Raw genomic sequence first — 115,343 nt, 5'->3', positions numbered from 1 at the left:
CGGTGGGTCAGCTGATGCGGCGCTTGAGGCGGCGGCGCTCGCGCTCGCTCAGACCGCCCCAGATGCCGAAGCGCTCGTCGTTGCCGAGCGCGTACTCCAGGCACTCCTGGCGGACCTCGCAGGACTGGCAGACCCGCTTGGCCTCCCGCGTCGAGCCACCCTTCTCCGGGAAGAACGCCTCGGGGTCGGTCTGCGCGCACAGGGCCAGCTCCTGCCAGCCCGGGTCCTCCGGCGTCAGGCCCGACAGGCCCGTGAGCCCGCCGGTCATCTCCACGAGCGTCAGCTCGGGGCGCCCGTCGGCGCTCAACCCCAGCGCGGAACGCTCGGCCAGGGCCGCGTCGACAGCCTCGTCGGAGATCGTGTCCTCGGTCTCGAGTTCGAGGTATTCGACGTCGTCACTCACTGGTGGCCCCCACAGCCTCGGTCCTGTCACTCCCCGTGATGTGCCAGTCACCCTGCGACCACCACTGGGGGAATTACACGCGTGTCGTCCCGGAGAGTCAAGCCCGCCGTGGTATCCCGTGCTGCACTTGCGAAGACCCTGACCACATCCGTCACTCCAGGCACACGAGCGCACACGTCCGAGGGTGCGTCCGACCGGGTGACGCGGAGGGTCCGGGAGGGCGACAGGGGATGATGACGACCGTGAGCGACGTGAACGGACCCGGCCGACCCCTGCGGATCACGGCCCTCGCCGGCGGTGTCGGCGGGGCGCGGTTCCTGCGCGGGCTGCTGGCGCACCTGGCGGCCTCCCCCGACCCCGCGCGGCGCGAGGCGCAGGTCACGGTCGTCAGCAACACGGCCGACGACGTCACCTTCCACGGTCTGCGGATCTCCCCCGACCTCGACTCCGTCATGTACACCCTCGGCGGCGGCATCGACGAGGTCCGCGGCTGGGGCCGCGCGCAGGAGTCGTCCGGGGTCGCCGACGAGCTGGCCGCCTACGGCGCCGAGCCCTCGTGGTTCACGCTCGGGGACAAGGACATCGCCACGCACCTCGTGCGGACGCGGATGCTCGCCGAGGGCGCGACCCTGTCGGAGGTCACGGCGCACCTGTGCGCGCGGTGGGCCCCCGGTGTCCGCCTGCTGCCGATGACCGACGACGTCGTCGAGACGCACGTCGACCTCGCCGACGGTCCCGACGGGGCCGAGCGCCGCGTCCACTTCCAGGAGTGGTGGGTCCGCCTGCACGCCGCCGTCCCCGCCGTCCGCATCGAGGCCGTGGGCGCCGAGCAGGCCTCCCCCGCCCCCGGCGTCCTCGACGCGCTGCGCGAGGCCGACGTCGTCGTCCTGCCGCCGAGCAACCCCGTCGTGTCCATCGGCACCGTCCTGCAGGTCCCGGGGATCCGGCGGGCGATCGTCGAGACGGCCGCGCCCGTCGTGGGGGTCTCCCCCGTCATCGCCGGCGCCCCCGTGCGCGGGATGGCCGACGCGTGCCTGGCCGCGATCGGCGTGCCGACGACGGCCGCCGCGGTCGCCGGCCTCTACGCCGACTTCCTCGACGGCTGGCTCATCGCCGCGGGCGACGAGGCCCCCACCCGCCCCGGTCTCGTCGTGCGCCGCCGTCCGCTGCTCATGAGCTCGCCCACCGCGACGGCCGAGCTCGCCGGTGCCGCCCTCGACCTGGCGCTGGAGCTCGCCGGACGGGAACGCGCCGCGTGAGCGCCCACCACGGTCCCGGGCACCTGCAGGTCGTCGGGCTCACGGGCATCGGCGAGGTCCACGACGGCGACGACGTCGCCGCGCTCGTCGTCGACGCCCTGCACGCCCAGCGCGCCTCCCTGTCCGACGGCGACGTCATCGCGGTCTCGAGCAAGGTCGTCAGCAAGGCCGCCGGCCTCGCCGCGGCGGCCGTCGACCGCGACGAGGTCGTCCTGCGCGAGTCCCGCCGGCTCGTGGCCGCGCGCCGCACCCCCACGGGTGTCGCGCGGATCGTGGAGTCGGCCGCCGGACCCGTCATGGCGGCCGCCGGCGTCGACGCCTCCAACGTCGAGGGCGACGTCGTCCTCACGCTGCCGCACGACCCCGACGCCGCGGCCCGCGAGCTGCGCGCCCGGCTGCACGAGCTGACCGGCGCCGTCGTCGGCGTCGTGGTCACCGACACCGCGGGGCGGCCGTGGCGGGCCGGGCAGACCGACTTCGCCCTCGGCGCCGCCGGGATCGACGCGGTGGAGGACCTGCGCGGCAGCCTCGACACCTCCGGACGGGAGCTGTCGGTGACGGCGCGCGCCGTCGTCGACGAGCTGGCCGCGGCCGCGGACCTCGTCAAGGGCAAGGCCGAGGGGGTTCCGGCCGCGCTGTTCCGCGGGCTCGCCGACCTCGTCCTCCCGCTGGACGACCCCGGTCCCGGCGCCCGCTCGCTCGTGCGGTCGGGGGCGAGCGACTGGTTCCGCCTCGGCCACGTCGAGGCCGTGCGGGCCGCGCTGGGGGCCGGTGGTGTCGAACCCCCGCCCGTCGTGCCCGGAACCCTCACCGAACGGCTCGACCGGGCCGCCGCGGTCGCCCTCGCCGCCGGTCCCGTGACGGGCGGGGTCGTGCGCCGCGAAGGCCCGGCCCTGCGCGTCGAGGCCGCCGACGAGTTCTCCCTCGGGGCGCTGACCCAGCGCGTGCTGGCGGCGCTGTGGACGGAGTTCCTCGTGGGGCTCGTGGACAGGGACGCGGACCGGGAACCCCTCGCCGTCCTCGTCCGCACCGTCGAACTCCCGCGCTGAGCCGTGGCGTCGGGGGCGGGCTGGGTCGACCTGTCCCGGCCCGTGCGGCCGGGGATGCCCGTGTACCCGGGAGACCCGGAGTTCGCCGCGCACCCGCTGCCGACGGTCGACGGTGAGTTCTGCCGCGTGAGTTCCCTGTCCTTGGGGACCCACACGGGAACCCACGTCGACGCCCCCGCCCACGTCGTCCCCGACGGCCCGACGGTCGAGGAACTCCCCCTCGACCTGTTCGCCGGGCCGGCCGTCGTGCTCGACGTCCGCGGGGCCGCAGCGGTGGGTCCGGAACTCCTCGGACCCTGGACGTCCGACGCGCGGATCGCGTTGCTGCGCACCGGGTGGGACGAGCACTCCGGAACCCCTGAGGAGTTCGACCACCCCCACCTGACGGTCGCGGCGGCGCGGTTCCTGCGGTCCGTCGGCGTGCGGACGGTCGGCATCGACGCGGCGAGCGTCGACGGCCCCGGAACCCTCGCCGCGCACCGGGTGCTGCTCGGGGACCGGGCCGACCCGGGCGTCGTCGTGGAGAACCTGCGGGGGCTGGGGGACCTGCCGCGGCGGGTGGAGTTCGCCGCGTTCGGGTGGGCCCTGACCGCTGGGGACGGGTCGCCCGTGCGGGCCGTCGCGCGCGCCCTGGCGTAGTTCAGCGCGCGGCGCGGACCGCGCGGTTCGGGGTGTGCGTCGGGAGGGTCATCTTCGGCCCCCGGCGCGGCCGGTACGCGCCCGCGAACTCCAGGAGCCGTTGCACCCGGAACCGGTGGCCGCGGTAGCACTCGATGACCTCGGCGCAGCCGGCGTCGTCGAGGACCTCCCCGGTCAGCGCCCACGAGACGTTCTTGGCGACGTGGTAGTCGCCGAAGCTGAACGCGTCGGCGTGGCCGTGGGCGCGCTGGCGGACCTCGGCCGACGTCCACACCCCGACCCCCGGCAGCGAGCGCAGGGCCCGGTCGGCCTCGTCGGGGCCCAGGGACAGCGTGCGTTCCAGACCGGCCGCGCGCGGGGCCGCGAGGATCGTCACCTTGCGACGGCGCAGCTCGACCCCGGCCTGCAACCACTCCCAGGAGGGGATGCGCAGCCACTGCTGCGGGGTCGGCGGCAGGAGCAGCCCCGCCGGACCCGGCGCGGGTTCGCCGAAGCGGTGGACGAGGCGGCGCTAGGCTGCGAACGCCTCGACGCCCGTCACGACCTGCTCCAGGGCCGAGGCCGACAGGGCCTCGAAGACGGCGCGGTTGCGGCCCACCCGCCAGTGCGGGTGCGCGCGCCAGGACTCGACGAGGACGGTGTGCTCGGGGCGCGGCACGAACTCGTCCCACGTGTCGTCGGCGGCGCCGAGCAGCTCGGGCACCCCGTCCAGCGCCCAGTCCGCCCCCGGTCCCCACGCCTGGGCGTGCACCGAGGCGTCCGCCGGCCGGGCCCGCACACGCAGGACGACGGGTCCGTCCGGGGTGCGGGTGGCCCGCCAGACGGAGCCGTCGGCGTCCTGCCGGTAGGTCGGGTCGCCCCCGCCGCGGCGCAGCGGCCGCAGCATCGCGGTGACGGGGACGGGCCGGCCGGGGGCCCAGTGCAGCTCCCCGTCCGGACTCATGCCTCCACGGTAAGCGCCGGGGCGGCCTGGTCGGGACGGCTCGCGGGACGGCGGGTGGCCAGGTACGAACCGGCCAGGACGAGGGCGAAACCGGCGATCGTCGTGGCGGTGATGCGCTCCCCCAGCACGACCGCCCCGGCCACCACCGCGACGACCGGGTTGACGTAGACGATCGCCGTGGCCCGGACGGGGCCGATCTCGCCGACGAGGGCGAAGAGCAGCAGGAACGCCCCTGCGGTGCAGACGAGGGCGAGCACCGCGACGGAGGCGATGACCCCGCCGGAGGGGACCGTCGCCGGCAGGCCCGGACCGAGGGCGACGACCGGCACGTAGACGAGGGCGGACAGCACGAGGCTGGCCAGCACGACGGCCGTCCCCGGCAGGTCGCCGAGGTGCCGGGCCAGCACGGCCGGCCCGATCGCGTAGCCCACGACGACGACGGCGAGCTCGGCGACGGCCCCGAACTGCCCGGGCTGCAGGTCGAAGCCCACGAGCGTCGCCACCCCGAGGGTGCCGAGGGCGAGCCCGGTCCACCCCACCGCGCCGAGGTGCTCGGCACGGCGCGAGGCGAGGGCCACCAGGACGCCGACGACCGGGACGGCGGAGATGACGACGGCCGTCGTCGAGCTGGGCAGGTCGTGCTCGGCGCGGGCCAGGAAGAGCCACGGGCCGACGATCTCGAACCCGGTGTAGGCGGCGACGGCCTTCCACCGGCGCGCCAGCGCGGGCAGCGCCTCGCGGACCTCGCGACGGGCCAGCGCGAACGGGGCGAGGACGACGGCCGCCAGGGCGGTGCGGGCGAGGACGAGGGTGGACGGGGCCAGCTCCTCGCCGGCGATCTTGATGAGCAGGTACGGGATGCCCCAGGCGAGGCCGAGGGCGGCGAAGAGCAGAGCGGCACGGCGGGTCACCCCCCGATCGTCGCGCCCCCGACACCGTTCAGTCCAGCTAGAGTTTCCGCATGAGTCTCGACAGCGAGGACTTCACGATCGACTTGCGGCGGCTGCGTCTCCTGCGCGAGGTGGAACGCCGCGGCACCGTCGCAGCCACGGCCGCCGCCCTGCACCTGACCCCGTCGGCCGTGTCGCAGCAGCTGGCCGGCCTGGCCCGCGACCTCGACGTCCCCCTCCTGGAGCGGCAGGGCCGGGGCGTCCGCCTCACCGGCCAGGCGCGGGTGCTCCTCGCCCACGCGGACACCGTTGCGGCACAGCTGGAACGTGCACGCGCCGACCTGCTCGCCTTCGACGCCGGACTGGTCGGGGAGGTCCGCGTGGGGACGATGGCGAGCGCCGTCTACGCCGTCGTCGGCCCCGCGTTGCGGACCCTGCGCGCCGACCGTCCGGGCGTGCGGCTGCTCGTGCGCGAACGGGAACCGGTCGACGCCGTCGCCGGGCTGGACGCCGGGGACCTCGACATCGTCGTCACGGTCGACCACCCGGCGGGCCCGCGGCGCGACGACGCCCGCTACGACCGGGTCGACCTGCTCACCGACGTCCTCGACGTCCTGCTGCCCGCCGGCCACCCCTTGGCCGACCGGGACGAGCTGGACCTCGCCGCGCTCGCGCACGAGGAGTGGGTGGCGGCCGCGACCGACGACGCGTGCGCGCAGATCACCGCGGGCGCGTGCGCCGCCGCCGGGTTCTCCCCCGACGTGCGGCACCACACCTCCGAGTACGACGCCCTGGCCGCCCTCGTCGCCGCGGGAGCCGGCGTCGCCCTCGTCCCGCGGCTGGCGCACCCGCTGCGCCCGGACGGGTTGCGGGTGGTCCCGTTGACGGGCCAGCCACCGGCCCGGTCGATCTACGCGGCCACGCGCGCCGGACGCGGGACGGACGCGCCGACGGCCGCGGTGCTCGAGGCGTTCCGGCAGGTCGCGGCAGCGCGGCCGGACGGGGTCGGGTGAGGGACTCGGACGGGGGCGACCACGGCGACGACCACCCCGTAGGGCTGGTCGTTCGCGGGGCCCGGAACGGGTCAGCGGTCCCCGCGGACCGTCGCGTACAGCAGCAGGTCCCGACGCCGGCCGCCGATCTCCTGGTGACCGCGGAGCAGTCCCTCACGGCGGTAGCCCGCCCGCTCCGCCGAGCGGACCGACGCCTCGTTCCACGGTTCGACGCGCAGTTCGACGCGGTGGGCACCGGGCACGGTCCAGGCGAAGGAGGTGAGCGCCGTGAGGGCGGCGGCTGCGACACCGCGCCCGCGCGCCGAGGGCGCCACGGCGTACCCGACGGACAACCGGCCCTCGTCGAGGTCACGGACCCACAACCCGATCTGCCCGAGGGCCTCGTCGGTGGCGTGGTCGGCGATCGCGAGGGCGTACCCCACCCCCTCCGCGAAGCGTCCCCGCTGCCGCCGCACCCAGGCGAGCGCCTCGTCCGCGTCCGCGTGGGCCGGCAGCGACCCGGTGAGGGGGACGTAGGGGTCCGTCGCCAGCTCGACGGCCATCGCGACGTCGCCGTCACGGAAGGGGCGCAGGGCGACCGGTCCGGCCGGGAGCCGGTCCGGCACGGGCGGCAGGTCGGGGTGGACCGCGGACACCGGTCCATCGTGGGGCACGCCGTCAGCGAACGCCCCCTCCCACGCCTTGACGCTGCAACCGCGTAATCCTGTAATTGCTGCATGAGCGACACGGCAGACATCGCAGCCTGGTTCACCGGCCGGCTGCCGCAGGACTGGTTCGAGACCGCCCCGTCGGTCTCCGTCGACCGCGAGGAGATCGTGGTCACCGGGCGGCTCCCCCTTCCCACCGAGGTGCCCGCCGAGGGCGGGGCCGCCGCCGCCCGCCGCGGCGAGGCGGGCCGGATCGCGCGGTTCCGCGAGGAGACCCGCGGGGCCCGCATGCGCATCGCCGACGAGGCCGAGTCCCTCTTCGGCCGCAAGGTCGCCTGGGGCGCGGCCTGCGGGGAGAGCGAGGAACTCTTCACCAACCTCGCGACCCCCGTCATGACCCGGCTGCGCCAGCCGCAGCGCCAGGTGCTCGACACGCTCGTCGACGCCGGCGTCGCCCGGACCCGGTCCGAGGCGCTCGCCTGGTGCGTGCGGCTCGTCGGGCAGCACCAGCAGGAGTGGATCGAGCAGCTGCGCAGCGCCCTCGCCGGGGTGCGGGAGGCCCGGGCCGCCGGACCCGTCTGAGGACCGCCCTTCGCCTCGGTCCGGTGACGGCCTCGTTGCCTCCCCGAGGTCGGTCACCGTCCGCGGTGGGCCACCGCGGCCACCTGCCGGCCGCGCGCCCGGCCGGTTGAGCTCGTTGCCTCACCGAGGCCGGTGATCGACCTCGGGGAGGCAACGCGCCCCAACCGGGGGCGGCGCGCAGGGGGGACGGTCAGTCGGCGGCGGGCACCAGACCGTGCAGGTGGCAGGCCGCCACGTGCGCGCCGGCGGCACCCACGGGTTGCAGCGCCGGGTCCACCGTCGCGCAGGGGTCGAACGCCTGCGGACACCGCGTCCGGAACCGGCACCCCGACGGCACCCGCGCGGCCGACGGCACGTCGCCGGTCAGCACGATCCGCTCCCGCCGACGTTCCCGCGCCGGGGAGGGCACGGGGACGGCGGACAACAGCGCTTGCGTGTACGGGTGCTGCGGGTCCGCGGCGAGGTCGGCGGCCGAGGCCACCTCGACGACCCGGCCGAGGTACATCACGGCGATGCGGTCGGACAGGTGCCGGACGGCGGCGAGGTCGTGCGAGACGAACAGCAGCGTCAGGCCCAACGTGCGCTGCAACGACCGCAGCAGGTTCAGGACCTGCGCCTGCACGCTGACGTCGAGGGAGGCGATCGCCTCGTCGCACACGACGAAGTCGGGTTCCCCCGCCAGCGCCCGGGCGATGCCGACGCGCTGGCGCTGACCGCCGGAGAACTCGTGCGGGTACCTCGACGCGACGGCCGGGTCGAGGCCGACGAGGTCGAGCAGTTCCGCGACGCGGGCCGCGCGGGCGGCGGCACCCCGGTGCAACCCGTGCACCTGCAGCGGTTCGGCGACCGTCTGGCCCACCGTCATCCGCGGGTCCAGGCTCGCGTACGGGTCCTGGAACACCATGACGGCGCGACGCCGCAGCGCGCGCAGGTCGCGCTGCGACAACCCCGTCACGTCGGTGCCGTCGAACTCGACGGTTCCGCCCGTGGGTTCCACGAGGCGCAGCAGCGCGTTCCCCAGCGTGGACTTCCCGCAGCCGGACTCCCCCACCAACCCCAGGGTCTCGCCCCGGTACACGTCGAGGTCGACGCCGTCGACGGCGCGCACGGCCCCGGTCGTCTTGCGCCGCAGCCCCTTCGAGCGCACGGGGAAGTGCACCTGCAGGTCCCTGGCTCGCACCAGCACGTCGGTCGTCACGCGTCCTCCAACCCGTAGAACGTCGCCGCACGGTGCGTGCCGGAACCCCGGACGGGCACGAGCGGCGGTTGCTCGGTGGCGCAGCGGGCATCGCCGCGCACGGGACAGCGCGGGTGGAAGACGCACCCCGGCGGCAGGTCCGTCGGCGGGGGCGGCGTTCCCGGGATCGCCACGAGGTCCTCGGTGGGGTGCTCCAGCGACGGCAGGGACCCCAGCAACCCGCGCGTGTAGGGGTGCGCGGGGGCCTCGAACACCTCCTCCACCCGGCCGTCCTCCACGCAGCGCCCGCCGTACATCACGAGCACCCGGTCGGCGGTCCCGGCGACGACGCCGAGGTCGTGGGAGATCCACACGACCGCCGTGCCGTGCTCGTCCTGCAACCGCGCCACGAGGTCGAGGATCTGCGCCTGCACCGTCACGTCCAGCGCCGTCGTCGCCTCGTCGGCGATGAGCAACCGCGGGTTCCCCGCCAGGGCGATCGCGATGACGACGCGCTGGCGCATCCCGCCGGACAACTGGTGCGGGTACCGGTCCAGAACGCCGCGCGGGTCCGGCAGCCCGACGTCGGCCAGGAGTTCGGCGGCCCGTTCCCGCGCCGCCTTCTTCGACGGGACGAGGCGGTGCGCGAGCAACCCCTCCCCCACCTGCCGACCGATCGTCAGGACGGGGTTCAGCGACGTCATGGGGTCCTGGAACACCATGCCGATCCCGTTGCCGCGCACGGTGCGCAGCTCCGCCTCGGACGACCCGACGAGTTCGCGGCCGTCGAACCGGGCGGACCCGGTGACCCGGGCGTGGCCGGGCAGCAGACCCAGCAACGCCATGACGGACACGCTCTTGCCGCTGCCGGACTCCCCGACGATCGCGACGGTCTCGCCCGCGTCGACGGTGTAGTCCAGGCCGTTGACGACGTGTGCCGTCCCGCGCGGGGTGTCGAGCTCGACCCGCAGGTCGCGGACCTCCAGGACGCTCACACCGACCTCCTGCGCCGACCGCCGAACGTTCGTCGCCCGGCCTGCAACGCGCTGCGCTGCTGCGGGTCGAGGACGTCGCGCAACCCGTCGCCGAGCAGGTTGAACGCCAGCACGAGCAGCACGATCGCGAGACCGGGGAACACCGCGATCCACCAGGCGAGGTCGATGTACCCGCGGCCCTCGGACAGCATCCGTCCCCAGCTCGGATCCGGCGGCTGGGTCCCCAACCCGATGAACGACAGGGCGGCCTCGGCGAGGACGGCGAACGCCAGGCTCACCGACGTCTGCACGATGACGGGCGGCGCCGCGTTCGGCAGGACGTGCCGGAACAGCAGCCGCATGTCCGAGGCCCCGACGGACCGGGAGGCCCGGACGTACACCGTCTCCCGGACGCCCAGCACGGCCGAACGCGTCACCCGCGCGAACACCGGCGTGTAGGTGATGCCGATGGCGATCATCGCGTTCGTCGTCCCCGGCCCGAGCACCGCGATGACGGCGATCGCCAGCAGGATCGCGGGGAACGCGAAGAGGACGTCCATGAGCCGCATGAGAACGGTGTCCACCCAGCGGCCGTAGAACCCCGCGAACAACCCGACGAGGACCCCCGCGACGAGCGAGAACCCCACCGCGACGGCGCCGACCTGCAGCGACACCTTGGCCCCCAGCACGACGCGGGACAGCACGTCCCGCCCGAGGTCGTCGGTGCCGAACCAGTGGGCCCCGCTCGGCGCCTGCAGCCGCTGGGTCACGTCGACCTCGTTCGCCCCCTGCGGGGCGATCTGGTCGTCGAACACCGCGACCACGACGACGGCGAGCAGCACGAACGCGGCGAACACCGACGGCGGGGACGACAGCAGCAACCGCAACCCCTCCGCGGACCGGCGTTCCCGGGGGCGCACGCTCACGGCGTCCACGGCCGGGGCGCTCACGCGCTGATCCTCGGGTCGAGCGCGGAGTACAACAGGTCCACCACCAGGTTCAGGACGAGGAACACGAGGGCGAAGAGCAGCACGGCCCCCTGCAGGACGGGGTAGTCGCGGGCCTGGACCGACTGCAGGGCCAGCTGCCCCAGCCCGGGCCAGGCGAACACGATCTCGACGACGACGACACCGGACAGCAGGTACGCCAGCTGCACCCCCGTCACGGTCACCAGCGGCAGCAGCGCGTTCCGCAGGACGTGCCAGTTCAGGACGGCGCGAGCACCGAGACCCTTGGCCCGGGCGGTGCGGACGTGCTCGGCCGACAGCGCCTCCAGGACGCTGGACCGGGTGAACCGCGTCAGGACGCTGCCCGAGACCAGCCCCGTCGTCACGGCCGGCAGGACGAGGGACCGCACCCAGCCGACGGGGTCCTCGCTCAGCGGCACGTACCCGCCCGCGGGGAACCAGCCGAGGGTTCCGGCGAACACGAGGATGAGCATGATGCCCATCCAGAACTCCGGCACGGAGATGCCGATCTGGGACAGCACCGTGCCGGCCCCGTCGAGGACCGAGCGGGGTCGCAGCGCCGAGGCGGTGCCGAGCGGGACCGCGATGAGCAGCGCGACGAGGATCGAGGCCCCGGCCAGGGACGCCGTGGCGGGCAGCCGTTCCAGGATGAGCAGCGTCACCGGGTCACCGGACCGGAAGCTCACCCCGAGGTCGCCGGTCAGGGCGTGACCGAACCAGGAGAAGTACTGCGCCACGAGCGGCTGGTCGAGGCCGGCCCGGGCGCGCAGCGCGTCGTAGGTCCCCTGGTCGAACCGGGTCCCCAGGGCCAGCCGCACGGGGTCGCCGGGTACGAGGTGGACGAGCGCGAACGTCGCGATGCTGACCCCGACGAGCACGACGAGGGCCTGCAGCGTGCGCCGGACGGCCAGTCCCGTCACGAGTCGCCCCGCGTCGGCAGCGCCAGGGTGTCGAAGTCCACCGCCTTGTCGACGCGCACCTCGTAGCCCGTGATGCCCTTCTTCCAGACCTGCACGGCGTCGGGGTTGTAGAGGAAGAGGTAGGAGACGTCGTCGACGATCTGCTGCGCCGCCTGCTCGTACAGCGTCTTGCGGGCGGTCTTGTCGGGTTCGACGGCGGCGCGGTCGAGGAGGTCGTCCGTCGTCGGGTTGGAGTACTTCTGGTAGTTGTTCGCCCCGCCCGTGCGGTGCTGCTCCTCGTAGAAGTCGGCCGGGTCGACGTTCCCCAGCCACCCGAGCATGAACGCGTCGAAGTCCCCGCGCCCCTGCCGGTCCAGCCACGTGGCGAAGTCCTCGGTCTCGATCTTCACCGTGATTCCGAGGGGTTCGAGCTGGCTGGCGAGGACCTGCGCCGCGGTGACCGTCTCGGGGTAGTCCGACGTGACCATGACGCCCATCGTCAACGGGGTGGACACGCCCGCCTGCTGCAGCAACCGCTTCGCCTCGTCGAGGTCGGTGCGGAAGGGCGCGTAGTCGTAGTACCACTCGCTGCCCTGCGGGATCGCCGTCTGGTTCGGACGGGCCGTGCCGAACTTCGCGGCCTCGGTCAGGGCGTCGCGGTCGACGGCGAACGCGACGGCACGGCGGACCTCGACGCGGTCGAACGGCGCCTTCGCGCAGTTCATCGCCAGGTACCAGTAGTCGACGCTGGCGACCCGACCCAGGTCGACCGACTCGTCGTCCTCGAACGAGGCCACCCGCTGCGGCGGCACGTTGTCGGTCCACTGCACCTGGTCGGTGGTGAGCGCCGTGAGGGCCGCGGCCGGTTCGGGCAGGAACTGGAACGTGACCCCGCCGAGCTTGGGCGCCCGCGACCAGTAGTCGTCGAACCGCTCGAGCGAGATCTCGCTCGCCGAGGAACCCTGCAACGCGAACGGCCCGGTGCCGTTGGCCTTCGTCGCCAGCGTGGACTCGTCGACGTCCTTGGACAGGATCGCCATGCCCTTGAACGCGCCGATGCGCGAGAGCAGGTTCGGCGTCGGGCGCTTCAAGGTGATGACGACGGTCCGGTCGTCGGGGGCCGTGACGTCGGCCACGGTCGCGAACCGCGCCGAGTTCGCCAGTTCCTGGTCGATGATGCGCCGGTAGGAGAAGACGACGTCGGCCGCGGTGAACGGGGTGCCGTCGTGGAACGTGACGCCCTCGACGAGGCGGAACGTCCACGTCAGCCCGTCCGGGCTGGTGTCCCACTGCGTCGCCAGCGAGGGTTCCATCTCGAGGGTCTTCCCGTTGGGGACGACGAGGGTGTCGTAGACGTTCTCGAGCACCTGGAAGCTGGCGTAGGCCGTCGTCTTGTGCGGGTCGAGCTGGTCCGGCTGGGCGCTGATGGCGGCGACGAACGCGCCACCACCGGCGGGACCGGCGGCGTTCCCGTTCCCGGTGTCGACGCTCTCCCCGACGCTGCAGCCGGCGCTCGCGGCGACGAGAGGGGACGCGGTCAGGGCGGCCAGGAGGGCTCTGCGGCGCATGTTCGATCACCTACGAGGGGTCGGGGTCAGGACGCGTGCCGGCGCCTCACCCTGCCGAGAAGTGGCCTCGAACACCAATCCTGACGACGGTCCGGTCCCTTTCGTGACCAGATCGACACCTGCGCCGATCACTTCCCCGAGCGGGCCGCCCTGGCCTTCGCCACGAGCTCGGCCCGGTGCCCCGCCAGCGCGGCGAACGCGAGCACGAGGTCCGACACCGTCAGCAGGACGCGGGACCCCAGGACGACGACGGCGGCGCCGCCGGACCCGGTCGCGAGGGCGACGACCGCGCCCAGCACGAGCTCGCGCGCCCCGGCCCCGGCCGGGGCGAGCACCACGAGGAACCCGACCATCCACGCCACCGCGTACCCGCCGACGGCGAGCGCCAGGGTCGACCCGGTGGACCAGTCGACGCCGACCGCACGGGCCAGCACGAACACCTGCAACCCCACCGCGACCCACGAGGCGAGCGCCCAGCCGGCGGAGGCGAGCAGGCCGCGCAGGGTGATGCGGTGCTCCAGCGGTTCCTGCCGGGCCAGCCTCAGCAGCACGCGCAGCAGCGGGTTGATGACCTGCGGCACGAGCAGGACGAGCAGCAGCGGGGTCGCCCACCGCAACCAGCCGGTCCACTCCCAGCCGGCGATGTCGCGGCCGCGCAGCGCGAGCGGCAGCACGCCCGTGACCAGCAGCGACGCCGTCGTCATGGACACCAGCAGCGCGACGGCGAGCGCCGAGCCGGTGCGGCGACGGGGAACCCCGTGGTCGCGGGCGAGCTCGGCCTGGGCGACGAACTGGAAGACCGTGCCGGGGATGTACCGGCCCAGCTGGCCGACGAAGAACACCCTGGCGGCCGCGCCCACGGGCAACCGGGACCCGAGGTCGGCCAGGACCGCGCGCCACGACGCCCCCGACAGGGCGACGTTGGCCAGCGACAGCACGAACGCGAGCGCGACCGACCACGCGTCGAGCCGCGACCAGGCGTCGGCGATCGCGGCGCGGTCCCGCACGACGTACACGACGGCGAGGCCGAGCGCGACGAGGAGGAACCCCACCCGGACGACGGGTGAGCGCAGGACCCGCAGGAGTCGGGACAGCACCCCTCAGCGCCGCACGAAGGTGAGCAGCACGAACGTGTAGTCCAGGCCGGTCCGCTTCCAGTGCACGGGGCGTTCGGGGTGGGCCAGGACGTCGTCCGTCAGCTCGCCGACGAGGTCGAGCCCGACGCGGTCGGCGAGCGCGACGAGGTCGCGCAGGTCGGCCGGGGAGAAGATCTTCACCGGCGCCCCGTACGCCGTGACGCCCGTCGTGTCCGGCGGATCCTGGTCGTAGTCCGTGGACAGCGCGAGCACACCGCCGGGGCGCAGGATGCGGGCCGTCTCGGTGAGGAACCCGGCGATCGGGACGCCGTGCTCGATGACGGACATGCAGGTCACGGCGTCGAGGGAGCCGTCGGGCAGGCCGGTGTCGGTGACGTCGCCGCGGCGGAACTCCACCCCGTCGCGGTGCACGGTCGCGCCGAACTCCAGGTTGATCCCGGCGAGGTCGCCACGGGTGCGGCCCAGGCCGTACAGGCGCAGCCACGGCAGGACCGGCGAGTACCGCGCGGACCCGGCGTCCAGGACGCGAGCCGTGCGGGAGCCGTCGTCGGCGAGGGTGAGGACGGCCGCCACGGCGCCGAGGGCGTCCCAGTTCTTCGGGGAGTCCGGGTGCGCGGGCAGGTGCAGCCGCTTGGTCTGCGCGACCGCGTCGGCGACCTCGGCGGCGTCGTGCAGGACGCCCGTGCGCGGGACGCCCGAGGGCACGGGCCGCGCGGCGGGGGCGGCGGTGAGCTTGCGGGCGGCGAGCTGCTCCCCCACCCGGCGCTGGACGCCGACGCGGGCCCACAGCGCGTGCTCGGCGCCGCGCTTGGCGACGGCCAGGGCCTTCCCGCCGGGCGGGGCGGCGGCCGTCCCGCCCTTGGCGGCCTCGTCGACGGCGCCGAGGTAGGCGTCCCAGGGGGCCTCGAGGTCAGGTGCTTCGACGTTGTCCCGCAACGTCTTCAGCCCGCCGTCGGCGAGGCGCAGCAGACCGTCGGCCAGGGCCGCGGCGCTGCCCGGTTCGACGAGGACGCCGTCGACGCCGTCGCGCACCTGGGCCGGGAACGAGCCGACGCGGGTGGCCAGGACGGGCAGGCCGTGGGCGAAGGCGAGCAGCGCGTTCTGCGAGGCGGTGCCGGAGCGGTAGGGCAGCACGACGGCGTCGTGGGCGGCCATGAGCTCGGGGATGCGGGCCGCGGGGACGTACCCCTCGCGCAGGTCGACGTGCCCGCGCATGCCGGGGCCCGTCGCGAGCTCACGGACGCGCCGACCCGCCGCGCCCCACAGCTCGCCGGCGATCGTGAGCCGGGCGTCGAAACCGCGCTGGTGCACCTCGCGCAGCGCCTCGAGCAGCAGGTCCAGGCCCTTGTACTCGCGGACGACGCCCAGGCTGAGCAGTCGGACGCCGCCGTCGCGCGGCACCCGCGAACCGGCCTCACCGGCGAGCCTCGGGCCGCCGGGCAGGTGCGGGGGCAGGTCGGCCGTCACGACGCGGCGGGCGCCGTGGGCGTGGGCCAGCGCGGCCTGCGCGTCGGAGTGGACGACGACGCCGTCGACGGCGGCGAACAGCCGGGACACGAGCAGCTCGTCGCCCGGGTTCGGCTCGTGCGGCAGCACGTTGTGCGCGACGACGACGGTGCGGGCGGTCGAGTGCGCCGCGCGCATCGCGGCGAGGACCGTCAGCAGCGCGGGCACCTGCAGCGGGACGACGTGCGCGATGACGACGAGGTCGGCCTGCGCGACGCGGCGGCCGGTGCGCCACCAGGACGCCGGCGAGGACCAGGACAGCGGCCGCAGCGTCGGGGTGAACTCCGGCACCTCCGGCGTCGCGTCGGGCAGCGCGACCTCCCCGGGGTACAGCAGCTCGGGGTACAGCTTGGCCCAGGAGACGAGCTTGACGTCGGCGTCCGGCGCCTGCGCCAGGTGCCGGGCCAGTTCGGTCGTGTGGACCGCGATGCCGCCCTTGCTCGGGTGCGCCGGTCCGAGGACGACGACCCGTCGCCGCCCGGGGGCGCTCACGCGCTGTCCCGCGAGCGCACGACGAGGTCGGCGAGCAGCGCGACGGCGCCGATGAGCAGCCCGGAGACGAGCAGCAGGACGGTGTTGGCCGGGAAGTAGAAGGCGTGCCGGAACATGTCCGTGATGCCCTTGACGAACCCGAGGCCGAAGAGGAACAGCGCGACCGGCATGAGCACGCGCAGCGGCTCGAAGTACATGATCATCCGCAGCACCTGGAGGATGTACCGGTAGGCGTCCTTGGTGAAGTGGAACTTCGACTTCCCCGCGCGCTTGGCGTAGCTCGTCGGCACGTACTTGATGTCGTGCTGGTTGCACAGGAACGACAGCGTGATCGTCGTGACGCACGAGAACCCGGCGGGCAGCAGCCGCAGGTACGGCAATGACACGGACTTGCGGAAGGCGCGCAGACCGGAGTTCAGGTCGGGGATGCGCTGGCGCGCAAGCACTTCGGCGACCTTGCGGATGACGAACTTCGCGGGCACCCGCAGGGCCTTGTGCGAGCCCTCCTCCGTCGTGCGCGCGCCGACGACCTGGTCGTAGGAGTCGTCCTCGAGCAGGACCCGGATGAGCTCGGGGATGCGCTCGTTCTCGTAGGACATGTCGGCGTCGGTCCACACGACGATCTCGCCGCGGGCCATCTGGGTGCCGATGCGGCGGACCGTGCCCGAACCGCCGTTGCGGCGGAACGCGACGACGCGCAGGTTCGGGTACTCGTGCTCGACCGAGCGCAGCACCTTCAGCGTGTCGTCGGTGGAGCAGTCGTCGACGGCCAGCAGCTCGTACGGCATGCCGTCGTCGTCCATCACCTTGGTGATGCGCTGGACCTCCAGCAGGACGTGCGCCTCCTCGTTGTAGCAGGGCAGCACGATCGTGGCGACGGGCGCCGGTCCGCTCAGGGGCTGGACCTCATCTTCGACAGGCATGGCGGGGTGAGCTTACCTACGAACGGGGCGGTTCCCGGGACGCCGGCGCGGGGCGGCACGATGACCCCGTGAGCCACCACGGGTCCTCCGCAGAACCCGCGCGGGACCGCGCCGCCGAGCGAGCGCGGTCCTTCGGCGCCGTCGCCGACGTCTACGACCGCGCGCGCCCGAGCTACCCCGACGAGGCGCTCGACTGGCTGCTGCCGGTGGCGCCGGCCGACCGCCCCCTGCGCGTGGTGGACCTGGGCGCCGGCACGGGGAAGCTGACCCGCTCGCTCGTGGCGCGCGGCCTCGACGTCGTGGCGGTCGAACCCACGCCGGGCATGCGCGAGACGTTCTCCCGCGTGCTGCCGGACGTCGAGGTGCTCGACGGCACGGGCGAGTCCATCCCGCTGGCGGACGGCTCCGTCGACGCCGTGCTCATGGCCCAGGCGTGGCACTGGGTCGACCCGGACACCGCGGCTCCCGAGGTCGCCCGCGTCCTGCGCCCCGGCGGCCGGCTCGGCCTGCTGTGGAACGTCCGCGACGCGGGCGTGGAGTGGATCGCCCGGCTGGACCGGCTGCTGCCCGGCCCCGGCGAGGAGCAGCTCGGCAGCCTCGCCCCCCGCGTCGGCCCGCCCTTCGGTCCCGTGGAGCGCTACGACGTCCGCTGGTCCGACCCCGTGAGCGTGGAGTCCCTGCTGGACCTGACGCGGTCGCGCAGCTGGGTCATCGCCCTGGACGACGCGCGGCGCGAGGAGGTGCTCGCCGACGTGCGGGCGCAGGCCGAGGAGCGGTTGCGCCGCACCGGGACGCTGGCGCTGGAGTACGTCACGCGGTGCTCGCGGGCGACGCTGCCCGCCTGACCGCCGGCCCCGCGCGACGTGATCGGGACACCCATCGGTGTCACCACGGGTCGCACCGACGTGGAGTGACGTGTGGGTGTCCCGCGGTGGCGTCCGGGCGACCGGCTCGGGACACCCATCGGTGATCCCACACCCGGTCCTACGTCCGGTCCCTCGTCGATGCAGGCGTGGGACCGGCCTGCCGGTCGTGCTGACGACGCCGGTGCCGGTCCCACACCCGGTCCGACAAGGGGGTGCCCACGGGAAACCTGTGGGCACCGCCGGCGAGGTCACCGACGATGGGGCCGTGCCCCGCATCGTCCCGGCGACCCCCGCCGACGCCCCGGCCGTCGCCGACGTCTTCCTCGCCGCCCGCGCGACCATGACGTACCTGCCCGACCTGCACACCGACGACGAGACCCGCGGGTTCGTCGCCGACGTGGTCCTCCCCCGGCAGGACGTGCACCTCGCGCTCGACGACGACGGCGCGGTGCTGGGGTTCGCCGCCGTGGACGGGGCCTGGCTGGAGCACCTCTACGTCACACCGAGCGCGTGGGGCCGCGGGGTCGGCACCGCCCTGCTCGAGCACGTGCTGGCCGGGCACGACGGCGCGCTGTCGTTGCACGTGTTCCAGCGCAACACCGGCGCCCGGCGGTTCTACGAGCGGCACGGGTTCGTGCTCATCGCGACCGGCGACGGGAGCGGGAACGAGGAGCGCGAGCCCGACGCGACCTACCGCCGCCCACCATCCCCGCCCTCACCCTGAGTCACCGCGGCGCCTGCGGGGTCGAGCTCGTTGACGCTACGGGCCGAACCTAGCGGCCTGTTGCGTCAACGAGCTCGACCCGACCCAGCCCCGCGGTGACGGAGGGTGAGGGGGTCAGGCGTCGCCGAGGCCCTCCACGACGGCGCGGGCAGCCTGGCGGGCGGCGCGACGCTCCCGCCGGTTGGCGCGCCGGGACTCCGGGCGCAGGCTGCAGCCGGGGTGACCGCAGGCGCGGTGCAGCAGCCACACGTGGTCGGCCGACCCCTGCACGCGGTGCGGTTCAGCCGGGTCGGCCACCTGCACCCGCTGGGGGCGGTGGCGGTCGGTCCTGGACATCTCTTCCTCCCGTGGTCCGTCCCCGCCACGGTGGGCGGGGTGAGGAGGGCAGAGCTCCGGCACTCGGGCGGGTCACGGGGTCCTCCGGTCGTCGACGGGCAGCCGACCAGGATCGCACCGGCACCCGGGCAGGTCCAGGGGCAGGACCAGGAGTCAGGGGGCGGTGCCCGTCACGAGCCGGACGTCGATGCGCTGCACACCGTCGGGGCGGCGGGTCAGGACGCGCTCGTCCTCCGTCGTCCGCCGGCTCACCACGACGCGCGGGGCGTCGACGCCGAGGCGCACCAGCACCTCGACGGGGTCGGTGTCGCCGCCGGCGGCGACGAGGACGGGGTTCCCCCCGGCCTGCCGGATGCGCGCGGCCTCGCGGTCCACCGCCGCGCGCAGCGTCGTCCAGTACTCCTCCGTGCCCGGGCGGCCCTGCGCGGTCGGGACGACGATCGAGGCCGCCGGGACGTCGCACGTCCCGCGCAGCAGCTGGGGCCACTCGTTGCGCGAGCGGGGGTCGACCGCGAGGGCGACGTCGCCGGGGGCGAAGCTCGCGCAGGCCCGGGCCACGGCCGCGGGTTCGCCGACCTCGGTCCGCTGGGTGGCGACGGGCAGCGTGCCCCAGACGGCGGGCCCCACGAGCAGGACGACGGCGATCGCGACCCGCAGCCACGTCAGGCGCTGCCCCGAGTACCGGACGACGACCCAGCGGCACGCCGCCACGGACAGCACGACCACGGCCGGCAGCACCACGACGACGAACCGGCGGTCGGCCCACGGGTGGTCGGGCGTGATGCCCGGGCGGTACAGCGTCAGGAGCGTGGACCCGAGCGCCACGACGTACGGCGCGGTCCAGGACGGCAGGTCGCCGCGCCCCTGGACGGCCCGCACCACCCGCGGCAGCGCCACGACCGCCGCGGCCCCCGCGAGGGCGACCGCGGGCCACCCCAGGTACCAGGCGATCCAGTCGATCGAGTGCTCGGCGTACGTGCGGCCGCCGTCGACCGGGAGTCCCTGCGCCAGTTGCAGACCCGCGACGAGCTTGCTGCCGGAGTCCTCCGGGTCCTGGCGCACGACGAGCCACAGCGGCCGGCTCGCGAGCACGGCCAGCACCACCGCGAGCGCCACCGCCAGGACGGTCGGCAGGCGCTCGCTGGTCAGCCACGCCCGACGGGCCAGGACCCCGCGGCGCGCCAGCTGGACGACGACGGCGCTCGCGACCGTCAGGAACACCAGCCCCGCGACGAGCGGCAGCAGCGACCCCGAGATGGTCCCCAGGTAGGGGCGCGAGGTGAGCAGGGCCGAGGCGACGGCGAGCGCCGAGGCGATGCCCGTTCCGGCCAGCAGCGCGCGGGCGCCGGGGTGCCGGACGACGACCAGGACGGCCAGGACGGGGACGAGGACGGCGACCTCGCGCAGGAAGTCGATGCGCACGAACCCGCACGCGCCGACGAGCAACCCGGCCCCGCCGCCGAGCCGCGCAGCCGTCCGGCCGGTCGCGGGCAGCAGCGCGACGAGGAGGGTCGCGGCCCCGAACAGGACGAGCAGCGCGGGCGGTTCGGAGTAGGTGGAGCGGTTCGCGTGCAGGACGGGCTGGGCGATCGCGAGCGTGGCCGCGGCCAGCGGGGCCCAGCGGGGGCCGACGACGCGGGCCGTGAACCCGGCCACGGCCAGGACCCCGAACGCGCCGAGGATCCCGGGGACGACGAACATCCCGGTCCAGCCGCCGGCCCAGTCCCCCAGCGAGTACAGCGCCGGAGCGCCGAGGAGGAACTGCGGGACCACGTGGTCCCCGACCTGGTAGAACGCGGGCGAGGCGAGGCTGACGTTGGGGTCCGCGAGCGCCGCCGCACCGCCGAGGGCGGCCACGGACGCGTCGACGGGCAACCCGTGGTGGGTCGCGAGGTGGTGGGCGTAGAGGGCCATCGACCCGGCGTCGCGGCGCAGGACGATGTGCTCGGCGTGGGTGAGGGCGGCCCAGACACCGGCGGCGACGGCGATCGCGGCGCTGCCGCCCGCCGACCACCACCCCGCGGCGACGCCGGGGACGCCCCACGCCAGGCGACCGGCGAGGACGGCGACGACGAGCCCGACGGGCACGGCGACGGCCGGCGTCCACAGGTCGAGGAGCACGAGGGGTGCGGCCACGGCGGTGAGCGCGGCGACGGCGGCCGCCAGGACGACGGGGACCCGCGTCAGAAGGGTTCCTGCGGCGGTCGTCCCGGTGCTGCTCACGCCGCGAGAACCTACCGGCAGACTGGGGACGTGATCGTCGTCGTGACGGACGTGGCGGCCCCCGCGCACGTGCTGCACGACCTGGTCCTCGACGTGGACGTGCACGCGGAGTCGTTGCGCGGCAGCGGGGAGAGCGCCACGACGAGCACGGGACGGCGGACGCTGGCCGAGGGTGACGAGGTGACGTTCCGCGCCCGGCACCTCGGGGTGCGGTGGACGATGACGAGCCGCGTCACCACGGTCGCTCGCCCGCACCGGATCGTCGACGAGCAGGTCCGCGGCCCGTTCCGGCGGATGCGCCACGAGCACGTGTTCGCACCCGGCCCGCGCGGGACGCGGATGAGCGACCGGATGGAGGTCGCGCTGCCCGGTGGTGCGCTCGGCGCGCTCGCCGTCCGGCTCGTGGCCGAGCCGTACCTGCGCCGGCTGCTGCGGGAGCGCGCCGAGCACCTGCGGGCGGTCGCCGAGGGGGGATCGTCGACGCGACGGGCTCGACCTACGAGCACGACGTGACGACGATCCCTCCCCCGGAGGGCGCGAGGAGGGGTCGCTGGCCCGGCGTACCGTGACGGCGTGCTCCCCCTGCTGCGCCGCCTGCTGGACGACGACCCGACCGCGCCGCGGCTGACCTGGTACGCCGCGGACCACGCCACCTCCGGGGAACGCATCGAGCTGTCGGCGCGGGTGCTGGCGACGTGGGTCGCCAAGACCGCGAACCTGCTGGAGGAGGAGTTCGAGGTGGGTCCGGGCTCCGTCGTGGCGCTCGACCTGCCCACCCACTGGCGGACGCCGGTGTTCCAGCTCGCGGCGTGGTCGGCCGGGGCCGCGGTGCGCCACGGCGCGGACGGTCCCGCGGACGTGCTCGTCTCGTCCTCGCCGGAGACGTTGCGGCGCAGCACGGTCCAGGACCGGATCGCCGTCTCCCTGGCCCCGCTCGCGACGAGCTTCGGCACCGACCTGCCGCCGGGCGTCCTGGACTACGCGCGCGTGGTCACCGGGTACGGCGACACGCACGTCGCGCTGGCGGAGGCGGCTCCGGACGACCCCGCCCTGGAGACGCCGCCGCTGACGCACGGGCGCCTCCTGCCCGAGGCGCAGACCCTCGGGGCGGACTGGCCCGCCGGGGTCCGGCTGCTGACGGACGCGGGCCCGGGCGACGTCGTCCGCGGGCCGCTCGCGGCGTGGGCGCGGACGGGATCCGTCGTCCTGACGCCGGACCTCGACGCGCTGGCCGAGCGCGTCGTGGGCTCCGAGCGCACGACGGCGCTCCTGCGCACCCGTCTCGCGTCCTAGGGTGCGGGCCGCCCACGTCCTCGCACTGGTCGCCGCCACCGTCGTCGCGACCCTGCTGCTCGGCCGTCTCGGTCTGCCCTCCCCCGCCCTGTTCGCCGGGCTGGCCGTCGGCCTCGTCGACGCGCTGCTCGCCCGGCGGGCGGTGCGGCTGCCGCCCCGCGCAGGGCTGGCCGGTCAGGCCGTCGTGGGCGTCACCATCGGCACCCTCGTGCAGGTCTCGACCCTCGCCGCCCTCGGGGAGCACTGGTTGCCGGTCCTCGCCGTGACTGTCGGCACGCTCGCGCTGAGCCTCGGCACGGGCTGGCTCCTGGGACGGCACCGCGACGTCGACGCCGTCACCGGGGCGTTCGCGCTCGTCGCCGGCGGGGCCAGCGGCCTCGTCGTCATCGCCCGCCAGCTCGGCGCCGACGAACGCGTCGTGGCCGTCGTGCAGTACGTCCGGGTGCTGCTCGTCGTGCTGTCGCTGCCCGTCGTGCTGAACGTCGTGTTCGACGTCCGCGCGGTCGGGCCCGCCGGGGGCGGCGCCGCGGGGAACCCCTGGACCGGGGTGGCGCTGGTGGTCGTCTGCGGTCTCGCGGGGCCCTGGCTCGGGCGGCGCGCCCACCTCCCGGCGGCGACCCTCCTCGGGCCCCTGCTGCTGACCGCCGCGTTCTCCCTCAGCGGCGTGACCGGCGGTGCGCAGGTGCCCGAGCTCCTGCAGCAGGTGGCCTACGCCCTCATCGGTCTGCAGATCGGGTTGCGCTTCACGCGGTCCAGCCTCGCCGCCGTCGCTCGCGTGCTGCCCGCCGCGTTCGTCCTCATCGTCGTCGGGGTCGCGGGCAGCGCTGCGCTCGGCGTCGCGCTCTCGCGGGCGACGGGACTGCCCGCGCTCGACACGTACCTGGCCACGACGCCGGGCGGGTTGTACGCGGTGCTGGCCGCGGCCGTGGGTTCGGGAGCGGACGCGACCTTCGTGCTCTCGGTGCAGGTGCTGCGGTTGCTCGTCATGCTGCTCGCCGCGCCGGTGCTGGCCAAGGCCCTGTCCCGCAACCGCTGATCCGGCACCAGACCCTGTTAGGGTCCGGGGCAGGGGTGGTCGACCATGACCGTGAACGGCGTCGGAGTGACGGTGTTCGTCGTGCTCGCGGTCGTGGGTTTCGTCGTCTGCCTCGTGTCCTTCGTCTTCGACGGCGTGTTCGAGGCGTTCGAGGTCGACATCGCGGGCGGGTTCCTGTCCCTGACGTCGCTGTCCGGCGGCCTGGCCCTGTTCGGCCTCGCGGCGACCCTCGCCCAGACCTCCTTCGGGTGGACCACGCTGCAGGCCACCGGTTTCGGCGCGGCCGTCGGGCTGGCGACGATGGCCGGGGTCGGCGGTCTCGTGCGCACCCTGCGGCGCGAGGAACCCGAGGTCCACGCCTCGATCCTCGGTGCCCGGGGGGTCGTCACCACCCCCGCCGCGAACCCCGGGTCCTACGGCGAGGTGAACCTGCGGCTGCACGGCACCACCGTGAAGCGCAGCGCCGTCAGCGACGCCCCCCTCACCCGCGGCGCCGCGGTCGAGGTCGTCGCCGAGGTGTCCGCCACCGCGGTCCGCGTCACGCCCCTCGCCTGACGCCCCCCGCCGGACGTCCCCCGCCGGACGTCCCGCAGAACCCGAAAGTCCCTGCACCACCTAGGAGAGGACCGCTCGTGGAGTTCCTGACCCCTGCCGTCATCCTCATCGCGGCGGCCGTCGTCGTCGTGCTGCTGCTGGCCGTCGCGATCGTCCGCCGGTACCGCATCGCCGGGCCCAGCGAGGCGTTCGTCGTGACGGGCCAGAAGGGCAGACCCGTCACCAACCCCGAGACCGGCAAGGTCTCGACCGACCTGTCCGGCCAGAAGGTCGTCATGGGCGGCGGCATCTTCGTCCTGCCGTTCGTGCAGCAGGCGTACTCGCTGTCACTGGCCTCGCGCCGCATCTCCGTGCAGATCCGCGGGGCCGTCTCGGCCAAGGGCATCCGGCTGAACCTCGACGGCGTCGCCATCATCAAGGTCGGCGGCACCGAGGACTCCGTCCGCGCTGCGGCGCAGCGCTTCCTGCACCAGCAGGACGAGATCGAGTCGTTCACCCAGGAGGTCCTCGCCGGGTCGCTGCGCTCCATCGTGGGCACGCTGACCGTCGACGAGATCATCCGCGACCGCGCCGCGTTCGCCTCCCGCGTGGCGGAGGAGGCCGAGACGTCCCTGACGAACCAGGGCCTCGTCCTCGACACGTTCCAGATCCAGGACGTCTCCGACGACGTGAACTACCTGCGCGACCTCGGCCGGCCCGAGGCCGCCATCGCGGCGCAGAACGCGGCCATCGCCGAGGCGAACTCGCTGCAGGAGTCCCAGCAGGCCGAGGCCCGTGCGCAGGAGAAGGTCTCCGCCGCCCAGCGCGACCTGTCGCTGCGGCAGGCGGAGTTCAAGGCCGAGACGGACACCGCCCAGGCCCGCGCCGCCGCGGCCGGGGTGCTGGCCAAGGCCGCCCGCGACCAGGAGGTCCTGCTCGAGCAGGAACGCGTCGCCGAACGCCAGGCGGCCCTGACCGAACGCCAGCTCGACACCGAGGTCCGCAAGCCCGCCGACGCGCGCCGCTACGACGCCGAGCAGCAGGCCCAGGCCCGGCGGAACTCCGAGATCTACGAGGCCGAGGCGAAGAAGGCGTCCGACATCGCCAACGCCGAGGCCGACGCCCGGCGCGTGGAACTGTCGGCGACGGCGGAGTCGAACCGCATCAAGCTCGCCGCCGAGGCCGACGCCCAGCGCGTGCGCCTGGCCGGTCAGGCCGAACTCGACCGGCGCACGGCGCTCGCGAACGCGACCCGCCTGGAGGGTGAGGCGGAGGGTGCGGCCATCCGCGCCCGCGGTGAGGCCGAGGCGGAGACCATGCGGCTGCGCGCCGAGGCGTTCGAGCAGTACGGGGAGGCCGCCGTCGCGCAGATGGTCGTCGACGTCCTGCCCCGCGTCGCCCACGAACTCGCCGCGCCGATGTCCGCGATCTCCGACCTCACCGTCATCTCCACCGACGGCGCCTCCCAGCTGTCCCGGCAGGTCGGGTCGAACCTCAGCGAGACGCTCGAGGTGGTCAAGCGGACGACCGGTGTCGACGTCACCGAACTCCTGCGCAACCTCACCGGCCAGCCGGGGCAGCCGAAGGCCACCCCGCAGCCCGCGCAGGGCACCGTGCAGCCCGGGACGGTTGTGACGCCCGACGCGGGGTAGTTCGCCTGGGTGAGCACTGCGACGTCGGCGCCGGCCGACACGCCCCTGAAGAGGGCGATCACCGGCAAGCTGCTGTTCCTGTTCATCCTCGGCGACGTCCTCGGCGCGGGCATCTACGCCCTCGTCGGGGAACTCGCCGGGGAAGTGGGCGGGGCGATCTGGGTGCCGCTGGCCGTCGCCCTCGTCATGGCGATGCTGACGGCGTCCTCCTACGCCGAACTCGTCACGAAGTACCCGAAGGCCGGCGGCGCCGCGGTGTTCGCGCAGCGCGCGTTCCGCCGCCCGCTCGTCTCGTTCCTCGTCGGGTTCTCCATGCTGGCGGCCGGCGTGACGAGCGTCGCGGGCCTGGCGCTGGCGTTCTCCGGCGACTACCTCGGCGCCCTGCTGGACGTGCCGGCCCTGCCCGCCGCGCTGGTGTTCCTCGTCCTCGTCGCCCTGCTCAACGCCCGGGGCATCAAGGACTCCCTGCGGGCCAACGTCGTCATGACCGTCGTCGAGGTCGGCGGGCTGCTGCTCGTCGTCGCCCTCGCCGCCGTCGTCCTGGGCCGCGGCGACGGCTCCCCCGGCCGCGTCCTGGAGTTCTCCCCCGACCACTCCCCCGTCGCGGGCATCCTCGCCGCGGCCGTCCTGGCCTTCTACTCCTTCGTCGGGTTCGAGACGTCGGCCAACGTGGCCGAGGAGGCCGTGGAGCCGAGCCGCACGTACCCGCGGGCGCTGTTCGGCGGGCTCGCCGTGGCCGGGGTCGTCTACGTCCTCGTCGGCCTCGCCGTGTCCACCGCCGTCGCCCCGGCGCAGATCGCCGGTTCCGACGGGCCGCTGCTGGAGGTCGTGCGCGTGGCCGACGTGGGGCTGCCGAGCTGGCTGTACTCCCTCGTCGCCCTCATCGCCGTCGCCAACGGCGCGCTGCTGACGGCGATCATGTGCAGCCGCCTCACCTACGGCATGGCGGCGGAGGGACTGCTGCCGCCCGTGCTGGCGCGCGTGCTGCCCGGCCGGCGCACCCCGTGGGTGGCGATCGTCGTCACGACGCTCGTCTCGATGGCGCTCGTGCTCAGCGGCGACCTCGCCACCCTCGCCGCCACCGTCGTGCTGCTGCTGCTCATCGTCTTCATCAGCACCAACGTCGCCGTGCTGGTGCTGCGCAAGGACCGGGTGGAGCACCGGCACTTCCGCGCCCCGACGGTCCTGCCCGTGCTCGGCGTGCTCGCCTCCGTGGCGCTGCTGACCCAGCAGGAGGCCGGCGTGTGGTTGCGCGCGGCCGTCCTGCTCGCGATCGGGGTCGTGCTCCACGCGCTCACGCGCAGGATCAGCGGTGGGGCGTCGCGGGGTCCCCGGGGGACGCAGCAGCGAGTCGACCTGACCCGCTCAGCGTCAGAGGGTGCTCGGCGGCCGTGACGAACGCCGTCTCCCCCTGACCCAGCTCCAGGGAGCCGGCCGCCGAGGACAGCGTGACCATCCCCTCCAGCACGAGCACGGCCCGCGGGACCGGGCGCTCCCAGCGGCGCTCGGTCCCGAGCCGCACGACCGTGAGGGCGAAGTCGGGCAGCGGCGAGAACACCTGCTCGTCAGGGTCGGAGGACGGCAGGGGCGGCAGCAGCGGCGGCGGCAGCTCGCGGAAGTCCAGCACGTCCAGCAGTTCGGGGACGTCGACGTGCTTGGGCGTCAGCCCCCCGCGCAGGACGTTGTCGGAGCTGGCCATGAGCTCCACGCCCGTGCCGGACAGGTAGGCGTGCACGTTGCCCGCGGGCAGGTACAGCACCTCCCCCGCCGCCAGCCGGACCTGGTTCAGCAGCACCGAGACCAGCACCCCGGCGTCGCCCGGGTAGTGGCCGGCGAGCTCCACGACGCACTCGGCGGACGGGTCGTCGAGCCCGGCGCACGCGGTGGCGACGGCCTCGACGAGCGGGGCGACGGCCTCGGCGGGCGCCGTCAGCAGCAGCCGCGTCGCCTCCTTGAGCGCGGCCGAGGCGTCCGGCCCCACGAGCACCCCGAGCAGACCGTCGAACACCTCCCGCGCGTCCGGCGGCAACGCGGGCAGCTCGAGCCCGGCCAGCAGCGCGTGCGCGTCGGCGGGCGAGCGGAACCCGGCCATGGCGGCGAAGGGCTCGAGCGCGTAGAGCAGCTCGGGCTTGTGCGAGGTGTCCTTGTAGAGGCGGTGCGGCGCGTCCGCCGGCACGCCGGCCGCCTCCTCCTGCGCGTAGCGGCGGGCCGCCGTCGCGCTGTCGGGGTGCGCCTGCAGCGACAACGGCGCGCCCGCGGCGAGGACCTTGAGCAGGAACCCGAGGCGGTCCCCACCGTCCGCGCCGAGGAACTCCGCCGGAGCCTGCGCGATGCGCTCGTCGAGCCGCTCACCGTCGGCCAGCGACGGCGCCCCCGGGTGGGCGCCGATCCACATCTCGGCCTGCGGGCGGCCGTCGGGCTCGCGGCCCAGCAGCCGCGGGATGGCCGTCGTGGAGCCCCAGGCGTAGGGCTGGACGGTGTTGGTCAGTCTCAGCACACCGGGCAGGCTGCCACACCGGCGGTGGCGCGGGGTCCAGTACGGTCGCTGGCATGAGCGTTCTCGTGACGGGCGGTGCCGGCTACATCGGGTCCCACGTGGTGCGGCTGCTGCAGCAGCGCGGCACCGACGTCGTGGTGGTCGACGACCTGTCCAACGGCCGCACCGAGCGCGTCGGGGACGCACCCGTCGTGGAGGTCGACCTCGGCACCGACGCCGCGACCCCCGCCCTGGCGCGCGCGTTCGCCGAGCACGACGTCGACGCCGTCATCCACTTCGCCGCGCGCAAGCAGGTCGGCGAGTCCGTCGCCCAGCCCGCGCGGTACTGGTCGCAGAACGTCGGCGGCATGGCGAACCTGCTGCAGGCCATGGAGACCGCGGGCGTCGGCAAGCTCGTCTTCTCCTCCTCCGCCGCCACCTACGGCGCCCCCTCCACGCCGGTCGTGCGCGAGGACGGGCCGGCCGAGCCCATCAACCCCTACGGCCAGACCAAGCTCGTCGGCGAGTGGATGACCCGGGCCGCCGGGGTGGCCTGGGGCCTGCGCGCGGCGAACCTGCGCTACTTCAACGTCGCGGGCGCCGGCTGGGACGACCTGGGCGACTCGGCCGTCATGAACCTCATCCCCATCGTCTTCTCCGCCCTGGACGCCGGGCAGGCGCCCGCCGTCTTCGGCGACGACTACCCCACGCCCGACGGCACCTGCATCCGCGACTACGTCCACGTCCTGGACCTGGCGCAGGCGCACCTGGCGGCCCTGGACCACCTCGCCACCGACGACCGGCCGTACGACACCTTCAACGTCGGCACCGGCACGGGCGCCTCGGTGCTCGAGGTGCTGGCCGAGGTCCGCGCCGTCACCGGGGTGGACGTCGACCCCGTCGTCAACGCGCGCCGGGCGGGCGACCCGCCGCAGCTCGTCGCCGACGTCAGCCGCATCACCGGAACGCTCGGCTGGAGCGCGACGAAGAGCCTGCGCGACATCGTGACGAGCGCCTGGGAGGCGTGGCGCCGCTGAGCCCCCCCCCCCCCCAGTCCCCGCGCCGCGGGGTCAGTGCGGCAGCAGCACGCTGACGAGCAGCAGCACGGGTGCGACCAGGACCGTCGTCACCAGCACGGTGTCGCGGGCCAGGTCGCGCCCGACGTCGTAGCGGACGGCGTAGGTCAGGACGTTCTGCGCCGTCGGCAGCGACGCCACCACGGTCGCGGCGAAGACGGCCTGGTCGTCCAGCCGGAGCACGAACCGCGCCACCACGTACGTGACGGCGGGCTGCACGACGGCCTTCAGGGCGCTGGCGAGCAGGACCTCCGGGGCGCGCCAGCCGTGCGCGTCGCGTCCGTGCAGGGAGATCCCGAACGCCAGCAGGGCGCCGGGCACCGCGAGCCCGGCCAGCAGCCCCAGCGGCTGGGACAGCGCCGTCGGCAGCCGCCACCCCGTCACCGACAGCGCGATGCCGACGGCGCTGGCGAGCAGGACGGGGTTGGCCAGGGGTGCGAGCAGGCGCCGGACGCTCGGGGCCCCCGCGTGCCGGCCGACGTCCAGGACGCCGAGGGCGATCGGGGTGAGCACCGCCATCTGCAGCAGCATCGCCGGGAGCACGGCCGTCAGGTCCCGCAGGACGTACGCCGCCACCGGCAGGCCGATGTTCGCCGCGTTGACGAAGGAGCTGGCCAGCCCCCCGACGACGAGCTCGTCGCGGCCCAGGTGCAGCCGCCACCGGGCCAGCAGCAGCCACAGGCCGAGCACGACCGCGACCCCGGCCGCCGTCACGAGCAGCTGGGCGGACAGCAGGACGTGCACGTCGGCGCCCGCGAGCGTCTGCACGAGCAGCGCAGGGGTGCCGACGAAGAAGACGAGCCGGGAGACGACGACCTGCCCGGAGGGTCCGAGCGCCCCGGTCCGACCCAGGACGTACCCGACGGCGACGAGCGTCGCGACGACGGCGAAGCCGGTGAGGACGCCGCTCACGGCCTGCCCGGGGACGGCGGACAGGGGGTTCGGAGCACCGGAGGAGGCTACCGGCACCGGGTCCCGGGACGTTCCGGACAGCGGGCCGGGTCACGGTCGGCTCACGATCGGCGCCGCCGGGGGCCTGTTCGCAGGGGACCCCCAGACCGCGTTGCTAGGGTCGAGCCCCGTGATCGACGCCCTCGGGAACCCCTCCTCCGTCCTCCTCCTCGGGGGCACGTCCGACATCGGCCTGGCCATCGTCGAGCGGCTCAGCCCGGAGCGTCCGCTGCAGGTGACCCTCGCCGCCCGGCCCGGCGCCCGCCGCGAGGAGGCCGTCGCGCGGCTGCACCGCCGAGGCCACCGGGTCCGCACCGTCGACTTCGAGGCGACCGACCTCGCCGCCCACGAGGGCGTGCTCGAGGAGGCCTTCGCCGCCGGTGACGTCGACGTCACGGTCCTCGCCTTCGGCGTCCTCGGCGACAACGAGGTGTCCTGGCAGGACGCCCGCGCCGCCGTCGACGTCGCGACCGTCAACTACACCGCGCCCGTGAACCTCGGCGTCCACCTCGCCACCCGGCTGCGGGCCCAGGGCCACGGCGTCCTCGTCGCGCTGTCGAGCGTCGCCGGCGAGCGCGCCCGCCGCAGCAACTTCGTCTACGGGTCCTCCAAGGCCGGTTTCGACGCCTTCTTCACCGGGCTGCGCGAGGCCCTGCGGCCGAGCGGGGTGCGCGTCGTCGTCGTGCGGCCGGGCTTCGTCACCACCAAGATGACCCGAGGGCTGGACAAGGCCCCTCTGTCCGTCTCCGCCGAACAGGTCGCGGAGGTCGCGGTCGACGCCGTGCGTTCCGGGAAGGAGACCGTCTGGGCCCCCGAGCCGATGCGCTGGGTGATGTCGGCGCTGCGGCACGTGCCCGCTCCCGTGTTCCGCAAGCTGCCGATCTGACACCCGCCCGACCCGCACACTCCCGGATCTGAGAGGTCACCCTGTCGAGCACGCACGCCCGCCCCGAGGCTCCGGCCGACATCCCGGCCGCCCGGCGCCGCCCGGGCCAGGACCCGGGGTCCGCCCCGGTGGTCCGGCGCGGTGAGCGACGGCGGACGGACCTGGTCGCCGGTCTCGTGGCGACGGTCGTGGCGGGCGTCGTCTTCTCGTGGCGGATCGGCACGCCGAGCCCCTGGCGCGACGAGGCGGTCACCATCGCCGTCGCCTCGCGGACGACGGAGCAGATCTGGGCGCTCGTGCAGAAGGTGGACCTGGTCCACGCCCCGTTCTACTTCCTGGCCCACGCCCTGTTCGGCCCGGGCGTCGACATCGTGCAGGCCCGCTGGATCTCCGTGGTGGCGGCCGCGCTGACGGCACCGCTGCTGTACGGCCTCGGCCGCCGGCTGGCCCAACCTGCCGTCGGCCCGGTGACCGCCCGGCTCACCGGGGCCACGGCGGCCGCGCTGTTCGTCTCGATGCCGTTCGTCAGCCGCTACGCGCAGGAGGCGCGCCCCTACGCGATGGCGACGCTCGTCGCGACGCTGGGGACGTACCTGCTGGTGCGGGCGGGCAGCGCGCGCGCGGGCCGGGGATGGTGGATCGCCTACGCCGCGTCCGTGCCGGTGCTCATCGCGCTGAACACCGTCGCCGCGCTCGTCCTCGTCGCCCAGGCCGGCTGGGCGCTGGCCGCGGGCCGGGGCACCTTCGTGCGCGGGGCCGTGGCCGCCGTGGTGGGCCTGGTCGTCTCGGTCCCGCTGCTGCTGGCGCAGGACGCCCAGAGCGGTCAGGTCGCCTTCCTGCAGCGCCCGACCGTCGCCGAGCTGGGCGGGCACGTCTGGTTCGCCCTCGGCTCCTCCTGGATCGCCGTCGCCGCCGCGGCGCTCGCCGTGACCGCGGCCGTGTGGCGCGGCCGGGCCCGTCGCCTCGTCCTCGTCGGCCTGCTGTGGGGCGTCCTGCCCTGGCCGCTGCTGTGGACGATCTCGCAGGTCTCGCCGTTCTGGACGACCCGCTACCTCGTCTTCGTCGCCCCCGGCACGTGCCTGGCGCTCGCGGCCGTCGTCACCGTGGGGCTGCGACGCCGGCTGGTGGCCGGCGTCGCGGGCCTGCTCGTGGCGGTGATGGCGGTGACCGGGCTGCACATGCAGTTCGTCTTCCGCTCCCCCACCATCGGCCACGCCGAGGACCTGCGGGGCACGGCCGCCTACGTCGCCGCCCACGCCCGTCCCGGCGACGGTCTGCTCTTCCTGCCCGACGGGGAGTACCGCTACCGCGTCCTGACGCAGCTGTACCCCGAGGCCTTCGCCGGGCTCGACGACATCGCGCTGGAGCAGACGGCGACGGAGTCCTCGACCCTCGTCGGCACGACCGTCGAGACCCCGCAGCTGTGGAAGCACGTCGCGGGCGTCGGGCGGATCTGGGTCATCGGTGGCGTCGGGCCCGTCGTGACGAAGACGCCGGAGGACCGCGAGGTCAAGCGCCTGCTCGACCAGGACTACCAGCTCGTCTCGACCGAGGAGAAGCGCGCGTTCAGCGTCAAGCTGTTCGTCCTCGACCAGGGGCAGGCCGCCGTCCGCTGAGGTCGGCGACGGTCCGGCGCCGACCAGAGCACGCCAAGCTGTCTCAGCCTGTGTAACAGCTCCTGTTATACAGCCTGAGAAAGGTGGCCGCGCGGACCAGACCCGCAACCCGTACACCCCGGGAGCAGGCAAGCCCCCACCTGCTCTGGTCGGCCGCGAGTCCGAGCTCGCCGCAGGCCGTACGGTCGTCGACCGAACGGCGCAGGGTCGTTCCGCGACAGCGCCGATCTTCTACGGCCTGCGCGGGGTCGGCAAGACCGTCCTCCTCAAGGCCCTCCACACGCAGGCGGATGCCGCCGGCTGGCTGACGGTCGAGATCGAGGGCAAGCAGGAGGCGTCCGAGCAGCAGCACACCCGCCGCCGCCTGGCGCGAGGCCTCGTCTCTGCCGCACGCAGGACCGTGGGGCGCAGCACGGCGCTGACCGACACGTGGCGTCGAGCGCTCGGAACCATCAGCTCCTTCTCCGCCGCAGCCGGCGCGACCGGAGTCGAGGTGAGCCTCGGCGTGGACCCCAGCCGCGGCCGGGGGGACACGGGCGATGCCGAGATGGACCTGGAGGAGCTGGTCCACGACATGGTGCCGGCCTTGCAGGAGAGCCGGACCGGGCTGGGCATCTTCGTCGACGAGATCCAAGACCTCGCCCCCTCTGCTCTCAGCGCCCTGATCTCGGTCCAGCACCGAGCCGGGCAGAACGGCTGGCCGTTCCACCTCTACGGCGCCGGCCTCCCGAACGTGCCAGCTCGACTGGCCGACGTCCGGTCCTCCGCCGAGCGGTTCCACTTCGTGCAGATCGGCGCCCTGTCCGCAGCGGACGCGCGGGCGGCCTTCGCCGATCCGGCGGCAGAGGAAGGCGTCACGTACGAGCCTGCGGCTCTCGACCGGCTCGTGGCGGCCTCCGGGGGCTATCCCTACTTCGTCCAGGTCTTCGGCGACCAGGCGTGGCGGCTCGCCCCTGGTCCCGACGAGATCGTCCTCAGTGACGCGGCAGTAGCCATCGCCGAGGCGACGTCGGTCCTGGACGACAGCCTCTTCCACTCGCGGTGGAACAGGGCGACGCCGGCGCAGAAGACGCTCATGCGAGCCATGGCCGAGGACTCCGGCAGGAGCCAGATCGCGGACCTCGTCACCCGACTGGGCAAGAGGAAGCCCAGCGACCTCAGCGTGAGCCGTGACGGACTCATCAAGAAGGGGCTCATCTACGCCCCCGACCGGGGCCTCCTCCAGTTCACCGTGCCCCACATGGACGACTACATCCGCCGACAGCACGAATCCTGACGACGGTCGGTCCCGCTGTTGCCCAGGAGGCTGGACACCGCGCGACCGCCACCCCAGCCTCTCGGCGCCCGCAGCACCCCGCCGCGTCACACAGATGTCACACACGCACCACCCACCACTCCATTTACAACAGACACACAGATCGCCTACGTTCCGTCACATCCCCTGACGGACGGAGCGCACCACCCCATGCCCTCGCCCACGACCTCCCGTGTGCCTGCCCGCTTCGCGTTGTCCCGCCGTGCGGCCCTGACGGGCGCCGGCGGAGCCCTGGCCGCGGTGGCCGCGCTCGGCGCCGACCCCGCGGTCGCGGCCGTACCGGCCCAGGCGCGCCGGCTGCCGGGTGGGTCGCCCGGCGGGGTGCGGGCGATCCCGCTGCCGCCGGTCCGCTCGCTCCTGTCCTCCGCCGGGTCCTCGGACCTGGCGGTCGTGACGCTGCCCGTCGACGGCGGCAGCATGCTCGGGGTGACCTTCGCCGGCCCCGCGCCGGCGTCGATCGCGCTGCGCGTGACGCGCCCGGGCGCCGACCCCGGCCCGTGGAGGCCGCTGTCCATCGAGGACGGCACGACCGACCCGGTCTGGACCGGCGCGCTGCCGGTGGGCACCGTGGTCGACGTCCGGCTGCCGCGCGAGGCCGTGGCGGGGGCTCGGCTCGCGGTCGTCGATCCCGGCCCGGACCCGGCGCGCACCGCGCGCACGCTGAGCGGTGGGACCGGGGCCGCCGCCGGTGACGCCCCGGTCGTCCGGCCGCGCGCGGACTGGGGCGCGGACGAGTTGCTGCGCCGCGCCGACCCCGACGTGGCGGACACCCTGCGCGCCGCGGTCGTCCACCACACCGCCGACGGCGGCGGCTACTCCCGCGCCGAGGTGCCCGCCGTGATCCGGGGCATGTACCGCTACCACACGCAGACGCTGGGCTGGAGCGACCTGGGGTACAACGTCGTCGTCGACCGCTTCGGCGGGATCTGGGAGGGGCGCGCCGGCGGCGTGGCCCGGCCGGTCGTCGGCGCCCACGCCGGCGGGTTCAACACGGGGACCTTCGGGGTCTCGATGATGGGCGACTTCTCCGCGGTCGCGCCGACCGAGGAGTGCCTGGCCGCCGTCGCGGCCGTCATCGCCTGGAAGTTCTCCCTGCACGGCCTCGACGCGCGCGGCCGCACGACGCTGACGTCGTCCGGCGGCGGGACCTCCCGGTGGGCGGCGGGCCGCACCGTCGAGGTCGCCACCATCAGCGCGCACCGCGACCTCGGCTACACCGCCTGCCCCGGCGACGTGGGCTACACGCGCATGGACGACCTGCGCGACCGCGTCGCCGCCCGTCTGGGGACGACCCGCCGCTCGGGCGCAGGGTCGGCCATCGCCCGCCGCTACGCCGAGGTCGACGGGCCGGCGCTGCTCGGCGAACCGACGAGCGGGGAGGGGGACGCGTTGCGCGGCGGGCGGTTCCGGCACTACGAACGTGGTTCGATCTACCACCACCCCGACACCGGGACGCACGTCGTGCGCGCGACCCACCGGTCCAAGTACGCCGCGCTCGGGTGGGAGTGGTCGGCCCTGGGGTTTCCCACGGCCGACACCACGGACCTGCCCGGGGCGGTCGGCAGCTACACCCACTTCGAGCACGGGTCGATCTACCGCCGCAGCGGCTCCGAGCCGCACGTCGTCCTCGGCGCGTTGCGCGCGGTGTGGGCCGGGCAGGGCTGGGAACGGTCCCGGTTCGGGTTCCCGGTCTCGGACGAGTACGACGTGCCGGGGGGACGGGCCTCGGACTTCGAGGGCGGGGGGCTGCGCTGGAGCGCGGCCACCGGCCGGGTGCGGGAGGCGTGATGCGCCGCTCCCTGCCCGCCGCCGTCCTGGCGGGTGCGGCCTGCGTGGCGCTCGGCGTGCCCTCCGCGTCCGCCACCCCTCCCCCGGCGCCGGCCCACCTGCCCGCCGCCGTCGACGACCTCGCCGACTACGAGGGCGCCACGACCTGCGCGGACGTCCAGCCCGGGACGACCGCGCTGCGCGACCTGCTCCTGGCGACGTACGGGGCGCAGACCATCGGGACCCACCGCGCCTGCCCCGCCGGGGCGGTGAGCTCGGAGCACCACGACGGCCGGGCCCTGGACTGGATGCTCGACGCGGGCGACCCCGCCGACGCGGCGACGGCCCGGGAGTTCCTCGACTGGCTGCTCGCCGACGACGCGCGCAACGCCCGCCGCCTCGGGGTCATGTACGTCATCTGGGACGGGCAGGTCTGGAAGTCCTACCGCGCAGCGCAGGGCTGGCAGCCGTACACCGGGGCCAGCCCGCACACCGACCACGTCCACCTCTCGTTGTCCCACCGCGGCGGCGCGCGCGAGACGTCGTGGTGGACGGGGCGGACGGACCCCGTGGAGGGGCACTGGGTGGCCCTCGGCGCGGGTGACTCCTCGCTCGGCGACCCCGTCGGCGGCCCCTCCCGGTACGCCGGGGCCCGGACCCGCTCGTACGAGAACGGGTCGATCCTGTGGTCGGACCGCACGCAGGCCCGGGGCGTGTCGGGGGCCATCGCGGCCGCGTACTTCGACGACGAGCTCGTCGACGTCCTCGGCCTGCCGGTGACGGACGAGCTCGCGGTCCGCGGCGGTCGCGCGAACCACTTCGAGACCGGCTCGGTCTACTGGAGCCCGTCCACCGGCGCGTACGAGGTGCACGGGGCCATCCGCGCGGCCTGGGCCGGGCTCGGCTGGGAGACGTCCGCCCTGGGGTTCCCCACGAGCGACGAGCACTCCCGCGACGGCGTCCGGCGTTCGGAGTTCCAGGGCGGCGTCGTCACGTGGACGGCGGCGGGCGGCGCGCAGGTCCGGCTGCACTGACTCCTCACCCGTCCGGCTCAAGGTGGGCGGCGCGGCGGTCGATGGCACTGGGGTGATGACCCGACTGCGCGACCTCCGCGTCTCCCGCAAGCTCGCCGCCGGCTTCGGCGTGGTGTGCCTGCTGCTGGCCGCAGCCGTCGGGCTGGGCGTCAAGCAGCTCCACACGGCGCAGGACACGGTGGCGTCGATGTCGGACGTCGTCGTGCCCGGGGTGCAGAGCATCGGGGCGGTGAAGTACGCCTTCGCGCAGTCGCGCGTCGACCTCGTCTCCGCCGCCCTCGCGTCCGGGCCGCAGGCGACGACCGCGTCCCTGGACGCCATGCGCACCGACGACACCGCGCTCGACGCGGCGTGGGAGGTGTACCTCGACACGTTCCCCGTCTCCACCCAGGCCGACCGGGACTCCTTCGCCGCCGACCTCGCCGCCTACCGCAGCGCGCGGCAGGAACTCGTCACCCTCGCGACCGCGGACGACGTCGCCGGCTTCATCTCGGTCCGCGACGCGAAGACCACGCCCGTCGCCGTGCGGATCAACACGACGCTGGACCGGATCCAGAAGGCCGAGGTGGACAACGCGACCGCGACGGGCGACCTGGGCGCCACCCGCTACCGCGAGGCGCTGGTCCTGCTCATCGGTCTCGGCGTGGTCGCCCTCGCCGCGGCCGCCGCCGTGGCCTTCCTGGTCGCCCGGTCCATCACGAACCCGTTGGCCCGCACAGCGACCGTCGTGCGCGGCATGGCCGACGGGCGCCTGGACCAGCGCGTGCGCTACACCGCGGGCGACGAGATCGGCCAGCTGGCCCTCGCCCTGGACCAGACGATGGACTCGCTGTCCACGACGATGACCCAGATCTCCGCCACGGCCGACGTGCTGGCCGGTTCCAGCGAGGAACTGTCCGCCGTCGCGACCCAGCTCTCGGCCGGCGCCGAGGAGTCCGCCGCCCAGACGCAGGTGGTCTCGGCCGCCGCGGAGGAGATCAGTGCGAACATCGGGACCGTCGCGGCCGCCGGCGAGCAGATGACCGCCGCCATCGGCGAGATCGCCACCTCCACCGCGGACGCCTCCGCGACCGCCGCCTCCGCGGTCAGCGCCGCCGACGGCGCGGGCCAGACCCTGCAGCGCCTGTCGGCCTCGAGCCGGGAGATCGGCGAGGTCGTCAAGCTCATCACCTCGATCGCCGAGCAGACGAACCTGCTGGCGCTCAACGCGACCATCGAGGCGGCCCGGGCCGGGGAGATGGGCAAGGGCTTCGCCGTCGTGGCCGGGGAGGTCAAGGAGCTCGCGCAGCAGACCGCGCGCGCCACCGAGTCGATCACGGCCCGCGTCGCCGCGACCCAGCACGACGTCGACGAGGCCGCCGGCGCCATCGGCGAGATCACCGACGTCATCACGCGCATCGACGCCCTGCAGGCCACCATCGCCGCGGCCGTGGAGGAGCAGTCGGCGACGACGGGCGAGATGGTGCGCAACGTCAGCGAGGTCTCCACCGGCTCCCAGGAGATCGCCCTCAACGTCTCCGGCGTCGCGGCCGCAGCCGACCAGACGACGGCCGGCGCGCAGCAGACGGCCACCACGGCCGCCGAGGTCTCCCAGGCCGCCGCCCGGCTCAAGCAACTCACCGGCGCCTTCACCCTCTGACGACCCCCCGTCACCGCCCGTCCCCACCCCGCTTGGAAAACACTCTTTCCGCCCTCGGAACACGCGTTCCGAGGGCGGAAAGAGTGTTTTCCACGCGGGACAAGGGACCGGGCGGGGGCCCGTCACCCGTCCGGCTCAAGCTCCCAAGATCCCCTGCCGAGAAGTGGCCGTGCCCTCCTCGCCCCTCACCCGCGGCCGCCGCCGGGCCGCGACCGCCCCCTTCGCGCACGAGACCGCCGCCGCCCAGCTGCACCTGCTGCGCCGCGCGACGTGGGGGCCCACCCCCGACGCCCTCGCCGAGGTCGCCCGCCTCGGCACGGCCGCGTGGCTGGACCGGCAGCTGGACCCCGGGGCGATCGACGACGGGGCCGTGGACGCCTTCGCGGGCCGCATGCGGTTCTACGGCCGCTCGGCGCAGGACCTCTGGACCGGCGGGTACGCCGCGACGGAGTGGAACGCCATGCTCGAGACGGGCCGGCTCACGCTGGCCCGGCAGATCTGGAGCACGCGTCAGCTGTTCGAGGTCGTCGTGGACGTCTGGAACAACGTCCTGCACGTCACGAACCCGAGCTCGGAGGTCTGGGCGAGCCGCCAGGACTACGACCGGAACGTCGTCCGCCGCCACGCGTTCGGCAGCTTCGGCGACATGCTCGTGGCCTCGGCCCGCCACCCCGCGATGCTGACGTACCTCGACAACACGAGCTCGACCGCCGCGCAGCCCAACGAGAACTACGGTCGCGAACTCCTCGAGCTGCACACCCTCGGCGTCGAGGCGGGCTACTCCGAGGCGGACGTGAAGAACTCCGCCCGCCTGCTGACGGGGCTGACCATCGGCCGCGACGGTGGCGGGACCTACGACGCCGGCCGCCACGACGGCGCCGGCCGCTCGATCTACGGCTTCGGAGTGCCCCCGCACTCGGCCGCCGACGGCAACGGCTGGATCGACGCCTACCTGCGCTGGCTGGCGGTCCACCCGGTCACCGCCCGCCGGCTGTCCGCCAAGCTCGCCACCCGCTTCGTCTCCGACACCCCGCCCGCCGCGCTGCTCGACGCGATGGCCCGCACCTGGGTCCAGACCGGCGGTCAGGTCGTGCCGGTGCTGCGGACGATGTTCGACTCCACCCACTTCTGGGCCTCGGCGGGGCAGAAGGTGCGCACGCCGCAGGAGGACTACGTCGCGACGCTGCGCACGCTGGGCACGGGCATGGAGTCCAGCGGTGTCGGCGGCATCACCAAGATCTTCTGGCACGTGCTGGACCAGGGGCACGCGCCGATGGCGTGGCCCGCGCCGAACGGCTACCCCGATGTCGCCGCCGCCTGGACCTCGCCCAGCCTGACGTTGTCGCGCTGGAACCGGCACATGGACTTCGCCGCGGGCTGGTACCCGCCGGAGCTGCGGTTCACCCCCGCCCTGCAGCTGCTGCCGAGCATCCCCTCGACCTACGGCGCGCTCGTCGACGCCCTCGGCGTGCGGCTGACCGGCAGCCGGCTGAACGCCGACGAGAAGGCCGCGCTGCTGCAGTACGCGGGGCGCTCGGAGGGCTCGCCCTGCTCGTCCGGGGACCGGTGGGTGCAGAACAACCTGCGCTACCTGGTCGCCCTCACCCTCGACACCCCGTCCTTCACGATCCGCTGAGGAGCCCCGTGAGCACCGCAAGCACGTCCGGTACCGCGAACGACCCGCGCTGCGGCTGCGCCGAGGGGTCCCGCCTCACCTCGCGCCGCACCGTCCTGCGCGCGGCCCTCGCGGCCGCCGCGACCGGCGTCACCACCTACGCCGTCGGCGACGTCTCGACGCAGGTGTCCTTCGCCGCACCCGGCTGGAACGGCGAGACGCTCGTCGTCCTCAGCCTGCACGGCGGGTTCGACGGCCTGTCCGCCGTCGTCCCCGGCGGTGACGGCGCCTACTACGCGGCACGGCCGACGATCGCCGTCCCGCGCTCGACGCTGCTCGGCCTGGACCAGATGTTCGGCCTGCACCCCGCGATGGCCCCGCTCGTGCCGTTCTGGAAGAACGGGACCTTCGGCGTCGTGCACGCGGTCGGCCAGTCCGACCCGACGCGCTCGCACTTCGCGGCCATGGAGCAGATGGAGACGGCCGCACCGGGCAGCTCGGTGCGCACCGGCTGGATCGACCGGACGATCGGCTCGCTCGGCACCGGGTCGGTGCTGGGCGCCGTCGGCATCTCCAACCAGCAGCCGCGCTCCTTCGCCGGGCCGGCGCCGAAGACGACCACGACGTCCCTGGACGGGTTCAGCCTCATCGGCCCCGGCGACGACCGGCCGACCTGGCACGCGGCGCTGCGCCGCATGCACACGGGCGCCCGGCCCGAGGTCGCCGCGCCCGCGACGACGCTCCTGAGCGCCATGGAGGACGTGGCCAAGCTGCCGGGCCGGACGGCCGGGCCCGCCAACGGCGCGGCCTACCCCGACTCCGACCTCGGGCGGGCGCTGGCCCAGGCCGCCGTCCTGAAGAAGTCCGGCGCCCCGGTGCAGGTCATCGCCCTGGACTACGGCGACTGGGACATGCACGCCGGACTCGGCCGCGTCGACGGCGGCTGGATGCGCGACAAGCTCACCGAGCTGTCCTCGGCCCTGGCGGCCTTCGCGACCGACCTGGGGTCGGCCTTCGGCTCCACGACCCTGGTGACCCTGTCGGAGTTCGGCCGTCGCGTGGGCGAGAACGCCTCCGGCGGCCTGGACCACGGCCACGGGAACGCCGTCCTGCTGCTGGGCGGCGGCGTGGTCGGTGGCCGCGTGCACGGCGTGTGGCCGGGCCTGGGCGCGGACCGCCTCGTCGACGGCGACCTGGCCGGCACGACGGACTACCGCAGCGTCATCGGCGAGGTGCTGCAGAAGCGCTGCGGGGCCGGTTCCCTGGGGACGATCTTCCCCGGGTTCGGGGGTTCCCCGCTGGGGGTCGTGCGCGCGCGCTGACCCTCCGCTGCGTCGTCACTGACAGTGACATCGCACCCGCGCAGGCGTCCCCCGGACGGCGTCTGGAACCACCCTGGACGCTTGCTGGACCCACCCCGACCGTTCCCCGGACCAGCCCTCCGAGCCCCCTGCGGGGCTCGGAGGGCTGTGTCGTTCCAGGGAGGAACCTGTGCCGGAAGTGTCTTCAGCTCTGGGACTCGTGCGCCGATTGTGACGTAGAGTAAACGAGTGACCACAGAGGTGTTACGAGGTTGTGCACTCCAGCACCTTGTACACCACAGGCATCGTCCCCTACTTTGCGTGACGGACCGGGCACAGCCCGGGAGCGACACGCTCAAGGTCGGGAGTCGATGCGCCGATGCCGAGGCCGAGCGTTCGCCCGTGTGGGTGTGTCCCCGCACGTAGTGAGCACCGGCAGTGAGCACCGCCCCCGCCAGAGAGGAACGAACCCGATGCGGTCCGTCCAGACCCCCCTGTCCCGCCGCACCCTGCTGACGGGTGCCGTCGGCACCGGCGTCGTCGGCGCCTGCCTGGCGGCCGGGAGCGACTCGGCCAGCGCCCTCAGCCCCGCGGCCCTGCAGGTCACCGGCTCGACCCGGGCGTTCTCGCTCGGCGCCCAGCGCTCGGCCTCCCTGCTGTCGTCCGCGCAGGCGGAGGCCGGCCCCGGCCTGGCCGTCGTGAGCGTTCCCGTCGACGGCGGGCACATGGTCGGCGTCACCTTCCCCTCGGGCGCCTCCACCGACACGATCTCCGTCCGCGTCCGCCTCGCCGGCGGCGGCTGGACCGGGTGGAGCGACCTGCCCCTCAACGACTCCGAGCCCGACCCCGACACCGCCGAGGGACGCCGCTCGGTCACCGCCTCGGACCCGATGTGGGTCGGCGCGCTCGGCACCGGCGCGACGGTCCAGGTCCGCCTCCCGCAGGCCGACGTGGCCGACGCGCACCTGCAGGTCGTCGACGCCGGCGAGGCCTCCGCCCTGGCCCGCACGACGCTGTCCAGCCCCGCCTCGAGCGACCGCGACGCCCAGCTGCAGGCCACCAAGGCCTCCCCCAAGGTGCTGCCGCAGCCGGCCATCAGGACCCGCGCCCAGTGGGGTGCCGACGAGTCCCTGCGCCGCGGCGGGGTCGGCTACAGCGACACCATCAAGGCCGTCGTCGTGCACCACACCGCCGACGGCGGGACCTACAACCAGGCCGACGTGCCGTCCGTGATCCGCAGCATGTACCGCTACCACACGGTCTCCCTCGGCTGGTCCGACCTCGGCTACAACTTCGTCGTCGACCGCTTCGGCGGCATCTGGGAAGGCCGCGCGGGCGGCATCACGCTGCCGGTCGTCGGCGCCCACGCCGGCGGGTTCAACACCGACACCTTCGGTGTCTCGATGATGGGCGACTTCACCTCGATCGCCCCCAGCGCCGCGTGCCTGGAGTCCGTGGCGCAGGTCATCGCGTGGAAGCTGTCGATGTACGGCCTGCCCGCCGACGGCGCCGCGTACCTGACGTCGGCCGGCGGCGGCACCGCGAAGTACTCCCCCGGCACGACCGTCAAGCTGCGCACGATCAACGCCCACCGCGACGTCGGCTACACGGCCTGCCCCGGCAACGTCGGGTTCACGAAGATGGACGCGATCCGCGACCGCGTGGGCCAGCTCCTCGGCGGGGCGACGACCACCGCCATCGCCGCGAAGTACGCCGCCATCGGTGGTGCCGGGAACCTCGGCGGTCCCACGACCGACGAGAACGACACCCCGAACGGCGCCGGGTCCTACCGGTTCTACTCCGGCGGTGCGATCTACTGGTCGAAGGCCACCGGCGCCCACACCGTCCGCGGCGCGATCCTGGCGCTGTGGGGACGGCTCGGCTGGGAGAACGGCCTGGGGTTCCCCACGACGGACGACTCCCCGGCCAAGGGCGGGTTCTACAACCACTTCCAGGGCGGCTCGATCTACTGGTCGCCGGCCACCGGCGCCCACGAGGTCCGCGGCGCCATCCGGCAGAAGTGGGCGTCCATGGGCTGGGAGGGGGGCCCCGCCGGTTTCCCCGTCACGGGCGACGGCGCGGCCAAGGGCGGGTTCTTCACCCACTTCCAGGGCGGCTCGATCTACTACTCCGCCGCCACCGGGGCGCACTGGACGACCGGCGCGATCCGCGACCGCTGGGCCGCGCTCGGCTGGGAGTACGGTCTGGGTTTCCCGACCGTCGACGACACCCCCACCCCGAACGGCAAGGGGTACTACAACCACTTCCAGAAGGGGTCGGTGTACTGGTCGCCCTCGACCGGTGCGCACGCGATCACCGGCGCCTTCCGCGACACCTGGGCCTCCCTGGGCTGGGAGAACTCCTTCCTGGGGTTCCCGACCAAGGACGAGGTCTCGGTCGACGGCGGGACCCGCATGGAGTTCGAGGGCGGAACCCTCACATGGACGCGGTCCTCGGGCAAGATCACCGTGAAGAAGAAGTGACGTGGAGCGTCGACGTCCGGCCCGGACCGCCCTGCGCGCGGGGTTGTCCCTGCTCGTCGCCGGGGCGGTCCTGGCCACCGGCCTCCCGGCGCAGGCGGCCCCCCGGGTTCCCGGCGGGCTCCCCGCGGACGTCGACGCCTTCCCGCGCTACCAGGCTCCGATCAGCTGCCAGCCGCCGCAACCCGGAACCCTGGCGCTCGCCCAGCTGATCCGCGACGCCTACGGCAAGCAGACGATCGGCACGGCCCGCGAGTGCCCGGCCAGCGGCGTCCCGGTCTCCGAGCACTCCGACGGCCGGGCCGTCGACTGGATGCTGGAGGCGACGAACCCCACGCAGGCCGCGCTCGCCGGGGAGTTCCTCACCTGGTTGCTGGCCACCGACTCCGCCGGGAACGTCGCCGCCAACGCGCGGCGCCTCGGCGTCATGTACGTCATCTGGAACAAGCAGGTCTGGAAGACCTACAACGCCGCCGCGGGGTGGCAGCCGTACACCGGGCCCGACCCGCACACGAACCACATCCACCTCTCCCTGACGTTCTCCGGCGCGGCGCGCGAGACGTCGTGGTGGACGGGGACGACGGACCCGCTGCGCGGGCACTGGATCGCCCTCGGTGCCGAACGGTCCGTGCTCGGCGGCGACGTCGGTGGCCGCCGCACCACGGCGGCCGGGGGCGTCGCCCGCAAGGACTACCACTACGGCACCGTCTACTCCTCCCCCACCACGCCGGTCCGCGAGGTGCACGGCGGGATCCGTGCCCGGTTCGACCGGATCGGCGGGGTCGGAACCCTCGGGGTCCCGCTGACCGACGAACTCCGCACCCCCCGTCGCACCGGCGCGTACAACCACTTCCAGTCCGGTTCGATCTACTCCTCCCCCGCGACGGGGTCCTTCGAGGTGCGCGGCGCGATCCGCGACCGCTGGGCCCAGCTCGGCTGGGAGAACGGCCTGGGGTTCCCCGTCTCCGGTGACGCCCGGACGCCGACGAAGCCGGGGTACTACACCCACTTCGAGGGCGGGTCCGTCTACTGGTCCCCCGCCACCGGGGCGCACGCCGTCCGCGGCGCGCTGCGCGACGCGTGGGCCCGGCAGGGCTGGGAGAACGGCCGTCTCGGGTTCCCCACGCGCGACGAGTACCCCGTCCCCGGCGGCCTGCGGGTCGACTTCCAGGGCGGCTCCATCACCTGGGACGCCGCCCGGCGCACCACCTCGACCAGCTACACCGGCAACTGAAACCCTGGAGGAACCCGTGCGCACCCGAACCCGTCGCCTGACCCGGGCCCTGGCCGCGACGGCCGTCGCGCTCACCGCCACGGGAACCCTCGCGACCCTCACGACGCTGCCCGCGCAGGCCGACGAGGTCCGCCCCGCCGTCGGGGGCGCGTTCGCCGTCGTCGGGCACGGGTACGGCCACGGCATCGGGATGTCGCAGTGGGGCGCGCAGTCGCGGGCCCTGTCCGGGCAGTCCTACCGGACGATCCTCGACTTCTACTACCCCGGCACGTCCGTCGGGAACCAGGCGAACCGCACGCTGCGCGTCGGCCTCACGTCCTTCGCCAACGCGGCCGTCGCCGTCACCGCGCCGACCTCCGCCCAGCTCACGCTGTCCTCCAGCGGTCAGAAGATCGGTGCCGGGCAGCGGCTCGTCGTCGCGCCCTCGGGGAACGGCCTGTCCGCGACGGTCGGTTCCGGCAACGCCGCGAACGGTGGCTGGAAGGAGACCTGGGGCGGAACGGTCACGATCAGCGGCCCCGACGGCGTCCTGCTGCAGAAGGGCGACGGCACCTTCGTCCGGTACGACGGGACGATCCGCATCGTCACGGGCTCGACCCTCACCGTCGTCAACGACGTCCCGCTCGAGACGTACCTGCGCGGCGTCGTGCCCGCGGAGTCCCCGTCCTCGTTCCACCCCGAGGCCCTCAAGGCGCAGGCCGTCGCCGCCCGCAGCTACGCCATGTCCGTCCTGAACCCGCAGGCCCAGACCGACATCTGCGACACCACCGCGTGCCAGGTCTACCGGGGCTCGGAGCTGCGCGACCGGAACGGCGCGACCACCTGGACGACCCCCGCCTCCACGGACTCCGCCATCGCCGCCACGGCCGGGGAGATCCGCTCCTACGGCGGGCAGGTCGCCTTCACGCAGTTCTCCTCCTCCAACGGCGGCTGGACGGTCACAGGGTCCAAGCCGTACCTGACCGCCCGCGCCGACCCGTTCTCGGGCCCGGGCGCGGCCGCCGGGTCCAGCGTCGCCGACTGGTCGGCCACCGTCCCGGCGACCGCCTTCGACAGCGCCTGCGGCAACGCCGGGTCGGCGACCGGGCTCGTCATCACCGGCCGCGACGGCCGCGGCGACTACGGCGGCCGCGTGACGTCGGCCAAGCTGCTGTGCACGAACGGGACCGCGACGCTGACCGGCACCCGCATCCGCCAGCTCGCCGGGCTGCGCTCGGACTGGTTCTCCATCGTCAGCGCCGTCCAGCAGCGCTACGGCGCCCTCGGCGGGGCCTCCGGTCCGCTGGGCGGGGCCACGAGCGCCGAGCTCGCGACGCCCAACGGCCAGGGGTCCTACCAGCACTTCGCGGGCGGTTCGATCTACGCCTCGGCCGCCGGCGCGTGGGACGTCCGCGGCGCCATCCGCTCGGAGTGGGCGCGCCTGGGCTGGGAGAACGGCCTCGGATTCCCCACCACCGGTGACAGCCGCACCCCGAACGGCGTCGGGTTCTACAACCACTTCCAGGGCGGGTCGGTGTACTTCTCGCCCGCGACCGGCGCGCACGCCGTCCGCGGCGCGATCCGCTCCGAGTGGGCCCGGCTGGGCTGGGAGAACGGGATGGGCTTCCCGTCCACCTCCGACGCCCCCACCCCGAACGGGATCGGCTGGTACACGCAGTTCCAGGGCGGGTCGATCTACTGGACGCCGTTCGCGGGCGCGCACGCCGTCCGCGGCGCCATCCTGCAGGAGTGGGGTTCCCTCGGCTGGGAGAACGGCGGTCTCGGGTTCCCCGTGACGAGCGACGCCGCCCTCCCGAACGGCCGCGGGTTCTTCACCCGCTTCCAGGGCGGGTCGATCTACTGGGGCCCGACGTCCGGCGTGCACGCCGTCCGCGGCGCCGTCTACGACGCGTGGGCCGCGCAGGGCTGGGAGAACGGCTCCCTCGGGATGCCCACCGGCGACGAGGTGTGGAACGGCACCACGCTCACCCAGACGTTCCAGGGCGGGACGCTGAGCTTCAGCTCCACCACCGGCAAGGTCGCCCGCGTCTGACGCCCCCGGGGGGTGGCTCGTTGACGCCGCGCGCTCGACCTGTGAGCCGGATGCTGGAGCCGGCGCGCTAGCGCCGGGCGACGAGCCCATCCCCCGCGGCGCGCCCACGAGCGGGGCCGCCGCGCGGCGTGAGGGCGAGGAGGGCGACGAGGACGAGGAGCGAGACCGGCCGCGTCTCGGCGGCGAGCGTGCCCCAGTGCAGGACGGGCAGCAGCCACGGGATCCCCGCGAGGACCACCAGCCACCGGAACCGCCCCCACGCGAGGAGTGCGACGGCCGCGATCGGGGCGGCGAGGGCGTGGTGCGACCACGTCACGGGCGAGACCAGGCACGTCACGAGGGAGACGAGCAGGCCGAAGCGCAGCCGGTCGGTGCGTTCCAGCCAGTCCGCGCGCAGCGCCACGACGACGACGAGCACCAGCAGCGGGACGGCCAGGACGAGGCCGAGGGTCGAGCTCAGCGAGGACGACACCCCGGCGTGGGCGAACGCCCCCGCGAGGGAGTTGTTCGTCGTGGTCCCGGGCGCCGCCACGCGCGAGGAGTCCCAGACGAGCGAGCCGAAGTAGGACGCCGCCGACTCCGGCGCGACGAGCACCCCCACGACGGTGGCGACCAGGCCCACGACGGCGACCGCGGAGGCGAACCACCAGCGCGCGCGCCGGTTGACGAACGCCGCGACGACGAGCGCGGGCGTCACCTTCACGGCCCCCGACAACCCGGCGAGCACCGCTCCCCCGCGCCCGCCGTAGAGGCAGCCGACGACGAGCCCGACGACGACGAGGGGGCTCACCTGCCCCAGGACGAGGGACTCGCGGAACGGGTCGCTCAGCAGGACGAACGCCGTGCCGAGGCCGACGGACCAGCCCGCCGAGACCGAGCGGAACACCTTGACGCACGCCCACACGGTGACGGCGAGCAGTACGGCGTCCCACACGACGAGGTCGGCGGTCGCGGGCAGCGCGAGCAGCGGCAGGAACAGCACGGCCGCGAACGGCGGGTAGACGAACCAGTGCCCGCGGTACGTCTCGCGCAGGTACAGGTCCCGACCGGCGAGCAGGTCGCGCGCGCCGTCCCGGTAGACCGCCAGGTCGTAGCCGCGCTGCCACGCCTCCTGCCCCAGCCCCGACAGGACCAGGGCCACCGCGAGCACGACGCCCGCCGCGGCGGGCAGCCAGGTCCGGCGGTCAGGCACGCGAGGCGGACCGGTCCGGGAAGACGAACGTCCGGAACGTCAGGAACCGGAACACCATGGCGATCGCCATGCCGACGACGTTGCCGGAGACGTTGTCCGCCAGCGGCGACGTCCAGCCGAACCCGTAGTGGGTGATGACCAGGCACAGCAGCTGCAACCCCGCCGCGATCGCGGAGAACAGGAAGAACAGCGCGTACTCCCGGCCCGGGTGCGCGCTGCGCCGGTCGCGCCAGGTGTAGTACCGCGACCCGAGGAACGCGATGAAGATCGCGATGACGCTCGAGACGACCTTCGACAGCGCCGACCCGACGCCGGAGAACAGCAGCACGTTGAAGACGAGGAGGTCGGCGAGGTACGCGATCCCCCCGGAGACGAGGAACCGCACGACCTCGCCGAAGCGGTGGTGCTGCGTCACGGCCCGGATCACAGCCACACCGCCAGCAGCAGCGAGCCGCACCAGGCCAGGGCCAGCACGAGGAGGACCTTGTCGTGCAGGGCGATCTCCTCGGGTTCCTCGGCGTTCCCCTTGTCGACGTCCACGGCGTACCGCATCACGGCGAGGATGAACGGCACGACGGACAACGTCGCGAGCTGGGTCCCCGACTGCGGCACGAGGACCTCGACGGCCCACAGCGCGTACGTCGTGACGACGACGGTCGCCGCGAGCGTCCAGACGAACCGCAGGTACGTCGTCGTGTACTTCTGCACGACGCGGCGCACGGGTTCCCCCGTGAGTTCGCCGCGGCGGGCCTCGCCGTACCGCTTGCCGGCCGCCATGAACAGCGACCCGAACGCCGTCGTCAGCAGGAACCACCCCGACAGCGGGATGTCCCCGGCGGTGCCGCCGGCGAGCATCCGCAGCAGGAACCCCGAGGCGACGCAGGCCAGTTCCAGCACGGGTTCGTGCTTGACGCCGAAGCAGTACGCGAGCTGAATCGCGAAGTAGACGGCGAGGACGACGCCCAGCATGGGCTGCCACACCGCTCCGCCGACGAGGGCGACGACCGCCAGCGCGACGGCCAGGACGACGGCCGTGCGGGCGTTCAGCTCGCCGGCGGCGATCGGCCGGAACCGCTTGCGCGGGTGGGCCCGGTCGGCCTCGACGTCCTTGGCGTCGTTGATGAGGTAGACGGCGCTGGAGACGAGGCAGAACAGCACGAAGGCCACGCCGACGCCGGTGAGCGTGTCGAGCCCGACCTGCGAACCGGCCGGGAACACCGGCGCGAGGACGAGGACGTTCTTGACCCACTGCCGCGGGCGCATGGCCCGCAACCAGGCGGGCAGCACGGACGCGGAGGTCTCGGTCACGCTCACCCGGACCGCTCCGCGAGCGACCGGACGACGCGCACCGTCGCGGCCCCCACCAGGGCACCCGCGGTGACGTCGCTCGGGTAGTGCACGCCGAGGACGAGGCGGGAGGCCATCATCGCCGGGACCAGCGGCCACGTCGGGACGGGCAGCAGCGGGGCGAACGCGACCGCAGCGGCCGTCGTCGACGTCGCGTGCGAGCTCGGCATGCTCCAGCGGCTCGGCGTCCCCACGCGCACCTGGACGAGGTGGTCCAGCGGGCGGTGCCGGCGCGCGACGCGCTTGAGCACGACGGAGGCGCCGTGCGCGGCGACGACCGCGGTCGTGGCGACGGCCCACTCCCGGCGCCGGCGGCGGTCCACGAGGAACCCCACCGCGCCGATCCCGATCCACGCCGCGGCGTGCTCGCCCGCGTGGGACAGGCCCGTCGCGACGGGCACGACGCCCGGGAAGGCGACCTTCTCCTGGACGGCGCGCAGGACCGCGAGGTCCAGCTCCGCCACCTTCTGCCGACCGTTGTCGGACCACGTGTTCACAGACCACCCGCCGGGAGCAGGACGATGTCGGACAGGGGCATGTCCCACGTCGTCGTGACCGGCCACGTGGGCAGGCCGCGCGCCGCGGGGGGTTCGGTGCCGCGGTCGAACCGGAACAGGTCCCCCGCGACGGGCACGGGTTCGGCGGCCGTGTCCCGGTGGCTGAAGTTCCACTCCAGGAGCCGCTTGCCGAGCGGGGACGCCTCGGCCTCGACCTGGTCGATCATCGGCTGCACGCGGGCCGGGTCCCCGAAGTAGTCCACGACGCAGTCGCAGACGTAGGCGAGGTGACCGACCTCGCCCGGCGACGTGACGTGCTGCGGACCGCCGCGCTCGCGCAGCACCTGCTGCACGCCGAGGGCGACCTGCGTGTACTGCGAGGGTTCGGCCCAGTTCGTCTGGATCGGCGCGATGCGCCACGGGGTGCCCGCGCGCAGGTCGACGCCGACGCTGGCCACGAGCACGACGACGGCCGCGAGCCCGGCTCCGAGACCGACGGGCCGGACCTCGACGGTCCGGAACAGCACGCCGAGGGCGGCGACGGCTGTGAACGTCGACAGGGCGACGAGCACCGCGTAGTACCAGTGGTACGGGGGGACTCCGAGGACCGACAGCGCGGCGTAGTGGGCGACGCCGGCGATCCCGGTGACGAGCCACGGCCACAACCGGGGCCCGTCCCCCTCGACGCGGCGGCCCGTCCAGGCGAACGCGGCGAGGACGCACCAGCCGAGCCCGCCGAGGACGACGGGCAGGAACGCCAGCACGGCCGTGAGCCCGTAGACCTCGACGTACATCTGCGCGCCGTTGGTGACGTCGTACTGCTCCCACGACTTCTGCAGCGTCTTGATGACCACGGTGTCCGGGACGGCCGAGCCGAGGACGAACCAGCTCCACGCCATCCACGGCAGCACGACGACGAGGGCCGCGGGCACCGCGACCCACACGCGGCGCAGGACCGCGGGCGTCAGCAGCGTGACGACGGCGATGACGACGCCGGCGTCCATGCGCGTGAGGAACACCGCCCCGGCGACGAGCCCGAACGGCAGCGCCCGGCCCTGCACCGCGGTCAGCAGCAGCAGCGACAGCAGCAGGACCAGGAACGCCGACTCCAGCCCGACCGAGCTGAGCAGCAGCGGGTTCACCCCGACCGCGACGGCCGCGACGGGACCCACCCACGCGGGCAGCCGGGTCCGGCGCGCGGCCGAGGTCAGCGACAGCGTCAGCCCGACCGCGACGAGCACGTGCAGGAGCCCGAGCGCCACGACGGGCCGGCGCACGACGAACGTCACCGCCCCGAGCAGCAGCACCCACAGCGGGGACGTCGCGGTGTTGGACTGCACGTCCGACAGCAGGCCCCACGTGCCGTGCAGCGCGAGGTTCCGCGCGTAGGCGAGGGTGATGTACGCGTCGTCGACGAGTGCGGTGCGCAGCAGGACGAACGTCGCCGCCGCGAGCACGCCGACCCCCAAGGCGGGGACGAGCGCACCGACGCGGGAGACGGGCCGACCCGGCGGTGCCGTCCGGACCGCGTCCGTCACACCGCTGCTCACCCCTGCCCCCGCATCCGGGCCACGACGCGCTCGGCGGTGTCGTCGGCCACGACGCGGCCCTGCTCGAGCAGGATCCCTCGGGTGCAGAGGCCCGCGACCATGTCGAGGTCGTGGCTGACGATGACGAGGGTGCGGCCCTCGGCGCGCAGCTCCTCGATGCGGGCCAGGCACTTCTTCTGGAACGGCTCGTCGCCCACCGACAGGATCTCGTCGATGAGGAACACCTCGGGGTCGGTGTGCACCGCGACGGCGAAGGCCAGCCGCAGGAACATCCCGGAGGAGTAGAACTTCACCTCGGTGTCGATGAAGCGCTCGATCTCGCTGAACGCGACGATGTCGTCGAAGCGGGCGGTGATCGTCGCCTCGTCCATCCCGAGGATGGCGCCGTTGAGGAAGACGTTCTCCCGGCCCGTGAGGTCGGGGTGGAATCCGGCGCCGACCTCGATGAGCCCGGCGATGCGGCCGCGGACGCCGATGGTGCCCTCGTCCGGGCGCATGACGCCGGAGATCAGCTTGAGCAGCGTCGACTTGCCGGAGCCGTTGAACCCGAGCAGCGCGAGCGACTCGCCCTGGTGGACGGTCAGGTCGATGCCGTGCAGCGCGCGGAAGGAGTCCGAGATGGGGCGCTTACGGATCTTCGCCATCGCCAGCTCCTTGAGGGAGCGGTTGTGGCGCAGGGTGAAGTCCTTGACGAGGCCCCGCACCTCGATGGCCGTGGGGACGCCCGACGTGCGGGAGTCGGAGGAGCCGGGTCCGGAGTTCGACGCAGGGTTCGAGTCAGTCACGCTCATCACAGCTCCTGCGCGAAACGGCCTTCGATGCGGCGGAACACGACCTGCCCCACCGCGAGGAACACGAGGGCGATGAGGAGCCCCCAGAGCCCGGACCACAGCAGGTGCGGCGGCAGCGGCGGCGGGACGGCCGCCTCGCGCACCCCGCCCGTGGGGTACCAGAACGCCCAGTGGAACAGCTCGACGGCCGCGGTCACGGGGTTCAGCTGGTAGAGGGTCATGAACCAGGAGTCGGGCCCGCCGACGGCGGCGGCGACCTTCTGCCAGTCGTAGAGGACGGGCGAGGTCCACGTCACGACCATGAGCAGCAGGTCGACGATGTTCTCGAAGTCGCGGTACAGCACGTTGACCGCCCCGAAGAGCAGACCGAGACCTACCGCGAGGACCGCGACGACGACGAACCCGAGCAGGCCGGCGAGGATCTGCACCGGCCCCGGCCGCCACCCCGTCGCGACGCACGCGATGAGCAGCACGATCAGCTGGGGCAGGAAGTGGATGGAGGCCACCCACGCCGAGGAGACCGAGAACAGCTCGCGCGGCAGGAAGATCTTCTTGATGAGGGGCGCGTTGCCCACCACCGAGCGCGTCGCGTTGCCGAACGCCTCGGTGTAGAAGTTGATCACGACGATGCCGGAGAACAGGTACACCGCGAAGTTGGGCACCGACTCGTTGAGCCGGAGGAACTCCCCCATCGCGAAGTAGAAGACGGCGAACTGGACGCCGGGCTTCACGTACGACCAGAGCAGGCCCATGACGGACCCGCGGTACCGGACCCGCATCTCCTTGCGGACGAGGAGCTTGAGCAGGTACCGGTACGGGACGACGTCCAGCAGCCCCGAGCCGTGGCCCGGGGCTACCAGCGGTGCAGTCGTGTCGACGGCCACGGTCAGCGGTTCTCCGCCGGCTTCGACAAGTCGACCCCGAAGGTCTTCGCCCACGCCTCCATGGACGTGATCTCCGGCAGCGCGGCCTTGTAGGCAGCACGCAGCTGCGGCCACGACGTGAGCATCCGGCGGTGCAGGTCGGCGGACTCGGCGAGCAGCGACCGGAACTTCTTCGCGTCGCGGCGGTACCAGACCGCCCCCTTGCCGTCCGCCATCGAGACGACGGCGGAGTCGTAGAGGGACAGCTCCCACCACTTGCCGTCGGCCGCCGCCAGCGTCGCGTCCGGACGCTCGTTGGCCTCGGGCTTGACGGGCTTGAGCTGACGCAGCGCGGCCTGGGCCGCCCACGGCAGCAGCGTGACGCGCTTCGGCGGCTTCGGCTCCTTGCCCTTGTGCGCGGGCTTGCCGCGGGTGGGCGAGGGGAACGCGTCCGGTTCGGCCTCGACCTGGGCGTCGGGGTGCTCGGCGCGGGCGGCGCGGATCGCCGGCAGCGTCGTGCCGAGGGTCTCGTGCAGGTGGCCCGGCCCCTTGAGCAGGTCGGACAGCGCCCGGTTCCGCAGGGTCTGGGCGTAGTACTGCATCGAGATGAGGTGCTTGACGTCGGTGTAGCTGCTCTCGCGGAACAGCCGGCCACCGCGCTCGTACGGGGAGTACAGCAGCGCCACGAGGAAGCGGTTGCGCTCGTGGTAGTAGGCCTGCCAGTCGATCGTGTCGTCCTTGTCGTTCCACGACACGTGCCAGACGCAGGCGCCCGGCAGCGACACCGTCGAGTAGCCGTGCTCCATGGCGCGCAGGCCGTACTCGGCGTCGTCCCACTTGATGAAGGCGGGCAGCGAGAGCCCGATCTCCTTGACGACCTCGACGGGGATGAGGCACATCCACCAGCCGTTGTAGTCGGTGTCGACGCGGCGGTGCATCCACGGCGTCTGGCGCAGGTTCGAGGCCGCCAGGTTGTGGCCGTGGTACAGCCCGCGCGCCGGGCCCCAGAAGAACCGGTAGAGGTTCACCGACTCGCCCAGCGTGTGCAGCACCGAGCGGTCGTACATGTCGAACATGTGCCCACCGACGAGGGTCGGCTTGCGGCACGCGTCGCCGAACTGCACGGCGCGGACGATGCCCTCGGGCTCGATGTTCACGTCGTCGTCGAGGAGCAGGACGTACTTGCTCTTCTCGCCGCGGACGGCCTCGAACATGCCGCGGGCGAACCCGCCGGACCCGCCGAGGTTGGCCTGGTCGATGACGCGCAGCTTGGAGCCGAGGAGCGCCGCGACCTCCTCGTAGCCCTCCTGCTCACGCAGCTTCTGCGTGCCCTGGTCGACGATGACGATCTCGTCGAGGACCTCGAGCACGGACGCGTCCGCCGCGAGGGCGTTGAGCGTCTTCACGCAGTAGTCGGGACGGTTCATCGTCGTGACGCCGATGGACGCCTTGCCCGCGGGCTGGTCGGCGACGGGGGCGCTCCACGCGGCCTCGACGAGCGTGAGCTCCTCGGCGCCGCCGGCGACGTCGATCCAGTACCAGCCGCCGTCGGCGAAGGGGGCGAGCGTCAGGTCCTCGGACAGCCGCGCCTCGCCCTCGACGCGCCACGACGTGACGCGCTGGCGGGAACCGCGGGCGTTGGACTTGAACAGCGTGACGGTGCCGTGGCCGGTGAACGTCCCGACGAAGCGGATCTCCTCGGCGCGCGTCCACTTGCGCCAGTAGCTGGCCGGGAACGCGTTGAAGTACGACCCGAGGGAGTACCGCTTGCCGGCCGGGACGGTGAGGCTGCGCCGGTTCCCGGCGGCCTCGGTGTCGGACTCGGCGACACCGGTGTTGACGAACTCCATCGAGTCGGTGTCCGCCGAGGCGTACCCCTCCGACTGCGAGAAGTCGACGTACAGCGGCAGGACGTCGATGTCGGCCTTGCTCGGGAACACGATGCGGTGGACCTCGCGCCACACGCCGTCGTCCGGCGCGAGCCCCTGGGAGCCCTCGAGGTGCAGGTCGGTGCCGTGCGTCACAGTCGTCATGCGTCCACTCCCCCGGCCACGAGGGCCGCCCCGTCCTTGAAGTGCGGCGTCAGCTTGTTGTCCACCATCGACAGGGCCGCACCGATCGCCATGTGCATGTCGAGGTACTTGTACGTGCCGAGCCGGCCGCCGAACAGGACGTCCTTCTCGCGCGACGCCAGGTCCCGGTAGGCCAGCAGCTTCTGCCGGTCCTCGGGGGTGTTCACGGGGTAGTACGGCTCGTCGCCGGCGACCGCGAAGCGGGAGAACTCCCGCATGATCACGGTCTTGTCCTTCGGGTAGTCCCGCTCGGGGTGGAAGTGCCGGAACTCGTGGATCCGGGTGTAGGGCACGTCCTCGTCGGCGTAGTTCATGACCGGCACGCCCTGGAAGTCCTCGACCGGCAGGACCTCCTGCTCGAAGTCGAGCGTGCGCCACGACAACTGGCCCTCGGCGTCGCCGAAGTACGTGTCGACCGGACCCGTGTAGACGACCGGGACGTTGCCCGCGACGTTCGCCTTCGAGACCTCCTGGGAGGCGTCGAAGAAGTCGGTGCCGAGGCGGACCTCGATGTTCTCGTGGTCGGCGAGCCGCTCCAGCCACGCGGTGTACCCGTCGACGGGCAGACCCTCGTAGGTGTCGTTGAAGTAGCGGTTGTCGTAGTTGTAGCGGACCGGCAGGCGGGTGACCGTCGCCCCGGGCAGGTTGCGCGGGTCGGTCTGCCACTGCTTGGCGGTGTAGCCCTTGAAGAACGCCTCGTAGAGGGGGCGCCCGATGAGGGAGATCGCCTTGTCCTCGAAGTTGTCGGCGGCCGCGGTGTCGATCTCGCCGGCCTGCTCGGCGACGAGGGCGCGCGCGGCGGCCGGCCCGAGGGCCTTGCCGAAGTACTGGTTGATCGTGTGCAGGTTGACCGGCATCGAGTAGACGCCGCCGGAGTACGTCGAGAACACGCGGTGCACGTAGGGCGTGAACTTCGTGAACCGGTTGACGTGCTGCCAGACCCGCTCGTTGGAGGTGTGGAACAGGTGCGCGCCGTACCGGTGCACCTCGATGCCCGTCTCCGGCTCCGCCTCGGAGTAGGCGTTGCCGCCGATGTGGTCGCGGCGGTCGATGACCAGGACCTTCAGCCCCAGGTCCTCCGCGCACTGGCGGGCCACGGTGAGCCCGAAGAAGCCCGATCCGACGACGACGAGGTCTGCGTTCACTGCTCGGTCACCCTCGTTCGCTCGGTCCGGGTCGCTGCGTGCTGCTCGGGGGCAGGGCTGTGCTCTGAAGCGGCATGGGTCATGGTGGCGTCAGCGTAGCCGTCCCGGGCCCCGTCCCGGCGCAGGCGACGCGCGCGGCCGAGGTCGCGCAGGCGGCGGCGGGCGGGTTCCTCGACGAACCTCCACAGGACCCACCCGAGGCCGATCGCGACGACCGGCAGGTTGGGCACGAGGAAGCTCGTCCACGGACCACCGGGAGCGATCTGCGGGACAGTCTTCTGGAAGGTCCAGAAGATCTCGTACACCGGCACGTGCACGAGGTAGACGCTGTACGAGATGCGCCCGCCGAGCACGATCGAGGGCCGGGACAGCCAGGCCGACGGCCCGCGGTCGGTCAGCGCGAGCGCCCCGACGAGCAGCGGGAAGAGGACGGCCACGGTGGCGAAGCGGTCGTAGGGGCGACCGGCGGCCCAGCCCACGACGAGCACGCACTCCAGCACGAGGATCCACGCGATCCGCGGCGCCCACGCGGCGGCGCGGGGGCCCGACACGGGCCCGGCCTGGAGCTTCCGGACCGCCAGGCACACCAGGGCCCCGGCCCCGAAGCACGTGAAGATCCGCTCGAGCCAGCTGTAGTCCCAGTAGATGACGCCGGTCTGGTAGCTGCGCAGGGCCGCCGGGGCCATGAGCGCGACGGCGCCCGCGACGAGGACCCACCACGGGAGCTTCTTCAGCCGGTGCAGGACGAGGGCGAGCACGGGGAAGGCGACGTAGGCGGCCATCTCGGCCGAGACCGACCACGTCGCGCCGACGAAGCTGGCCCCGTCGAAGTCGGGGCGGTGCCACAGCTGCACGAGGAGGAGCTGCTCGACCCAGCTGCGCCAGCCGAGGTCGGGCTGGACGCCCTGGTAGGCGTAGAACGCGGGGTCGACGCTGCGCCGCCACAGCAGCCAGATCCCGAAGAGCACCACGACGACGGCGTAGGCGGGCCACACGCGGCAGATGCGCGCCCACCAGAAGCTGAGCCAGCCGCCGAGACGGGGGCGGCGGCCCATCTTGTCCACGTAGGTGAGCGTGATGACGAAGCCGGAGATCACGTAGAAGAGGTCGACGCCGAGGTGCCCGGAGTCGGTGACGGGCGTGAGGAAGGCCCGCACCCGCTCCCAGTCCGGCAGCGGGGTGAACTTCCAGTGGAAGAGCAGGACCCAGACGGCCGCGACGATGCGCAGACCGGTGATCGAGCGGACCTCCGGGACGCGCGCGACGGCCCCCGGGTCGGCGGGCGGTCTGGTGTCGGAGACGGCGGTCACCGGCTCCCCCCTCTCGCGATCAGGGTGCGGTAGGCGGCGGTGCGCACGCGCGTGGGCACGAAGCGGTAGCCACCGCGGACGACGACGTTGCGGACGGCCTGCGCGGGGGTGGTGAACCCCTCGGCGCGCAGGTGCCGCTGGAGGGTGAGCTCGGAGCGGAAGAGCCGCAGCCCCCCGCGGCGGGCGTAGGACCCGGCGTCCGGGGAGGCACCCACGCGGTACTTCACGAGCGGGTCGGGCAGGTTCTCGACCCGGGCCCCCGCGGCGATCATGCGCGCGAAGAGCCAGTAGTCCTCCATGAGGTCCAGGTCCCGGTACCCGCCCGCGGCGGCCACGGCCGACCGCCGGTAGACGACCGTCGGGTGGTTGAACGGGTCGTGGAAGCGGGCGTACCGGGCGATCTCGGCGGCGCCCGTCGGCGGGGTGCGGCGGGCCACGACGTCGTCCTCGTCGGCACCGATCTCCAGCAGCCCCGCGCCGACGAGGTCGGCCCCGGCCGCGATGAGCGGCAGCTGGGCGGCGAACCGGCCGGGCAGGCTGACGTCGTCGGCGTCCATCCGGGCCACCACGTCGAAGGTGGTGCGCTGCAGCCCCTCCTCCAGGGCGCGCGCCAGTCCGACGTTCGCGGGCAGCTCCAGGACGCGGACCTCCGGGCGGGCCGACAGCTCGTCGAGGGCGCGCTGCAGGTCGGGCGGGACGGGCCCGTCGCGCACGAGGAGGACCTCGTCGGGGCGCAGCTCCTGGTCGACGGTGACGCTGTCGAGCGCCCGGCGCAGCTGCGCGACGTCGTCGCGGGCCCAGACGGGCAGCAGGACGGAGAACGGCGGCAGCTCGCTGGTGGGGTCGGCCGGGGTGAGGGGCGCGCGGCCGGCCGCCGCCTCGACGGCGCGGACGTCGTCGGACACCTCCCCGAGCCCGGCCAGGACGGTCGCGGTGGTCGCGGGGCGGCGGGCGCCCTGCCGCAGCCCGTCGACCAGCCCGCGCAGCAGGACGTCGCGCCGCTGCGAACGGGCCAGCGTGCGCACCCAGCGGCGCGCCGTCGCCCCGCCGTAGAGGACGGTGTCCTTCGCGCCGAGCGGGCGGGACCGGGTGAACGTCCAGAGCTTGTTGCGGACCTCCAGGACGAACCGCTCCCCCGGGTCGGCGTCGGCGCCGCCGAAGACCTTCGTCCGGTGCTCGACGACGCTGGCCGCGCAGGCGACCCCGCGGCGGTGGCGCAGCAGGCGCGTCGTGTACTCGAAGTCGTCGTTCCACAGGAAGAACGCGGCCTGCGGCAGGCCGTCCTCGCGCACGGCCCGCGCGTCGAGCAGCAGCGCCACGAAGCTCGCCGAGCGCACCGGCACGCAGCCGGCGGCGTACGCGGCACGCGCCTCCGTGGCGTCGACCCCGGGACGTTCACGGGGGGTGTTCATCGGGTGGTCGCGGCCGTCGGTCCACACGACGCGGCTGGCGACGAGGGCGGACCCGGTGCGGCGCAACGCGATGAGCGACTCGGCCAGGGCGCTGGGGCGGGGCACGGTGTCGTCGTCCATGAGCCAGACGGCGTCGGCGGCGTGCCGGTGGACCGCGCGGGCCAGGCCCGCGGCGAACCCGCCCGCGCCCCCGGTGTTGCGGGGCAGCTCGACCAGGTCGACCGGCATGTCCAGCGTCAGGTCGTGGGCCGCAGCCCACTCCCGGACGGCGACGGGCGAGCCGTCACCGCTGGCGTTGTCGACGACCACGACGACGTCGGGGCGGCGCGTCTGGGCGGCCAGCGCGTCGAGCCCGGCCAGGAGCAGGTCCCGGCGGTCGTAGGCGACGACGACGGCCACGACCTTCTCGGGGACGGGGGTCGTGTCGGCGGCCTGGTCGGGGTCGGGGACGGCGCGGGGCACCGCCACAGGGTGCCAGGTCACGAGCCCTGCGCCGCACTCTCGATCTCCCAGACCCCCACCGACCCGCTCGTGAACACCCGGCGGAAGCCCGGCGCGGTGTCGAGGTCGACGAGGCCCGGCGGCACCGCGTACCCGGGGACGCCGAAGAACTCCGCGTCCGCCGGGCGCAGGGGCAGACCCGGCGCGAGGGAGTCGACGACGACCCACGCGACGTCGTCGCGTCGCAGGACCTCGCGCACCTGCGGGGTCAGGGCGCGCAGGTCGCGGGCCAGCACCCGCAGGTCCGGCTGCGAGGCCAGCGGCACGGCCGTCGTCGCGAGGACCGGGACGCCCTGCAGGACGTAGGCGTAGGTGGAGCCGTCGTTGCCGGAGTTCATGACCCGCTGACCGGGACGGACGACCGAGGCGAGGTAGCGGGCGGCGGCCTGGTCGTCGGCGTCGATGCGCTCGTAGGCGGGGTCGGCGTACCGCTCGCGCAGGGCCCGGACCTCGCTGGGGCCCGACTCCACGGCGGCTCCCGCGAGCAGCGCGAGTCCGAGGACGGCCGCGACGACCGGCTCGGCCCGTCGGCCACGCGTCAGCCAGCCGGCGACCCGCACGACCGCGATCCCCGCGAGCAACCACGCCCACGGACTGCCGTGCGCGACGACCCGGTAGTAGGAGTTCCAGGCCGAGTCCCACACGAGGTCCAGGCCCGGGGCGTGCAGGTCGACGAGGTAGGCGACCGAGAGCGCCGACCAGACCAGCCAGACGAACGCGACGGGCAGGGCCCTGCGTCCCGCGAGGGCGAGGCCCGCGAGGACGGCGACGGCCAGCACCCACTGCTCCTGGGTCCCGGCCGGGTCCATCCCGCCCTGCAAGGGGAGCGTCAGGACGCGGTGCAGCGCGTCGGGCAGGGACTCCGGGTCGAGGTCGCGTGCGAAGCGCGAGCTCGACCCGCCGCCCGCCGACGCGGCCTGCAGCAGCGACGTCCCGACGAGCCCGCCCGCCAGCCCGCCGGCCACCACGAGCCCCACCAGCCAGCGCCCGGTCGCCCGCGTGGAAAACACACTATCCGCCCCCGGGAGGGCCCTCCCAGGGGCGGAAAGTGTGTCCTCCGCCCCCCGGGGGGTCCTGCGCAGGCCGGAGAAGGCGTCCGTCACGAGCCACACGACCCAGACGCCGAGGACCCCGCTGCCGACGGTGAGGGCGGCGCTGGGGTGGACGGTCACGGCCCCCGCGCACGCGAGGGCGACGGCCGGCACCCGCCCGACCACCCCCCGCCACGGCAGCAGCTCACGCGGGGGCAGGACCAGGGCGATCGCCCCGGGGGCCAGGGCGATGGCGGCCGCGTTGGGCAGGGCGCCGGAGTCGTGGTGCATCGCGAGCAGCGGCTGGTACGCGAGCGCCGACGCCACGGCCGCGACGCCTCCGGCCGGCAGCCACCGCGGCGGAAGCACCCGGTCGGCGAGCGCCAGCAGGCCGAGCGTCTGGACGACGGCGAGCACGACGACGCTCGTGGCGTTGAGCCCGCTGACGGCGTCGACGCGGGCGGTCTGCGCGACGAGCGCCGCCCACTGGTGCAGGCCGTCGGGGTAGTACTGCGCGGGTGTGCCGGTGACGACGTCGAGGGCCTGCGCGCGCCAGGGGGCCGCGTCGCCGGTCCGCAGGATGCGCGCGGTGACGAGGGTGTGGGTGATCGTGTCGTGCTCCTGCGACGGGGTCGCGAGCGCGCCCATCCCCCGCCGGAACAGCTCGCACGTCGTCGCGGCGGCGGCCAGGACGAGGACGCCCGCGGCCAGCAGCGGCCCCCGGGCCGGAAGCACACCTTCCGCCCTCCCACCCCGCCCTGCGAGGGCGGAAAGAGTGTTTTCCGCCGGAAGGACGGGGCCGCGCAGGAGGCGGGAGAGGCCGGCGAGGAGCAGCGCGGCGGTGAGCACGCCCCACCACGCGAACCGCGTCCCCGTCGCACCGGTGGCGCTGGCGGCGACGGTGGACACCCCGATCGAGACGGCCGGCGCCGCGCCGAGCAGGAGCGGCAGCCGCCGCACCCCGCCGGCGACGAGCACGGCGGCGCCCGGGACGAGCACCCACAGGGCGGCGACGACGAGGGTCAGCACGTCCCCGGCGCTCGAGCCACCGGTGACGACGACGACAGGAGGGTTCACAGCAGGTCGACGACGGCGTCGGCCGCGCGGTCGGCCGCCGCGGCCAGCGAACCGTGCGCGAGGGCCCACCGCCGCAGCCGGTCGCGCTGCGCCGCCGACGGCGTCCGGACCTCGCCCAGCGCGGCGGCGACGGCGTCGGGGTCGTGGTCGACGGCCCAGCCGAGGTCGTGCTCGCGCACGAGCGTGGCCCCGCTGCCCACGCCCGCGAAGAGGACGGGCGTCCCGCACGCGGTGGCCGCGAAGATCTTCGTCGGGGACATGAGGTCGTACCCGCTGCCCGGGACGAGGGAGGCCAGCGCGACGTCGGCCCCGGCGAGCAGCTCGGCCGCGCGCTCGGGCGGGACGGTGCCGGGCAGCTCGACCCCGGGGACGGTGCGGGCCAGCTCGCGCAGCCGCGGCACGTCGACGCCCCCGCCGACCATCGTCAGCGTCGCGCCGGGGTGGTCGGCGGCGAACCGGGCGAAGCCGTGGACGAAGACCTCCGCCCGCTGCCACTCCGACATCGTGCCGCTGTAGACGACGCGGACCCCCTGCGCCGCAACGAGTCCTCCCGCGGGTCGGAACACGTCGACGTCCACCCCGTTGCCGACGACCCGCACCCGCGAGGCGTCGACCCCGCCGCGCACGACCTCGTCGGCCATGCCCTGCGTGACGGCCAGGACGCGGGCCGCCCCGCGCAGCGAGGCCTGTTCGGCGACCGCGACGGCGCGCAGCACGGGAGCCGGGGCGCCCGCGGCGACGGCGCCCTGGGACCACACGTCGGGCAGGTAGGAGACGTACGGCACTCCCCGCAGCCGGGACGTGAGCCGCGTGACGACGCCCGTCGTCGGCGGAGGTTCGTGCACGACGACGTCGGGACGGCGGCCGGTGAGCAGGCGCGCGGCGAGCGGGACGTCGAAGGAGAGGTAGGGCAGGTACCCGCGCACGACGCCGTCGGCGTCCCGCAGCACGGGCAGGCGGCGCGTCCGCACCCCGGCGTCGGCGGTCTCGGCGCGGGTCGCGGACGCCGTGAGGACCTCCACCTCGCAGCCGCGGGCGACGAGCGCCCGGGCCAGGGCGCGCAGGCGGAACGGCGCGGCCCCCACGTCCGGCGGGTAGGTCCGCGTCGCGATGCGGACCAGCGGCGACACGATCCGGAACCCTACCCAGCGGTTCTCGGAACCGGGGCCCGCCACTCCCGGACGAGGACCCTCAGCCGTCCCAGCGGACGAAGTCGTACTCGTGGAACTCGGCGACCTCGCGGGCCCAGCGGTCGGCCACGAAGGCGCGGTGCACCGGGTGCGCGTCGTAGGCGTCGTAGGCCTCCTGGTCGGCGAAGACCATCGAGAACTGCCAGGACCCGGGGCTCTTCACGCTGACCTGCCGGTGGACGGTGAACCCGCCGACACCCTCGAGCGCACCGAGGTCGCGCCGGGCGGTGGTGAGGAACTCCGCCTCGGCCGGGGAACCGGGTTCGTGGACCAGGGTGAAGACGACGGTGTGCTGGATCACCGGCCCCACGGTAGCCGCGCCGGCACCCACAACGGGACCGCGTCCCGGTACCGCGCGTAGGGGTCCCCGAAGCGCTGCAGCAGGAACCGCTCCTCCGAGGGCCTGATGACGAACTGCCGCAGCAGCGCCCCCGCGGCCGGCACGAGGTAGTACGACGGCGACCCGACCAGCAGCGCCACCCCGAGGGCCTGGGTGCACCCGCTGACGGCCATGGGGTTGCGCACCCAGCGGTAGGGGCCGGTCACGACCAGCCGGGCGGCTGCGTCGAACGGCACCGGCGTCCCCTCCCCGCTCGCCATCGCGACCGCGCAGCGGATCCCGAGCGCGCTCGCCGCGACGAGGAGGGCGAGCCCCGCGACCCGGCCCCCCGGCAGCGGCCACGTCGGGACCCCCAGCCAGCGCTCGGCCGTCCGCAGCACCGCGGGCAGCGCGAGGAGGGCGAGGGTCCAGACCACGACCATCCAGCCGAGGGTCTTGGCCAGGTGCCGCGCGGGGCTCGCGGGCCGGGCGACGCGGTAGAGCCTCACCGCGTGGACCGTGCGAGCACCCAGGCCACGGCGCTGCCCGCCGTCGCGGCCGTCATCGCGAGGACGCCGAGCCCGCCGCTGCGGCTCGCCGCCGCGCACCGGACCGTGCGGACGGTGCTCCAGCCCACGACGGCGGTGACGACACCGGCCGCCGGGGCCGCCGCGGGGTGCCCGGCGCGGACGAGCACGGCGGCGGCCGCCGAGGTCAGCGCGAGGACGACGTCGCCGGGGGCGAAGGAGTCCAGCACGGCCGGGTCACCGAGCTCGAAGGGCCGTCGGAACGTCGGCGAGAGCCTCAGGCCGGCCCACCACACCGGCACCGCGACGGCCTGGACCCCCAGGTGGCCGGCGGCCAGGGCCCGGGCAGTGCTCACCCTCCGATCATGACCCACCACCGTGCCGACGGGTGCAGCGTTCCTGCACACCTCAGGCGCAGGACCACGTCCCGGTCGCGTCCCGCACCCACCACTCCCGCCCCGAGGCGTCCAGCACGGAGGCTCGCCAGGACACGCACCCGTCGACGGCGGGGACGACCACCGGGCCGGCGTCGATCCGGTAGGCGTGCCAGTCGTGGTCGCAGGTGCCGCCCTGCCCGCACAACGTCAGCGCGAGGTGGGTCTCCTGCCCGCGCAGGGGTGACCCCTCGGGCTTGACGAGCTTGGCGCACACCTCCCCGCCGTCCGGGGCCTGGAAGAGCCGCACCTCCCCGACGACCACGCCGTCGGCGCGCGTCAGCACCGGGCGGGCCACCGGGTCGGCGTCCGTCACCGCCTGGTCGCACCGGCCGGACGTCGCCGGGGGCAGCACCACCGGGCTCCCGTCGGCGGCGACGTCGGCGCGGGCGGTCGCGGCGTCCGGGGCGCCGGTCGCGGTCCCGCCGGCCGTGGTGCGCGGTGGTGCACCGCCCCCGGCGTCCTGCGCGTCACCGTCCAGGAACCCGCCGGCCGACAGCGCCACGACACCGGCGGCGAGCGCGGCGACACCCCCGACCAGGCCCCCGACGAGCCGAGCGCGTGGCCGAGGACGAGGACGGGAGCGGGCACGGGGAACCGCACGCTCCAGCCCGCCGGGTCCGAGCGCCGCGCGCGGTCCGGGGGGCAGTTCGGCGGGCAGCTCCACGCCCAGGGCCCGGGCGTCGCGTGCGAGCCGCTGTGCGAAGGCGCCGGCGTCCACCGGCCGGTCCCCGGGCCGGACGGACGCCGCCGCCGTCACCGTCTGTTCCAGCCCGGCCGGCAGGTCCTCGCCCAGGACGTCGCGCAGGACGACGGCCGCGGAGTACACGTCGCTGCGCGCGTCGGGGTCGGCCCCTGCCAGCAGCTCGGGGGCCACGAAGCGGGGCGTGCCCGCCGCACGGTCCTCCGTGGCCGCTCCCTGGGTCGTGGACAGACCGAGGTCGCAGAGCTTGGCCCGGCCCTCGTGGACGAGGACGTTGGCGACGCCGACGTCCCGGTGGACGGCGCCGCTGCGGTGCACGGCGGCCAGCCCCAGCAGCAGGTCGTGCCCCCACGCGAGACCCTCCGCCAGGGGCGGACGGCCCTCGGCGGCGAGGACGTCGGCGAGCGCCCGGCCGTGGGGCTCCACCGCGATCCACGGCGGGTCGGCGTCCGGCTCGGCCCAGGTGTAGGAGACGAGGTGGCCGCTGGTGGCGGCCAGGTCGGCGTGCCGGCGGACCTCGCGCACGAAGCGCTCGCGGTCCCGGGGCCCGGCCAGCGGCCGCCGCCACACCTTCAGCGCGCTGAGCCGGCCGTCGACCGTGCGCCGCGCCAGCCACACCACGGCCGTCGACCCGACGCCGAGGGGGGCCCCGACGGGCTCGAACCCGTCGGGGAAGGGCAGGTCAGCCACCGGCGCTCCCCTGCAGCTTCCCGCGGTGGACCAGCAACCGGGCGACCGCCGCCGTGAGGGTGTCCTCCGGCCGCAGGCCACCGGGCAGGGCGCGCACGGTGCCGGCGTACTCCTCCACGAGCGCCTCGACGCGCCGTCGGGCGGTGCGGGCGCTGACGCCCAGGACGGCGGCGACCTCGGCGTAGGTGGCGGGCCCGGGGGCGCCCCGCAGCAGCGGCGCGCAGACGGCCTCGGCGACGTCGCGGTGCTGCTCCGGCACGTCCGGCACCCGGACCGTCCCCAGGACGGGCGAGGCCAGCAGCACCCGGGCCAGCTGCGGGCCGTCCACCGCGGACGGGTCCTCGCAGCCGAGGGCGTCGGCGAGCCGGGCGAAGTGCCGCCGGACGGTGGTCCGCGGCAGACCGAGCGCCACGGAGACCTCCTCCTCACCGGCCCCGTCGCGCCGGCCGGCGAGGACGGGGGCGCAGACCGCGCGGGCGACGGGGTCGAGGTCGCGCGGGACGCGCCGGGCGTCAGCGGGCCCGGGAGGGGGCCCGGGAGGGGGCCCGGGAGGGGGCGCGAGCGCCGGGTCCGGGGTCGCGGGGCCGACGTCGAGGCGCCAGGACCCGGTGCTGGGCGCGTGCACCGATCCCTGCGGCCACGGCACCGAGCAGGCGTGCCCCGGCCGGTCCGGTTCGCGCGGCGGCAGCACGGTGGAGACGACCCCCGGTCCGTCGACGACGAGCTCGTGCGCGCTGGAGAGGTTGCGCACCCAGACCTGGCCCTCGGTGCACCAGAGCTCTCCGGCCACGACGGACAGGGTGTTGCCGCGGACCTGCTCCCAGACGGTGATGTCGTGCTCGGCGTCGCTGCGGCCGAAGCGGCGCCGCTCGCCCTCGGCGAGGGGGCACGTCTCGTCGGCGTAGCGGATGACGAAGTCCCCCGCGCAGTCCCCCGTGGAGTCCCCCGTGGAGTCCCCCGTGGCGTCCCCCGTCACGGGAGCGGGCGCAGCACCGGACCCCCTGTCACGCACGGTCACGCATTGTGGCCCGGCGGTCCGGTCGGCACAAGGACGGCGGGGGGCAGGGGCTGCCCGTGACGCCCCCGGCCCCTCGCGACGAGGGTCGGTGCACCGGCCGGGAGCACCCGGCCCCCCGAGGAGGAGGAGCGATGTCGCACACCCTGCGGGACGGTCCCGGCGCACGGCGGCGGACCGTCGTCGGCGCCCTGGCCGCCGCCCCGCTCGCCCTGGCCGCCGCACCCCGGGCCGCGGCCGCGACGCTGCCCACGGTGTCCATGGAGGCGGTCCTGCTGGCGGCTCAGTGGGACCCGGCGAAGGCCGGCGAGGGCACCACCGCGGGGGCGGGCCCCGCCGTCCGGCTCGTCGAACGGGCGCTCGCCGACCGCGGCCTGCTCGCCGCCGGGTACGTCGACGGCCACTTCGGCACCCGCACCGTGGCGGCCTACGCGGCGTGGCAGCGCTCGCTCGGCTACAGCGGCCTCGGCGCCACGGGGCTGCCGGGCCGGGCGTCGCTGGAACGGCTGGGCCAGGGCCGCTTCACCGTGGTGCGGCCCGTGGCGACGGGCGGGCGGACCACCGTCCAGGGCTTCGCCTGCAACGCCCGCACGCTGGCCATGCTGCAGGCCGCCCGGCGACGGGCCGCGGTCCCGGTCGTCGTCGAACAGGGGTCCTACTCCCCCGGCGCCGACCCGACCTCGGCCGGCACCCACGACGGTGGCGGCGCCCTCGACCTCGACGCCGAAGGGCTCACCCCGGCCCAGCGCCGCGCCCTCGTCACCGCGCTGCGGGAGGTGGGTTTCGCGGCCTGGCTGCGCACCCCGGCGCAGGGCCGGTGGCCGCTGCACGTGCACGCGGTGGCCGTCAGCGACCCCGACCTGTCGCGGCCGGCGGCCGACCAGGTCGGCGACTACCACGAGGGCCGCAACGGGCTCGCGAACGGCGCCCCCGACGACGGCCCCGCCGTCCGCAAGCGGACCTGGGAACAGGTCCAGCGCGGCTGACCCACCCGCCCCGCACCACCCGATCACCCGAACCGAGAGGAACCCACCATGCGCACTCCCTTCCGCTCCGCCCTCGGCGCCACCGTCGCCACCGGCCTCCTGGCCGCCGGCACGCTCGCCGTCTCCGCCCCCGCCCAGGCCGCCGTCCGCGACGGCGCCTGCAACGCCGGGGAGTTCTGCCTGTACTTCAACAGCGGCCAGCAGGGGTCGGTCTCCGACTTCACCGGCTCGATCTCCGACTACGGCGCCACCCAGCCCAGCTGCTACGAGTTCCGCGGCACCGGCACCGGCAAGGGCAAGTGCGTCAAGAACAACGCGGCGTCGGCGTGGAACCGCACCGGCAAGCCCGTCACGGTGTTCTTCAACAGCGGGTACGGCGGTGCGGGGCAGAAGATCGCCGCCGGCGCCAAGGCCAAGCTCAACGCCACCCTGAAGAACGAGAACGCCTCCCACCGCATCGGCGGCGGCACTTCCACCGGTGGCTACCCGGCCCGCGACGACTACCCCTACAAGGGCCAGGGCAGCGGCGTCGACCCGTGGAACTTCTACAAGGGCCAGTGCACGAGCTTCGTCGCCTGGGCCGTGCGCTCCCGCCTCGGCATCGACTTCAGCAACTCCTACAAGGGCCAGCACTGGGGCAACGCCGAGCACTGGGACCAGGCCGCCCGCGCCGCCGGCATCCCGGTGTCCGGGACCCCGCGCGCCGGGGACGTCGCCGTCCGCAACGGGGGCACCTACGGCCACGTGGCGTTCGTGACGAAGGTCAACGCCAACGGCTCGATCGAGGTGGACGAGTACAACTACCTGCAGCGCGACGCGTACTCGCACCGCACGACCACGGTGGGCTCGGCGAACTCGCAGTTCAGCACGTTCATCCACCTGAAGTGACCCGCCGGCTGCGGGACCCGCGGGGGGGGCGGGTCCCGCAGTCGTGCCCAGGAACGGGTCAGGCGCCGGGCGCCCCCGTCAGCCCGGACAGCTCCGCCTGGACGGCGAAGTCCGGCACCCGCGCGACGACCTCGTCGAACGTGCCGACGTCGACGACCCGCCCCTCCTCCAGCAGCACGACGGCGTCGCAGTCGCGGACGGTGGCGAGCCGGTGGGCGACGACGAGGACGGTGACGTCGTCGTGCAGGCCGGCCACCGTCGCGGTGACGGCGGCCTCGGTGGCGGCGTCCAGCGCCGACGTCGCCTCGTCCAGGACGAGCACCTTCGGGTCGGTGTAGAGGGCGCGGGCGATGCCGAGGCGCTGCCGCTGCCCGCCCGACAGGCGCAGCCCCCGCTCGCCCACGGGCGTCGACAGGCCCTGTGGCAGACCGGCGACGACCTCGGTGAGCTGGGCGTCGGCGAGGACCCGCTGCACGCGTGCCTCGTCGACCTCCTCCCGCCGCCAGGACAGCGCCACGTTCGCGGCGACGTCGGCGTCGAGCAGCGCGACCTCCTGCGGCACGTACCCGATGCGCCCGCGCCAGCCGGCCGCGACGTCGGCCAGCGGCACCCCGCCGACGAGGACGCGCCCCGACGACGGGGTCAGCAGGCCCAGGACGACGTCGACGAGCGTGGACTTGCCCGACCCGGACCGCCCGACGACCGCGACGCGCGCCCCGGCGGGGATGCGCGCCGAGACGCCGTCGAGAGCGGGACGCGCGCTGCCCGGGTAGGTGAAGGTGACGTCCTCCAGGACGATCTCCACGGCCCCCGGCGGCAGGCCGACGGGGTCGACGGGGGCGAAGCGCGCCGGCTCGCGGTCCGTGGCCCCCGTCTCGCGCAGCGCGTCGAGCACCTCGTGGGCGTTGGGCTCGTGGGCGTGCATCGTCGCGAAGACCGACTGCAACCGGGTCAGGCACGGCACGACGCGGAACCCCGCCACGGCGAACAGCCCGATGGCCGACACGGCCTCGGTGACGCCCTGGGTCAGGACCGCGATCCCGCCGACGACGAGGAACCCGCCGAGCAGCGCCGCCTCGAGCACGAACCGCGGGCCGACGGAGTAGAAGAAGGCCATCCCGCGGGCCCGGGCGCTGCCGGCGCGCACCTCGCGCGCGACGCCGGCGAGCTGCTCGCCGCGGCCGCGCAGCGTGATCTCCTTCGTCGTCGCGAAGGACTCCTGGACGAGCCGGATGGTGTCGACGGAGGCCGACGTCGCCGTCCGGCCCGCGGCGGCGGCGCGCTTGGCGATCACGGAGTACAGCAGGACGGCGATGAGCCCGAAGTAGACCGCCGCGACGATCGCCGTCTGCCACGCCGCGACGAGGACGACGGCCCCGACGGCGACGAGCGAGGCGACCTCGGCGACGAGGCTGGAGAACGGCATGAGGAAGCCGTTGAACGCCTGGTTGAGCGACTCGTCGACCGTGCGGACCGCGCGCGCCGACGACGCCCGCAGCCGGTAGGCCCACGACGCCGACAGGTACGCGCGCACGAGACGGTCGGCGACGTCGACCTCGTGCACGGCGAACCGCACGACGCCCCAGCGCACCAGGGTCAGCTGGGCCAGCGACTTGGCCACCAGCAGCAGGCTGGCGACGCAGATGAGGACGATGAGCTGCACGGTGCTGACCCGGTCACCGAGCACGGGCAGGGCGAGGGCGAGCTGACCGCTCCCGCTGACCGCCGCGGGCAGCAGCACCGCGAGCAGACCGAGGGCGGCGACGTCGAAGACGGACAGCAGCGCCTGGGCCGTGCAGTAGACCGCCACGAACCGCGAACTGCCCGCCGGCAGGAGCGAGAGCAGCGCGCGGACGGTCGACAGCAGGGACTTCACGCGCGTCATCCTCGCCGATGCGCGAGGTGGGGTGGGGGACGCGCCATGATGGACGGGCCGTGACCACCTCAGCCGCCTCCCCCACCCCGAGCCCGCCGCGCCCCGCCGCCGCCGGGTTCGACGACACGTGGGTCGTCGTCCCCCTCTTCTGCGAGGCGACCGTCATCGCCGGTGTGGTGCAGGGCCTGCGCGAGCAGTTCGCCCACGTCGTGTGCGTCGACGACGGCAGCACGGACGCCTCGGCGGACGAGGCCGAGCGGGCCGGCGCGGTCGTCGTCCGGCACGCCGTGAACCTCGGCCAGGGCGCGGCGCTGCAGACGGGGATCGCCTACGCCCTGCGGGACCCGCGCACGCGCTCGGTCGTGACGTTCGACGCCGACGGCCAGCACCGCGTCGAGGACGCCGCCGCCATGGTCCGGCGCCTGGAGGACGAGGACCTCGACGTCGTGTTCGGCAGCCGGTTCCTGGACCGGCGCACCGAGCTGGACCGGCTGAAGAAGGTGGTGCTGCGCGCCGCCGTCGTCTACACGAACCGGACGACGGGCCTGCGCCTGACCGACGCGCACAACGGGTTGCGGGTGTTCTCCCGCCGCGGCGCGCAGACGTTGCGGATCCGGCACAACCGGATGGCGCACGCCAGCGAGATCGTCCACCAGGTGGGCCGCTCGGACCTGCGCTGGGCCGAGCAACCGGTGCACGTCCTCTACACGGACTACTCCCGGTCCAAGGGCCAGTCGGTGCTGAACAGCATCAACATCCTCGTCGAAACGCTGCTGGGGTAGTCGTGCTCGCCATCCAGGTCCTGCTCATCGCCGTCGTGCTCGTCGTCGGGATCGTCCTCGTCCGCAGCACCGCGGGCGCGCGGCACCAGGCCGTGCGGCGGTTGCTGCTGGGGGCGCTCGTGGCGCTCGCCGTCGCCAGCATCCTCGTCCCGACGGCGGTGACGGCCGCGGCGAACGTCGTCGGCGTCGGCCGCGGCGCGGACCTGCTCCTGTACGGGCTGGTCATCGCGTTCCTGGGGTTCGTCGTGTCCTCCTACCGGCGCGCGCGGCACCTGGAGGAGACGGTCACCGAACTCGCCCGCCGGCTCGCGCTCGACGAGGCCCCCACACCGGAACAGGCCCGCCACCACGAGGGTGACGGGCCCGTCCAGGACTGAGGTTGCGGGTCAGCCCGCGGCCGCGACCACCGCGTTGTAGGCGTTGTCCGACACCGAGTTCTGGTCACCGAAGACCAGGACGTTCTGGATGGACTTGCCGTTCGTGGACGCGTCGGCCTTGAGGACGTTGATCGCGTTCTTCGTGCTGTCCGGCAGCGAACCCTTCGCGGTCAGCAGCATCGGGCCGCCGGCGTAGGCCATGAGCGCCGACCCCGACAGCGCGTCGGGCCAGTTCTCGCCCGTGGCGACACCGACGATCGTCGTCGCGTCCTTGAAGAACGCGTTCGAGGTGAACTGCTGGGCGACGAGGCCGGCGGTCTCGTAGCGGTCGTTGCCGGCCAGCTGGGCCCAGCCGCTCGTGCCGCGCCCGACGGCGGTCACGGCCGTGCCGCCGATGGCGAGCTTGGTCGCGAAGGTGCGCGAGCCCAGGTAGTTCTGGGTCGTCGAGCCGAGGTTCCCGCCGTCGCTCAGCAGGACGACACCGATGCTGTGCTTCGTCGTCTCCTCCTGCACGCCCATGAGCGCGCCCGCCGCGAGGCCGTCGGGGAAGTTCCAGCCGGTGACGACCGAGACGGTCTGCGCCTGGGGCAGGAGCTTGGCGATCTCGACGGCGGTGCCGAAGCGGTCCGACCCCGAGACCCGCTGGGTGGGGAAGCCCAGGGCCTTGACGGAGCTCTCGACGCCGGCCGACAGCGCGTTGCCGTCACCGAGGAGGTACACCGTCCCGCCCGGCTTGAGGACGTTCTTGATGGCCGCCGCGACCTCGGGCTGCAGCGCCGTGCGCGACGTCATGAGCAGCGGACCGCTCTTGTCGGAGGCCAGCGGGGCGCCGGCGAGGGCGTCGGCGAAGGTGTCCGACCGGGTCAGGACGACCGAGTCCGCGCCCTGGCTGGAGAAGGACGTGGACGCGGCGATGGCGGTGCCGACGCGGTCGGCGCCGTAGACGCGGTAGGCCTCGGCGGCCTTGAGGGTGACACCGGGGCTGGCGGTCGCAGGCGCGCCCCCGGCGACGAGGGCCGTGCTGACCGCGAGGGCGGCCGCGAGGCCGAGGGTGCGAGGACGCAAGCGCATGGTGACCTTCCGGTGGGACGTGCCGTCAGCTGCAGGTCTCGACCCCGAACGGCCGAATCTTGAGGCACAGAGTGTCACGACTTCCTGCGTGCTCGGTCACACGATGGCCGGATCGTGCTCACGGGAGCTCCACGAGACGCGGGTCTCAGTCCCCCGTCCGGCCGCGGATGTGTTCACACCGCGTACGTGTCGCTACTCTGCGCGTCATGCGGATGACTGTCATCGGATGTGGCTACCTCGGCGCCGTCCATGCTGCGTGCATGGCCGAGCTGGGGCACGAGGTCATCGGGATCGACGTCGACCCTGAGAAGGTCGCGGCCCTGCAGGCCGCTCGGGCCCCGTTCTTCGAACCGGGCCTGCCCGAACTGCTCGAGCGCACCATGGCCACCGGCCGCCTGACGTTCACGACCGACATGTCGGCCGCCGCGGGCTCGGCCGTCCACTTCGTCTGCGTCGGCACCCCCCAGAAGCGTGGCGAGTTCGCCGCCGACATGAAGTACGTCGACGCGGCCGTGGACTCCCTGCTGCCGCACGTCAGCCCGGGCGAGCTCGTCGTCGGCAAGTCCACCGTCCCGGTCGGCACCGCCGCCCGGTTGGCCGCCAAGGTCGCCGCGTCCGAGCCGGGTGCGGCGCTGGCGTGGAACCCGGAGTTCCTGCGCGAGGGGCACGCCGTCGAGGACACCCTGACCCCCGACCGCCTCGTCTACGGCGTCGCCGGCGGGCAGACCACCCCCGAGGGCAAGGCCGCCAAGGCGCTGCTCGACGAGGTCTACGCCACCCCGCTGGGGCGCGGCACCCCGCTCATCGTCACGGACTACCAGACCGCCGAGCTGGTCAAGGTCGCCGCGAACTCGTTCCTGGCCACCAAGATCTCCTTCATCAACGCGATGGCCGAGCTCTGCGAGAAGGTCAACGCCGACGTCACCCAGCTCGCCGACGCCATCGGCCACGACGACCGCATCGGCCGCAAGTTCCTCAACGCCGGCCTCGGCTTCGGCGGCGGCTGCCTGCCCAAGGACATCCGCGCGTTCATGGCCCGCGCCGGCGAGCTCGGCGCCGACCAGACCCTGACCTTCCTGCGCGAGGTCGACTCCATCAACATGCGCCGCCGGATCCGCATGGTCGACCTGGCCCGCGAGGTCTGCGACGGCTCCCTCATCGGCAAGCGCGTCGCCGTCCTCGGCGCGGCCTTCAAGCCGCTGTCGGACGACATCCGCGACTCCCCCGCCCTCAACGTCGCCGCGCAGATCCGCCTGCAGGGCGGCGACGTGGTCCTCACCGACCCCGCCGCGCTGGACAACGCCCGCAAGGCCGTCCCGGACATCTCCTACGCCGAGACCGTCACCGAGGCCGTCCGCGGCGCCGACGTCGTCCTCCTGCTGACCGAGTGGAAGGAGTACCGCGACCTGGAACCGGCCACGATCTCCTCCCTGGTCAAGGAGAAGCGCATCCTCGACGGCCGCAACGCCCTCGACCCCGCCCGCTGGCGCGCCGCGGGCTGGACCTACCGCGCGCTGGGCCGCCCGCGCGCCTGACGCCACCCCGCGCCCTGACCCGCGCGACCCCGCGTGGAAAACACACTTTCCGCCCCGCCGAGGCGCTCGGCCGGGGCGGAAAGTGTGTTTTCCGCGTGTGCAGGGCCGGGTGCGGTGCGGGAGCGGCCGTACGGTGGTGCGCATGCCCGCCGAGCCCCCCGAGCGAGACACCTCCGCCGACGAGGCGCAGCGCTGGCACTCCACCACCTACGGCAAGCCCCGTCGCGGCTCCGCCCGTCCCGCGGCGCAGACCCCGGGCCGTGAGCAGCGGCTCGCCGAGCTCCAGCGGCCCGACCCGCACCGTGACCAGTACCGGGACCAGCCCCGGGACCAGCACCGGGACCTCGACGAGGGTGGCGCTCCCCCGGCCGAGCGGCCGCGGACCCCGGCGCCCCGCCCCGCGCGTGCCCGCCGCCCCCACGTCCGCCGACGCCGCGTCCTGGCCGTCGTCGCGGTCCTCGTGGTCCTGGCCGTCACCTACCCCGTCGCCCTGGCGTGGCGCGGGTGGTCCTCCGTCGACCAGATCGCGGCGGCGTCCACCGGCGAGCGTCCGGCCGCGACCCCCGGGACGACGTACCTCGTCGTCGGGTCCGACTCGCGCGACGGCCTGAGCCCGGAGGAGATCGCGGAGTACTCCGCGGGCGGCGCGGACATCTCCGGCCAGCGCACCGACACGATCATGCTGCTGCACGTCCCCGACGGCGGCGGACCCGCGGCGCTCATCAGCGTCCCGCGCGACTCGTGGGTCCCCATCCCGGGCCACGGGAAGAACAAGATCAACGCCGCGTTCGCGATCGGCGGCGCCCCGCTGCTCATGGAGACGGTCGAGCAGGTCTCGGGGTTGCGCATCGACCACTACGTCGAGACCGGTTTCGGCGGCTTCGCGCAGATCGTCAACGCCGTCGGCGGGGTCACGATGTGCCCGGCGAAGGCCGTGGACGACGTGCGGGCGGGGTTGAACATCGCGGCGGGGTGCCAGCAGATGGACGGCAAGACCGCCCTCGGGTACGCGCGCTACCGGTACACCGACGTCCAGGGCGACTTCGGGCGGGTGCAGCGCCAACGTGAACTCCTCGGCGCCATCACGTCCAAGGCCGCCAGCCCGTCGACCCTGCTGAACCCGTTCCGCGCGTTCCCCCTCGCCTCCGCGGGCGGGAGCGCGGTGACCGTGGACGACGACTCCTCGCTCACCGACCTCGTCGGGTTCCTGCGCGGCATGCGCGCCGCGACCGGCACCGGCGGGATCTCGATGACCGTGCCCGTCTCGGACCCGAACTACCGCACGGGTCACGGGATCGCGGTGAAGTGGGACACCGAGAAGGCGCTGGCCATGTTCACGGACCTGAAGAACGACGACACCGAGGCGCTGCGCTCCCTGGTCGCCTGACCCCCGCAGCGACGAGAACGCCCCGCCGGCCGCAGCCGACGGGGCGTTCTCCTGCCAGGAGCGGGATCAGAACTCGGTGACCGCGGTCAGCGCGTTGACGATCCCTTCGCCGTAGAACCCGTTGTCGTCGGTCGTGCCCGCGCAGGTCGCCGTCGAGGTGACGGGGCCGTTCGCGGTGACGCGGCGGTAGGTGAACTCCGCCGGCACCGGGCACGGGGTGTCCGTCGCCGTCCCCAGCAGGATCGCCTGGGTGACCGCCGGGTCGAGGGTCAGCGTGCCGGGGTGGGCCTTGTCGGGCTTGCCGTACTCGCTGACGACGAGGGCGGCGACACCGGCGGCGTGCGGGGCGGCCATCGAGGTGCCCTGCAGGTACTGGTAGTACGCGTCCTTGCCGTCCTTCGTCTTCTGGCGCAGGACGAACGGGGTGTTCGGCTCGCCCTTGGCGTCGATCGTGCCCTCGGCCTTGGCGACGTTCGCCGGGTAGGCGGCGAGGATCATCCCGGCGGGCGACGTGCGGCCGTTGGCGGTGTCGTACGCGTCGCCGCCGGGGGCGGAGACGTCGGACTGCTCGGTGCCGAAGTTCGAGTAGTACGCCTTGCGGCCGGACGGACCGGTCGAGTTCACCGTCACCACGCCGTTGCTCTCGGCGGGCACGTTGAGGCAGGTGGAGTTGTCGATGGTGCGGTCGCGGGCCTGGGTGGGGTTCCCGTCGGCGTCGACCGGGTAGTCGGGGCTGGAGGAGTCGACGCCGGGGGCCCCGAGGTCGGTGGCCTCGTTGCCGCTGGCCGAGATCGGGAGCACACCCTTGCTGCGGGCGTAGTCGATCGCGCGCTGCACGGCCGCGACGATGACACGCTGCTGGGCCTGCTCGGCCGGGGAGTCGGCCGGGTTGGCCTGGCAGTTGTAGAGCCACGGGTCGACGTAGAAGCTCATGTTGACGACGTCGACGCCGGAGTCCCCGGCGAACGTCAGCGCGTCGAGGGTGGGCTGCAGGAAGAAGTACCCGGAGTCCTGACCGGCGCGCAGGTTGACGAGGTTCACGTTCGGTGCGACACCGGCGATCCCGAGGCCGTTGACCGGCGAGCCGATGGTGCTGGCGACGTGGGTCCCGTGGCCGTCGTCGTCCACGTCGACGGGGTCGACGCAGCTCGTCACCTCGCACGGTCCGTCGATGTCGGGCATGTCCGTGACGAAGTTCCGGCTGCCGGCCCGGTCGAAGTTCGGGGCGATGTCGGGGTGGGTGCCGTCGACGCCGGTGTCGATGATGCCGACGGTGACCTTCTTGCTGCCGGGCTGGACCTTGTAGGAACCGTCCGGGGTCGCGCCGATGGCCCGCATGTCCCACTGCAGCGACGCCAGGGGTTCGGCGCCCTTGGCCTTGGCGGCCAGGGACTTCAGGGACGCGCGACCGGCGAGGGTGGCGCGTTCGGCGTCCGTGAGCTTCTCGACGGCGTCCGCGCCGGAGACGGCGTCGGCCGGCGCCTTGCCGATGCTGCGGTCGGCCGCGGCCCCCACCAGGCCGGCGGCGCCGTCGGCCTTGGTGGCGAAGTCGGCGGCCGAGCTCTCCACGAGCGCGTACCCGACCTGCGCGTTGCTGGACAGCACGGTGCCGCCGGCCTGGGCGATCGCGGTGCGGGCCAGGGCGTCGCTGACGCCGGCGTCGTAGAGGACGACGTAGCGGGTCGTGCCCTGCTGGACGGTGGCCGCACCCTTCTGCGTGCTCGTGGTGGTCCCGGTGGTGGAGCTGGAACTGGGGTCGGCGGACGCGGACTGCGTCACCGCCAGCGTCGTCGCGAGCAGCGCGGTGCTCATCGCGGCCGACAGGACGATCTTGCGCACGGGGCCTCCCTGCCTCAAACGGATCAACCGGGCAGAGTGTGCTGCACAGACTGCACACAGACAACCCTTGACCTTGGGCAGTTTGCGCGCTAGGTGCCCGCGCGCATCACTTCCGAGCGAGGTCCAGCAGCACGTCGAGCAGTCGCCGCCCGTCCATCCGCAGTCCGTCGTGCTGGTACTCGTTCGTCACGAACGTCCGGGCCCCGCGGACCGCCCGGGCGGTGGCCGCGGAGAACTCGTACGGCACGAACATGTCGTCGACGTAGACGGCCGCGGCGACGGGGACGGTGTTCGCCGCGAGCACCTCGGCGTCGTACAGCGGGGGCAGGGTGGCGTCCGCGGCCAGCAGGTGCGCGGCCTCGCGCAGCGGCACGAGCGCCGGGTCCTCCTCGAACTGCCAGGGGTAGACGTGCTCGCCGGTGAACCGGAACTCCGGCGCGTCCAGGGCGAACTCCGCGAACTCCCCGCGGACCCGCTCGGCGGCCCAGTCCGTCGCCGCTCCCTGCGCGTAGATGCTCTCGTGGACGAGGGCGTACAACGGCTGCCCCGCGAACGACAGCCGCCGCCCCACCTCCAGCAGGAACCGCTCGCGCAGTCGTCCGTCACGCGTGAACGGGTCCTCCAGGGCGAAGTGCAGCGCGTCGAAACCCGACACCGTGCCGAGCGCGATGCCCAGGGTCCGGAACCGCCTGCCCGACAAGCGCTCCCCCGTCGGCAGGAACTCCTCGACGGCCTCGAGGTGGTCGGCGACGCGCTGGGCGACGGTGAGGTCGCGGGGGTAGCGCCGGAAGAACTCGGCGTTCCGGAGGGCGGTCTGCGCGTAGGTGGCGCGGTAGACGTCGTCGGCCGTCCTGTCGATCCCCGGCAGCCCGGCGGTGACGAACACCTCCCGCAACCCCTGCGGCGCCTGCGAGAGGTACGTCGTGAGGCAGAACCCGCCGTAGCTCTGGCCCAGCGCCGACCAGGTGTCCCCACCGAGGGCCTGCCGCAGGAGTTCGGCGTCGGTGACGACGGAGTCGGCGCGCACGTGCCGCAGCAGCGCGGCCTGCTCCGCCGGGGTCCCGGTGAGCGACTGCCGGTCCAGCGGTGTCGAGCGGCCCGTCCCGCGCTGGTCGAGCAGGACGACGCGGAACTCCTCCAGCGCCCGGTCCAGCCAGCCGCCGACGACCTCCGGCCGGGGCGAGGGGTTCCCCGGCCCGCCCTGGAAGAACACCAGCCGCGGGGCGTCCTGCTGACCGTCGCGCACGTACTCGCGCGCGAACACCTCCAGCGTCCCCGGGAGGTTCCCGGAGTGGTCGAGGGGCACGGTGAGCACGTGCTCGTGGACGTCGTGCCCGTCGACGCGGTGGGACTCGGTGACCAGAGGGCCGTCGGTGCGGGAGCTCACGGCGGCGACGCTACCGGGGCCGTGCCGACCGCTGTCCACAGGCTCGCGGAACCCCGTGGACGGGGTGCGGTCCGCCGCCTACGGTCGTCGACGTGAAGATCGCCGAAGCGCTCAGCGAGCGCGCCGACGCCCAGCGCCGGGTCGAGCAGCTGCGCAGCCGCATCGCGGCGAACGCGCGCTACCAGGAGGGCGAGGAGCCCGCCGAGGACGCCGCCGCCCTGCTCGTGGAGGTGGGCGAGGTCCTGACGCGCCTGCGCACGCTCATCGCGCAGGTCAACCGCACGAACTCCCGGGTCGACCTCGGCCCGGACGGCACGATGACCGACGCGCTCGCCACCCGCGACGTGCTCCGCCTGCAGCACGCCGTGCTGACGTCGGCGGCCGACGCCGCCGCCGGGCAGGGGACGCGGCACCTGCGCAGCGAGCTGCGGCACCTCTCGGCCCTGCCCGTCGCCGACCTGCGCCGGCAGGCCGACGAGGTGGCGCGGACGCTGCGCACCCTCGACGGCCGCATCCAGCAGGCGAACTGGACCCACGACCTGCTGGACTGGACGGAGCAGGACTGGACGGAGGGGTGAGGGGCGGCGGCAGTCGGTAACCGGACGGGAGCGGACACGACCCGCAGTGGCCGGCGGGGAACACGGCCACTCGCTGGAGGTGGAGGGCAGCCTGGAGTTCGAGTCTCCGCGCACCGAGCAGCCCCGCACCGCGCACCACCCACGGTGCACCCAGCACGCAGCACCACCGTGTGTCGGTCCGTCCGGTGAGGGTGGGTCAGGGGACCCGCCGCCCCACCCGTGCCCGCGCCCGGTGCGGTGCGTCAGCTCCCGAAGCCGACGCCCCCGTGCCGGGTGCGGGCGCGGAGTTTCTCGCCCTTGTCGTAGGCCGTCTGCCGCAGCCCGTCCTGGAACTCGACCATCCGCGCGCGCAGGTCGGCGTCGGCGGCGGCGAGGATGCGGACGGCGAGCAGCCCCGCGTTGCGGGCGCCCCCGATCGAGACCGTCGCGACGGGCACGCCGGCGGGCATCTGGACGATCGACAGCAGCGAGTCCATGCCGTCGAGGTACCGCAGCGGCACCGGGACGCCGATGACGGGCAGCGGGGTCACGCTCGCGAGCATCCCCGGCAGGTGCGCGGCACCCCCGGCGCCGGCGATGACGACCTGCAGCCCGCGACCTGCGGCCGCCGAGCCCCACGCGACCATGTCCTGCGGCATCCGGTGCGCCGAGACGACGTCGGCCTCGTACCCGACGCCGAACTCCTCCAGCGCCTTCGCGGCCTCCTCCATGACGGGCCAGTCGGAGTCGGACCCCATGACCAGGCCCACGCGAACGTCACTCATCGATCTCTCCCGCGATGAAGGCCGCGGCGTGCCGGGCACGCTCGCGGACGCTGTCCAGGTCCTCGCCGTAGACGGTGACGTGACCGAGCTTGCGGCCGGGCCGCTGCTCCTTGCCGTACAGGTGCACCTTGACGCCCGGGTCGTGCGCCATGACGTGCAGGTAGGACCGGTACAGGTCCTCGTGCCGGGCCTCGATCTCCTTGGGCCCCAGCACGTTCACCATGACCGTCCACGGCGACCGGGCCGCCGTCGAGCCCAGCGGCAGGTCCAGGACGGCCCGCAGGTGGTTCTCGAACTGGCTCGTCACGGCGCCGTCGATGCTCCAGTGCCCGGAGTTGTGGGGGCGCATGGCGAGCTCGTTGACGACGAACGTGCGCCGACCCTCCCGCTCGACCTCGAAGACCTCCACGGCCAGCACGCCCGTGACGCCGAGGCCGCCGGCGATGCGCAGGGCGACGTCGGTGAGCTCGGCGGCCAGGTCGGGGTCCAGGTCCGGCGCGGGGGCCGTCACCTCGTGGCAGACGCCGTCGCGCTGCACCGTCTCCACGACGGGCCACGCCGCCGCCTGCCCCGAGGGGCTGCGGGCGACGAGGGCGGCGAGCTCGCGGGTGAAGGGCACGTGCTCCTCGGCCAGCAGGCCGCCGCGGTCGGCCCAGTCGGCGAACCACGCGTCGGCGGTGGCCCACCCGGCCCCGTCGTCGGGGCCGTCCAGGACGAGCACGCCCTTGCCGTCGTAGCCGCCGCGCGGCGTCTTCAGGACGACGGGCCAGCCGGCGTCGGCCGCGAAGGCCTCGACGGCGGCCCGGTCACCCACCCGCGCCCACGCGGGGCACGGGACGCCGAGGGCGCTCAGGCGCTCGCGCATGACGACCTTGTCCTGGGCGTGGACCAGGGCGTCCGCACCCGGCTGCACGCTGGTCACCTCGGCCATCGCGCGCAGGCCGGGCCCCGGGACGTGCTCGTGGTCGAAGGTGACGGCGTCGCACTCCGACGCGAAGGCGACGAGCGCCTCGAGGTCGTCCGCGGGACCGACCGGGGCGGGCGTGATGACCTGCGCCGCCGCGACGTCGGGTCCCTCGGCCAGGACGCGCAGCCGCAGGCCGAGGGCCGTGGCGGCCGGCTGCATCATGCGGGCGAGCTGCCCGCCGCCGACGACGCCGACGACGGGGAAGCCACCGGGGCGGGCGTAGGGGGCCGGGTCCGGCCGACCGGCCGCAGACGACGAGACGGGGGACGAGGCGGTCACGGGGTCCGAGGGTAGTGGGCTCGCAGTGCAGGTCAGGAAGTCACCCGTTCGGCCGATGGACCCCGAGATGCCCGCCTGCGTGGCGTGCGTCACCCTGGTCCCGGCGCGTCGTGGGACTGCGGCGCGTACCCACGGAGGGGGAAGTTCGTTGTTCACCGTGATCGCCTGTGTGGCGTTCGTCGTCGTCGGCATCGTCGGAGCGATGAAGATGGAGGACCACCTGGACCCCCGGAGCACCCGTCGCGAGACACGCGCCCCGGCGGAACGGTGATCTGGAGCCGGTTCCCAGCCTGACCCGTCAGACTGCGTGGCCGCAGGACGTACGGCCACCGACTGAGGGGATGCGTGTTGAGCAAGGCGTTGAGCGGGGACCAGCAGGGCGAGCGGGGTCTCGTGCGCAGGTTGCGCGACACCTACGAGGTCCTGGCCCGCGAGGCCGCCAAGTTCGGCATCGTCGGAGCCGTGGCGTTCGTCACGGACTTCGGCATCTTCAACCTGCTGCGCTACGCGGGCCCGGACGGTGTCGGCGTCCTGAACCACAAGCCGTTGACGGCCAACGTCATCTCGGTCGTGGCGAGCATCGTCGTGGCCTGGCTGGGCAACCGGTACTGGACGTTCCGCCACCGCCGACGCGCGTCGGCCCCGCGCGAGCTGCTGCTGTTCTTCGTCATGAACGGCGTCGGCCTGCTCATCTCGCTGGCCTGCCTGGGCTTCACGTACTACGTGCTCGAGCTGCGCGGGCCGGTGGCCTCGAACATCTCGGCGAAGGTCGTGGGCGTGGCGCTCGGCACGCTGTTCCGCTGGTGGGCCTACCGCCGGTTCGTCTTCGTCGAGGAGCTGCGCGAGGAGGGCTGGGACGCCCCGGCCGAGCCGTCAGGCCCGGCGCAGGTGGACGACGTCCCCCGCAGCGAGGCTCGTCCGGGCGCCGCCTGAGTCCTGCACGACCAACCGGCCGTCGTCGTCGACGTCGACCGCGTCCCCCTCGAGCGTCGTCCCGCCGGGCAGCTCGACCCGCACCGCCTGCCCGAGCGTCGCGCTGACGGCGCGGTAGTCCGCCAGCGGGGACTCCCCGGCGGCCCACGCGTCGACGCGCTGCCGCAGCGCGCGCAGGTACCGGCGCAGCACGGTGTCGCGGTCGGTCGTTCGGGCGCCGGCGAGCGCCAGCGACGTCGCGGTCTCGACGGGCAGCTCCTCGGTGCGCAGCGAGACGTTGATCCCCGCACCCAGCACGACGCGGTCACCACGGGCCTCGGCGAGGATCCCGCACACCTTGCCCGGCCGGTCCGGTCCGGCGACGAGGACGTCGTTGGGCCACTTCAGGCCCGCCTGCACGCCGACGGCCGTCAGGGCGTCGACCACCGCGAGGCCGGTGACGAGCGGCAGCAGCGCCCACCGCTGCGTCGGCACCGCGGGACGCAGGAGGACGGACACCGCCAGTGAGGAGCGCGGAGGTGCCGACCAGGTCCGGCCGAGCCGCCCGCGGCCGGCGTCCTGGTGGTCGGCGACGAGGCCCGCGCCGTCGGGCGCCGCCTCGTCGGCCAGCAGGTCCGCGTTGGTCGAGCCGGTGCTCGCGACGGCGTCCAGCCGCGTCCAGGCGCCGGCTCCGACGAGTGCGGTGCGCAGGGCGGCGGCACGCAGCGGCGGGCGGTCGAGGTCGCTCCAGGCGGGGTCCACACCGGCATCCTCCCCCACGGGATTTCCCAACGGGCCCGACCTGTGGTGAGGTGAGGCTCCCCTGACCCACTCCCCCTCGAGGAGCACCTGTGCGCACGTCCCGCCGCGCCCTGCTGGCCACCGTCCCCGTCGTCGCGATCGCGAGCGCCTGCGGGTCCTCCTCCACGCAGGAGCCGGCGGCCGCGCCCAGCAGCTCCGGCTCCGCCGGGGCGAGCGCCTTCCCGGTCACCGTCGAGCACGCGCTGGGGAAGACCACGGTGGAGGCTGCGCCGCAGCGCATCGTCTGCCTGGGCTGGGGGTCGCAGGACGTGCTGTGGGCGCTGGGGCTGCAGCCCGTCGGCATCCCCGAGGTGACGTGGGGCGGACTGGAGGACGGGACGCTGCCCTGGTGGGCGGGGCACTTCGACAAGGCCACCACGACGTTCCTGCCGGCGCCGTCGAGCCAGGAGATCCCGTTCGAGCAGATCGCCGCGCTCGCCCCCGACCTCGTCCTCGCCGTCAACTCCGGGATCACCGCGCAGGACTACAGCAAGCTCGAGGCCATCGCGCCGACCGTCGGGTACCCGAAGGGGCCGTGGCTGACGACGTGGCAGGAGTCGGCCACGATGATCGGCCAGGCCGTCGGCAAGTCCGCCGAGGCCGAGGAGCTCGTCGCGGACACCGAGGACGACCTCGCGAACCGCGCGGCCGCGACCCCGTCGCTCGAGGGCAAGACGTTCACCTACGTCTACGCGACCTCGACGGGGATGTCGGCCTACCTGCCCGGTGACGCCCGCGTGGACCTCATGCGCTCCCTCGGCATGGTGGACGCCCCCGGCATCGAGTCTCTGGCCAAGGCCAACCCCGAGGAGTTCTACGTCGAGATCGCCAAGGAGCGGGTGCGCGACATCGACAGCCAGGTGCTCGTCGGCTACGGCGAGATCACCCGCGACCAGCTCCGCGCCGACCCCGTCTACGCGACGATGCCGGCCGTGGCCGCGGACGCCGTCGCCTACCTCGACGACAAGCTCCTCGTCACCGCCACCTCGGCGACGGTGCTCAGCGTGCCGTGGCTGCTGGACCGCCTCGTGCCGATGCTCGACGCTGCGGCGCAGAAGGCCCCCACCCTCTGAGGGGTGCCCGTCGGAGGTGATCACTAGGCTCGCCGCGTGGACGAGCAGCGGCCGGCGACGGCCATCGACGCGGTGGCCGAACGACACCTCGAGACGGTGCTGCGCCTGCAGCCGACGCTCGCGCTGAGCCTGGGCGTGCCCGACGCGGCCGCCGGGCTCGGCGACCGGTCGCCGGCGGGGCTGGCCGCGGTCGCGGCGGCGGACCGGGCGACGCTCGCGGCGCTGGACGAGGCCGAACGCTCCGGCCCCGTCGACGAGGTCGACGCGGTGACCCTCGCCGCGATGCGCGACCGGCTGGGCCTCGAGGTCGCCCTGGAGGAGGCCGGGGAGCTCCTCGGCGACCTCAACGTCATCGCCTCCCCCGTCCAGGACCTGCGCATGGTCTTCGACCTGCTGCCCACGGAGTCGGACGCCGACTGGCAGGTCGTGGGTGAGCGGCTCGCGGCCGTCCCCGCCGCCGTGGCCGGGTACGTCGAGAGCCTGCGGGCCGGGGCGGCGACCGGGCGGGTGGCCGCGGTGCGGCAGGTCCGTGCCTGCGTCGCGGAGGCCTCGTCGTACGCGGCACCGGACGGGTTCTTCGCGTCGTTCGCCGCCGGTCACGGTGACGAGGTCGAACGCGCCGGTGCCGCCGCGGCCCGCGCCTACGGCGACCTCGCGCGGTTCCTCGACGAGGAGCTGCTGCCGCAGGCCCCGGAGGCCGACGCCGTCGGGCGGGACCGGTACGCGCTGTGGTCGCAGTGGTTCGTCGGTGCGCGCGTCGACCTCGACGAGACCTACGCGTGGGGCCTGGACGAGGTCGCCCGACTGCGGGCCGAGATGGCGGACGTGGCGCGCCAGGTGTGCGGGTCGCCGGACGTGGCCGCGGCCGCCGAGCTCCTCGACGCCGCCCCGTCCGCCGTCGTCGAGGGCGCCGCGAACTTCCGGGCGTGGATGCAGGACCGCTCCGACGAGACCGTCGAGGCGGTGCAGGGCAGGCACTTCGACATCCCCGAGCAGATCCGCCGGCTGGAGTGCCGGATCGCGCCGACCACGGGCGGCGGCATCTACTACACGGGCCCGAGCGAGGACTTCTCCCGTCCGGGCCGCATGTGGTGGGCCGTCCCGGCCGGCCAGACGAGGTTCTCCACCTGGCGCGAGGCGACGACCGTCCACCACGAGGGCGTCCCCGGTCACCACCTGCAGATCGGCCAGACGGCCGTGCGCAGCGAGGTGCTCAACCGCTGGCGGCGCCAGGGCTGCTGGATCTCCGGGCACGGCGAGGGCTGGGCCCTGTACGCCGAGCGCCTCATGCAGGACCTGGGTTTCCTGCGCGGGCCGGGCGAGGTCCTCGGGATGCTCGACGCGCAGCTGCTGCGCGCCGGCCGCGTCGTCCTCGACATCGGGGTCCACTGCGGTCTGCCCGCCCCCGCGGAGGTGGGTGGCGGCGCGTGGACGTACGAGAAGGCGTGGGCGTACCTGCAGTCGGTGTCCGGCAACCACCCCGACGTGCTGCGCTTCGAGCTCGACCGCTACCTCGGCTGGGCCGGGCAGGCGCCGAGCTACAAGGTCGGCGAGCGGTTGTGGACGGCGCTGCGCGACGACGTCGCCGCGGCGCAGGGCGCCTCCTTCGACCTGAAGGCGTTCCACCGTCGCGCCCTCGACGTCGGGTCCGTCGGCCTGGACGTGCTCCGCTCCGCCCTGCTCCCCTGACCCCTCTCCTCCCCCCGCCACTGCGCGTGGCCGGGTGGGGGCTCGTTGACGCAGCCGGCTCATCCGGTGAGCCGGCTGCGTCACCGAGCCCCCCCTCGGCGGCCACGCGCAGTCACCTCTGACGGGGGTGCGGCGGGGACGTGGAACCATGCCGCCGTGACGTCGCTGCTCCTGGCCTCCGCCTCCCCCGCCCGCCTGGCCACGCTCCGCGCCGCGGGCCTGGACCCGGCCGTCCTCGTCTCCGGCGTCGACGAGCCCGCCGTCGTCGAGCGGTACGGCGTCACCGACGCCGAGGACGTGTGCCTCGTGCTGGCCAAGGCGAAGGCCGAGGACGTCGCGGCGAACGAGGACCGGCCCGAGGACCACCTGGTCCTGGGCTGCGACTCGGTGCTGGCCGTCGACCTCGGGGAGGGCGTCGAGGTCCTGGGCAAACCCGCCGACGCCGCCGACGCGGTCCGCCGCTGGAAGGCGATGCGGGGGAGGAGCGGGGTCCTGCACACCGGGCACTGGCTCATCGACGACCGCGAGGACGGTTCGGGCGCGACGATCGGGGGCGTCGCGAGCGTGACGGTGCACTTCGCGGACGTCACCGACGAGGAGATCGACGCCTACGTCGCGACGGGTGAACCGCTGCAGGTGGCGGGGGCGTTCACGGTCGACGGGCTGGGCGGGGCGTTCGTCCGCGGGATCGAGGGCGACCACCACGCCGTCGTCGGCGTCTCGCTGCCGCTGCTGCGCGACCTGGTCCGCGAGGCGGGCGTCGCGTGGCCGGACCTGTGGGCGACGCGCGAGGCGTAGGCGCGGGTAGTCTCAGCCCTCGTCCCACCCCACCCTCGACCTCCCGGAGACGCCGCATGACCTCCCCCGAGCCGACGACCTCGACCTCGAGCCGGACGTCGGGGATCACCGGTCCGGTGACGAAGGTCCTCGTGGCGAACCGCGGGGAGATCGCGGTGCGCGTCGTGCGCGCCGCACGGGACGCGGGTCTGGCCTCGGTGGCCGTGTACTCCGACGGCGACCGGGACGCGCTGCACGTGCGCAGCGCCGACGAGGCGTTCGCGCTCGGGGGGAAGTCGGCCAAGGACTCCTACCTCGACATCGCCAAGATCATCGACGTCGCCCAGCGCTCCGGCGCGGACGCCGTCCACCCCGGCTACGGGTTCCTGTCGGAGAACGCCGCGTTCGCGCAGGCCGTCGTCGACGCGGGCCTGACGTGGATCGGCCCGCCCCCGGCGGCCATCGAGGCGCTGGGCGACAAGGTGTCCGCCCGCCACCTCGCGGCCCGCGCGGGCGCCCCGCTCGTGGCCGGGACCCCGGACCCGGTCGAGGGCCCGGAGGAGGTGCTCGCCTTCGTCGACGAGCACGGCCTGCCCATCGCCATCAAGGCGGCGTTCGGCGGCGGCGGCCGCGGGTTGAAGGTCGCCCGCACCCGCGAGGACGTGCCGGAACTGTTCGCCTCCGCGGTCCGCGAGGCCGAGGCCGCGTTCGGCCGGGGCGAGTGCTTCGTCGAGCGCTACCTCGACCGTCCCCGGCACGTCGAGACGCAGGTGCTGGCCGACGCGCACGGCGGGGCCGTCGTGGTCTCCACGCGCGACTGCTCGCTGCAGCGCCGCCACCAGAAGCTGGTCGAGGAGGCGCCCGCGCCGTTCCTCACCCCCGAGCAGGACGCCGAACTGCGCCGCGCGTCGCTGGCGATCGTCGCCGAGGCCGGCTACGTCGGCGCCGGGACGGTCGAGTTCCTCGTCGCCGCGGACGGGACGCTCGCGTTCCTCGAGGTGAACACCCGGCTGCAGGTCGAGCACACGGTGACCGAGGAGGTCAGCGGCATCGACCTCGTCACCGAGCAGTTCCGCATCGCCCGCGGCGAGCACCTCGGGTACACCGAGGTCGCCACCCGCGGGCACTCCATCGAGTTCCGCATCAACGGCGAGGACCCGAGCGCGAACTTCCTGCCGCGCCCGGGCAAGCTCACCCGGTTCTCGCTGCCGTCGGGCCCGGGGGTCCGCGTGGACACGGGCATCGACCCGCGCGCCGCGGCGGTCAGCGGCGGGGTGGAGATCTCCCAGGACTTCGACTCCCTGCTGGCCAAGCTCATCGTGACGGGGGCGACGCGCGAGCAGGCCCTGGCCCGCGCGGCCCGCGCGCTCGGCGAGTTCGTCGTCGAGGGCGTCCCGACGGTCATCCCGTTCCACCGCACCGTGGTGGCCGACCCGGCGTTCGCCGCGACGACCGCCGAGGGTTTCACCGTCCACACGCGCTGGATCGAGTCGCCCGAGTTCGACACGTCGAAGATGCCGGGTTCCGGGGCTCTGGAGGCCGCCGAAGGCGCTGCGGCGCACCGGGAGACGATCGTCGTCGAGGTCGCCGGCAAGCGCCTGGAGGTGTCGATCCCGGTGGAGCAGCTCAACGCGCAGCTGTCCCGCGCGGGACACGAGATCTCCCGCGCCGGGGTCGCGACGGGGGCCGCCGTCGCGCGCGCCTACCGCTCGGCCACGCACCGCGGCCAGAAGAAGGGCGCGACGGCCGGCGGGTCGGCGAAGAACCCCCACGCGCTCGTCACCCCCATGCAGGGGACGATCGTGAAGATCGACGTCGCCGAGGGCGACACGGTGGCCGAGGGCGACCTCGTCGCCGTGCTGGAGGCCATGAAGATGGAGCAGCCGCTGCTCGCGCACCGCGCCGGCGTCGTCTCCGGCCTGACCGCCAAGCCGGGCGACACCACGACGACCGGCGCCGTGCTCTGCGAGATCGTCGACGCCTGAGCGTCGTACCCCGGTGCCGGGTCCCGCAACGACGCGTGACCTAGCACCGGTTCACACGTCCTGCACTTCGTGACCTCATTGTTATCGTCACCCCCGGTGCTGACCCCGGGACGAAGCGTTTGACGGACGCGGTACTTCTTCGCCCTCGGTGAGCGTCCCCGCGCGAAGCGTGGCGATCTTCACCCTCCGTGGTGAACCTCACCACCCGTGTCCCGAAAGTCTCACTCTCCGTTGTGATCCGTGACGATCTCGGCTCCTGACCTGGCCCCGCCCGACGGCTATGTTTCGCCTCGACCCCCGCGGCCAGCACTTCCGAGGAGACTCGAGTGGAGCACCACCGCCTGCGGGACGGGTCCAGCGACGCGGCCTCGGGGAACCTCCTCGAGCACGCCCTGGTGCCCGCTCCCAGGACTGAGAGCACGACCCTCGACCCCTCGATCGACGTCGGCGCCGTGACCGACACCCCGATCGACACCCTGGTCGACAGCGACAGCGACACCGTCGCCTCCGACCCCGACGACGAGCTCGCCACCGGCCGCCGGGCTCCCCGCCACCGGCGCGACGAGACGCTCCCCGAGCGCCCCCCGGCCCCCGCCGCCCACCGGCTGCGCCGCCGGCGCGCCACGTGCGCCTGGACGCCAGCCCTGTCGGTCGCCGAGACCCTCCTCGGCGTCGGGATCGCCCTCGCCCTCGACGCCCCCACGGCCGTCGTGCTCGGCGCGGCCCTCGCCGTCGTCGGCCACGCCCCGCGCTGGCGGCACCCCGTCCGCCTGACCCTGTCGGCCTTCGACGACGCCCCCCGCCTCCTCCTCGTCCTCACCAGCGCGCTCGGCGTCGCGTTCCTCGCCCGCGGCGACCTGCACGTCGGCGAGAGCGGCGCCCTGCGCACGGTCGTGACCGTGCTGGTCGTCGTCGCCGCGCAGCTGGCCCTGCGGACCGCGGTCTACGCCGCGGTGCGCCGCCACCGCCGTCGCCGCGGGAACGGCCTGGCCACCCTCGTCGTCGGCGGCGGGACGGTCGGCACGAAGTTCTCCCGCACGCTCCTGGAGAACCCGCAGTACGGGCTCCTGCCCGTCGGCACGCTCGACGACCGCGCCCCCTTCCTCGACGCCCCGCCCACGCCGTGGCTGGGCCCCGTCGACGACGTCGCCCGCCTGGTCCGCCGGCACGACGTGAGCGTCGTCGTCATCGCCTACGGCCTGCGCGAGGACGAGCACCTCGTCAACCTGCTGCGCGACCCGGGCCTGGAGGACACCGAGATCTACTGGCTGCCGCGGCTGTGGGAGCTGCACACCGCCCGCGCCGGTGGCGACCTCGTGCACGCCCTGCCGCTGGAGCGGTTCCGCCGCCCCCACCACGACCGCGCCGGCCGCCGCGCCAAGCGCGTCGTCGACGTCACGCTGTCCGCGCTCGCCCTCACGCTGCTGTCCCCCGTCATGCTCACCTGCGCACTGCTGGCGCGGTGGGAGACCCGCGACGGCGCGATCTTCCGCCAGGTCCGCGTCGGGGTCGACGGGCAGCCGGTGACGGTCATGAAGTTCCGCAGCCTGTCCGTGGCCCCGACCGAGTCGGACACGACGTGGAACATCGCCGGTGACCTGCGCGTCGGGCCGGTCGGGAAGTTCCTGCGCCGCTCCTCCCTCGACGAACTCCCCCAGCTCGTCAACGTGCTGCGCGGGCAGATGAGCCTCGTCGGCCCGCGCCCCGAACGCCCGGTGTTCGCCCAGCAGTTCGCCGCGCAGTACCCGCGGTACTGGCACCGCCACCGCGTGCCCTGCGGGCTGACCGGGTGGGCCCAGGTGAACGGGTTGCGCGGCAACACGTCCATCGAGCTGCGTGCCGACTACGACAACTACTACATCGAGAACTTCTCGCTGTGGTTCGACCTGAAGATCATGCTGGCGACGGTGTCCCAGATCGTCCGGGGGTCCGGTGGCTGAGGCGCTGCCCACCACGCTCCAGGCACCGACGCCCGCCCGCGACCGCCGCGCCGGCAGGCACCGCCGCCGTGCGGGACGCGTCCGCGGCCGCCGCGTCACCCCGCGCTCCCAGCGCCTGGGGTGGCTGCCGCTCCTGCCGCTGCACCTGCTCGTCGTCGCGGTCTGCGTGCCCGACACCTCCACGAGCGGCGCCGTCTCCCTGGCCCACGTGACGGCCGCGGACGTCGCGGCCGTCCTCGTCATCGCGGCCGCCGCCTGGCGGCTGCTGAGCGGCGACGGGCCGGCCCTGCTGCGCTCGCGGGCGCTCCTGCCGGCCCTGGCGGTCCTCGTCGCGGTCAGCCTGTCGGCCGTCTTCGCGACCGACCAGCGCCTCGCCGCCGCGGGCTGGGTCCGTTGGGTCGAGGTCGACGTGCTGCTGCCCGTCGCGACGTTCGTCGTGTGCCGCACGGTGCGGGCGGTCGCCGGGGTCCTCGCCACCCTGGTCGTGGTGTCCCTCGCCGAGGGCGTCCTGGGGGTCGTGCAGTACCTGACGGGTACCGGCGCCGGGTACGGCGCCGAGGCCATCCGCGCCATCGGCACCTTCGGCGTCGGCAACCAGCTGGCGATGGGGAACCTCGTCGCCGACGCGGGCCTCGTCTGCCTGGCCGGCGCGCTCGCCCTGCCGGTGCGCCGGCACCGGCTCGTCGCCGGGGCCCTGGCGGTGTTCTTCCTGCTGCCGCTGCTGCTCAGCCTCAGCCGGGGCGCCCTGCTGTCCGGGCTCGTCGCGGCCGTCCTCGTGCTGGCCCGCGTCGGGTGGCGCGTCCTGGCCGGCACGGCGCTGGCCGGGATCGCCGTCGCGACCGTCGCCCTCGTCGCGGTGCCCTCCCAGGGCGCCGTCGTCGTCGCGCGCGTCGAGACCGTCGTCAGCTCCGCCTCCTCCCCCGACCAGTCGGTGGCCGACCGCTACGGCCTGTGGTCCGCCGCGCTGCGCATGTGGTCCGAGGAACCCGTCACCGGCATCGGGGTGAAGAACTTCTCCGAGCACCGCGACTCCCAGCTCGGCATCTCCACCTCCTCCGGCGCGGACGCGGCCTCCGACGACAGCTACGAACGCGTGCAGCTGCTGTCCCCGCACGAGCAGTACCTCCTCGTGCTGTCCGAGCAGGGGCTCGTCGGCCTGCTGGCGTACCTGTCCCTCGTCGTCGTCGCGGCCGTCGGCCCGCTGCGGCGCGTCGACGGGCGGCGCTCCCTCACCTCCACGACCGGGCTCGCCCTGTTCGGGGTCGGCACGCAGTTCGTCGTGACGAACTTCTGGGGCGACCTGGCCGGGCCGACCGCGCCGCTGCAGGGGGTCGTCTTCGGGCTCGCCTTGGCGCTGACCGCCACCCCCCGGCCGGCGCGCGAGCCCGCACCGCGCCGCGCGGTCACGGCGGCTCCGGTCGACGCCACCGGGCTGCGGGTCCTGCACGTCTGCCAGCCCGTCGACGCGGGCGTGGCCGCCTTCGTCGCGCGCGTCGCGCAGCAGCAGCGGGCCGCCGGCCTCGACGTCGTGGTGGCCTGCGCACCGGCGGGCTGGCTCGCCGACCGCCTCGACGCGCTCGGCGTCCCCCGCGCGACCTGGTCCGCCGTCCGGTCGCCGCTGCGCGGGGTCCTGCCGGAGGCCCGCCGGCTGCGGGCCGTCGTCCGCGCCGTCGACCCCGACGTCGTGCACCTGCACTCGGCCAAGGCCGGCCTCGTGGGCCGGCTCGTCGTCCACGGGTCGCGGCCGACCGTCTTCCAGCCCCACGCCTGGGCCTTCGAGGCCGCCTCCGGCCCCGTCGCCCTGGCCGTGCGGGTGTGGGAGGCCCTGGCCCTGCACCTCACCGACTGCCTGCTGCTCGTCAGCCGCGCCGAGCTGGACCGCGCCCACGAGGCCGGCCTGCCGCTCGACGTGACGGCGCGCCGGGTCGTCCGCAACGGCCTGGACCTCAGCCGCCACGGCGTCGACGACGCGGCCGCCGCCCGCCGCGAACTGGGCCTGCCCGAGGCGCCGACGGTCGTCTGCGTCGGGCGGCTCGCGCACCAGAAGGGCCAGGACCGCCTCCTCGCGGCCTGGCCGCTCGTGCGGGCCGCCGTCCCGCAGGCGCAGCTCGCGCTCGTCGGCGACGGCCCGGACGCCGAGGAGGTGCGGCGCCGCGTGGCCGAGGGGGGCCATGGGCTGACCGGCGTCGTGCTGCCGGGCGCCACGGACGCCCCGCGCCGCTGGTACGCCGCGGCGGACGTGGTCGTCGTCCCCAGCCGGTACGAGGGGTTCGCCTTCGTCCCGCTGGAGGCCATGGCCGCCCGCCGCAGCCTCGTCGTCCACGAGCACCCGGCGCTGCGCGAGGCCCTCCCGCCGGGGGCCGGGGCCGTCGTCGACACCGACGACGCCGCCCTCCTCGCCACCGCCGTCGTCCGCCGCCTGCGGGCACCCGAGGTGCGCGACCAGGAGGGCGCCGTCGGTCGCGCGCACGTCGTCACCACACGCGACGACCGGACCCTGCTGCCGCAGGTCGTCGACGCGTACCTGGCGGCCGGGGCGATCCCGCCCGTCGCCGCCCCCCAGCCCACCCGCGTTGTGCGGGGGGTGCGCCGGTGACCGCCCCGTTCGCGCTCATGTACCACTCGGTCGCCCGCCGCAGCCCCGACCCCGAGGGTCTGTGCGTCCCGCCGGACACCCTGGCGCGGCAGCTCGACGCGTTGCAGCGCAGGGGTCTGCGCGGGGTCAGCACGGGTGAGCTGATGGCCGCCCACCGCGCCGGCAGCGCCCGCGGGCTCGTCGGGCTGACCTTCGACGACGGCTACACCGACTTCCTCGACGCGGCGGAACTGCTCGCCGAGCGCGGTTTCGGGGCGACCCTCTACGTCGTCGCGGGCCGGTTCGGCGGCACCAACGACTGGGACGGCAACGGCTGGCCCCTGCTCACCGCGTCGGGCGTCCGGGAGGTCGACGCCCTCGGCGTCGAGGTCGCCAGCCACACGCTGACCCACCCGCACCTGCCGCGGTGCCCGCCCGCGCGGCTGCGCGCGGAGGTCACCGACAGCCGGGCCGTCCTCGAGGACCTCCTCGGGCACGAGGTCCCCGGGTTCGCCTACCCCTTCGGCGACGAGGACCCCGCGGTCGTGGCGGCCGTCGCCGACGCCGGGTACCGCGACGCCGTGCGCGCCGACACCGGCGCACCGAGCACGCCCGACTTCCCCGACCTCACGGTGCCGCGCAGCTACGCCGGCCCCGGCGACGGACCCGTCCGCCTCGCCGCCAAGCACCTGCGCCACCACCTGCACGCCCGGGTCCACGCCCGCCGCCCCGCCCCCTCCCGCCGGCCCGCCGGCGGACGCGACGTCCCGCACCGCAGCCCGAGGAGCCGACCGTGACCCGACGCCCGACCCGACGCCTGAAGGTCCTGCACGTCATCACGGGCCTGGCCGCCGGCGGCGCCGAGACGCAGCTGCTGCGCGTGGTCCGCGCCAGCCGCCACGACTGCGCCGTCGTCGCCGTCTACAACGCCGGGGTCGTCGCCGAGCAGCTGCGCGCGCAGGGCTACCGGGTCCACGACCTGGCCTCGCCGTCGACGACCGATCCGCGGGCGCTGCTGCGCCTGCTGCGCGTGCTGCGCGAGGAGGCGCCCGACGTCGTCCACACCCACCTGTTCCGCGCGGGGGTGCTGGGGCGCGTCGCCGGCCACCTGGCCCGCGTCCCCGTCGTCGTGAGCACCGAGCACTCCCTGTTCCACCCCGACCTCCTGGAGGGGCGTCGCGCCACCCCCGTCGTGCGGGCCCTGCTGCGCCGCAGCTCGCGGTGGGCCCAGGCGACCGTGGCGGTCTCCGACCAGGTGCGGGACAACCTCGCCACGTGGGGCGTCGTCGACCGTCCCGGTCACCGGGTCCTGGTCGTGCGCAACGGGATCGACACCGACGAGCTGCGCTTCGACGCGGCCGCCCGGGCGCGGTTGCGCGCCGGGCTGGGCGTGTCCGAGGACGTCGAGGTCGTCGGGGTCGTCTGCCGGCTGCACCCCTGGAAGCGCGTCGACGTCGCCCTCGAGGGCCTGGCCCCCCAGCTCGGCCCGCACCGGCGCTTCGTCGTCATCGGCGACGGCGCCGAACGCGCCCGCCTGCAGGCCCGCGCCGCGGAGCTGACGGTCGAGGACTTCGTCCACTTCACGGGCGAGGTCGGCGACGTCGCGTCCTGGCTCTCGGCCCTGGACCTGCTGGTCAGCGCGTCGCAGTCTGAGACGTTCGGGCTGGGGGTCCTGGAGGCCCTCGCCGGCGGGCTGCCCGTCGTCTACGCCGCGGCCCCCGTGCTCGACGAGCTGCCCGCACCGCTGCCGGGGACGGTGCGGGTCGGCGGGTCGACGTCCGCCCTGGCGGCCGGGGTCACCCAGCTGCTCGACGAACGCCGCGCCGCGCGGGCCGGCGGCCACGGGACGGGGCGCACCGCTCCCCCCGTCGTCGCCGCCTTCGACGTCCGCGCCACCGCCCGCGTCCTCGACGACCTCTACGACGACCTGTTCGACCACGTGCACCGCCCCGACGACGCGCACGCGTCCCGCCGTGAACCCACCCCCTCGGACGCCCCGCAGGAGCAGAACGCATGAGCACGACCCACTCCCCCTCCGCCGCGCGCTCGGCCGTCCCCGCGCAGGGCGCCGTCCGCCGGCCCGGCGTGCGCGTCCGGCGCCGCTCCGCCGCCGTCCTGGTCGTCGTCGGGCTCGTCGTCGGGGTCCTGCTCGGCGCGGGCTACGGGCTGCTGAGCACGGATGCCCACCACGCCAGCGCCTACCTCGTCGTGGCCCCCACGGCGTCCGGCGACGCCCGCGGGGACGCCGGGGGCGCGACCACGTACGCCAAGGCCTACGCCGAGGTCGCCGGGCAGCCGGAGGTGCTCGACGCCGCGCTGGCCCCCTTCGCCACCGGCGGCCGGACCGTCGACGACGTCGCGCGCGACGTGACGGTGGCCGCCTCGCAGGACGCCCCCCTCGTGCAGGTCAGCGCGTCCGGCGACAGCGCGCAGGACGCGGTCGCGGTCGCGGCCGCGGCGTCGACGGCCGTGGCCTCGTACCTGACGCCGACGGCCGCCGCCAGCGGCTACACGATCTCCCTGCTCACCCCGGCCGCGGAGGTGCGTTCGGCCAGCGGGCTCACCCCGCCGTTGTCGGCTGCCCTCGGTGGCGTGCTCGGCGTCGTCGTGGCCGGCGCCGTGCTGCTGCTGCGCCGGTGACCTCGCTCGCCGAGCGTCCCGCGGGACCCTCCCCGTTCCCCGCCGGCCCCACCGACGCGCCGGTCGTGCGCGACCGCCGGGCGCGCGACGCAAGCCTCGTCGCCGGGGTCATGGTCCTGTCCTCGCTGCTCGGTCTCGTCCGCGACCTCGTCATCGCCGCGCTGTTCGGCGCCTCGTCGAGCTCGGACGCGTTCTTCGTCGCCTGGACCGTCCCGGAGACGGTGACACCGCTGCTCAACGAGTCCGGGCTCGCCCTCCTGCTGACCCCCCTGTTCGCTCGCACCTGGGCGCAGGAGGGCTCACTGACGTCGGCCGTCCGCCGCACGCTGCTGCCCGTCGTGGCCGTCACCGCCACGGCCGGGGCGGTGTGCGCGCTGGCCGCCCCGGTGCTCGTGGGGCTCATCGCCCCGGGCCTGGCCGACCCCAGTCTGGCCGTCACCTGCTTCCGGCTGGCCAGCGTCACGGTGCTCGGGCTGGGCGTCGCGGGGTACCTGTCCTCGGCCCTGCGCGGCCGCCGGTCGTTCGTGCGCCCCGCCGCGACGTACGTCGCCTACAACGTCGGGATCCTCGCCTGCCTGCTCCTGGAGCCGTGGCTCGGCGTCCGGGCCGCCGCCCTCGGGCTGGCCGTCGGCAGCCTGCTCATGGTCGCCGTCGTCGCCCCGGCCGTCGCCCGCTCCACCCGTCTCGACGGCCTGCGCTGGCGGGCGGGCACCGGGCTTGCGCCGCTGCTGGCCGTCGCCCCGATCATCGTCTACAGCCTGGCGCGGCAGTCGCAGGTCTTCGCCGAGCGCTGGTTCGGCAGCGACCTCGTCGGCGCGATCAGCGAGCTGAACTACGCCTCCAAGGTCGCGCAGATCCCCGTGACGCTCTCGCTGGTCGTGGCCTCGGTGTCGCTGGCGTCGGTGACGGCGCACGTCGGCGCCGGCCGGTTCCCGGCGGTCCGCCGCGAGGTCACCGACGCGCTGCGCCTGGGCGTCTGCGTCGTCCTGCCGGTGACGGTCGCGCTGGAGGTGCTGGCGCCGCAGATCACCGCGCTGCTGTTCCAGCGCGGGGCCTTCGACGCCGAGCTCGTGCAGTCCACCTCCACGGTCCTGCGCTGGTACTCCCTCGGGCTGCTCGGGCAGCTGGCCGTCGGCGCCTCCGTGCTGTTCCTGTGCATCCGGCCCCGGGGTGCCCGGGTCGCCGCGGTCGCCGCCCTCGCCTGCCTCGCGGTGACGGTCGCCGTCGACGCCGTGGCCGTCGGTCCCCTCGGCGCCCCCGGCCTCGCGCTCGGCAACGCGGCGGGCATCACGCTCGCCGGGGCCGTGCTGCTGCGACGGCTGCACCGCGACCTCGTGCCGCTGCCGTGGCGACGCCTCGGTGAGGCCGTCGTGCGCTCGGCGACCGCGGCCGCGCTCGCCGGCGCGGCGGCCTGGGGGGTCACCCACCTCGGGCACGGCCCCGTCGTCAGCCTCGCCGCGGGCACCGTCTTCGTCGGGGTGCACCTCGCCGCGGCGCACGTCGTCGGGCTGGCCGAGGTCCGCGCCCTCACCGGGCGCCTGCGGTCGCGCCGCGCCCCGGACGCGGTCGAGCCCCTCGCCGACGACGCCCCGCGGTTGCGTCCCCGCTGGACCCCCGCGCTCGCGCCCCTCGTCGTCGGGGCCCTCGTCGGGGCGCTGCTCGCCGTCGGCGTCGGGCTGGCCCGACCGGTCGTGCACCGGGCCACGGCGCTCGTCGTCGTGACCGCCGGCGCCGACGGCCGGGACGCCACGACGACGACCCAGGCCCTCACCCGGCTGACCGCCACCCTGTCCCAGCGCTACGAGGGCGGCCCGGAGGACGTCGACGTGCTCCTGGAGGGAGCCCCCTCCTCCCCGGTCGTGCAGGTCACGGTCGACGGCCGGGACGCCGGCACCGTCCGGCGGGTCGCGGGCGAGGTCGTCGCCACCCTCGAGGTCGCGTCGCGCGGGCAGGCCTGGAGCGTGCGCGACCAGACGCCCGCCGGGGGCGCGGTCCGCGTCCGCGAGCGCGTCGACCCCGGTCTGGTCGTCGTCGGCGCGGGGGCGGGCGGTCTGCTCGTCCTCGCCGTGGCCGCCCTGGCCGGCCGCTGGCCCGGTTCGGCCCCGCACCGCCCCTGGCCCCTCTCCGCGGCGCGCCGGCCCCGGCCGCGCCGACGCCGTGCCGCCCACCGGAGGATCCCGTGACCCTGCCCCCGTCCCCCGCCCCGAGCCGCACCGGGGTCCCGACCCCCTCCCTCGTGACCCGGGTCGTCACGGCGGCGGACCCCGTGCCGGGCTGGGAGGAGCTGACCGCCGCGACGGGTGCGCTGTTCGCCGGGCCCGCCTGGGTCAGCGCGACGACCGTGCTGGGAGGCCCCGTCCGCGTGGCCACCGTCCGCGGCGGGGACGCGCCGGACTCCCCGCTGCTGGGGGTGCTGCCCTTCGTCGTGGACGAGACCCCCCTTCCCGGCGTCGCCGGTCGCCCCGTCGTCCGCTTCGCCGGGACGGGCCCCAGCGACTACGGCACCGTCCCGGTCGCCCCGGGCGCGGACCGGCGCGCCGTGGTCGCCGCGCTGCTGGACGCGGCCGTGGCGGCCGCCGGGCCGGCCGGTCCCGTCCTGGACCTGCAGCAGGTCAGCGACCTGGACCCGACGGCGCAGGACGTGCGGGCCTGGGCCGCGGCCCGTGGCCGACGGGTGCGCGTGCGCGCGCAGGCCGAGACGATCCGCCGCACCTTCGGACCCGAGGACGGCCGGGAGTCCAAGAACCGGCGCACCAAGGACCGCAAGACGCTCAAGCGGCTCGGCGAGCTCGGGACCGTCGAGGTCTGCGGTGAGCTCCTGCCGGACCCGACCGACTGCAGCCTCACCGACGGCCTCCTCGCCGAGCTGCGGGCCGTCGACGCGGCCCACCCGAACGCCGACCACCGCAACCAGCCCTGGACCGGCGCCACCGGGGACCTGCTCGCGCTGTTCCTGCGCACGGCCGACCCGGCCTCCCGCTGGCTGACGGGGGTCCGCCTGGACGGCCGGCTCGTCGCGTACTCCTTCGAGCTCGTCACCGACCGGGTCGTCGCGACCTACCTGTGCTCCTACCGGCGCGAGGTCGCCGAGGTCGGGGTCGGGACGCTGCTGCTGCACGACGTGCGGCGGCGGGCGTACGCCCACGGGGCCGTCGTGCTGGACCTGCTGCGGGGCCTGGAGCCGTACAAGTTCCGCCTCGCGACCTCCACCCACGTCTCGCGGCGGATCGTGGTGCTCCCCGACGGCCGCCTGCGGTGGACGGCGCTCGGGGCGGCGCTCACGTGGCGGCAGGACCTGCGACCGCACGTCCAGCGTGTGCGGGCGTGGCGTTCCCGTCGGGGCACGGCGCCTCAGGACCGGCCGACGAGCGCGGAGTAGGCCGCCGCCGCGCGCGGGTTCGCGCCCCCGCCGAACAGCCGTCCGTCGGTGTGGTCGTACCGGACCTCGTTGTAGATCTCGTGGACCACGCCGACGGAGTCCATCCAGGCCACGAGGTCCACGACGAACCCCGGGTCGTCCCCACCCCCGCCCCACGACGGTGACGCGACGGCCCACTCGTCGACCGCGAGGGGCTTGCCGCGCGAGCGCGCGAAGGCGGCGACCTCGTCCAGCCCACCGGGCGCCGTCCGGTACCAGGTCCACCGGTCGGCGGCGGACCGCGGTTCGGGGCTCATGTCGTACACGTCGACGCCCACGACGTCGACGACGTCGTCCCCGGGGTAGGCGTCGGCGAGCGCCACCGCACCCCCGTCGACGGCGACGGTGACGCTGAAGTCGCTGCGCAGCGCGGGTGCCTCCCGCCGCAGGGCCCGCACGCAGCGGGCGAACGCGGCGCGGTAGGCGGCCGGGTCCGGCACGGCCGACCACGGGTAGTTCACGGGCGAGTTCGCCTCCCACCCGGGACGGACGACGACGGACCCCATGCCGTGAGCGGCGAGCCGGGCACCGAGGTGGGCCCAGTGCCGTTCGTGGGCGCCGTCGGCGGCGTCGGCGAGGGACTCCCCGGGCGGGACCAGGGGCAGGCTCAGCACGAGTTCGCGGGCGTAGGCCGAACCGGCGTAGGCGTCGAAGAGGTAGTCCGGGTCGCGCAGGTGGTCCCAGTCGCGCCCGTCGAGGTACTCCCCGACGACGTCGAGCCGGCGGCCGCGCGCGGCGGCGAACGCGTCGAGGGTGGCCGGGGTCTGCGGCCAGCCGACGTACGCACCGGACCGGCGGCCCGGCCCGGTCCCGCCTGGGCCCGCCGGGGCGTCGGCGACGAGCAGACCGAGGGCGGCCGCGGCACCGGCGGTCAGGAACCCCCGGCGCCGCACGCGGTCACCCGCCCACCCATCTACTCACCCATGACGTGCAGCTGCCGCGCGGCCTCGGCGATCGACCCCGACAGCGAGGGGTAGATCGTGAAGGCGTGGGCCACGTCGTCGACGTTGAGCCGCTTCTCGACGGCGAGGGTGACGGGGAAGATCAGCTCACTGGCCCGCGGGGCCACCACGACACCGCCGATGACCGTGCCGGACCCGGTGCGGCAGAACAGCTTCACGAACCCGTCGTGGATGCCGAGCATCTTGGCCCGCGCGTTCGTGGACAGCGGCAGCTTGATGATCTCGCCCTGCGCCTCACCGGAGTCGATCTGGGCCTGCGTCCAGCCGACGGTCGCGATCTCCGGGGACGTGAAGACGGTGGAGGCGACCGAACGCAGCTTCAGCGGGGCGACGGTGTCGCCGAGCGCGTGCCACATGGCGATCCGGCCCTGCATGGCCGCGACGGAGGCCAGCGGGAAGACGCCCGTGCAGTCCCCGGCCGCGTAGACCCCGCGCGCCGACGTGCGCGAGACCTTGTCGACGTCGATGTGCCCCGACTCCGACGTCCAGACGCCGGCCTCCTCCAGGCCGATGCCGGCGGTGTTCGGGACCGCCCCGACGGCGACGATGCAGTGCGAGCCCTCGACGGTGCGGCCGTCGGCGAGGGTGACGACGACGCGGTCGCCGTGCCGTTCGACCTTCTGCGCGCGCGAGCGGGACATGACGTCCATGCCGCGGCGGCGGAACACGCCTTCGAGCACCTCGGCGGCGTCGGCGTCCTCCCCGGGCAGGACCCGGTCGCGGGAGGAGACGAGCGTGACGTGCGCGCCGAGGGCGTCGTAGGCGTTGGCGAACTCGGCGCCCGTGACGCCGGAGCCGACGACGATGAGGTGCTCGGGCAGTTCGGTGAGGTCGTAGACCTGCTTCCAGGTGAGGATCCGCTCGCCGTCGGGCTGGGCGTCCGGCAGGGTCCGCGGGCTGGCCCCGACCGAGACGAGGACGACGTCGGCCTCGACGCGGGCGCCCTCGTCCTCCCCCTCGCGCACGACGAGGGCCTGCGGGCCGTCGAGCGCGCCGGCCCCGGACAGGATGCGGACGCCCTCCTTCTCCAGCCGCGCGCGGACGTCCATCGACTGCGCGAAGGCGAGCGCCTTGACGCGGGAGTGGACGCGGGCGAGGTCGACCGTCACGGCGCCCGCCGGTTCGGTGTCGGGGGCCGAGCCGCCGGGGAAGCGCACCCCGAGCTCGGAGGCGCCGCCGACCGTCGCCATGAGCTCGGCCGTGGCGATGAGCGTCTTGGACGGGACGACGTCGGTGAGGACGGTGGACCCGCCGAGACCGTCGCGTTCGACGACGGTGACGTCGGAACCGAGCTGGGCCGCGACGAGCGCGGCCTCGTACCCGCCGGGGCCGCCGCCGAGCACGGCGACCCGGGTGGCCTTGGCTGCTGCTGAGGACGCACTGGTGGGACTCACACCCCCATGCTCCCCTACCCTCTTCAACCGTGCCTGCCCCCTCGCCCGCCTACGCCGCGTACGCGACCAACCTCGACCCCGAGGTCATGTCCCGGAAGGCGCCGCACTCCCCCTTGCGCTCGACGGGGTGGTTGCAGGACTGGCGGCTGACGTTCGGCGGGGAGGACCGCAGCTGGGAGGGTCCGCTGGCCACGGTCGTGGAGGCCCCCGGCGACCAGGTCTACGTCGCGCTGTACGACCTCACCGAGGCGGACGAGACGCGCCTGGACGCCTCCGAGGGCATGGACATCGGCCTGTTCCGCAAGATCCGCGTGCGCGTCAAGACGCTCGAGGGCGACGTGGTGGCGTGGACGTACGTCCTGGACGACTACGAGGGCGGCCTGCCGACGGCGAAGTACCTCGGCCGCCTGGCCGACGCCGCCGAGGCCGGAGGCGCCCCGCACGACTACGTGCTGGGCCTGCGCGCCCGCCCCTGCCGCTCCAACGACGCCTGACGCCGGGGACGCCCGGCCCCACTAGGGTGCCGCGCGTGACCGACACCCTCGCCCCCCAGGACCCCTTCACCCTCGCCGAGGAGTCCGCCGCCACCCTGGCCGAGCGCACGGGCGTCCCGCGGCACGACGTCGCCCTCGTGCTGGGTTCGGGGTGGGCCGCCGCGGCCGACCGGCTCGGCGAGGTCGTCGCCGAGGTGCCCGCCCCCGAGCTGCCGGGGTTCCGCGCGCCCGCCGTCGTCGGCCACGGCGGGACGGTCCGCTCGATCAGCGTGCCCCGCGAGGGCGCGGACCCGCTGCGCGCGCTGGTGCTGCCGCGCAGCCACTACTACGAGGGCCACGGCGTGCGGGCTGTGGCGCACGGCGTCCGCGTCGCGGCCGCCGCGGGCTGCCGGACGATCGTCCTGACGAACGGCTGCGGCGGGCTGGACCGCTCGATCGCCCCCGGCTCGCCCGTCCTCATCTCCGACCACCTCAACCTCACGGGCGCGACGACGCTGGAGGGGCCGACGTTCGTCGACCTCACCGACCTCTACGCGGCCGAGCTGCGCGACCTGGCGCGGACGGTGGACCCGTCGCTGCGCGAGGGTGTCTACGCCCAGTTCCACGGCCCCCAGTACGAGACGCCGGCCGAGGTGCGCATGGCCGGGGTCCTGGGGGCGTCCCTCGTCGGGATGTCCACGGCCTTGGAGGCCGTCGCGGCCCGCCACGTCGGGATGCGCGTGCTCGGGTTCTCCCTCGTGACGAACCTCGCGGCGGGCGTCTCGGACGAGCCGCTGTCCCACGAGGAGGTCCTGCAGGCCGGCCGGGACGCGGCCGGTCGCTGCGCGGACCTCCTCGCGGGGGTCGTCCCGCTGCTCTGAGCCGGCCGTCAGCGTGCGGCGGCCCGCTGGTACTGGCGGGTCGCCAGCGGGACGAAGACGAGCAGGATGACGACGATCCACGCCAGCGTGTAGAGCTCGGCGTTCTGCAGCGCCCACGACTCCGGCGCCGGCCCGGGACCGACGTTGCCGAAGCGTTCCCGGGCGGCCTGGACGAGCGTGGAGACGGGGTTCCACTCCGCGATCGTCCGCAGGACCGACGGGTAGCTCTCGATCGGGACGAACCCGTTCGTCAGGAACGTGATCGGGAAGATCGTGATGAACGTGAGGTTGTTGAACGCCTCCGGCGTCCGGATGAGCAGCCCCAGCAGCGCCATGCACCACGAGATGGCGTAGGCGAACAGCAGCAGCAGCCCGTAGGCGATGACGGCGTCCAGCACGGACGTCCGGATGCGCCAGCCGACGACGAGACCCGTCAGCGACATGATGACGACGACGATGACGTTCGTGACGACGTCGGAACTCGTGCGGCCCACCAGCACGGCCGACTGCGCCATCGGCAGCGACCGGAACCGCTCGATGATGCCCTTCTGCATGTCGTCGGCCAGGCCGGCGCCCGTGATGGTCGCCCCGAAGATGACCGTCTGGGCGAAGATCCCCGGCACGAGGAACTCCCGGTAGTTCACCCCGGGGACCTCGATGGCGCCGCCGAAGACGTACCCGAACAGCAGGATGAACATGATGGGCGAGATGAGCGTCCCGACCAGCAGGTCGGGGATCCGCTTGATCTTGATGAGGTTGCGCTTGGCGACGACGGAGCCGTCGGCCAGGACCATCCCGAGGGAACTCACGCGTCCGCCCCTTCCTGCTCGGTGACCAGTTCTTCCGCGGGCTTGCCCGTCAGGGTCAGGAAGACGTCGTCCATCGTGGGCCGGCGCAGCCCGGCGTCCAGCGGGACGACCCCGGCCTCCTCGAGCCGGCGCAGCCCGTCCACCAGGGCGGGGGTGCCGCCGCTGACCGGGACGGTGACGCGCCGGGCGCGCCGGTCGACCTGGACCTCGCCCACGGCCAGCGGCTGCAGGGCGGTGACCGTCGTCGGGACCTCGTGGTCGGCGGCGACGACCAGCTCGATGCGCTGACCGCCCACCTGCGTCTTGAGCTCGTCGGCCGTGCCGCGGGCGATGACCCGGCCGTGGTCGATGACGACGATGTCGTCCGCGAGGCGCTCGGCCTCCTCGAGGTACTGCGTCGTCAGCAGCAGCGTCGTGCCGCCCTGGACCATCGTCGTCAGCAGTTCCCACATGTCGTTGCGCGACCGCGGGTCCAGACCCGTCGTCGGCTCGTCGAGGAACAGGACGGGCGGCGAGGCGACGAGCGCGCCCGCGAGGTCGAGGCGGCGGCGCATCCCGCCGGAGTACGTCTTGGCGACGCGGTTCGCCGCGTCGGTCAGCCGGAACTGCTCGAGCAGCTCAGTCGCCCGTTCGCGGGACCGCTTGCGACCCAGGTGGTACAGCCGCCCGACCATGTCGAGGTTCTCGAACCCGGTGAGGTTCTCGTCGACGGCCGCGTACTGGCCCGACAGACCGATGCGCCGGCGCACCTCCCGCGGGTCCCCCACGACGTCGACGCCCGCCACGGTCGCCGTGCCCTCGTCGGGCACGAGCAGCGTCGTGAGCATCCGCACCGTCGTCGTCTTGCCCGCGCCGTTCGGCCCGAGCAGGGCCAGCACCGTCCCTTCCGGGACGTCGATGTCGACCCCCGCCACCGCGGTGACGTCGCCGTACCGCTTCACCAACCCCCGCGCCTGGACCGCGTGACCACCCGTCATGGCTCCGACCCTAGAGAAGACCTCCGACACACCGCCCGCCCTTTCCCACAGCTCGTCCTCAGCCGGCTCCCGGCCCACCCCCTCGACTCGGCCCGCGCCCGGAACTCATCGGCCGCTCCGGCCGCTGACCGGACGTGGTCCCCCACCCCGGCAGCTCACGAACCCGCCCCGGAGCGCCGATGCACTGGGCGTGGCAGCTGCGCACGGTGGTCCCCGTCCGACCCGTCGCGCCGCGGCGGTCCTGGGGGCCGCCGCGGTCGCCGGGCTGTTCGCGCCCGCCGGCCGGGCCCGGGCCCTGTCCGCGCCCGCTCCCCGGATCCCGCGCGGGGTCCGCGCCCGCCGGCCCGGTGCACCGGTGACCGCGCTCGCGGTGGACCCTCCCCGCTGGGCTGGTGCCCCCACCCGCCTGGCCGGGCTCCTGCCCGCCTCGGCCGGTGCCGTCGAGGCGGCGGTCATCGCCGTCCGGGACGCCCGCGACGGCGCCCACGACGTGGCGCACACCGGTCCCTGCTCCGTGCCCGCGGACGGGCTCGCGCTGACGGGGCGGGCCGTGCTGGCGCCCGGCCGGTACACGGCGTGGGTCTCCCACCTCCGAGGCGGCCGGTGGGTCGACCAGGAGCACCGCACCTTCGAGGTCCCCGCCGCGCTGCCCGCACCGCCGCGCGACACCGCGCGCCGCTCCGGCGCCTACCTCGGCTGGCCCCAGACCCCGGCGGACCTGACCGCCTGGGGCCGTCGCCGGGGTCGCCCCGTCGAGGTCGCCGGGGAGTACCTGGACCACCGGCGGTGGGAGTGGATCGCCCAGCCCACGTCCGTGCTGTCCGCCTACGGCGACGGCGCCTGGAGCGCCCCGCTCGTCCTGTCGGTACCCCTCCTGGCGGACCCGACACCGCAGGACCCCGCCCCCTCGCTCGCCGCGGTGGCCGACGGCCGGTACGACGCCCCGTTCCGGACGCTGGCGCGGTCCCTGGCGGCGCAAGGCCTCGGCGCGACGACCCTGCGGCTCGGCTGGGAGGCGAACTCCCCGGAGAACTACTCCTGGTCCGCGGTCCCCGACCCGGCCGCCTACCGGGCGGCGTTCCGCCGCGTCGTGGAGGTCGTCCGCCGGGAGGCGCCCGCGGCGCGGTTCGACTGGGGGCTGACGGTCGCCGTCGACGGAGGGTTCGACTTCCGCCACTGCTACCCCGGTGACGACGTCGTCGACGTCGTCGGGATCGACGTCTACGACATGAGCCCGCAGGGACTCGCGGCCGACGAGCGGTGGGACTGGTACCAGTGCGCCCCCGGTGGCCTCGACGACGTCGCGGAGTTCGCGGTCGCCCACGGCAAACCCGTCGGCGTCGACGAGTGGGCGCTCGCCTCGAGCACGTGGAACGGCGGCGGCGACGACCCGCGGTTCGTCGACCGGTTCCGCGCGTGGATGGACCGCTGGCCCGTGGCGCACGAGATCTACAACGAGGTCGAGTACCCGTACTCCGACGGCCGGCTCCTGCTCGGCGGCCGGAACCCGCGGGCGGCGGCGGAGTACGTGGCGCAGTTCCGGGCGGGGGCCTGACCCTCAGACACCCTCGGTGCTGCGCAGCACGCCCATGAGCGCCCACTCGTCGGGCGGTTCCGACCCCGCGTGCACGCAGTTCCGCAGGTCCGCGAGCAGCGCGGGCGCGTCGAGCCCGGCGCCGATGAGGACGAGTTCCGTCGTCCGCGGTGCGCCCCGCGGCCAGGCGCCCCGGGTGAACCGCACCGCCGCCCCGACCGTCTGCAGCAGGTAGCGCTCGTCCGCCCCCGCGAACCGGACGGGCCCCTTGACGCGGAACACCCCCGAGGGCCGCGCGTCGAGGAACGCCGTGAACTTGCGCGGGTCCAGCGGTTCGGGGCTGCGGAACTCCACGGCGTCGTAGAAGGAGTGCAGGTGCTCCTCCGGCGCCGGCACCGCCTCCCCCAGCGCCAGCTGACGCGTGCGCGGCGGGCCGGCCTCGAACAGCAGCCGCGGGTCCAGGGAACCGTTCGCCGCGGGCACGACGGGTGCCCACGCGTTGAGCTCGCGGCACCGTTCCGTCAGCCGGGCCACCGCGGCGTCGTCGAGCAGGTCGGTCTTGCTGAGGATGACGACGTCCGCCATCGCGACGTGGTCGTCGAGCTGGGGGTGGCGCTGCCGGACGGTCTCGAACTCGACCCCGTCGACGACGACGACCAGTCCGCCGTACCGGATGCCCGGCACCGTGCTCGCGAGGACCTGGCGCACCATCGCCGCGGGTTCGGCGACCCCGCTGGCCTCGACCACCACCGCGTCCAGGGCGTCCCGGCCGCGCCGGGCCGTGAGCCGGGCCAGGAGTTCGTCGACCGTCCCGTCCTCGGTCGAGCAGCACAGGCAACCGTTCTCCAGCGACACCGTGCTGTCGGCCCAGCCGGACACGAGGAGCGCGTCGACGCCGACGGCGCCGAAGTCGTTGACGACCACCCCGAGGCGGACGTCGGCCGCCGAGCGCAGCAGGTGGTTGAGCACGGTCGTCTTCCCGGCGCCGAGGAACCCGGCGAGGACGACGACGGGGGTGCTCACCCCGCCATGGTCGCACCCGTCCCCTCGTAGGCTGCCGCCCGTGAGCGCACCCCTGACGGACCGGGTCCGGACCTGGATCGACGACGACCCCGACGAGCGCGACCGGGCCGAGCTCGAGGACCTGCTGGCCGCGGCGCGGTCCGGGTCCGCGGCGGCGACCGCCGACCTGCAGGACCGGTTCTCCGGCCCGCTGGAGTTCGGGACGGCCGGGCTGCGGGGCCGCGTCGGCGCCGGGGAGCACCGGATGAACCGCGCCGTCGTGCAGCGCGCCGCGGCCGGGCTGGGCGCGTGGCTCACCGCGCGGTTCGAGCGGCCGCGCGTCGTCGTCGGGCTCGACGCCCGGAACGGGTCGCGGGAGTTCGCCGACGACTCCGCCGCCGTCCTGACGGCCGCCGGCTGCGAAGTGCTCCTGCTCCCCCGGCCGCTGCCGACCCCCGTGCTCGCCTTCGCGGTCCGCCACCTCGACGCCGACGCCGGCGTCATGGTCACCGCGAGCCACAACCCGGCTGCGGACAACGGGTACAAGGTCTACCTGGGCGGCCGGGCGACCGGCCCCGAGGGCCGCGGCGTGCAGATCGTGCCCCCGGTGGACGCCGAGATCGCGGAGCGGATCGCCGCCGTCGGGCCGTTGCGCGACCTGCCCCGCGCCGGGTCCGGGTGGACCGTGCTCTCCGACGACGTCGTCGAGCACTACCTCGCAGCGATCATCGCCGCCGTGGGAGCGGGGGAACCGGGCCGCGACCCGCGGATCGTCGTCACGGCGATGCACGGGGTCGGCGGCCCCGTGCTGCTGGAGGCGTTGCGCCGCGGCGGATTCCGCGACGTCCACTCCGTCGCCGAGCAGGCCGACCCGGACCCGGCGTTCCCGACCGTGCCGTTCCCCAACCCCGAGGAACCCGGTGCGCTGGACCGCGCGGTGGCCCTCGCCCGGGAGGTCGGGGCCGACGTCGTCCTGGCCGTCGACCCGGACGCAGACCGGTGCTGCGTCGCCGTACCGACTCCTGAGGGTTTCCGGCAGCTCAGCGGTGACGACCTCGGCCGGCTGCTGGGCTCCGAACTCGCGGCGCCGGGGGCCGTGCTGGCCTGCTCGATCGTGAGTTCGCAGGCCCTGCAAGGGGTCGCGGGCCGCACCGGCGCCCGGTTCGCCTCGGCCCTGACGGGGTTCAAGTGGATCGCGCGGGTGCCCGAGCTGACGTTCGGGTACGAGGAGGCCATCGGGTACTGCGTCGCGCCCGAGGTCGTGCGGGACAAGGACGGCATCTCGGCCTCGCTGCTGGTGGCGACCGTCGTCCGCCGCGAACTCGGGGCCGGCCGGACGCTCCTGGACGTCCTCGACGACCTGGACCGGGCCGACGGCGTGCACCTCACGGCGCCCGTGACGGTGCGGGTCGAGGACCTGGCCGTCATCCCGGCGACGATGGCGCGGCTGCGCGCCGAACCCCCGAGGCAGCTCGGCGGTTCCGCGGTGACGTCGGTGGAGGACCTCGCCGACGGTCTCGACGGCCTGCCGCCCACCGACGGGTTGCGGTTCCGGACCGCCGACGGGACGCGGGTCGTCGTCCGCCCCAGCGGCACCGAGCCCAAGCTCAAGAGCTACTGCGAGGTCGTCGCCGACGTGCCGGACGGGGCCGACCTGGCCGGGGTGCGGCAGGCCGCGCGCGAGCGCCTCGACGCCGTCCTGGCCGACGTGCGGGCGGTCACGGCCTGAGTTCGGCGAACGCGTGACACATCGACTGTCGATGTGTCACGCTCCCGGCATGGCGTATCGATTGTCGATGGTCCCGCGGATCGCGCAGCGGTTCGGGGTGCACACCCGGGCGCACGCCATCAGGCTCTGCGCCCACCTCGCGCGACGGCTCGGGATCTTCTGCCTCGTCGTGGCGGCCCTCCTCCTGCTCGGCTCGAGTTCGCGGGAGGTCACGCTCCCGGTCGCCTCGTTCAGCGGGACCTGGGGGACGGGCGAGGTCCAGGGACTCGTGACGTCCCCCGCAGCACCCCCGGGGGCCACCGTCCACACCCCGGACACCAGCTCGATCGGGCGGCTCTCGATCTCCTTCCCCGCGACGACGCTGGAACGGTTGCTCGCGGCGGCTCCCGGCTGGCTCGGCTGGGCCAGCGTCGGGGCGGCGCTCGTCTGGCTGGCCCCGCTGCTGCGAGGCTTCGCCGAGGGCGACCCGTTCGCTCCCGGGAACGCCGGCCGGCTGCGGGGCATCGCGGGGGCGGCGTTCGTCGTCACCCACGTCGTCCCGCTGCTCACTCCGCTGACGGCGGCACTCGCGCTGCACCGGCTCGGCGCCTCGGGCTGGACCCCCGACTGGGGGTTCCCCGTCCACAGCTCGCTCGTCTTCGTCCTCCTGCTGTTCCTGCTCGCCGGCGCGCTGGACGTCGGCCGGCGGCTGCAGGTCGACAGCGAAGGGCTCGTGTGAGCGACCACGCCCCGCACCGCGTCGTCTGCCACCTCGACCGGCTGCTCGCCGACCGCGGGATGACGCTGGCCGAGCTCGCCGCCCGCGTCGGGGTGACCGTCGTGAACCTGTCGGTCCTGAAGAACGACCGGGCCCGCGCGGTCCGCTTCTCGACCCTCACGGCGATCTGCGACGTGCTGCAGTGCCAGCCCGGCGACGTGTTCAGCGTGCAGCCGCGGTGAACGGGACACCCGCCGGGCAGGAGGATCGGGACGTGGACACCACCGGCCGCGGGAGCGCGGCGCTCGCGACTCCGACCCCGCTGGCGGCGCGCAGCCCCGCGCCGGACGTGGCGCGCGGCGCGATGCTCCTGCTCATCGCGGTGGCCAACGCGCCGCTGCACCTGTGGGGCGCGCACTCGGTCGCCGGCGGGGTGGCGGACCGGATCGCGCAGACCCTCTCGCTCGTGGTCGTCGACGGCCGGACGTACCCGATGTTCGCCTTCCTGTTCGGGTACGGGATCGTCCAGCTGCACCGCCGCCAGCGCGCCGCGGGCGTCTCCCGCGACGAGGCGCGGCGGCTGCTGCGCCGCCGGCACGGGTGGATGGTCGCCGTCGGCGCCGTGCACGCCCTGCTGCTGTGGTCCGGCGACGTCATCGGTGCCTACGGCCTCATCGGGCTCGTCCTGACCGCGGCGTTCCTCGACCGGCGCGACCGGACGATCGCCGTGTGGATCGGGGTCCTGACCGGTCTGCTGCTGCTGTCGACGGCCCTGGTGGGTGGCTGGGCGGGCGCCGCCGCTCCGACCGGTCCCGCGGTGGCCGACGGCGACCCGCCGGCGCTGCCGGAACCGGCGGCGGTGGAGGGCTACCTGCTCGCGGCGGCGGTGCGGTTCGGGTACTGGATGCTCCAGCTGCTGCTGGACTGGCTCCTGCTGGTCATGCCGCTGGCCGTGCTGGTGGCCTTCCTCGCCGCTCGCCACCAGGTGCTGGAGCGGCCCGCGGACCACCTGCGACTGCTGCGGTGGACCGCGGCGACAGGCATCGCGGTGGGGTGGGGGGCCGGACTGGTCATGGCCCTGCAGCACCTCGGGGTGCTCAGGACCGACGCGCCGGCGGGGCTCGGCCTGCTCCTGCTGCAGAACTGCGCCGGTCTGGCCTGCGGCCTGGGGTACGCCGCCCTCTTCGGCCTCCTGGCCGTCCGGTGGGGCGACCGGCGCGGGCCGGTGGTCCGGGCACTGCTGGCCACCGGGCGCCGGTCGATGACCTGCTATCTCGCGCAGTCGGTGGTCTTCGCACCGCTGATGAGCGCCTGGGGGCTGGGGCTCGGTGCGCACCTGTCGAGCTGGTCGATCGCCCTCGCCGCGGTCGCCACGTGGGCGGCGACCGTGGCGCTGGCCGTGGGGCTGGAGCGGGCCGGGCGGCGCGGGCCGGCCGAGACCCTGCTGCGCCGACTGACCTACCCGCGTCAGACCACGTCGACGAACACCGGGTTCGTGTAGCACCACAGGTCGTCCCACGGGTCGGAGTCGCCGATGCGGTCGACGCGGGGGTGACCGTCGGCGTCGGCGTGCCGGCCGTCGCTGCCGCGGAAGCGGACGTACAGCGGGTCGGCGACCCCGCGCAGGACGGTCCGGAAGACCTGCGGGCCGGTGGCGTGCGCGGGCACCTCGAAGCTCTCGACGACCCGGGTGCCGGGCGCTTCGAACAGGTCGCGGTCGACGTCGGCGACCCGGCCGGTGACCGTGCCGACGATGACGTCCCAGCGCGCCGACCGCGGCACCTCGCCGCTGCCGTTGGCCTCCGTGGCGGGGTCGACGCGCAGTTCGACCTCCACGTCGCCGCCGCGGGCCACGCTCGTGCGCGCCCCGAACGTCACCCCGGGACCGGGACCGGTGCGCACGCGCCCCTCCACGGCGCGCACGAGACCGCCGTGGACCACGAAGACGCGCCCGGACCGCAGGGCCGCCATGACCGAGCGGTAGTCGCGGGTGGTCGAGCCGACGCAGGTGCGGGAGTAGAAACCGGGCGCGAAGTCGACGTACCCGTGCTGGACGACGCCCGTCTCGACGGGTTCCCCGCGCGAACCGTGGCGGCGGTAGTGCTCGAGGGAGGGGTTCCCGACGCGGACCGTGTCGCCGATGTCGAAGTGGTTGTCGGAGTTCGCCGTGATCCACCACGGCAGGCCCTCGGCCAGCAGGGAGTCCCACAGCCCGCCCATCCGCGCCGTCGCGGCGTCGAACCCGCCCCACGTCCGGTACTGGTCCAGGTCGTACCCGGGGAACGACCAGCGGCCGGGGCTCTCGTCGTACTGACCCCGTCCGCGCCCGCGCCCGAGCGGCGCCGGGAGCGCGGCGGCCTGGTGCCCGGGGGCGCCCTCCCAGCCGACGAACACCCCGGGGGCGGCGTCGCGCCAGCCGCGCACCTTCGACGGCGAGACCCGACCGGTGCGCATGGGGTGGTTGGACAGCACGAGCGCCTCCCCCACCCCTCCGGTGCGCAGTTCCTCGACGAGCCACGCGAGGGCGTCGAGGCCGAGCTGCTCGGCCACCGGCCCGCCCTCGACGGAGTCCCGGATCAGCTCCGGCCCGCCGGGGTTCTGCCGGGCGGCGAGGACGTCGCCGTCGAACATGCGCTCGAAGCGCTGCAGCAGGTCGGGGGTGCCCTCGTGCTCGGGGGCGATGAACGTCGCGTGCTCGGCGCCCGGGATGTTCCACTCCATGCCCTGGAAGACGAGGACGTCGTGCCGGCGACGGGCCTGCGCGATGAGCGGGGTCTGCAGGGCGACGGACTGCTTGGCGTGGTCGGGTCCGCCGTGGTCGGTGATGACCATCCAGTCCAGCCCGCACTCGTGACCGCGGCGCACCTGGTCGTCGACGGAGTACATGGCGTCGCGGGAGAACGTCGTGTGGATGTGGTGGTCGCCCGCGTACCAGGCGTACTCGCGGTCGTCGCCCGCCGTGGTCACCGGGTCGGCGGGGAGCGGGTGGGGATGGGAGTGCGGGTGCTCGTGCTGGTGGGCGGCCACGGGCCCACCCTCTCAGTGCGCTGGACGCATCCCCCGAACGGCCCTCTCAGAACACAGGAACCTCAGTAGACTCACGCTTCGTGAGCGCTTCGCTACCGGATGTCGTCGTGGGACTGACCGCCCCGCGGGAGTCCCCGCTGCGCGTCACCACCCGGGACCTGCCTGCCGCCGCCGACTCCCTCGCCGCGTCGCCGACCCCCGCCCCGGGCACGGCGACCCTGCCCGACGAGGTGCCCGGCCTCGTCCTCGCGGACGGACCCGGGGGCCCGACGAGCACCCCCGGCGCGACCGGCGACCTGCTCGACGTGCTGGCCCCCACGACGGGCGAACGCCTCCTGCGGGTGGAGGACACCGGGCCCGACCTCGCCCGCGACATCGCCACGGCGGTCGCCGCCACCAGCCGCACCGACTGGGCCTGGCTCTCGGCCCAGGACCGGGCACGTTTCCTCTTCGCCGTCTCCGACGTCCTGGCCGGCCACGTGCGTGCCCTCGCCGTCACCGCGGCCCTGACGACCGGTCGTCCCCTGGCCGCCGGCTTCACCCTGGACGCCCCGGCGGCGCACGCCGCCGCGTTCTCCGCCGCCGGCTGGGCCGACAAGCTCGAGAGCGTCGGCGCCGCGCACCGGCCGGGCGGCGGGGTCGTCGTGCTGCTGACGACCTGGCGCACGAGCACGGCCGACGCGCTGAGCGCCGTCGTCGCCGCCCTCGCCACCGGGTGCGGTGTCGTGCTGCGGGCCCGGCCGGCGGCCGCTGCGACCGCGCGGCAGTTCGTCCGGCTCCTGGAGGAGGCCGGGTTGCCGTCCGGGCTCGTCCGGTCGGCACCGGGCGCCGACGCCGCGACGGACGCGGTCCTGTGGGCCCACCCCGACCTCGTCGCGGTCCGCGCGGACGGTTCCGCCGAGGACCTGCGGTCGGTCGGCGTCGCGCTCGCCGGGCGCGGAACGCCGCTGCTGCAGCGCCCCGACGCCCCGCACGTCGACGTCGTCCTCGCCGGCGCCGACCTCGAGGCCGTCTCCGTCGCCCTCGTGGAGGCCGCGATCGGCGGCGCTCACGAACGTCCCGGCGGCTCCCGCGTGCTCGCGCACCGCTCCGTCGTCGACGCGCTCGTGGCCCGGGTCGCTCCCGCGGTCTCGCGTCTGCACACCGGCCACCCGCTGGACCGCGCGACGGCCGTCGGCCCGGTGCCCACCCCGCACCTGGCGCGGGCCGCGCGCGAGGTCCTCGACGCGACGGCGGGTCTGCCCGCCGGCCTGCCCCCGGGCGGCTGGTGGGCACCCCCCGGCATCGCGACCGTCGGCCGGCACAGCGCGTGGCCGCCCCCCGGCCCCGTCCTGGGGGTCCGGTCGGTCCGCTCCGCCGACGACGCCCTCACCCACCTCGCGGGCGCCGGCTCGGTGACCGTGTGGGGCGGCGAGCTCGGCACGGAGGTGCCCGCCCCGCCGGACGCGCGGCGCGACGCCCTCGACCTGCTCCGGGCGTGCCGTGGGTGAACGCCCCGTCCGGCCCCGCTCCCCCGCCCAGAGCGCCGCTCGGCGCGGGCGGGCGCTGCTGGCCGCCGCCGCCGAGGTGGAGTCGGGTCGCCAGCGGTTCGTCGAGCAGGTCCGCCGCGCGCACCGCTGCCGGATCTCCGAGGCCGTGACGCAGGTCGACGGGTGCATCGACACGATCGTCCGGTGGGCCGGTTGGGCCGACAAGCTCGACCTCGTGCTGCCCGTGGCCGCCGGCGGCCGACGGCCACCTCCGTTGGGCGTGCTGGCCCCCGAGGAGTTCCTCGGCGCGGCCCGCGTCCTGTGCTCCGCGCTCGCCGCGGGCGCCCGCTGCGTCGTCGCGCACGAGTCCGCCGCCGTGGGCGCGCTCGTCGACGTGGTGGCCGCCGAGTTCCCCGCCGAGGCCGTCACGGTGGTGGCCCGCGACGCCGACACGGTGCGCAAGCTCGCCACGACCGTGACGCTGCTCGACGCGCGCGCGGCCCCCGGCGACTGGGACGCCGGCCTGCGCCTGGCCTGCGCCGAGGCCGGGACCCGCGTCCTGCCGCCGTTGCCCGCCGAGCACCTCGCCGACCTCGACGACCTCGCGCTGGTCGGGCCGTTGTTCACCGGCGCCGTCCGGCCCGCCTGACCCCGCCACCCGGCAGGACGGGGCGGGGCCGAGGAGGGGGCGGGCGGGACCCGTGGACGTCCCGTGCACGTCCGGTGCGCGCTCCGACGGAGCCTCGGGGGAAACCCTGAACCGACCCTGAAGTTCCTGCCGCACAGCTGTTCCGGCAGCCACCCGCGTGCCTACGGTCCCTACGTGGACATCCCCTTCCTCCCCCCGCACCTGCTCGGCGGGGTCCGCCCCGCCGGCCTCCTCGTGCTGGCCCTGGCGGTGTTGATCGTCGTCCTGGCCGCCCGCTCCGGCTGGCGCAACGGGGCCTCGCGCCTCGTGCTGGCGCTCCTCGGCCTCGGCGCCGGGGCCTTCGCCGGGTTCACCGTCGCCGACCGGATCGACGCCCGGTGGCCGCAGACCGGCTGGAACGAGGTCGCCCTCGTCGCCGGCACCGTCGTCGTGC

Annotated in this window: 102 protein-coding genes (1 of these 102 cut by a window edge); 54 read left to right on the top strand and 48 right to left on the bottom strand. The window is 74.7% G+C overall.

Features of this window, described 5'->3' with window-relative positions; all coding sequences use genetic code 11:
• Positions 1 to 7 precede the first annotated feature (7 nt).
• Complete coding sequence (locus AB1207_RS11970; RefSeq protein WP_328296267.1) at positions 8 to 268, bottom strand: WhiB family transcriptional regulator; 261 nt, start codon at positions 266 to 268, stop codon at positions 8 to 10.
• A 368-nt stretch (positions 269 to 636) separates the two neighbouring features.
• Here AB1207_RS11970 and cofD point away from each other — a divergent pair, with 368 nt between their 5' ends.
• Genes cofD through AB1207_RS11955 form a run of 3 tightly spaced genes read left to right on the top strand, consistent with a single transcriptional unit; the run spans position 637 to position 3,350 of the window.
• Entirely contained in the window at positions 637 to 1,662 is a 1,026-nt protein-coding gene (gene cofD, locus AB1207_RS11965) for a 2-phospho-L-lactate transferase (RefSeq protein ID WP_437178920.1), read from the top strand.
• The gene (gene cofE, locus AB1207_RS11960; RefSeq protein WP_367638551.1) at positions 1,659 to 2,711 is read left to right on the top strand and encodes a coenzyme F420-0:L-glutamate ligase; all 1,053 of its coding nucleotides are present in this window, start codon (positions 1,659 to 1,661) and stop codon (positions 2,709 to 2,711) included. Before cofD ends, cofE begins: the two co-directional genes overlap by 4 nt.
• Positions 2,712 to 2,714: 3 nt before the next feature.
• On the top strand, positions 2,715 to 3,350 hold the full coding sequence (locus AB1207_RS11955; protein ID WP_367638549.1) for a cyclase family protein: 636 nt from the start codon (positions 2,715 to 2,717) through the stop codon (positions 3,348 to 3,350).
• A gap of 1 nt (position 3,351) precedes the next feature.
• On the opposite strand, the gene AB1207_RS11950 is transcribed toward AB1207_RS11955, so the two are convergent.
• From AB1207_RS11950 to AB1207_RS11940, 3 genes are all read right to left on the bottom strand, one after another.
• Positions 3,352 to 3,726 (bottom strand): DNA glycosylase family protein, encoded by a 375-nt coding sequence (locus tag AB1207_RS11950; protein ID WP_367638548.1) that lies wholly within the window; start codon positions 3,724 to 3,726, stop codon positions 3,352 to 3,354.
• Positions 3,727 to 3,861: 135 nt separating this feature from the next.
• Entirely contained in the window at positions 3,862 to 4,293 is a 432-nt protein-coding gene (locus AB1207_RS11945; RefSeq protein WP_367638546.1) for a DNA glycosylase family protein, read from the bottom strand.
• A complete protein-coding gene (locus tag AB1207_RS11940) occupies positions 4,290 to 5,204 on the bottom strand; it encodes a DMT family transporter (RefSeq protein ID WP_367638544.1) in 915 nt (304 codons plus the stop codon). Before AB1207_RS11940 ends, AB1207_RS11945 begins: the two co-directional genes overlap by 4 nt.
• Before the next feature lie 50 nt (positions 5,205 to 5,254).
• On the opposite strand from AB1207_RS11940, the gene AB1207_RS11935 reads away from it, so the two are divergent.
• Positions 5,255 to 6,196 carry a LysR substrate-binding domain-containing protein gene (locus tag AB1207_RS11935; RefSeq protein ID WP_367638542.1) on the top strand — a complete coding sequence of 314 codons (942 nt, stop codon included), beginning with the start codon at positions 5,255 to 5,257 and terminating at the stop codon, positions 6,194 to 6,196.
• 71 nt (positions 6,197 to 6,267) lie between these two features.
• Here the strand turns inward: AB1207_RS11935 and AB1207_RS11930 are convergent, their stop codons facing one another.
• Positions 6,268 to 6,831 (bottom strand): GNAT family N-acetyltransferase, encoded by a 564-nt coding sequence (locus AB1207_RS11930; protein ID WP_367638541.1) that lies wholly within the window; start codon positions 6,829 to 6,831, stop codon positions 6,268 to 6,270.
• 81 nt (positions 6,832 to 6,912) lie between these two features.
• On the opposite strand from AB1207_RS11930, the gene abmR reads away from it, so the two are divergent.
• Positions 6,913 to 7,425: an ATP-binding transcription factor AbmR gene (gene abmR / locus AB1207_RS11925; RefSeq protein ID WP_367638539.1), complete on the top strand. Its 513-nt coding sequence runs from the start codon at positions 6,913 to 6,915 to the stop codon at positions 7,423 to 7,425.
• Between the two features lie 190 nt (positions 7,426 to 7,615).
• On the opposite strand, the gene AB1207_RS11920 is transcribed toward abmR, so the two are convergent.
• The 8 genes from AB1207_RS11920 to AB1207_RS11885 all read right to left on the bottom strand — a co-directional run bounded on the left by AB1207_RS11920 (position 7,616) and on the right by AB1207_RS11885 (position 17,029).
• The gene (locus AB1207_RS11920) at positions 7,616 to 8,623 is read right to left on the bottom strand and encodes an ABC transporter ATP-binding protein (protein WP_437178919.1); all 1,008 of its coding nucleotides are present in this window, start codon (positions 8,621 to 8,623) and stop codon (positions 7,616 to 7,618) included.
• Positions 8,620 to 9,597: an ABC transporter ATP-binding protein gene (locus tag AB1207_RS11915; RefSeq protein WP_367638538.1), complete on the bottom strand. Its 978-nt coding sequence runs from the start codon at positions 9,595 to 9,597 to the stop codon at positions 8,620 to 8,622. The genes AB1207_RS11920 and AB1207_RS11915 overlap by 4 nt, the downstream gene beginning before the upstream one ends.
• On the bottom strand, positions 9,594 to 10,526 hold the full coding sequence (locus AB1207_RS11910) for an ABC transporter permease (RefSeq protein ID WP_437178918.1): 933 nt from the start codon (positions 10,524 to 10,526) through the stop codon (positions 9,594 to 9,596). Before AB1207_RS11910 ends, AB1207_RS11915 begins: the two co-directional genes overlap by 4 nt.
• Positions 10,523 to 11,464 carry an ABC transporter permease gene (locus AB1207_RS11905; protein WP_367638537.1) on the bottom strand — a complete coding sequence of 314 codons (942 nt, stop codon included), beginning with the start codon at positions 11,462 to 11,464 and terminating at the stop codon, positions 10,523 to 10,525. The genes AB1207_RS11910 and AB1207_RS11905 overlap by 4 nt, the downstream gene beginning before the upstream one ends.
• Positions 11,461 to 13,011, bottom strand: a complete 1,551-nt coding sequence (locus tag AB1207_RS11900; protein ID WP_367638536.1) for an ABC transporter substrate-binding protein — start codon at positions 13,009 to 13,011, stop codon at positions 11,461 to 11,463. The genes AB1207_RS11905 and AB1207_RS11900 overlap by 4 nt, the downstream gene beginning before the upstream one ends.
• A gap of 128 nt (positions 13,012 to 13,139) precedes the next feature.
• Positions 13,140 to 14,108 carry a lysylphosphatidylglycerol synthase domain-containing protein gene (locus tag AB1207_RS11895; protein WP_367638535.1) on the bottom strand — a complete coding sequence of 323 codons (969 nt, stop codon included), beginning with the start codon at positions 14,106 to 14,108 and terminating at the stop codon, positions 13,140 to 13,142.
• Positions 14,109 to 14,111: 3 nt separating this feature from the next.
• Entirely contained in the window at positions 14,112 to 16,106 is a 1,995-nt protein-coding gene (locus AB1207_RS11890; protein WP_367638534.1) for a glycosyltransferase, read from the bottom strand.
• On the bottom strand, positions 16,103 to 17,029 hold the full coding sequence (locus tag AB1207_RS11885) for a glycosyltransferase family 2 protein (RefSeq protein ID WP_367638533.1): 927 nt from the start codon (positions 17,027 to 17,029) through the stop codon (positions 16,103 to 16,105). The genes AB1207_RS11890 and AB1207_RS11885 overlap by 4 nt, the downstream gene beginning before the upstream one ends.
• A gap of 68 nt (positions 17,030 to 17,097) precedes the next feature.
• Here AB1207_RS11885 and AB1207_RS11880 point away from each other — a divergent pair, with 68 nt between their 5' ends.
• Together AB1207_RS11880 and AB1207_RS11875 are read left to right on the top strand one after the other, a co-directional pair.
• The gene (locus tag AB1207_RS11880; protein WP_367638532.1) at positions 17,098 to 17,874 is read left to right on the top strand and encodes a class I SAM-dependent methyltransferase; all 777 of its coding nucleotides are present in this window, start codon (positions 17,098 to 17,100) and stop codon (positions 17,872 to 17,874) included.
• A 286-nt stretch (positions 17,875 to 18,160) separates the two neighbouring features.
• The gene (locus AB1207_RS11875; protein WP_367638531.1) at positions 18,161 to 18,619 is read left to right on the top strand and encodes a GNAT family N-acetyltransferase; all 459 of its coding nucleotides are present in this window, start codon (positions 18,161 to 18,163) and stop codon (positions 18,617 to 18,619) included.
• Between the two features lie 114 nt (positions 18,620 to 18,733).
• Here the strand turns inward: AB1207_RS11875 and AB1207_RS11870 are convergent, their stop codons facing one another.
• A complete protein-coding gene (locus tag AB1207_RS11870) occupies positions 18,734 to 18,955 on the bottom strand; it encodes a hypothetical protein (protein ID WP_367638530.1) in 222 nt (73 codons plus the stop codon).
• A 153-nt stretch (positions 18,956 to 19,108) separates the two neighbouring features.
• Positions 19,109 to 21,178, bottom strand: a complete 2,070-nt coding sequence (locus AB1207_RS11865; RefSeq protein ID WP_367638529.1) for a hypothetical protein — start codon at positions 21,176 to 21,178, stop codon at positions 19,109 to 19,111.
• Positions 21,179 to 21,208: 30 nt separating this feature from the next.
• Here AB1207_RS11865 and AB1207_RS11860 point away from each other — a divergent pair, with 30 nt between their 5' ends.
• The 6 genes from AB1207_RS11860 to AB1207_RS11835 all read left to right on the top strand — a co-directional run bounded on the left by AB1207_RS11860 (position 21,209) and on the right by AB1207_RS11835 (position 27,088).
• Complete coding sequence (locus AB1207_RS11860) at positions 21,209 to 21,691, top strand: SRPBCC family protein (RefSeq protein WP_367638528.1); 483 nt, start codon at positions 21,209 to 21,211, stop codon at positions 21,689 to 21,691.
• Between the two features lie 60 nt (positions 21,692 to 21,751).
• A complete protein-coding gene (locus tag AB1207_RS11855; RefSeq protein ID WP_367638526.1) occupies positions 21,752 to 22,471 on the top strand; it encodes a TIGR03089 family protein in 720 nt (239 codons plus the stop codon).
• Position 22,472: 1 nt separating this feature from the next.
• Positions 22,473 to 23,507, top strand: coding sequence for an AbrB family transcriptional regulator (locus AB1207_RS11850; protein ID WP_367638525.1), 1,035 nt, complete (start codon positions 22,473 to 22,475; stop codon positions 23,505 to 23,507).
• Positions 23,508 to 23,558: 51 nt separating this feature from the next.
• Positions 23,559 to 24,062 carry an NfeD C-terminal domain-containing protein gene (locus AB1207_RS11845; protein WP_367638523.1) on the top strand — a complete coding sequence of 168 codons (504 nt, stop codon included), beginning with the start codon at positions 23,559 to 23,561 and terminating at the stop codon, positions 24,060 to 24,062.
• Positions 24,063 to 24,139: 77 nt separating this feature from the next.
• Positions 24,140 to 25,693 (top strand): flotillin family protein, encoded by a 1,554-nt coding sequence (locus tag AB1207_RS11840; RefSeq protein ID WP_367638521.1) that lies wholly within the window; start codon positions 24,140 to 24,142, stop codon positions 25,691 to 25,693.
• A 9-nt stretch (positions 25,694 to 25,702) separates the two neighbouring features.
• On the top strand, positions 25,703 to 27,088 hold the full coding sequence (locus tag AB1207_RS11835) for an APC family permease (RefSeq protein WP_367638520.1): 1,386 nt from the start codon (positions 25,703 to 25,705) through the stop codon (positions 27,086 to 27,088).
• Here AB1207_RS11835 and manA read toward each other — a convergent pair.
• Entirely contained in the window at positions 27,000 to 28,190 is a 1,191-nt protein-coding gene (gene manA, locus AB1207_RS11830) for a mannose-6-phosphate isomerase, class I (protein WP_367638518.1), read from the bottom strand. The genes AB1207_RS11835 and manA overlap by 89 nt on opposite strands.
• A 53-nt stretch (positions 28,191 to 28,243) precedes the next feature.
• Between manA and galE the strand changes: the two genes are divergently transcribed.
• Positions 28,244 to 29,206: a UDP-glucose 4-epimerase GalE gene (gene galE / locus AB1207_RS11825; protein WP_367638516.1), complete on the top strand. Its 963-nt coding sequence runs from the start codon at positions 28,244 to 28,246 to the stop codon at positions 29,204 to 29,206.
• Positions 29,207 to 29,239: 33 nt separating this feature from the next.
• On the opposite strand, the gene AB1207_RS11820 is transcribed toward galE, so the two are convergent.
• Positions 29,240 to 30,214 carry an AEC family transporter gene (locus AB1207_RS11820; RefSeq protein ID WP_367638515.1) on the bottom strand — a complete coding sequence of 325 codons (975 nt, stop codon included), beginning with the start codon at positions 30,212 to 30,214 and terminating at the stop codon, positions 29,240 to 29,242.
• A 112-nt stretch (positions 30,215 to 30,326) separates the two neighbouring features.
• Between AB1207_RS11820 and dprE2 the strand changes: the two genes are divergently transcribed.
• The 11 genes from dprE2 (at position 30,327) to AB1207_RS11765 (ending at position 47,115) form a co-directional block, all read left to right on the top strand.
• A complete protein-coding gene (gene dprE2, locus AB1207_RS11815) occupies positions 30,327 to 31,082 on the top strand; it encodes a decaprenylphospho-beta-D-erythro-pentofuranosid-2-ulose 2-reductase (RefSeq protein WP_367638513.1) in 756 nt (251 codons plus the stop codon).
• A gap of 128 nt (positions 31,083 to 31,210) precedes the next feature.
• A complete protein-coding gene (locus AB1207_RS11810) occupies positions 31,211 to 32,698 on the top strand; it encodes a glycosyltransferase family 39 protein (protein ID WP_367638511.1) in 1,488 nt (495 codons plus the stop codon).
• 67 nt (positions 32,699 to 32,765) lie between these two features.
• Positions 32,766 to 33,974, top strand: coding sequence for an ATP-binding protein (locus AB1207_RS11805; RefSeq protein ID WP_367638632.1), 1,209 nt, complete (start codon positions 32,766 to 32,768; stop codon positions 33,972 to 33,974).
• A gap of 213 nt (positions 33,975 to 34,187) precedes the next feature.
• Positions 34,188 to 35,801, top strand: coding sequence for an N-acetylmuramoyl-L-alanine amidase (locus AB1207_RS11800; protein ID WP_367638509.1), 1,614 nt, complete (start codon positions 34,188 to 34,190; stop codon positions 35,799 to 35,801).
• Positions 35,801 to 36,814 carry an LGFP repeat-containing protein gene (locus AB1207_RS11795; RefSeq protein ID WP_367638507.1) on the top strand — a complete coding sequence of 338 codons (1,014 nt, stop codon included), beginning with the start codon at positions 35,801 to 35,803 and terminating at the stop codon, positions 36,812 to 36,814. Before AB1207_RS11800 ends, AB1207_RS11795 begins: the two co-directional genes overlap by 1 nt.
• 55 nt (positions 36,815 to 36,869) lie before the next feature.
• Positions 36,870 to 38,453 (top strand): methyl-accepting chemotaxis protein, encoded by a 1,584-nt coding sequence (locus AB1207_RS11790; RefSeq protein ID WP_367638505.1) that lies wholly within the window; start codon positions 36,870 to 36,872, stop codon positions 38,451 to 38,453.
• 169 nt (positions 38,454 to 38,622) lie between these two features.
• Positions 38,623 to 40,089, top strand: a complete 1,467-nt coding sequence (locus tag AB1207_RS11785; RefSeq protein ID WP_367638504.1) for a DUF1800 domain-containing protein — start codon at positions 38,623 to 38,625, stop codon at positions 40,087 to 40,089.
• Positions 40,090 to 40,097: 8 nt separating this feature from the next.
• Positions 40,098 to 41,390 carry a DUF1501 domain-containing protein gene (locus tag AB1207_RS11780; RefSeq protein WP_367638502.1) on the top strand — a complete coding sequence of 431 codons (1,293 nt, stop codon included), beginning with the start codon at positions 40,098 to 40,100 and terminating at the stop codon, positions 41,388 to 41,390.
• Positions 41,391 to 41,842: 452 nt separating this feature from the next.
• A complete protein-coding gene (locus AB1207_RS11775) occupies positions 41,843 to 43,852 on the top strand; it encodes an N-acetylmuramoyl-L-alanine amidase (RefSeq protein WP_367638501.1) in 2,010 nt (669 codons plus the stop codon).
• A gap of 1 nt (position 43,853) precedes the next feature.
• Positions 43,854 to 45,083 carry an LGFP repeat-containing protein gene (locus AB1207_RS11770; protein ID WP_367638499.1) on the top strand — a complete coding sequence of 410 codons (1,230 nt, stop codon included), beginning with the start codon at positions 43,854 to 43,856 and terminating at the stop codon, positions 45,081 to 45,083.
• Between the two features lie 16 nt (positions 45,084 to 45,099).
• Positions 45,100 to 47,115, top strand: a complete 2,016-nt coding sequence (locus AB1207_RS11765) for a SpoIID/LytB domain-containing protein (protein ID WP_367638497.1) — start codon at positions 45,100 to 45,102, stop codon at positions 47,113 to 47,115.
• 67 nt (positions 47,116 to 47,182) lie between these two features.
• On the opposite strand, the gene AB1207_RS11760 is transcribed toward AB1207_RS11765, so the two are convergent.
• From AB1207_RS11760 to AB1207_RS11675, 18 genes are all read right to left on the bottom strand, one after another.
• Positions 47,183 to 48,307: a glycosyltransferase family 87 protein gene (locus AB1207_RS11760; protein ID WP_367638495.1), complete on the bottom strand. Its 1,125-nt coding sequence runs from the start codon at positions 48,305 to 48,307 to the stop codon at positions 47,183 to 47,185.
• Positions 48,300 to 48,722, bottom strand: a complete 423-nt coding sequence (locus AB1207_RS11755) for a GtrA family protein (RefSeq protein WP_367638494.1) — start codon at positions 48,720 to 48,722, stop codon at positions 48,300 to 48,302. Before AB1207_RS11755 ends, AB1207_RS11760 begins: the two co-directional genes overlap by 8 nt.
• Before the next feature lie 8 nt (positions 48,723 to 48,730).
• Positions 48,731 to 49,621 carry a decaprenyl-phosphate phosphoribosyltransferase gene (locus AB1207_RS11750; protein WP_367638493.1) on the bottom strand — a complete coding sequence of 297 codons (891 nt, stop codon included), beginning with the start codon at positions 49,619 to 49,621 and terminating at the stop codon, positions 48,731 to 48,733.
• Complete coding sequence (locus tag AB1207_RS11745) at positions 49,618 to 50,094, bottom strand: phosphatase PAP2 family protein (protein ID WP_437178926.1); 477 nt, start codon at positions 50,092 to 50,094, stop codon at positions 49,618 to 49,620. The genes AB1207_RS11750 and AB1207_RS11745 overlap by 4 nt, the downstream gene beginning before the upstream one ends.
• Positions 50,095 to 50,147: 53 nt before the next feature.
• Complete coding sequence (locus tag AB1207_RS11740; protein ID WP_367638491.1) at positions 50,148 to 51,701, bottom strand: hypothetical protein; 1,554 nt, start codon at positions 51,699 to 51,701, stop codon at positions 50,148 to 50,150.
• Complete coding sequence (locus AB1207_RS11735) at positions 51,698 to 52,492, bottom strand: ABC transporter ATP-binding protein (protein WP_367638489.1); 795 nt, start codon at positions 52,490 to 52,492, stop codon at positions 51,698 to 51,700. Before AB1207_RS11735 ends, AB1207_RS11740 begins: the two co-directional genes overlap by 4 nt.
• A complete protein-coding gene (locus AB1207_RS11730; RefSeq protein WP_367638487.1) occupies positions 52,492 to 53,376 on the bottom strand; it encodes an ABC transporter permease in 885 nt (294 codons plus the stop codon). The genes AB1207_RS11735 and AB1207_RS11730 overlap by 1 nt, the downstream gene beginning before the upstream one ends.
• Positions 53,377 to 53,378: 2 nt before the next feature.
• Positions 53,379 to 55,388 carry a glycosyltransferase gene (locus AB1207_RS11725; RefSeq protein ID WP_367638486.1) on the bottom strand — a complete coding sequence of 670 codons (2,010 nt, stop codon included), beginning with the start codon at positions 55,386 to 55,388 and terminating at the stop codon, positions 53,379 to 53,381.
• A complete protein-coding gene (gene glf, locus AB1207_RS11720; RefSeq protein WP_367638485.1) occupies positions 55,385 to 56,572 on the bottom strand; it encodes a UDP-galactopyranose mutase in 1,188 nt (395 codons plus the stop codon). The genes AB1207_RS11725 and glf overlap by 4 nt, the downstream gene beginning before the upstream one ends.
• Positions 56,569 to 57,882 carry an acyltransferase family protein gene (locus AB1207_RS11715; RefSeq protein ID WP_367638484.1) on the bottom strand — a complete coding sequence of 438 codons (1,314 nt, stop codon included), beginning with the start codon at positions 57,880 to 57,882 and terminating at the stop codon, positions 56,569 to 56,571. Before AB1207_RS11715 ends, glf begins: the two co-directional genes overlap by 4 nt.
• Positions 57,879 to 59,756: a glycosyltransferase gene (locus tag AB1207_RS11710; protein ID WP_367638482.1), complete on the bottom strand. Its 1,878-nt coding sequence runs from the start codon at positions 59,754 to 59,756 to the stop codon at positions 57,879 to 57,881. Before AB1207_RS11710 ends, AB1207_RS11715 begins: the two co-directional genes overlap by 4 nt.
• A 17-nt stretch (positions 59,757 to 59,773) precedes the next feature.
• Positions 59,774 to 61,903, bottom strand: coding sequence for a DUF6541 family protein (locus tag AB1207_RS11705; RefSeq protein ID WP_367638481.1), 2,130 nt, complete (start codon positions 61,901 to 61,903; stop codon positions 59,774 to 59,776).
• Entirely contained in the window at positions 61,900 to 63,033 is a 1,134-nt protein-coding gene (locus tag AB1207_RS11700; RefSeq protein ID WP_367638479.1) for a glycosyltransferase family 4 protein, read from the bottom strand. The genes AB1207_RS11705 and AB1207_RS11700 overlap by 4 nt, the downstream gene beginning before the upstream one ends.
• A 61-nt stretch (positions 63,034 to 63,094) precedes the next feature.
• The gene (locus AB1207_RS11695; RefSeq protein ID WP_367638478.1) at positions 63,095 to 63,394 is read right to left on the bottom strand and encodes a Dabb family protein; all 300 of its coding nucleotides are present in this window, start codon (positions 63,392 to 63,394) and stop codon (positions 63,095 to 63,097) included.
• Entirely contained in the window at positions 63,391 to 63,921 is a 531-nt protein-coding gene (locus tag AB1207_RS11690) for a methyltransferase family protein (protein ID WP_367638476.1), read from the bottom strand. The genes AB1207_RS11695 and AB1207_RS11690 overlap by 4 nt, the downstream gene beginning before the upstream one ends.
• Positions 63,918 to 64,295, bottom strand: coding sequence for a hypothetical protein (locus AB1207_RS11685; RefSeq protein ID WP_367638474.1), 378 nt, complete (start codon positions 64,293 to 64,295; stop codon positions 63,918 to 63,920). Before AB1207_RS11685 ends, AB1207_RS11690 begins: the two co-directional genes overlap by 4 nt.
• Before the next feature lie 52 nt (positions 64,296 to 64,347).
• Positions 64,348 to 65,766 carry a protein kinase domain-containing protein gene (locus AB1207_RS11680; RefSeq protein WP_367638473.1) on the bottom strand — a complete coding sequence of 473 codons (1,419 nt, stop codon included), beginning with the start codon at positions 65,764 to 65,766 and terminating at the stop codon, positions 64,348 to 64,350.
• The gene (locus AB1207_RS11675; protein WP_367638471.1) at positions 65,759 to 66,778 is read right to left on the bottom strand and encodes a hypothetical protein; all 1,020 of its coding nucleotides are present in this window, start codon (positions 66,776 to 66,778) and stop codon (positions 65,759 to 65,761) included. Before AB1207_RS11675 ends, AB1207_RS11680 begins: the two co-directional genes overlap by 8 nt.
• A gap of 137 nt (positions 66,779 to 66,915) precedes the next feature.
• Between AB1207_RS11675 and AB1207_RS11670 the strand changes: the two genes are divergently transcribed.
• On the top strand, positions 66,916 to 67,767 hold the full coding sequence (locus AB1207_RS11670; RefSeq protein ID WP_367638470.1) for a peptidoglycan-binding domain-containing protein: 852 nt from the start codon (positions 66,916 to 66,918) through the stop codon (positions 67,765 to 67,767).
• 48 nt (positions 67,768 to 67,815) lie between these two features.
• Positions 67,816 to 68,655: a CHAP domain-containing protein gene (locus tag AB1207_RS11665; RefSeq protein ID WP_367638469.1), complete on the top strand. Its 840-nt coding sequence runs from the start codon at positions 67,816 to 67,818 to the stop codon at positions 68,653 to 68,655.
• Positions 68,656 to 68,713: 58 nt separating this feature from the next.
• Here the strand turns inward: AB1207_RS11665 and AB1207_RS11660 are convergent, their stop codons facing one another.
• Entirely contained in the window at positions 68,714 to 70,531 is a 1,818-nt protein-coding gene (locus AB1207_RS11660) for an ABC transporter ATP-binding protein (protein ID WP_367638468.1), read from the bottom strand.
• Positions 70,532 to 70,590: 59 nt separating this feature from the next.
• Between AB1207_RS11660 and AB1207_RS11655 the strand changes: the two genes are divergently transcribed.
• Together AB1207_RS11655 and AB1207_RS11650 are read left to right on the top strand one after the other, a co-directional pair.
• Positions 70,591 to 71,313, top strand: a complete 723-nt coding sequence (locus AB1207_RS11655) for a glycosyltransferase family 2 protein (RefSeq protein WP_367638467.1) — start codon at positions 70,591 to 70,593, stop codon at positions 71,311 to 71,313.
• A 2-nt stretch (positions 71,314 to 71,315) separates the two neighbouring features.
• On the top strand, positions 71,316 to 71,690 hold the full coding sequence (locus tag AB1207_RS11650; protein WP_367638465.1) for a DUF2304 domain-containing protein: 375 nt from the start codon (positions 71,316 to 71,318) through the stop codon (positions 71,688 to 71,690).
• Between the two features lie 9 nt (positions 71,691 to 71,699).
• Here AB1207_RS11650 and AB1207_RS11645 read toward each other — a convergent pair whose 3' ends face one another.
• Entirely contained in the window at positions 71,700 to 72,761 is a 1,062-nt protein-coding gene (locus AB1207_RS11645) for a cell wall-binding repeat-containing protein (RefSeq protein WP_367638463.1), read from the bottom strand.
• Positions 72,762 to 72,967: 206 nt separating this feature from the next.
• On the opposite strand from AB1207_RS11645, the gene AB1207_RS11640 reads away from it, so the two are divergent.
• Together AB1207_RS11640 and AB1207_RS11635 are read left to right on the top strand one after the other, a co-directional pair.
• Complete coding sequence (locus AB1207_RS11640; protein WP_367638462.1) at positions 72,968 to 74,296, top strand: UDP-glucose dehydrogenase family protein; 1,329 nt, start codon at positions 72,968 to 72,970, stop codon at positions 74,294 to 74,296.
• Between the two features lie 142 nt (positions 74,297 to 74,438).
• Positions 74,439 to 75,683, top strand: coding sequence for an LCP family protein (locus AB1207_RS11635; RefSeq protein ID WP_367638461.1), 1,245 nt, complete (start codon positions 74,439 to 74,441; stop codon positions 75,681 to 75,683).
• A 66-nt stretch (positions 75,684 to 75,749) separates the two neighbouring features.
• On the opposite strand, the gene AB1207_RS11630 is transcribed toward AB1207_RS11635, so the two are convergent.
• Positions 75,750 to 77,522, bottom strand: a complete 1,773-nt coding sequence (locus AB1207_RS11630) for a S8 family peptidase (RefSeq protein ID WP_367638459.1) — start codon at positions 77,520 to 77,522, stop codon at positions 75,750 to 75,752.
• A 106-nt stretch (positions 77,523 to 77,628) separates the two neighbouring features.
• Positions 77,629 to 78,909, bottom strand: coding sequence for an alpha/beta fold hydrolase (locus AB1207_RS11625; RefSeq protein ID WP_367638457.1), 1,281 nt, complete (start codon positions 78,907 to 78,909; stop codon positions 77,629 to 77,631).
• Between the two features lie 92 nt (positions 78,910 to 79,001).
• Here AB1207_RS11625 and AB1207_RS11620 point away from each other — a divergent pair, with 92 nt between their 5' ends.
• Positions 79,002 to 79,487, top strand: a complete 486-nt coding sequence (locus AB1207_RS11620; RefSeq protein ID WP_367638455.1) for a DIP1984 family protein — start codon at positions 79,002 to 79,004, stop codon at positions 79,485 to 79,487.
• Positions 79,488 to 79,729: 242 nt separating this feature from the next.
• Here the strand turns inward: AB1207_RS11620 and purE are convergent, their stop codons facing one another.
• Positions 79,730 to 80,251: a 5-(carboxyamino)imidazole ribonucleotide mutase gene (gene purE / locus AB1207_RS11615; protein ID WP_367638454.1), complete on the bottom strand. Its 522-nt coding sequence runs from the start codon at positions 80,249 to 80,251 to the stop codon at positions 79,730 to 79,732.
• Positions 80,244 to 81,497, bottom strand: coding sequence for a 5-(carboxyamino)imidazole ribonucleotide synthase (locus tag AB1207_RS11610; RefSeq protein ID WP_367638453.1), 1,254 nt, complete (start codon positions 81,495 to 81,497; stop codon positions 80,244 to 80,246). The genes purE and AB1207_RS11610 overlap by 8 nt, the downstream gene beginning before the upstream one ends.
• Positions 81,498 to 81,845: 348 nt before the next feature.
• Between AB1207_RS11610 and AB1207_RS11605 the strand changes: the two genes are divergently transcribed.
• The gene (locus AB1207_RS11605; protein WP_367638451.1) at positions 81,846 to 82,430 is read left to right on the top strand and encodes a GtrA family protein; all 585 of its coding nucleotides are present in this window, start codon (positions 81,846 to 81,848) and stop codon (positions 82,428 to 82,430) included.
• On the opposite strand, the gene AB1207_RS11600 is transcribed toward AB1207_RS11605, so the two are convergent.
• Entirely contained in the window at positions 82,371 to 83,189 is an 819-nt protein-coding gene (locus AB1207_RS11600) for a biotin--[acetyl-CoA-carboxylase] ligase (protein ID WP_437178917.1), read from the bottom strand. The two genes, AB1207_RS11605 and AB1207_RS11600, sit on opposite strands and share 60 nt — an antisense overlap.
• A gap of 71 nt (positions 83,190 to 83,260) precedes the next feature.
• Here AB1207_RS11600 and AB1207_RS11595 point away from each other — a divergent pair, with 71 nt between their 5' ends.
• The 11 genes from AB1207_RS11595 to AB1207_RS11545 all read left to right on the top strand — a co-directional run bounded on the left by AB1207_RS11595 (position 83,261) and on the right by AB1207_RS11545 (position 99,268).
• Positions 83,261 to 84,283, top strand: coding sequence for an iron-siderophore ABC transporter substrate-binding protein (locus AB1207_RS11595; protein WP_367638448.1), 1,023 nt, complete (start codon positions 83,261 to 83,263; stop codon positions 84,281 to 84,283).
• Positions 84,284 to 84,319: 36 nt separating this feature from the next.
• On the top strand, positions 84,320 to 85,972 hold the full coding sequence (locus tag AB1207_RS11590; RefSeq protein ID WP_367638446.1) for a DUF885 domain-containing protein: 1,653 nt from the start codon (positions 84,320 to 84,322) through the stop codon (positions 85,970 to 85,972).
• A 156-nt stretch (positions 85,973 to 86,128) separates the two neighbouring features.
• Positions 86,129 to 86,770: a Maf family protein gene (locus tag AB1207_RS11585; protein WP_367638445.1), complete on the top strand. Its 642-nt coding sequence runs from the start codon at positions 86,129 to 86,131 to the stop codon at positions 86,768 to 86,770.
• A gap of 116 nt (positions 86,771 to 86,886) precedes the next feature.
• Positions 86,887 to 88,734 (top strand): acetyl/propionyl/methylcrotonyl-CoA carboxylase subunit alpha, encoded by a 1,848-nt coding sequence (locus AB1207_RS11580; protein ID WP_367638630.1) that lies wholly within the window; start codon positions 86,887 to 86,889, stop codon positions 88,732 to 88,734.
• Positions 88,735 to 89,060: 326 nt separating this feature from the next.
• Positions 89,061 to 90,674, top strand: coding sequence for a sugar transferase (locus AB1207_RS11575; RefSeq protein WP_367638443.1), 1,614 nt, complete (start codon positions 89,061 to 89,063; stop codon positions 90,672 to 90,674).
• Positions 90,667 to 93,270: a glycosyltransferase gene (locus tag AB1207_RS11570; RefSeq protein WP_367638442.1), complete on the top strand. Its 2,604-nt coding sequence runs from the start codon at positions 90,667 to 90,669 to the stop codon at positions 93,268 to 93,270. Before AB1207_RS11575 ends, AB1207_RS11570 begins: the two co-directional genes overlap by 8 nt.
• Entirely contained in the window at positions 93,267 to 94,046 is a 780-nt protein-coding gene (locus AB1207_RS11565) for a polysaccharide deacetylase family protein (RefSeq protein WP_367638440.1), read from the top strand. The genes AB1207_RS11570 and AB1207_RS11565 overlap by 4 nt, the downstream gene beginning before the upstream one ends.
• Entirely contained in the window at positions 94,043 to 95,266 is a 1,224-nt protein-coding gene (locus tag AB1207_RS11560) for a glycosyltransferase (RefSeq protein ID WP_367638438.1), read from the top strand. Before AB1207_RS11565 ends, AB1207_RS11560 begins: the two co-directional genes overlap by 4 nt.
• Positions 95,263 to 95,889 (top strand): hypothetical protein, encoded by a 627-nt coding sequence (locus tag AB1207_RS11555; protein WP_367638437.1) that lies wholly within the window; start codon positions 95,263 to 95,265, stop codon positions 95,887 to 95,889. Before AB1207_RS11560 ends, AB1207_RS11555 begins: the two co-directional genes overlap by 4 nt.
• Entirely contained in the window at positions 95,886 to 98,072 is a 2,187-nt protein-coding gene (murJ, locus tag AB1207_RS11550; RefSeq protein WP_367638436.1) for a murein biosynthesis integral membrane protein MurJ, read from the top strand. Before AB1207_RS11555 ends, murJ begins: the two co-directional genes overlap by 4 nt.
• Entirely contained in the window at positions 98,069 to 99,268 is a 1,200-nt protein-coding gene (locus AB1207_RS11545) for a GNAT family N-acetyltransferase (RefSeq protein ID WP_367638434.1), read from the top strand. The genes murJ and AB1207_RS11545 overlap by 4 nt, the downstream gene beginning before the upstream one ends.
• On the opposite strand, the gene AB1207_RS11540 is transcribed toward AB1207_RS11545, so the two are convergent.
• The gene (locus AB1207_RS11540) at positions 99,241 to 100,200 is read right to left on the bottom strand and encodes a glycoside hydrolase family 26 protein (protein WP_367638433.1); all 960 of its coding nucleotides are present in this window, start codon (positions 100,198 to 100,200) and stop codon (positions 99,241 to 99,243) included. The genes AB1207_RS11545 and AB1207_RS11540 overlap by 28 nt on opposite strands.
• A 20-nt stretch (positions 100,201 to 100,220) precedes the next feature.
• The gene (locus tag AB1207_RS11535) at positions 100,221 to 101,663 is read right to left on the bottom strand and encodes an NAD(P)H-quinone dehydrogenase (RefSeq protein ID WP_367638432.1); all 1,443 of its coding nucleotides are present in this window, start codon (positions 101,661 to 101,663) and stop codon (positions 100,221 to 100,223) included.
• Positions 101,664 to 101,692: 29 nt separating this feature from the next.
• Here AB1207_RS11535 and AB1207_RS11530 point away from each other — a divergent pair, with 29 nt between their 5' ends.
• Both AB1207_RS11530 and AB1207_RS11525 read left to right on the top strand, forming a co-directional pair.
• On the top strand, positions 101,693 to 102,157 hold the full coding sequence (locus AB1207_RS11530) for a gamma-glutamylcyclotransferase family protein (RefSeq protein ID WP_367638430.1): 465 nt from the start codon (positions 101,693 to 101,695) through the stop codon (positions 102,155 to 102,157).
• Between the two features lie 35 nt (positions 102,158 to 102,192).
• Positions 102,193 to 103,017, top strand: a complete 825-nt coding sequence (locus tag AB1207_RS11525; protein WP_367638429.1) for a purine-nucleoside phosphorylase — start codon at positions 102,193 to 102,195, stop codon at positions 103,015 to 103,017.
• A gap of 8 nt (positions 103,018 to 103,025) precedes the next feature.
• Here the strand turns inward: AB1207_RS11525 and AB1207_RS11520 are convergent, their stop codons facing one another.
• Together AB1207_RS11520 and AB1207_RS11515 are read right to left on the bottom strand one after the other, a co-directional pair.
• A complete protein-coding gene (locus AB1207_RS11520; RefSeq protein WP_367638427.1) occupies positions 103,026 to 103,826 on the bottom strand; it encodes an ABC transporter permease in 801 nt (266 codons plus the stop codon).
• Positions 103,823 to 104,803, bottom strand: coding sequence for an ATP-binding cassette domain-containing protein (locus tag AB1207_RS11515; RefSeq protein ID WP_367638425.1), 981 nt, complete (start codon positions 104,801 to 104,803; stop codon positions 103,823 to 103,825). Before AB1207_RS11515 ends, AB1207_RS11520 begins: the two co-directional genes overlap by 4 nt.
• 190 nt (positions 104,804 to 104,993) lie before the next feature.
• Here AB1207_RS11515 and AB1207_RS11510 point away from each other — a divergent pair, with 190 nt between their 5' ends.
• Positions 104,994 to 106,358, top strand: a complete 1,365-nt coding sequence (locus AB1207_RS11510) for a hypothetical protein (RefSeq protein ID WP_367638424.1) — start codon at positions 104,994 to 104,996, stop codon at positions 106,356 to 106,358.
• 3 nt (positions 106,359 to 106,361) lie between these two features.
• Here the strand turns inward: AB1207_RS11510 and AB1207_RS11505 are convergent, their stop codons facing one another.
• Complete coding sequence (locus tag AB1207_RS11505; RefSeq protein WP_367638422.1) at positions 106,362 to 107,360, bottom strand: CobW family GTP-binding protein; 999 nt, start codon at positions 107,358 to 107,360, stop codon at positions 106,362 to 106,364.
• A 31-nt stretch (positions 107,361 to 107,391) separates the two neighbouring features.
• Between AB1207_RS11505 and AB1207_RS11500 the strand changes: the two genes are divergently transcribed.
• From AB1207_RS11500 to AB1207_RS11485, 4 genes are read left to right on the top strand one after another with little or no spacing between them, the layout of a single operon-like run.
• Positions 107,392 to 109,068, top strand: coding sequence for a phospho-sugar mutase (locus AB1207_RS11500; RefSeq protein WP_437178925.1), 1,677 nt, complete (start codon positions 107,392 to 107,394; stop codon positions 109,066 to 109,068).
• A 49-nt stretch (positions 109,069 to 109,117) separates the two neighbouring features.
• Positions 109,118 to 109,786 (top strand): hypothetical protein, encoded by a 669-nt coding sequence (locus AB1207_RS11495; RefSeq protein ID WP_367638418.1) that lies wholly within the window; start codon positions 109,118 to 109,120, stop codon positions 109,784 to 109,786.
• A 59-nt stretch (positions 109,787 to 109,845) separates the two neighbouring features.
• A complete protein-coding gene (locus AB1207_RS11490) occupies positions 109,846 to 110,007 on the top strand; it encodes a helix-turn-helix domain-containing protein (protein WP_437178924.1) in 162 nt (53 codons plus the stop codon).
• Positions 110,008 to 110,039: 32 nt separating this feature from the next.
• The gene (locus tag AB1207_RS11485; protein ID WP_367638415.1) at positions 110,040 to 111,266 is read left to right on the top strand and encodes a DUF418 domain-containing protein; all 1,227 of its coding nucleotides are present in this window, start codon (positions 110,040 to 110,042) and stop codon (positions 111,264 to 111,266) included.
• On the opposite strand, the gene AB1207_RS11480 is transcribed toward AB1207_RS11485, so the two are convergent.
• Positions 111,233 to 112,792 (bottom strand): PHP domain-containing protein, encoded by a 1,560-nt coding sequence (locus tag AB1207_RS11480; RefSeq protein WP_367638414.1) that lies wholly within the window; start codon positions 112,790 to 112,792, stop codon positions 111,233 to 111,235. The two genes, AB1207_RS11485 and AB1207_RS11480, sit on opposite strands and share 34 nt — an antisense overlap.
• 80 nt (positions 112,793 to 112,872) lie before the next feature.
• Between AB1207_RS11480 and AB1207_RS11475 the strand changes: the two genes are divergently transcribed.
• The 3 genes from AB1207_RS11475 to AB1207_RS11465 all read left to right on the top strand — a co-directional run.
• The gene (locus tag AB1207_RS11475) at positions 112,873 to 114,282 is read left to right on the top strand and encodes an aldehyde dehydrogenase family protein (protein WP_367638413.1); all 1,410 of its coding nucleotides are present in this window, start codon (positions 112,873 to 112,875) and stop codon (positions 114,280 to 114,282) included.
• Entirely contained in the window at positions 114,275 to 114,910 is a 636-nt protein-coding gene (locus tag AB1207_RS11470; protein ID WP_367638412.1) for an aldehyde dehydrogenase family protein, read from the top strand. Before AB1207_RS11475 ends, AB1207_RS11470 begins: the two co-directional genes overlap by 8 nt.
• A gap of 174 nt (positions 114,911 to 115,084) precedes the next feature.
• Positions 115,085 to 115,343: the 5' end (the start) of a CvpA family protein gene (locus tag AB1207_RS11465; protein ID WP_367638411.1), read on the top strand. Its footprint extends 311 nt past the window's final position; only the first 259 of its 570 coding nucleotides appear in the window; it begins with the start codon at positions 115,085 to 115,087; its stop codon lies beyond the right edge, outside the window.

The organism is Kineococcus endophyticus, from assembly GCF_040796495.1.
GTDB classification, from domain to species: domain Bacteria; phylum Actinomycetota; class Actinomycetes; order Actinomycetales; family Kineococcaceae; genus Kineococcus; species Kineococcus endophyticus.
This window is presented reverse-complemented; position numbering and strand designations above follow the sequence as displayed.

Coding starts and splice junctions, on each gene's coding strand:
- AB1207_RS11970 (WP_328296267.1), bottom strand. CDS start 268: ATGACCGGCGGGCTCACGGGCCTGTCGGGCCTGACGCCGGAGGACCCG.
- cofD (WP_437178920.1), top strand. CDS start 637: ATGACGACCGTGAGCGACGTGAACGGACCCGGCCGACCCCTGCGGATC.
- AB1207_RS11945 (WP_367638546.1), bottom strand. CDS start 4,293: ATGAGTCCGGACGGGGAGCTGCACTGGGCCCCCGGCCGGCCCGTCCCC.
- AB1207_RS11935 (WP_367638542.1), top strand. CDS start 5,255: ATGAGTCTCGACAGCGAGGACTTCACGATCGACTTGCGGCGGCTGCGT.
- abmR (WP_367638539.1), top strand. CDS start 6,913: ATGAGCGACACGGCAGACATCGCAGCCTGGTTCACCGGCCGGCTGCCG.
- AB1207_RS11900 (WP_367638536.1), bottom strand. CDS start 13,011: ATGCGCCGCAGAGCCCTCCTGGCCGCCCTGACCGCGTCCCCTCTCGTC.
- AB1207_RS11885 (WP_367638533.1), bottom strand. CDS start 17,029: ATGCCTGTCGAAGATGAGGTCCAGCCCCTGAGCGGACCGGCGCCCGTC.
- AB1207_RS11870 (WP_367638530.1), bottom strand. CDS start 18,955: ATGTCCAGGACCGACCGCCACCGCCCCCAGCGGGTGCAGGTGGCCGAC.
- galE (WP_367638516.1), top strand. CDS start 28,244: ATGAGCGTTCTCGTGACGGGCGGTGCCGGCTACATCGGGTCCCACGTG.
- AB1207_RS11795 (WP_367638507.1), top strand. CDS start 35,801: ATGCGCCGCTCCCTGCCCGCCGCCGTCCTGGCGGGTGCGGCCTGCGTG.
- AB1207_RS11790 (WP_367638505.1), top strand. CDS start 36,870: ATGACCCGACTGCGCGACCTCCGCGTCTCCCGCAAGCTCGCCGCCGGC.
- AB1207_RS11775 (WP_367638501.1), top strand. CDS start 41,843: ATGCGGTCCGTCCAGACCCCCCTGTCCCGCCGCACCCTGCTGACGGGT.
- AB1207_RS11735 (WP_367638489.1), bottom strand. CDS start 52,492: ATGAGCGTGACTGACTCGAACCCTGCGTCGAACTCCGGACCCGGCTCC.
- AB1207_RS11725 (WP_367638486.1), bottom strand. CDS start 55,388: ATGACGACTGTGACGCACGGCACCGACCTGCACCTCGAGGGCTCCCAG.
- AB1207_RS11670 (WP_367638470.1), top strand. CDS start 66,916: ATGTCGCACACCCTGCGGGACGGTCCCGGCGCACGGCGGCGGACCGTC.
- AB1207_RS11665 (WP_367638469.1), top strand. CDS start 67,816: ATGCGCACTCCCTTCCGCTCCGCCCTCGGCGCCACCGTCGCCACCGGC.
- AB1207_RS11645 (WP_367638463.1), bottom strand. CDS start 72,761: ATGCGCTTGCGTCCTCGCACCCTCGGCCTCGCGGCCGCCCTCGCGGTC.
- AB1207_RS11640 (WP_367638462.1), top strand. CDS start 72,968: ATGCGGATGACTGTCATCGGATGTGGCTACCTCGGCGCCGTCCATGCT.
- AB1207_RS11635 (WP_367638461.1), top strand. CDS start 74,439: ATGCCCGCCGAGCCCCCCGAGCGAGACACCTCCGCCGACGAGGCGCAG.
- purE (WP_367638454.1), bottom strand. CDS start 80,251: ATGAGTGACGTTCGCGTGGGCCTGGTCATGGGGTCCGACTCCGACTGG.
- AB1207_RS11555 (WP_367638437.1), top strand. CDS start 95,263: ATGAGCACGACCCACTCCCCCTCCGCCGCGCGCTCGGCCGTCCCCGCG.
- AB1207_RS11515 (WP_367638425.1), bottom strand. CDS start 104,803: ATGACGGGTGGTCACGCGGTCCAGGCGCGGGGGTTGGTGAAGCGGTAC.
- AB1207_RS11495 (WP_367638418.1), top strand. CDS start 109,118: ATGGCGTATCGATTGTCGATGGTCCCGCGGATCGCGCAGCGGTTCGGG.
- AB1207_RS11490 (WP_437178924.1), top strand. CDS start 109,846: ATGACGCTGGCCGAGCTCGCCGCCCGCGTCGGGGTGACCGTCGTGAAC.